Annotated in this window: 109 protein-coding genes and 1 riboswitch (2 of these 110 only partly in view); of the genes, 34 read left to right on the forward strand and 75 right to left on the reverse strand. The window is 36.7% G+C overall.

Annotated features, from left to right (window positions below; all coding sequences use genetic code 11):
- Together ACTJJ9_RS01805 and ACTJJ9_RS01810 are read left to right on the forward strand one after the other, a co-directional pair.
- On the forward strand, positions 1-122 hold the final stretch of the coding sequence (locus ACTJJ9_RS01805; protein WP_145583893.1) for an ABC transporter ATP-binding protein. 781 nt of this gene lie to the left of the window's left edge; only the last 122 of its 903 coding nucleotides appear in the window; its start codon lies beyond the left edge, outside the window; it ends in the stop codon at positions 120-122.
- Positions 97-2,100: a DUF6449 domain-containing protein gene (locus ACTJJ9_RS01810; RefSeq protein ID WP_145583895.1), complete on the forward strand. Its 2,004-nt coding sequence runs from the start codon at positions 97-99 to the stop codon at positions 2,098-2,100. Before ACTJJ9_RS01805 ends, ACTJJ9_RS01810 begins: the two co-directional genes overlap by 26 nt.
- Before the next feature lie 50 nt (positions 2,101-2,150).
- Here ACTJJ9_RS01810 and ACTJJ9_RS01815 read toward each other — a convergent pair whose 3' ends face one another.
- The 7 genes from ACTJJ9_RS01815 to ACTJJ9_RS01845 form a co-directional block, all read right to left on the reverse strand.
- Positions 2,151-2,306, reverse strand: a complete 156-nt coding sequence (locus ACTJJ9_RS01815; protein ID WP_186324277.1) for a hypothetical protein — start codon at positions 2,304-2,306, stop codon at positions 2,151-2,153.
- Between the two features lie 150 nt (positions 2,307-2,456).
- Positions 2,457-2,696, reverse strand: coding sequence for a hypothetical protein (locus ACTJJ9_RS01820; protein ID WP_255451984.1), 240 nt, complete (start codon positions 2,694-2,696; stop codon positions 2,457-2,459).
- 153 nt (positions 2,697-2,849) lie between these two features.
- A complete protein-coding gene (locus ACTJJ9_RS01825) occupies positions 2,850-4,220 on the reverse strand; it encodes an ABC transporter substrate-binding protein (RefSeq protein WP_440768421.1) in 1,371 nt (456 codons plus the stop codon).
- A 27-nt stretch (positions 4,221-4,247) separates the two neighbouring features.
- Entirely contained in the window at positions 4,248-5,003 is a 756-nt protein-coding gene (locus tag ACTJJ9_RS01830) for a carbohydrate ABC transporter permease (RefSeq protein WP_370877266.1), read from the reverse strand.
- Between the two features lie 53 nt (positions 5,004-5,056).
- A complete protein-coding gene (locus tag ACTJJ9_RS01835; RefSeq protein ID WP_145581049.1) occupies positions 5,057-5,995 on the reverse strand; it encodes a carbohydrate ABC transporter permease in 939 nt (312 codons plus the stop codon).
- Positions 5,992-7,113 (reverse strand): sn-glycerol-3-phosphate ABC transporter ATP-binding protein UgpC, encoded by a 1,122-nt coding sequence (locus tag ACTJJ9_RS01840; RefSeq protein ID WP_145581050.1) that lies wholly within the window; start codon positions 7,111-7,113, stop codon positions 5,992-5,994. The genes ACTJJ9_RS01835 and ACTJJ9_RS01840 overlap by 4 nt, the downstream gene beginning before the upstream one ends.
- A gap of 59 nt (positions 7,114-7,172) precedes the next feature.
- On the reverse strand, positions 7,173-7,772 hold the full coding sequence (locus ACTJJ9_RS01845; protein ID WP_095300551.1) for a glycerol-3-phosphate responsive antiterminator: 600 nt from the start codon (positions 7,770-7,772) through the stop codon (positions 7,173-7,175).
- A 556-nt stretch (positions 7,773-8,328) separates the two neighbouring features.
- On the opposite strand from ACTJJ9_RS01845, the gene ACTJJ9_RS01850 reads away from it, so the two are divergent.
- Positions 8,329-9,663, forward strand: a complete 1,335-nt coding sequence (locus ACTJJ9_RS01850; RefSeq protein WP_095300549.1) for a hemolysin family protein — start codon at positions 8,329-8,331, stop codon at positions 9,661-9,663.
- An 84-nt stretch (positions 9,664-9,747) separates the two neighbouring features.
- Here ACTJJ9_RS01850 and ACTJJ9_RS01855 read toward each other — a convergent pair whose 3' ends face one another.
- The 4 genes from ACTJJ9_RS01855 to ACTJJ9_RS01870 form a co-directional block, all read right to left on the reverse strand.
- Entirely contained in the window at positions 9,748-10,116 is a 369-nt protein-coding gene (locus tag ACTJJ9_RS01855) for a VOC family protein (protein ID WP_145581051.1), read from the reverse strand.
- Between the two features lie 158 nt (positions 10,117-10,274).
- Positions 10,275-10,820, reverse strand: coding sequence for a GNAT family N-acetyltransferase (locus ACTJJ9_RS01860; RefSeq protein ID WP_145581052.1), 546 nt, complete (start codon positions 10,818-10,820; stop codon positions 10,275-10,277).
- Between the two features lie 30 nt (positions 10,821-10,850).
- Positions 10,851-11,258 carry a DUF5367 family protein gene (locus tag ACTJJ9_RS01865; protein ID WP_145581053.1) on the reverse strand — a complete coding sequence of 136 codons (408 nt, stop codon included), beginning with the start codon at positions 11,256-11,258 and terminating at the stop codon, positions 10,851-10,853.
- Positions 11,255-11,842 (reverse strand): TetR/AcrR family transcriptional regulator, encoded by a 588-nt coding sequence (locus tag ACTJJ9_RS01870; protein WP_095300541.1) that lies wholly within the window; start codon positions 11,840-11,842, stop codon positions 11,255-11,257. The genes ACTJJ9_RS01865 and ACTJJ9_RS01870 overlap by 4 nt, the downstream gene beginning before the upstream one ends.
- Before the next feature lie 307 nt (positions 11,843-12,149).
- Here ACTJJ9_RS01870 and ACTJJ9_RS01875 point away from each other — a divergent pair, with 307 nt between their 5' ends.
- A complete protein-coding gene (locus ACTJJ9_RS01875) occupies positions 12,150-12,554 on the forward strand; it encodes a VOC family protein (protein ID WP_145581054.1) in 405 nt (134 codons plus the stop codon).
- A gap of 67 nt (positions 12,555-12,621) precedes the next feature.
- Here the strand turns inward: ACTJJ9_RS01875 and ACTJJ9_RS01880 are convergent, their stop codons facing one another.
- From ACTJJ9_RS01880 to ACTJJ9_RS01890, 3 genes are all read right to left on the reverse strand, one after another.
- On the reverse strand, positions 12,622-13,230 hold the full coding sequence (locus ACTJJ9_RS01880) for a hypothetical protein (RefSeq protein WP_145581055.1): 609 nt from the start codon (positions 13,228-13,230) through the stop codon (positions 12,622-12,624).
- Positions 13,231-13,601: 371 nt separating this feature from the next.
- Complete coding sequence (locus tag ACTJJ9_RS01885) at positions 13,602-15,416, reverse strand: ABC transporter ATP-binding protein (protein WP_145581056.1); 1,815 nt, start codon at positions 15,414-15,416, stop codon at positions 13,602-13,604.
- Positions 15,397-17,127, reverse strand: a complete 1,731-nt coding sequence (locus tag ACTJJ9_RS01890) for an ABC transporter ATP-binding protein (RefSeq protein ID WP_145581057.1) — start codon at positions 17,125-17,127, stop codon at positions 15,397-15,399. The genes ACTJJ9_RS01885 and ACTJJ9_RS01890 overlap by 20 nt, the downstream gene beginning before the upstream one ends.
- A gap of 304 nt (positions 17,128-17,431) precedes the next feature.
- Here ACTJJ9_RS01890 and ACTJJ9_RS01895 point away from each other — a divergent pair, with 304 nt between their 5' ends.
- From ACTJJ9_RS01895 to ACTJJ9_RS01905, 3 genes are all read left to right on the forward strand, one after another.
- On the forward strand, positions 17,432-17,740 hold the full coding sequence (locus ACTJJ9_RS01895; RefSeq protein WP_145581058.1) for a PadR family transcriptional regulator: 309 nt from the start codon (positions 17,432-17,434) through the stop codon (positions 17,738-17,740).
- 12 nt (positions 17,741-17,752) lie between these two features.
- On the forward strand, positions 17,753-18,940 hold the full coding sequence (locus tag ACTJJ9_RS01900) for a chromate transporter (RefSeq protein ID WP_145581059.1): 1,188 nt from the start codon (positions 17,753-17,755) through the stop codon (positions 18,938-18,940).
- A gap of 112 nt (positions 18,941-19,052) precedes the next feature.
- Entirely contained in the window at positions 19,053-19,544 is a 492-nt protein-coding gene (locus tag ACTJJ9_RS01905; protein WP_145581131.1) for a GNAT family N-acetyltransferase, read from the forward strand.
- On the opposite strand, the gene ACTJJ9_RS01910 is transcribed toward ACTJJ9_RS01905, so the two are convergent.
- The 5 genes from ACTJJ9_RS01910 to ACTJJ9_RS01930 all read right to left on the reverse strand — a co-directional run bounded on the left by ACTJJ9_RS01910 (position 19,541) and on the right by ACTJJ9_RS01930 (position 22,342).
- Positions 19,541-20,008: a CBO0543 family protein gene (locus ACTJJ9_RS01910; RefSeq protein ID WP_145581060.1), complete on the reverse strand. Its 468-nt coding sequence runs from the start codon at positions 20,006-20,008 to the stop codon at positions 19,541-19,543. The two genes, ACTJJ9_RS01905 and ACTJJ9_RS01910, sit on opposite strands and share 4 nt — an antisense overlap.
- Before the next feature lie 221 nt (positions 20,009-20,229).
- Positions 20,230-20,625, reverse strand: a complete 396-nt coding sequence (locus ACTJJ9_RS01915) for a DUF4275 family protein (RefSeq protein ID WP_440768433.1) — start codon at positions 20,623-20,625, stop codon at positions 20,230-20,232.
- A 4-nt stretch (positions 20,626-20,629) separates the two neighbouring features.
- Entirely contained in the window at positions 20,630-21,361 is a 732-nt protein-coding gene (locus tag ACTJJ9_RS01920) for a GHKL domain-containing protein (protein WP_145581062.1), read from the reverse strand.
- On the reverse strand, positions 21,337-21,630 hold the full coding sequence (locus ACTJJ9_RS01925; RefSeq protein WP_145581063.1) for a hypothetical protein: 294 nt from the start codon (positions 21,628-21,630) through the stop codon (positions 21,337-21,339). Before ACTJJ9_RS01925 ends, ACTJJ9_RS01920 begins: the two co-directional genes overlap by 25 nt.
- A gap of 10 nt (positions 21,631-21,640) precedes the next feature.
- A complete protein-coding gene (locus ACTJJ9_RS01930) occupies positions 21,641-22,342 on the reverse strand; it encodes a LytR/AlgR family response regulator transcription factor (protein ID WP_145581064.1) in 702 nt (233 codons plus the stop codon).
- A 166-nt stretch (positions 22,343-22,508) separates the two neighbouring features.
- Between ACTJJ9_RS01930 and ACTJJ9_RS01935 the strand changes: the two genes are divergently transcribed.
- The 9 genes from ACTJJ9_RS01935 to ACTJJ9_RS01975 all read left to right on the forward strand — a co-directional run bounded on the left by ACTJJ9_RS01935 (position 22,509) and on the right by ACTJJ9_RS01975 (position 32,641).
- Entirely contained in the window at positions 22,509-23,249 is a 741-nt protein-coding gene (locus tag ACTJJ9_RS01935) for an ATP-binding cassette domain-containing protein (RefSeq protein WP_095300521.1), read from the forward strand.
- Positions 23,249-24,415, forward strand: coding sequence for an ABC transporter permease (locus ACTJJ9_RS01940; protein ID WP_145581065.1), 1,167 nt, complete (start codon positions 23,249-23,251; stop codon positions 24,413-24,415). Before ACTJJ9_RS01935 ends, ACTJJ9_RS01940 begins: the two co-directional genes overlap by 1 nt.
- Positions 24,416-24,667: 252 nt before the next feature.
- The gene (locus ACTJJ9_RS01945; RefSeq protein ID WP_145581066.1) at positions 24,668-25,693 is read left to right on the forward strand and encodes an ABC transporter substrate-binding protein; all 1,026 of its coding nucleotides are present in this window, start codon (positions 24,668-24,670) and stop codon (positions 25,691-25,693) included.
- Between the two features lie 20 nt (positions 25,694-25,713).
- The gene (locus ACTJJ9_RS01950; RefSeq protein WP_145581067.1) at positions 25,714-27,441 is read left to right on the forward strand and encodes an ABC transporter permease; all 1,728 of its coding nucleotides are present in this window, start codon (positions 25,714-25,716) and stop codon (positions 27,439-27,441) included.
- Positions 27,425-28,516: an ABC transporter ATP-binding protein gene (locus ACTJJ9_RS01955; RefSeq protein ID WP_145581068.1), complete on the forward strand. Its 1,092-nt coding sequence runs from the start codon at positions 27,425-27,427 to the stop codon at positions 28,514-28,516. Before ACTJJ9_RS01950 ends, ACTJJ9_RS01955 begins: the two co-directional genes overlap by 17 nt.
- 829 nt (positions 28,517-29,345) lie before the next feature.
- A complete protein-coding gene (locus ACTJJ9_RS01960; protein ID WP_145581070.1) occupies positions 29,346-30,593 on the forward strand; it encodes an MFS transporter in 1,248 nt (415 codons plus the stop codon).
- Between the two features lie 97 nt (positions 30,594-30,690).
- Entirely contained in the window at positions 30,691-31,926 is a 1,236-nt protein-coding gene (locus ACTJJ9_RS01965; RefSeq protein WP_095300510.1) for a 3D domain-containing protein, read from the forward strand.
- Between the two features lie 359 nt (positions 31,927-32,285).
- Positions 32,286-32,495 carry a hypothetical protein gene (locus ACTJJ9_RS01970; RefSeq protein WP_145581071.1) on the forward strand — a complete coding sequence of 70 codons (210 nt, stop codon included), beginning with the start codon at positions 32,286-32,288 and terminating at the stop codon, positions 32,493-32,495.
- A 14-nt stretch (positions 32,496-32,509) separates the two neighbouring features.
- Positions 32,510-32,641, forward strand: a complete 132-nt coding sequence (locus tag ACTJJ9_RS01975; protein WP_255451818.1) for a hypothetical protein — start codon at positions 32,510-32,512, stop codon at positions 32,639-32,641.
- Between the two features lie 59 nt (positions 32,642-32,700).
- Here ACTJJ9_RS01975 and ACTJJ9_RS01980 read toward each other — a convergent pair whose 3' ends face one another.
- The 10 genes from ACTJJ9_RS01980 to ACTJJ9_RS02025 form a co-directional block, all read right to left on the reverse strand.
- Positions 32,701-33,510 (reverse strand): helix-turn-helix domain-containing protein, encoded by an 810-nt coding sequence (locus ACTJJ9_RS01980; protein ID WP_145581072.1) that lies wholly within the window; start codon positions 33,508-33,510, stop codon positions 32,701-32,703.
- A gap of 166 nt (positions 33,511-33,676) precedes the next feature.
- The gene (locus ACTJJ9_RS01985; protein ID WP_440768422.1) at positions 33,677-34,858 is read right to left on the reverse strand and encodes an ATP-binding protein; all 1,182 of its coding nucleotides are present in this window, start codon (positions 34,856-34,858) and stop codon (positions 33,677-33,679) included.
- A gap of 211 nt (positions 34,859-35,069) precedes the next feature.
- Complete coding sequence (locus ACTJJ9_RS01990; RefSeq protein ID WP_170944348.1) at positions 35,070-35,756, reverse strand: Na-translocating system protein MpsC family protein; 687 nt, start codon at positions 35,754-35,756, stop codon at positions 35,070-35,072.
- Positions 35,757-35,934: 178 nt separating this feature from the next.
- Positions 35,935-36,624 (reverse strand): Na-translocating system protein MpsC family protein, encoded by a 690-nt coding sequence (locus ACTJJ9_RS01995; protein ID WP_145581075.1) that lies wholly within the window; start codon positions 36,622-36,624, stop codon positions 35,935-35,937.
- A 319-nt stretch (positions 36,625-36,943) separates the two neighbouring features.
- Entirely contained in the window at positions 36,944-37,921 is a 978-nt protein-coding gene (locus ACTJJ9_RS02000) for a carbohydrate kinase family protein (RefSeq protein ID WP_145581076.1), read from the reverse strand.
- 12 nt (positions 37,922-37,933) lie between these two features.
- Positions 37,934-39,397: a sucrose-6-phosphate hydrolase gene (locus ACTJJ9_RS02005; RefSeq protein WP_145581077.1), complete on the reverse strand. Its 1,464-nt coding sequence runs from the start codon at positions 39,395-39,397 to the stop codon at positions 37,934-37,936.
- 97 nt (positions 39,398-39,494) lie between these two features.
- The gene (locus ACTJJ9_RS02010; RefSeq protein ID WP_145581078.1) at positions 39,495-40,919 is read right to left on the reverse strand and encodes a sucrose-specific PTS transporter subunit IIBC; all 1,425 of its coding nucleotides are present in this window, start codon (positions 40,917-40,919) and stop codon (positions 39,495-39,497) included.
- Between the two features lie 156 nt (positions 40,920-41,075).
- On the reverse strand, positions 41,076-42,062 hold the full coding sequence (locus ACTJJ9_RS02015; protein ID WP_145581079.1) for a LacI family DNA-binding transcriptional regulator: 987 nt from the start codon (positions 42,060-42,062) through the stop codon (positions 41,076-41,078).
- Positions 42,063-42,439: 377 nt separating this feature from the next.
- Positions 42,440-43,801, reverse strand: a complete 1,362-nt coding sequence (locus ACTJJ9_RS02020; protein ID WP_145581080.1) for an aspartate kinase — start codon at positions 43,799-43,801, stop codon at positions 42,440-42,442.
- Between the two features lie 238 nt (positions 43,802-44,039).
- A riboswitch (SAM riboswitch) is annotated at positions 44,040-44,149 on the reverse strand.
- Positions 44,150-44,245: 96 nt separating this feature from the next.
- On the reverse strand, positions 44,246-45,481 hold the full coding sequence (locus tag ACTJJ9_RS02025; protein ID WP_145581081.1) for an MFS transporter: 1,236 nt from the start codon (positions 45,479-45,481) through the stop codon (positions 44,246-44,248).
- 335 nt (positions 45,482-45,816) lie between these two features.
- Between ACTJJ9_RS02025 and ACTJJ9_RS02030 the strand changes: the two genes are divergently transcribed.
- Complete coding sequence (locus ACTJJ9_RS02030) at positions 45,817-47,499, forward strand: glutamine--tRNA ligase/YqeY domain fusion protein (protein WP_145581082.1); 1,683 nt, start codon at positions 45,817-45,819, stop codon at positions 47,497-47,499.
- A 109-nt stretch (positions 47,500-47,608) separates the two neighbouring features.
- Here ACTJJ9_RS02030 and ACTJJ9_RS02035 read toward each other — a convergent pair whose 3' ends face one another.
- The 9 genes from ACTJJ9_RS02035 to ACTJJ9_RS02075 form a co-directional block, all read right to left on the reverse strand.
- Entirely contained in the window at positions 47,609-49,402 is a 1,794-nt protein-coding gene (locus ACTJJ9_RS02035; protein WP_145581083.1) for an ATP-binding protein, read from the reverse strand.
- 15 nt (positions 49,403-49,417) lie between these two features.
- Positions 49,418-50,425 carry a BMP family ABC transporter substrate-binding protein gene (locus ACTJJ9_RS02040; RefSeq protein WP_145581084.1) on the reverse strand — a complete coding sequence of 336 codons (1,008 nt, stop codon included), beginning with the start codon at positions 50,423-50,425 and terminating at the stop codon, positions 49,418-49,420.
- A gap of 209 nt (positions 50,426-50,634) precedes the next feature.
- A complete protein-coding gene (locus ACTJJ9_RS02045; RefSeq protein WP_145581085.1) occupies positions 50,635-51,594 on the reverse strand; it encodes an alpha/beta fold hydrolase in 960 nt (319 codons plus the stop codon).
- A 130-nt stretch (positions 51,595-51,724) separates the two neighbouring features.
- Entirely contained in the window at positions 51,725-51,955 is a 231-nt protein-coding gene (locus tag ACTJJ9_RS02050; RefSeq protein WP_145581086.1) for an excisionase family DNA-binding protein, read from the reverse strand.
- A gap of 181 nt (positions 51,956-52,136) precedes the next feature.
- Positions 52,137-52,952, reverse strand: coding sequence for an ABC transporter ATP-binding protein (locus ACTJJ9_RS02055; protein ID WP_370877260.1), 816 nt, complete (start codon positions 52,950-52,952; stop codon positions 52,137-52,139).
- Positions 52,953-53,470: 518 nt separating this feature from the next.
- Positions 53,471-54,682, reverse strand: coding sequence for a Ger(x)C family spore germination protein (locus ACTJJ9_RS02060; protein WP_186324132.1), 1,212 nt, complete (start codon positions 54,680-54,682; stop codon positions 53,471-53,473).
- Complete coding sequence (locus ACTJJ9_RS02065) at positions 54,675-56,273, reverse strand: spore germination protein (protein WP_174879615.1); 1,599 nt, start codon at positions 56,271-56,273, stop codon at positions 54,675-54,677. Before ACTJJ9_RS02065 ends, ACTJJ9_RS02060 begins: the two co-directional genes overlap by 8 nt.
- Complete coding sequence (locus ACTJJ9_RS02070; RefSeq protein WP_145581089.1) at positions 56,270-57,385, reverse strand: endospore germination permease; 1,116 nt, start codon at positions 57,383-57,385, stop codon at positions 56,270-56,272. The genes ACTJJ9_RS02065 and ACTJJ9_RS02070 overlap by 4 nt, the downstream gene beginning before the upstream one ends.
- 1 nt (position 57,386) lies before the next feature.
- Positions 57,387-57,614: a hypothetical protein gene (locus ACTJJ9_RS02075; protein WP_145581090.1), complete on the reverse strand. Its 228-nt coding sequence runs from the start codon at positions 57,612-57,614 to the stop codon at positions 57,387-57,389.
- A gap of 210 nt (positions 57,615-57,824) precedes the next feature.
- Here ACTJJ9_RS02075 and ACTJJ9_RS02080 point away from each other — a divergent pair, with 210 nt between their 5' ends.
- The gene (locus tag ACTJJ9_RS02080) at positions 57,825-58,010 is read left to right on the forward strand and encodes an aspartyl-phosphate phosphatase Spo0E family protein (protein ID WP_095300477.1); all 186 of its coding nucleotides are present in this window, start codon (positions 57,825-57,827) and stop codon (positions 58,008-58,010) included.
- A 188-nt stretch (positions 58,011-58,198) separates the two neighbouring features.
- Here ACTJJ9_RS02080 and ACTJJ9_RS02085 read toward each other — a convergent pair whose 3' ends face one another.
- Complete coding sequence (locus tag ACTJJ9_RS02085; protein WP_174879618.1) at positions 58,199-59,620, reverse strand: alanine/glycine:cation symporter family protein; 1,422 nt, start codon at positions 59,618-59,620, stop codon at positions 58,199-58,201.
- Positions 59,621-59,865: 245 nt separating this feature from the next.
- Positions 59,866-61,248: a protoporphyrinogen oxidase gene (gene hemG / locus ACTJJ9_RS02090; protein WP_145581092.1), complete on the reverse strand. Its 1,383-nt coding sequence runs from the start codon at positions 61,246-61,248 to the stop codon at positions 59,866-59,868.
- A gap of 426 nt (positions 61,249-61,674) precedes the next feature.
- On the opposite strand from hemG, the gene ACTJJ9_RS02095 reads away from it, so the two are divergent.
- Positions 61,675-62,028, forward strand: coding sequence for a hypothetical protein (locus ACTJJ9_RS02095; protein ID WP_095300470.1), 354 nt, complete (start codon positions 61,675-61,677; stop codon positions 62,026-62,028).
- A 61-nt stretch (positions 62,029-62,089) separates the two neighbouring features.
- Here ACTJJ9_RS02095 and acpS read toward each other — a convergent pair whose 3' ends face one another.
- The 17 genes from acpS to ACTJJ9_RS02180 form a co-directional block, all read right to left on the reverse strand.
- Positions 62,090-62,455 carry a holo-ACP synthase gene (gene acpS, locus ACTJJ9_RS02100; protein WP_095300468.1) on the reverse strand — a complete coding sequence of 122 codons (366 nt, stop codon included), beginning with the start codon at positions 62,453-62,455 and terminating at the stop codon, positions 62,090-62,092.
- A gap of 1 nt (position 62,456) precedes the next feature.
- On the reverse strand, positions 62,457-62,873 hold the full coding sequence (fabZ, locus tag ACTJJ9_RS02105; protein WP_255451819.1) for a 3-hydroxyacyl-ACP dehydratase FabZ: 417 nt from the start codon (positions 62,871-62,873) through the stop codon (positions 62,457-62,459).
- A gap of 17 nt (positions 62,874-62,890) precedes the next feature.
- A complete protein-coding gene (locus tag ACTJJ9_RS02110; protein WP_145581093.1) occupies positions 62,891-63,637 on the reverse strand; it encodes a PIG-L deacetylase family protein in 747 nt (248 codons plus the stop codon).
- Entirely contained in the window at positions 63,621-64,538 is a 918-nt protein-coding gene (locus tag ACTJJ9_RS02115) for a glycosyltransferase (protein WP_186324133.1), read from the reverse strand. Before ACTJJ9_RS02115 ends, ACTJJ9_RS02110 begins: the two co-directional genes overlap by 17 nt.
- A gap of 5 nt (positions 64,539-64,543) precedes the next feature.
- On the reverse strand, positions 64,544-65,563 hold the full coding sequence (locus tag ACTJJ9_RS02120; RefSeq protein WP_145581095.1) for an ABC transporter permease: 1,020 nt from the start codon (positions 65,561-65,563) through the stop codon (positions 64,544-64,546).
- Positions 65,560-66,465: an ABC transporter ATP-binding protein gene (locus ACTJJ9_RS02125; RefSeq protein ID WP_145581096.1), complete on the reverse strand. Its 906-nt coding sequence runs from the start codon at positions 66,463-66,465 to the stop codon at positions 65,560-65,562. The genes ACTJJ9_RS02120 and ACTJJ9_RS02125 overlap by 4 nt, the downstream gene beginning before the upstream one ends.
- Positions 66,466-66,480: 15 nt before the next feature.
- The gene (locus ACTJJ9_RS02130; RefSeq protein WP_095300459.1) at positions 66,481-67,518 is read right to left on the reverse strand and encodes a BtrH N-terminal domain-containing protein; all 1,038 of its coding nucleotides are present in this window, start codon (positions 67,516-67,518) and stop codon (positions 66,481-66,483) included.
- Positions 67,490-68,506, reverse strand: a complete 1,017-nt coding sequence (locus ACTJJ9_RS02135) for a hypothetical protein (protein WP_145581097.1) — start codon at positions 68,504-68,506, stop codon at positions 67,490-67,492. Before ACTJJ9_RS02135 ends, ACTJJ9_RS02130 begins: the two co-directional genes overlap by 29 nt.
- Positions 68,494-69,561, reverse strand: a complete 1,068-nt coding sequence (locus tag ACTJJ9_RS02140) for a BtrH N-terminal domain-containing protein (RefSeq protein WP_145581098.1) — start codon at positions 69,559-69,561, stop codon at positions 68,494-68,496. Before ACTJJ9_RS02140 ends, ACTJJ9_RS02135 begins: the two co-directional genes overlap by 13 nt.
- A 106-nt stretch (positions 69,562-69,667) precedes the next feature.
- Complete coding sequence (locus ACTJJ9_RS02145) at positions 69,668-70,681, reverse strand: Gfo/Idh/MocA family protein (protein ID WP_145581099.1); 1,014 nt, start codon at positions 70,679-70,681, stop codon at positions 69,668-69,670.
- A 17-nt stretch (positions 70,682-70,698) separates the two neighbouring features.
- The gene (locus tag ACTJJ9_RS02150) at positions 70,699-71,421 is read right to left on the reverse strand and encodes an ABC transporter ATP-binding protein (RefSeq protein WP_095300451.1); all 723 of its coding nucleotides are present in this window, start codon (positions 71,419-71,421) and stop codon (positions 70,699-70,701) included.
- Positions 71,414-72,559, reverse strand: a complete 1,146-nt coding sequence (locus tag ACTJJ9_RS02155; RefSeq protein WP_145581100.1) for an FtsX-like permease family protein — start codon at positions 72,557-72,559, stop codon at positions 71,414-71,416. Before ACTJJ9_RS02155 ends, ACTJJ9_RS02150 begins: the two co-directional genes overlap by 8 nt.
- 89 nt (positions 72,560-72,648) lie before the next feature.
- A complete protein-coding gene (locus ACTJJ9_RS02160) occupies positions 72,649-73,092 on the reverse strand; it encodes an acyl-CoA thioesterase (protein WP_174879625.1) in 444 nt (147 codons plus the stop codon).
- Between the two features lie 13 nt (positions 73,093-73,105).
- Positions 73,106-74,302, reverse strand: a complete 1,197-nt coding sequence (locus ACTJJ9_RS02165; RefSeq protein WP_145581102.1) for a beta-ketoacyl-[acyl-carrier-protein] synthase family protein — start codon at positions 74,300-74,302, stop codon at positions 73,106-73,108.
- 138 nt (positions 74,303-74,440) lie between these two features.
- On the reverse strand, positions 74,441-74,704 hold the full coding sequence (locus ACTJJ9_RS02170) for an acyl carrier protein (RefSeq protein ID WP_095300443.1): 264 nt from the start codon (positions 74,702-74,704) through the stop codon (positions 74,441-74,443).
- A gap of 106 nt (positions 74,705-74,810) precedes the next feature.
- Positions 74,811-75,554 carry a 3-oxoacyl-ACP reductase family protein gene (locus ACTJJ9_RS02175; protein WP_095300441.1) on the reverse strand — a complete coding sequence of 248 codons (744 nt, stop codon included), beginning with the start codon at positions 75,552-75,554 and terminating at the stop codon, positions 74,811-74,813.
- Between the two features lie 15 nt (positions 75,555-75,569).
- Positions 75,570-76,640 carry a beta-ketoacyl synthase N-terminal-like domain-containing protein gene (locus tag ACTJJ9_RS02180; RefSeq protein ID WP_145581103.1) on the reverse strand — a complete coding sequence of 357 codons (1,071 nt, stop codon included), beginning with the start codon at positions 76,638-76,640 and terminating at the stop codon, positions 75,570-75,572.
- Between the two features lie 352 nt (positions 76,641-76,992).
- Between ACTJJ9_RS02180 and ACTJJ9_RS02185 the strand changes: the two genes are divergently transcribed.
- Positions 76,993-78,258, forward strand: coding sequence for a helix-turn-helix transcriptional regulator (locus ACTJJ9_RS02185; protein ID WP_186324135.1), 1,266 nt, complete (start codon positions 76,993-76,995; stop codon positions 78,256-78,258).
- Positions 78,259-78,451: 193 nt separating this feature from the next.
- On the opposite strand, the gene ACTJJ9_RS02190 is transcribed toward ACTJJ9_RS02185, so the two are convergent.
- Positions 78,452-79,210: a hypothetical protein gene (locus ACTJJ9_RS02190; protein WP_145581105.1), complete on the reverse strand. Its 759-nt coding sequence runs from the start codon at positions 79,208-79,210 to the stop codon at positions 78,452-78,454.
- A gap of 205 nt (positions 79,211-79,415) precedes the next feature.
- Between ACTJJ9_RS02190 and ACTJJ9_RS02195 the strand changes: the two genes are divergently transcribed.
- Positions 79,416-79,964, forward strand: a complete 549-nt coding sequence (locus tag ACTJJ9_RS02195) for a DUF420 domain-containing protein (RefSeq protein ID WP_440768423.1) — start codon at positions 79,416-79,418, stop codon at positions 79,962-79,964.
- A 57-nt stretch (positions 79,965-80,021) separates the two neighbouring features.
- On the opposite strand, the gene ACTJJ9_RS02200 is transcribed toward ACTJJ9_RS02195, so the two are convergent.
- The 4 genes from ACTJJ9_RS02200 to ACTJJ9_RS02215 all read right to left on the reverse strand — a co-directional run bounded on the left by ACTJJ9_RS02200 (position 80,022) and on the right by ACTJJ9_RS02215 (position 83,809).
- On the reverse strand, positions 80,022-81,368 hold the full coding sequence (locus tag ACTJJ9_RS02200) for a sodium-dependent transporter (protein WP_145581106.1): 1,347 nt from the start codon (positions 81,366-81,368) through the stop codon (positions 80,022-80,024).
- Between the two features lie 244 nt (positions 81,369-81,612).
- Positions 81,613-82,599, reverse strand: a complete 987-nt coding sequence (locus ACTJJ9_RS02205; RefSeq protein WP_145581107.1) for a ketoacyl-ACP synthase III — start codon at positions 82,597-82,599, stop codon at positions 81,613-81,615.
- A 93-nt stretch (positions 82,600-82,692) separates the two neighbouring features.
- Positions 82,693-83,037, reverse strand: coding sequence for a hypothetical protein (locus ACTJJ9_RS02210; RefSeq protein ID WP_249921985.1), 345 nt, complete (start codon positions 83,035-83,037; stop codon positions 82,693-82,695).
- Positions 83,038-83,194: 157 nt separating this feature from the next.
- A complete protein-coding gene (locus tag ACTJJ9_RS02215; protein ID WP_145581108.1) occupies positions 83,195-83,809 on the reverse strand; it encodes a class I SAM-dependent methyltransferase in 615 nt (204 codons plus the stop codon).
- 222 nt (positions 83,810-84,031) lie between these two features.
- Between ACTJJ9_RS02215 and ACTJJ9_RS02220 the strand changes: the two genes are divergently transcribed.
- Together ACTJJ9_RS02220 and ACTJJ9_RS02225 are read left to right on the forward strand one after the other, a co-directional pair.
- On the forward strand, positions 84,032-84,457 hold the full coding sequence (locus ACTJJ9_RS02220) for a VOC family protein (protein ID WP_095300429.1): 426 nt from the start codon (positions 84,032-84,034) through the stop codon (positions 84,455-84,457).
- 465 nt (positions 84,458-84,922) lie between these two features.
- Positions 84,923-85,939 (forward strand): DUF3231 family protein, encoded by a 1,017-nt coding sequence (locus ACTJJ9_RS02225; protein WP_145581109.1) that lies wholly within the window; start codon positions 84,923-84,925, stop codon positions 85,937-85,939.
- 69 nt (positions 85,940-86,008) lie between these two features.
- Here ACTJJ9_RS02225 and ACTJJ9_RS02230 read toward each other — a convergent pair whose 3' ends face one another.
- Together ACTJJ9_RS02230 and ACTJJ9_RS02235 are read right to left on the reverse strand one after the other, a co-directional pair.
- Positions 86,009-87,442, reverse strand: a complete 1,434-nt coding sequence (locus tag ACTJJ9_RS02230) for a 6-phospho-beta-glucosidase (protein WP_145581110.1) — start codon at positions 87,440-87,442, stop codon at positions 86,009-86,011.
- A 68-nt stretch (positions 87,443-87,510) separates the two neighbouring features.
- Entirely contained in the window at positions 87,511-89,424 is a 1,914-nt protein-coding gene (locus ACTJJ9_RS02235) for a beta-glucoside-specific PTS transporter subunit IIABC (protein ID WP_145581134.1), read from the reverse strand.
- 394 nt (positions 89,425-89,818) lie between these two features.
- Between ACTJJ9_RS02235 and ACTJJ9_RS02240 the strand changes: the two genes are divergently transcribed.
- The gene (locus ACTJJ9_RS02240; protein WP_145581111.1) at positions 89,819-90,850 is read left to right on the forward strand and encodes a Gfo/Idh/MocA family protein; all 1,032 of its coding nucleotides are present in this window, start codon (positions 89,819-89,821) and stop codon (positions 90,848-90,850) included.
- 460 nt (positions 90,851-91,310) lie between these two features.
- On the opposite strand, the gene sipW is transcribed toward ACTJJ9_RS02240, so the two are convergent.
- The 4 genes from sipW to ACTJJ9_RS02260 all read right to left on the reverse strand — a co-directional run bounded on the left by sipW (position 91,311) and on the right by ACTJJ9_RS02260 (position 93,475).
- Positions 91,311-91,859: a signal peptidase I SipW gene (gene sipW / locus ACTJJ9_RS02245; protein ID WP_170944474.1), complete on the reverse strand. Its 549-nt coding sequence runs from the start codon at positions 91,857-91,859 to the stop codon at positions 91,311-91,313.
- A 12-nt stretch (positions 91,860-91,871) separates the two neighbouring features.
- Complete coding sequence (locus ACTJJ9_RS02250) at positions 91,872-92,129, reverse strand: hypothetical protein (RefSeq protein ID WP_095302619.1); 258 nt, start codon at positions 92,127-92,129, stop codon at positions 91,872-91,874.
- 36 nt (positions 92,130-92,165) lie between these two features.
- On the reverse strand, positions 92,166-92,729 hold the full coding sequence (locus ACTJJ9_RS02255) for a TasA family protein (protein ID WP_095302617.1): 564 nt from the start codon (positions 92,727-92,729) through the stop codon (positions 92,166-92,168).
- Positions 92,730-92,893: 164 nt separating this feature from the next.
- Positions 92,894-93,475 (reverse strand): TasA family protein, encoded by a 582-nt coding sequence (locus ACTJJ9_RS02260; protein WP_145581112.1) that lies wholly within the window; start codon positions 93,473-93,475, stop codon positions 92,894-92,896.
- Positions 93,476-94,203: 728 nt separating this feature from the next.
- Here ACTJJ9_RS02260 and ACTJJ9_RS02265 point away from each other — a divergent pair.
- The 9 genes from ACTJJ9_RS02265 (at position 94,204) to ACTJJ9_RS02305 (ending at position 105,159) form a co-directional block, all read left to right on the forward strand.
- Positions 94,204-95,634 (forward strand): alkaline phosphatase PhoX, encoded by a 1,431-nt coding sequence (locus tag ACTJJ9_RS02265; protein WP_440768424.1) that lies wholly within the window; start codon positions 94,204-94,206, stop codon positions 95,632-95,634.
- A 173-nt stretch (positions 95,635-95,807) separates the two neighbouring features.
- Complete coding sequence (tatA, locus tag ACTJJ9_RS02270) at positions 95,808-96,035, forward strand: twin-arginine translocase TatA/TatE family subunit (protein ID WP_095302613.1); 228 nt, start codon at positions 95,808-95,810, stop codon at positions 96,033-96,035.
- 192 nt (positions 96,036-96,227) lie between these two features.
- Positions 96,228-96,971 carry a twin-arginine translocase subunit TatC gene (tatC, locus tag ACTJJ9_RS02275; protein WP_145581113.1) on the forward strand — a complete coding sequence of 248 codons (744 nt, stop codon included), beginning with the start codon at positions 96,228-96,230 and terminating at the stop codon, positions 96,969-96,971.
- A gap of 314 nt (positions 96,972-97,285) precedes the next feature.
- Positions 97,286-99,502: an EAL domain-containing protein gene (locus ACTJJ9_RS02280; protein WP_095302609.1), complete on the forward strand. Its 2,217-nt coding sequence runs from the start codon at positions 97,286-97,288 to the stop codon at positions 99,500-99,502.
- Positions 99,503-99,545: 43 nt separating this feature from the next.
- Complete coding sequence (locus ACTJJ9_RS02285; protein WP_145581114.1) at positions 99,546-101,180, forward strand: thiamine pyrophosphate-binding protein; 1,635 nt, start codon at positions 99,546-99,548, stop codon at positions 101,178-101,180.
- Position 101,181: 1 nt separating this feature from the next.
- Entirely contained in the window at positions 101,182-101,556 is a 375-nt protein-coding gene (locus ACTJJ9_RS02290; protein ID WP_145581115.1) for a carboxymuconolactone decarboxylase family protein, read from the forward strand.
- A 140-nt stretch (positions 101,557-101,696) separates the two neighbouring features.
- The gene (locus tag ACTJJ9_RS02295) at positions 101,697-101,888 is read left to right on the forward strand and encodes a YbxH family protein (RefSeq protein ID WP_145581116.1); all 192 of its coding nucleotides are present in this window, start codon (positions 101,697-101,699) and stop codon (positions 101,886-101,888) included.
- Positions 101,889-102,164: 276 nt separating this feature from the next.
- Complete coding sequence (guaC, locus tag ACTJJ9_RS02300; protein WP_145581117.1) at positions 102,165-103,148, forward strand: GMP reductase; 984 nt, start codon at positions 102,165-102,167, stop codon at positions 103,146-103,148.
- A gap of 301 nt (positions 103,149-103,449) precedes the next feature.
- A complete protein-coding gene (locus ACTJJ9_RS02305) occupies positions 103,450-105,159 on the forward strand; it encodes a methyl-accepting chemotaxis protein (RefSeq protein WP_145581118.1) in 1,710 nt (569 codons plus the stop codon).
- Between the two features lie 143 nt (positions 105,160-105,302).
- On the opposite strand, the gene ACTJJ9_RS02310 is transcribed toward ACTJJ9_RS02305, so the two are convergent.
- Positions 105,303-105,827, reverse strand: coding sequence for a DnaA N-terminal domain-containing protein (locus ACTJJ9_RS02310; protein ID WP_145581119.1), 525 nt, complete (start codon positions 105,825-105,827; stop codon positions 105,303-105,305).
- Between the two features lie 111 nt (positions 105,828-105,938).
- On the reverse strand, positions 105,939-109,022 hold the full coding sequence (locus ACTJJ9_RS02315; protein ID WP_440768425.1) for an efflux RND transporter permease subunit: 3,084 nt from the start codon (positions 109,020-109,022) through the stop codon (positions 105,939-105,941).
- Between the two features lie 95 nt (positions 109,023-109,117).
- On the opposite strand from ACTJJ9_RS02315, the gene ACTJJ9_RS02320 reads away from it, so the two are divergent.
- A complete protein-coding gene (locus ACTJJ9_RS02320) occupies positions 109,118-109,948 on the forward strand; it encodes a TetR/AcrR family transcriptional regulator (RefSeq protein ID WP_095302593.1) in 831 nt (276 codons plus the stop codon).
- Positions 109,949-110,029: 81 nt separating this feature from the next.
- Here ACTJJ9_RS02320 and ACTJJ9_RS02325 read toward each other — a convergent pair whose 3' ends face one another.
- From ACTJJ9_RS02325 to ACTJJ9_RS02345, 5 genes are all read right to left on the reverse strand, one after another.
- On the reverse strand, positions 110,030-111,190 hold the full coding sequence (locus tag ACTJJ9_RS02325; RefSeq protein WP_145581121.1) for an ABC transporter permease: 1,161 nt from the start codon (positions 111,188-111,190) through the stop codon (positions 110,030-110,032).
- Positions 111,191-111,202: 12 nt separating this feature from the next.
- A complete protein-coding gene (locus ACTJJ9_RS02330; RefSeq protein WP_145581122.1) occupies positions 111,203-112,420 on the reverse strand; it encodes an ABC transporter permease in 1,218 nt (405 codons plus the stop codon).
- A gap of 11 nt (positions 112,421-112,431) precedes the next feature.
- Entirely contained in the window at positions 112,432-113,367 is a 936-nt protein-coding gene (locus tag ACTJJ9_RS02335; RefSeq protein WP_145581123.1) for an ABC transporter ATP-binding protein, read from the reverse strand.
- Positions 113,368-113,535: 168 nt separating this feature from the next.
- Positions 113,536-114,207 carry a response regulator transcription factor gene (locus ACTJJ9_RS02340; protein ID WP_145581124.1) on the reverse strand — a complete coding sequence of 224 codons (672 nt, stop codon included), beginning with the start codon at positions 114,205-114,207 and terminating at the stop codon, positions 113,536-113,538.
- Positions 114,204-115,343, reverse strand: the 3' portion of a protein-coding gene (locus ACTJJ9_RS02345) for a sensor histidine kinase (RefSeq protein ID WP_145581125.1). 63 nt of this gene lie beyond the right edge of the window; 1,140 of the gene's 1,203 nt are visible here — the last part of the coding sequence; the start codon falls outside the window, past its right edge; the stop codon is at positions 114,204-114,206. The genes ACTJJ9_RS02340 and ACTJJ9_RS02345 overlap by 4 nt, the downstream gene beginning before the upstream one ends.

A 115,343-nucleotide genomic window follows, 5' to 3' on the forward strand; every position in this document is an offset into this window, starting at 1 on the left:
TTAAAAAGGTTATTCAATCGACTGAGGTCATTCTTTTTGATTTATTACCGCTAACATTAGAAGAAATCTTTATCTATGAAATGGAGGATGTCGGCTATGAAATCGAAGAAATCCTTCTTTAATATGAGCATTATTAAACAAGACTTTAGACAAAATGGATGGATTGGCATTGCCTATTTATTATGCCTTCTTTTCGCTGTACCCTTAGAAATCCTGCAATTATCGTCACAAAAATATGTCATATTTAAGGATTATCAAAATTACTTTTTTATCAATACAGATTTACAAATCATCTTTTTATTTATAATTCCGGTGGCAGCAGGGCTACTTTTGTTTCGATATATTCAAAATGAAGCATCCGTTGATATGATCCATAGCCTGCCAATACGAAGAGAAGCCATCTTTTTTAACCACCTTATAAGTGGATTGTTATTATTGATTCTTCCTGTAATCGTAACTTCGATAACAACCTTTTTTGTAACAAAATCTGTTAAGGAGTTTAATTCAATCTTAACAGGCTCTGAGCTTCTTTCATGGACTGGGATTTATTTACTTATGACCTGCTTATTATTTAGCATCACGATCACAATAGGTATGATGACTGGGATGAGTAGTGCACAGGCGATTCTTACGTATATATTTTTGTTCCTCCCAGTTGGTTTAGTAACGTTGATCATTTATAATTTTTCCTTTTTACTATACGGCTTTTCTTCAGCTTTTATTGAGAAGAAAATTGAATATTTATCTTTATTCATTAGATATCTCAATATTAACAGTTATGATATGCCCTTTACTGCTAAGGAAATTTTGATTTATACCTTAATTACAATAATCCTTATTTTCATCGGTCTCATGCTTTATAAGGCTCGTCATTTAGAAAGAGCAACAGATGTGATCGTCTTTCCATTGTTAAGACCTATTTTCAAATATGGAATGACCCTGTGCAGCATGCTATTAGGAGGTACTTATTTTTATAGTACGACGAACGGAGTATGGGGTTGGCTTATCTTTGGATATATTAGCGGTGTGTTCTTAGGCTATATCATCGCTGAAATGATTCTGCAAAAATCTTGGAGAATCTTTCATATCAGAGCCTTTACTGGATTAATCGGCTTTAGTATTATCGTCATTATTATTTTAGGTGTAATAAAAACGGATTTACTAAATTTTGAGAAGAAAATTCCTAGTCTAGACGAGGTAAGTGAAGTTTATTTTGGAAATAGCTATCTATTAAACGATTTTCTTGATTATAAAGACTATGATATCTTTTCAGAATCAAAGGAATATATTGAAGCTGTAAGAAATCTCCATCAATCGATTATTGATGATAAAGAGTTTATTCTTTCAAAACGCAATGACAGTTCTTTAAATTCACAAGACATGATAATCGCCTATCGCTTAGAAAATGGGAAGATTCTTTCTCGGGAATACAACCTCCCGTTACAGTTTCTAGAAGATGAGCTAAAGCCAATAATGGACTCTAAAGAATACAAGAAAAGTCTTCCTGAATTTTTACAATTGCAGAATGAAACTCGAAGTATAGAATTCGAATCAAATGACCCGATTGCAAAACAAATTGTCATTAATGATAAAAAAGAAATAAATGAACTCAAACAAATACTAGAGGAAGAATTGCTTAATATGACAGTTGATGATTTCCTATCACCATCACCAGCATGGGGCTATATTACCTTAAACGGAACACAAATCTTTGAAAACTCTCCATTATCTGGTTACCCGATCGATTGGCTCAAATCATTTAATCATCTCTCCAGCTGGCTTGATAAACATGGATACTTATCAGATGCTCATATTAACATAAACCATATTAAACAAGCCCAAGTAACAATGGTAGACGAAAACTTAGATGAGCTTGAAATCTATGACATTGAAGAAATTTATCCAATGGGAGAAACAGTCCATACGATTACTGACAAGGCAGTCTTAACTGAGCTACTTGAAAAGTCAATTGATTCTGTAGATTATCCGTCACAAAATAAGTACTATATTAAATTCACTTTAACAAATGGTACACATTGGTTTGTCACGATTGCTAACGATCGAGTACCAAAAAAGGTAAGCAATTTGTTTAATCAATAACACGAAGAGCTGCTCCCCCGAATCTATGAGGTGAGTAGCTCTTTTTTCGTTTATTTTTTATTTGCTTGCTTTCCGCTTTTCTTTTGACTTTGATGTTCACTATTTCCTATTTGAAAGTCATTTCCTAGCTCAATATCATTTTTCCCTTGCTGTTTTTCAATTTCCTTATACGTCTGCTCCTTATTTTGCATTCCTTGATTTGACATACGCCTCACTCCTTAAATGGTTTTCATCCTTACTATGTACATCTTCTTCATTTCCATTCTTAAAATTTCACTGAAGCAATGCGAAAACAGCAAATCAAAAAAAGAGACTGCTTCAAAAATGTCTGTTTCCAGACTTTGAGGCAGCCTCTTTTATCTAGTTCTCTTTAATAAAAACGGCGCAGTGAAAATAACTCCAATTAAGTATAAAGCAACTGCAATGTATGCAGGCAATAAATGAATAAAAACGGTATAGTTAATAATAAAATGCGTAATAATTCCAGAAAGAAATGCAGGGATTGCTCCGATAGTAAATGTCCACCAAACCCACCCTTCTCCTTCACGAATCCCCCACAAGGCAAGCATCAATACGAGCAAACCTACACTTAGCAAGGCACTTCCAAATCCAGCGCGATCATGTGCAATGACAGGAATTAATTTTTCATTAAATTCATTGATCGCTTCTGGAGTAAGACATAAATAAGATAGAACCTACAGACAAAACCCTTGAAGGTGTGTAATCCTCCAAGGGTTAGTTTTTAACTATTAATTTCCTTGCTTTTTATTCGCAACTTCTAATGCTCGGTTCGTTTCTTCTGCTGCTTGATCTAATGCCTCTTTCGGATCCATTCCTTGATAGAGATTTTCCATTGCCGTTACAACCTTTTGACGAGATTCAGGGAATACAGAAATTAATGCACCTTGAGTTGCTGTGCTTTTCTTTGTCTCAGCTAGCTGATCAACAGTTACTTTTAATTGTGGATATTTTTCCCATTCTTCTTTAACGATATCTTGCTCATAGGCAGCAGGGTTAATTGCAAAATACCCTGATTTCACATGCCATTCAGCTTGTACCTCTGGTGTAGTTAAATATTTCATAAATTCCCATGCAGCCTTTTGCTTCTCTTCATCAATACCGCTAGACATCCAGATTGAAGCACCGCCGATAATGACACCTTCACGCTCTGTGTCATCAGGAATCGGTAAATATGATGCTCCTACTTCAAAGTCTGAGTTATCAACCATTGCTTTAATCCCAGCAGATGAATCGAGATACATCGCAATTTTTCCAGATTGAAAGGCAGCGCGCATATCATCCCAGTTTTGTCCTACATTATAATACGTTCCTTCTTTATACATTTCACTAATTAAATTGAAAACCTTTAAGCCCTTTTCGTCATTAAAGGTTGCTTTTTCCGCGTTTCCTTTTCTGCCGTTTTCATTATCTACATAATGACCGCCTTGCTCAGCAAGCATTTCTTCAAAGAACCAGCCATAATTTAAGATAGAGAAGCCGTATCTAGTCGTTTCTCCACCTTCTTTTTTCGTTAATTTTTTTGCCGCTTCTTTTAATTCACTATAAGTCATTGGAGCTTTTTCCGGATCTAATCCAGCCTCTTTAAACGCATCCTTATTGTAGATTAAAATTGGTGTTGATGAGTTGAAAGGCATCGAATATTGTTCACCATCAACTGTATAATAATTTGAAATATTCTCTTCCCATTGTGATGTATCATAGTTATCCTCATCAATAAATTTTTGCACTGGTTGAATTTTACCGCTATCAATCATATACTTTGTTCCAACCTCAAACACTTGCATAATTGTTGGCGCATCATCAGTTCCGGCAACTGAGTTAAACTTTGTTAACGACTCTTCATATGTACCTTGGAAAATAGGCTTAACCTCAATATTATCTTGAGATTTATTAAAATCTGCAACAATATCATTTAAAACCGTTTCAAGCTCTCCACTCATCGCATGCCAAAATACTACTTCCTGCTTCCCTGTGCTGCCAGTTTCCTCTCCATCACCTTTTACATCTGACTCAGAAGAATTCGAATTTGTACTAGTAGAGCACGCACCTAAAAGTAATAAAAATAACGCAGAAATGACGATTAACAATTTTTTCTTCACGGTAAATCCTCCTCGATTTCCATAAAATTATTTAATTGCACCTTGAGTTAACCCTTTTTGAAGACGTTTTTGCCCTAAAAACAACAAGATGAGAGTCGGAAGTATTACAACGACGACTGCTGCCATCACCACCCCCCATTCAGTGGAAATTTCTTGAGATTGCAATTGCTTTAAGCCAATTTGCACTGTACGAACACTCTCGTTATTCGTAACAAGCAATGGCCATAAATACATATTCCAAGTTGTTAAAAAGCTATAAATCCCTAACGTTATAAAACTAGTCTTCGAAACAGGCAACACGATATTCCAGAAAAATCGAAACCGACTAATCCCCGCTACCTGAGATGCTTCGAATAACTCCTTTGGGATTGTTTTAAATTGCTGCCGCATTAAAAACGTCCCAAAGGCTAGTGCAAAAAATGGTATTGTTAAGCTTGTATACTCGTTAATCCAGCCAAGCTTTTGAACTAACAAGAAGTTGGGAACCATCGTCGCTTCCCATGGAATCATCATCGTTGAAATAAACAAAAAGAAAATGAACTCTCTCCCTTTAAAGGGAATAAAGACAAACGCAAAAGCAGCTAAGCTTGAGACAATTAATTGACCAATCATCACAATTGCTGAAACGAAGAAGCTATTCCATAAATATCGAATAAGCGGTACCTTCTCAAATGCTGTCATGTAGTTTGCGAATGTAAAGGAATCGGGAATTAAATTTCCCTTCAGCACCTCACCGCCTTGCATAAAGCTAATCATAAACGCATAAAAAATCGGAAACATCATAAACACAACGGAAATAATTAATAAGCAATATAAGATGACTTTCTTTAAAATACTCACTGGTAATGAACCTTCCTTTCTCCTAGTTTAAATTGAAGAATCGTAATGACTAGAATACAGAAGAACAGGATGGTTGCTTGAGCACTTGCTGAGCCGACATTGTAATTAACAAAGGCATCCTTATAAATCGAGTAGACAATAACATTTGTTGATTCAATTGGGCCTCCCTTAGTCAAAATATCGATCTGTCCGAAGGTTTGGAAGGCATTAATCAATGATACCGTTATGATAAAGAAAAGCGTTGGTGATAGCATCGGAAGGGTAATCTTTCGTAATTTATACATGTAGCTTACCCCAGCGATATTAGCATTCTCGTAGAGGGTATCATCGATGTTTTGCAATCCTCCTAATAAAATGAGAAAGGCAAAACCTGTATTCATCCAAATTGTAGAAATCGAGACTGCTAGTAAAGCAAACTTCGGATCAAGCAGCCACTCTATATCTGATATGCCGAATATGCCAATGATTTTGTTTAATATTCCAATTGTCGGATTGTACATAAACATCCAAATAACGGATGAAGCTGCTACACTCATTCCCATTGTTGAAGAAAACAGCGTTCTAAAAATGCCGATTCCTCTTACCTTTTCATTTGCAATTAACGCTAAAAACAGCGCTAAAATGATACCTGCAGGAACTGTAAAAAGGACAAAAAGCAATGTCGCTTTAATACTATTTTGAAAGCTTTGGGATTGTAATAAGTACGTAAAGTTTTCAAGCCCCACAAATGAAACAGGCACCCCTTGTCCATCTGTTAAAAAGAAGCTTAAGTAAAGCGTTCTAAGCATTGGGTAGAAGAGAAAAAGACTAAACAAAATAATCGATGGCAGTAAATATAGAAGTCCTACAACAAAGTTTGGCCACTCTCTTTTCCTAGCAAAGTGTCGATCTGTTACCTTCACGTCTTGTGCAGATACGTCTGGCAAACTACTCATAGGACAGCCTCCTTAACCGCCTTGCGCTGTTCCGTTTTCGGCTGATGCCAAATACACCTTCCACTTTCCTTTTCAAATAGAAAGAGATCCTTTTCCTCAATATACAAAGGTACCCGCTCACCGACATCAATATTCCACTGACCGTTCCATTTTGCAATCCATTGTCCTTTTCCAATTTCAAAGGTTAAAAGCGTTTCGGTGCCAAGTACCTCGACGTTCACAACATCGGCCATAAAGCTTAATTGACCATCCTTTGCGAGCTGAATATGCTCAGGGCGGACTCCTATTGTCACCTCATTTCCCTTTGAATAGGATTTGAGATTTGCACCGTTTATTGGCACTGAACGTTCATCGTCAAGAACGACTTTTCCTTCACTTAGGATGACATCTATTAGATTCATTGGTGGTGAGCCTATAAACGATGCAACAAAAGTATTTTCCGGGTGATTGTAAATCTCCAACGGCTTACCGATTTGTTGAATTTCTCCATTATGTAAAATCATCATTCTGTCTGCCATTGTCATCGCTTCCGTTTGATCATGTGTTACGTAAATCATCGTAATTCCTAATTTCCGCTGAATTTGCCGAATTTCCGAACGCATTTTGGCTCTTAGCTTCGCATCCAAATTCGACAACGGCTCATCCATTAGACAAATAGGGGCATGTGTAACAATTGCTCTCGCCAAAGCAACACGTTGTCTCTGCCCACCTGATAATTGTCTTGGCTTTCGATTTAATAGCTCGGACAACCCTAACATTTCAGCTGCTTCTAAGCACCGTTGCTGCTGCTCCTGCCTTGAGATTTTCTTCGTATGTAACCCAAAGGTAATATTTTGTTGCACACTTAAATGTGGATAAAGTGCATAATTTTGAAAAACCATTGAGAGATTTCGCGCACTTGGTGGCAATTTATTCGAAAATTGCTCTCCAATATACAATTCACCAGCCGAAACCTCCTCAAGACCTGCGATCATTCGCAGCATCGTACTCTTCCCACAACCAGAAGGACCTACTAGAACAAAAAACTCACCTGGTTCAATTGCTACATTTATATCCTTCATTACATTCGTCTTCCCATCATACGATTTGGAGACATTTTTTAGCTCAACGCGTTTCATGAAAGCTCCTCCTTTATAACAAGACTTTTTTACTGAATATCCTTTTCAAGACTGCTTTATTATCTTTTCATTGAAAGCGTGGGCTGCTGCACCTTCCAAAGCCAAGGCCTCCCTGTCGATACAGCCACAGCTCCACTCTTTAATGCAGCATCGATATGGCGCTGCTCTTGAATTAGCCCGCCAGTAATAATAGGTAGATTCGTTTCATCCTTTAGCTTTGCTATCATTTCGGGAATAAGTGCTGGCATGATTTCTAAAGCATGCGGCTGGATTTCAGCTACTGAATGTAGACCATTTTCCACCGCCTCTGTATCAACTAAAAAAAGCCTTTGAATCGTAATAAGCCCTTCCCTTTTCGCTAGTTGGATAAGCGAGCTTTTCGTTGTTACGATTCCTGTTGGATTAACAAATTTCGCGATAAACTTTAACCCTTCCCGGTCATAGCTAATACCAGGAATTTTTTCTATATGTAAAAAAACAAATCGATTATTCTTTTTTAGAAGCTCAACATATCGTTTAATAACACTTATATTTCCTGTTAGTAAAATCGCAGATTGTATATTTGTTTCAAGAAACATGTCTAAGCTTTTCGGATCCTTTATAGATGCGATCAACCGATCTTCCTTCAATCGTCTCGTAAACTCCTGATAAACATTCATCCATGCTCACTCCTATTACATATTCACTTTGCAAGCTAATGCTCTGTTATTCACTTGCCAACTTCCGAAAGCGGAGGCACAAAGCGTTAATAAAGCCCTAGCTAAAAATAAAAAACCACAAAAAAACACAGGGGTAACGATTTCGTCATACTCCTAATTCTTTTGGTGGTTTCTCTTATTCACAACCTATTGCTATTCACTTGTCCTTCATTGCCTTATGTTACTTGTCGAATTTAAAGAGAATATAAAGAACATGTATAATTTTGTAAATTTATTGTTTTGATTTTGTAAAGATGCTTTTAGAAATGGCGCAAAGCATGCGATCGGTGTATATGTACATGATTTAAACAAACTATATTTAGAAGGGGTTATATCCACTCACCATATCGCGGAACAGAGTTGCCCCTACATAGAATGACAAATATTTGAAACATTGAATTGAATCAACTATTATTAATGTAGTGATCAAAAAAGATTAGCTCCTATTAAAATTCATCTTTGAAAAGTTCACTTGAAATAAAAAAATGAATTAGGGAATTGATGGAGGGTACACTCATTGGCTTTTGCACTAACAACACTTATTATACTTATTATTGTAAATGCTTTTTTTGCAGCATCAGAAATGGCATTGGTTAGCCTAAATGATAACAAAGTAAAACGGATGGCTGAAGATGGAGATAAAAAGGCTAAAATGCTCTATAAGCTCATATCTCAACCAAGCCAATTTTTAAGCACAATCCAAATCGGGATTACATTAGCAGGATTTTTAGCGAGTGCGTTTGCTGCTGACTTCTTTGCTGGACCTTTAGCAGAGCTTTTATATAATTTAGGAGTTCCGTTATCCATGAATGTACTTGGCACAGCTTCAGTTGTTGTGATTACGATCCTTCTATCGTATTTCACACTTGTCTTCGGTGAGCTTGTACCAAAGCAGCTGGCCTTACAAAAGTCTGAAACAATCTCAAATTTTGCAGTTACACCTCTTACTTGGTTATTTAAAATATGTCTGCCATTAGTTAAATTTTTGACCTTTTCAACAAATACTGTTGTTCGTTTATTCGGAGTTGATCCGAATGCAAAAAATGAAGAAGCAACAGAAGAGGAAATTCGCATGATGGTTGATGTTGGAGGTGAGCAAGGAACGATTCAAATCACAGAAAAACTAATGATCAACAACATCTTTGAGTTTAATGATAAAATCGTTTCAGACATTTTCACCCATCGAACAGACATGTCGGTTCTTTCAATTGACGCAACCTTGCAAGAAACGGTGAAATTAGTTAATTTAGAAAAATATACGAGATTCCCTGTTTATGAAGGTGATGTTGATAACATCGTCGGGATCTTACATGTAAAAGACTTATTCCAATTTATCGATCAGGACAATGATAACGAATTTGATTTAAAGAATTTAATTCGCAAGCCATACTTTGTCCTTGAAACACAAAGCATTGACGTATTATTTACCGTCATGCAAAAAAACAATGTTCATATCGCTATCGTTGTTGATGAGTATGGTGGAACAGAAGGATTAATTACAATTGAGGATGTTATCGAAGAAATTGTCGGCGAAATCTTTAGTGAGTCTGATGGTCCTGAGGATGAAGAAGTGAAGCAGCTGGCAACTAATAAATTTTCAATTTCAGGAATTACCCACCTCTACAAGCTTGAGGACATTTTACATATCGATTTTCCAACTGACGATTACGATACATTAAGTGGCTTCCTTATTGGTGAAATCGGCTATATTCCATCGAATGAGGCTCGTCCAGTCATTACATATAAAAATCTAGTATTTGAAGTAACTGAGGTATCAGAAAATCGGATTGAAAATGTCATTGTGACGATGTTAAACAAGGAACAAAATGAATTAATAGAAGAAAAGCAATAATAAGAAAGACTGTATCTCTATGTGAACTGATCATAGTCGATACAGTTTTTTTCTACACGTTCCCTTTATAGGGAATTACCATTTTCATGTTGTTAATTGTTGGATCATTTCAACTCGATTGCCAAAGGGATCCCTAAATTCAAGCCGTTCATAATTAGGTATTGGTACAGATTCAATCAACCTCACTCCTTTTTCCGCTAAAACTCTTCTCCAATGTGAGAGATCATCTACTTGATAAGCGATGTGGGCTTTTGTTGCGAGCCTATCGACATTTTCCTCTGTTCCAACATGTACTTGCTCTTTTCCTACTTGCAGCCAAAAACCTCCCCTGCCCTTTAAGGACTTAGGTTTTTCGATCTCGGGTAGTCCTAACAGATGACAATAGAAGTTCTTCCCCTCTTTTTCTGAACCTTTAGGAATTGTTATTTGCACGTGGTGTAAACCAATAATCATAGGTTCTCCCCCTTAGCATTGATAAATCCTCTTGCTAACACTCTATATAAATCGTACACGAATCATAACTATAAATAAATTTGATTATTATTAACAAGATTGATAAGTATTTCTTATCAATAAATTAAGGCAGGGAATAACCACCTGCCTCTATCATGCTACAGAGTAAATCTCCCCATCAAGACAGTATGATAATAGTTTCCGTCTGAGAGAAGCTTATCATTTTTTAATATTCCTTCTACTTCAAAGCCTTCTGACTCATATAGCTTAATCGCTTTTTTATTCGTTTCTAGAACAGCTAAATTCATTTTTTTAATATGATTGGCATCAGCCCAACGAATTGATTCCTTTAATAGATTTTTCCCAATACTAAAGCCCCAATAGCTTTTTAACACACATACACCGAATTCTACCTTGTGTGAAAGTCTTTTTAAACTGCTTCCTTCACATCGAGAAAACCCAACGATTTCTCCGTTGACTTCGGCAACTAAAAAGAGATGATTGCTTGCTTCGCTATCTTTTATGATCAGCTGCTTAAAGCCTTCTTCATCAATAAATCCTTCTCCGCTTTCCCGATCGAGATATTCTGTTTCTCCATCAATCTGGACTCTTACCTCAGACAATTGTTTCGCATCGTTCATAGCAGCAGACCTTATCACATATTGTTGATCTTTAACATTAAATTCTTTATTTGAAATTTCCATTTATGCCTCCATTTTGTCTTTATCCGAGAATTACGGCTTTATCGCTTTCCTTTTTTGCAGGTTCATGACAGTTGGAATGAATAAATAAATAGCATAAGCAAATGTCAACCATGCGGCAAATGCAATAACCTGTTGATAACTTAATTTCGGAAAAAGCAGCTGGTGATTTGCCAAAGAAAACGTATCTAAAGCTAAACCAAGCATAGTTCCGATGATACCAAACTTAATCGCCGCATTCTCCGATTTATCAACTAATAAATAGAGATGAGTAACAAGCCATAAAAGAAGTGCCGTTCCAATGAGTAATAAAAGCAAACTTATCAAAAACTCCTTTGTTCCAGGAGTAAATAATACACGTTCACCGAAAAATACGAAGAAAAGCGTTGCAAAAAGCCATATAAACAACCCCCAAATTGCAGTTACAATATAACTTTTCATTCCGATTCCTCCTTGTTTTGTAAAGAACTAATTCCATTTACGAAATGTTCAAGCTCTGCATATGTTTTTTCAATTGGAAAATCCTTTTTCAATATAGCCTGTAGAGCAATTCCATCAACAAGTGCATTAAAGAAAATCCCCCATGTCTCAACGGAAACACCTTTAATCGGTGATTCCGACCACAATTTTTCCAATTGCCTTGTAAGAATATCATTTTCTCTACCAATCATCTCTCCAAGCTGATGTCTAATTTTTTCATTCGTAAAGCCTGTCGATACTAATGTAATAAATAATTTATGGTAAAAGGAGTCGTACGAACAGCGACTTTTTGCTGACTCAATCGCCTCCTTTAAAACACCCTCATCAGTTTGTGATAAGCTATTCCAGGAATCCTCACAAATCTCTTGCACTAGCTCTAATATTAGCTGCTCCTTTGTACGAAAATGGTAATAAACCGTTCCTTGCGTTACTCCCGATTTTTCCGCTACAGCCCTTAATGTAAATTTCTCAATCCCACCTTCCACCAAACATTGCTTTGCACTTTGAAGAAGATCGTTTTTCGTAATAACATTTGGTTTAGCCATTTCACCACTCCTTCTTAGTTATTCAACTAACTAACTATTTATGTAAATTTTACCATGTTATCCATCCCTTATCAATTGTATGACTTCCATTTTTTATCACTTCTCTGCAATAGTTCGATATTACTTTCACCTAATACTTATAAATCACTCATCCTAAATAAATAGTTTCCCAACTATAAAGTATAACTTGATAAGTGGTAAATTATGCTTTATGATAAACTCAAAAGATTACTTACCTTTTGTAAAGTTAAGCTCTCCTTTTTCTTTTAATCAAGGGGTAATCTTCATACCAAAGGAGATGGGAAACATGGGTGTGCAAAAAATATTCGTTAACTTACCTGTAAAAGATTTAGACAAATCAAAAGAATTTTTTTCAAAAATAGGATTTGAATTCAATCCTCAATTTACTAACGAGCTAGCAGCATGTATGGTGATTAATGATAGTATTTATGCGATGTTATTAGTAGAAAAGCGTTTTAAAGAATTTACGAAAAAAGAGATTGCAGATTCAACGAAAAGTACAGAAGTGATTATCGCATTATCTGTTGACAGTAAGGAGCAAGTAGATGAAATCGTTAACAAAGCTCTTGAAGCTGGTGGAACAGCTGCAACTGACAAACAGGACTATGGATTTATGTACCAATGGAGTTTTCAAGATATCGACGGCCATCTTTGGGAGCTTCTTTACATGGATGAAAGTGCAGTACAATAAAATTAGCCTAAAAAAACGTTTGGATTCTTTTCTTTCCAAACGTTTTTTAAATGGATTTACACTAGTGCTACTTAAATTCACCTCTAAGGAGATAAACAGTATCATACTCTTTAAGCTTATCTATATGTCTATCTACATCTTGATAAAATTCTGTAGACAACGATGACATGCCCTCAGCTCCTGGCTTTGATATACATATGCTAGAAAAGACCATCTCGTTTTTAATGCTTATTGATGGATTTGTTTCCCAGGAATATGACACACCATCAGGAGAAGCATTTGCAAGTGAATCAACAGCATTTGCGCTACTTGTTGAACGATTGCTTTCGACTCCTATATGAAACTCAAACTGATTTTGCTCGTCATCTGGTTGGGATGCTGTAAAAATAATCGTACCTTTTCCTTCAACTTCAGTCGTCATGAAGTTAATTTCTTCATTGACCAACTTTCCTAATTCGTATTTTTCTACCCAAAGCAATAATTGCTTATACTTCCGATTATCTAGTTGAAACTCAAATACAGAGGAATTATCTGACGTAATTGAAAGAATCGCCTCTTCTCTATTCGTTAAATTAGCCACAGAAATGGTATTTTCCTCCTTCGTTTCCTTTTGACTACAAGAAACGAGTGTAATAGCAATCGGAATAGCAAGTAATAAAACGAAAATTCTTTTCATCCTTTTCTCCTTTATTTCCTTTTATCTCTCTAGTCTATTTGCCATCCACTTATGTGTCTTCACTTACTTGTCGATTCATTCATTTATTTATTTGTAAGTAAAGGCTGTTTTCATAAACTTTGTTGCCTTTAATTAGTTTCGTTATGATTGATTTCCGCTTAACAATGTTTATAACACCAATATTTTAAAAAGGGCTTAAGTTAATGATAATTAGCAGATTTAAAGAATAGAAAAACCATATATTTCCTTTATAGAATAATATGAAAACAAGAAATTGTCATTACAATTTTTGCTAAAAAACAAATCCCTCCTACGAAAAACAGCATTTTGATTCATACTGTCTCTTGTAGAAGGGATGAAATCATCTCGCTTCAATTTTTATGTTGCATCTCAGAATAAAAGCCCTTTAATTGAAGTAATTCCTCATGTGTTCCTTTTTCAATAATCTTTCCTTCCTTTAAAACGAGAATTTGGTCTGCCTTTTTGATCGTATTGAGACGATGTGCAATGACAAAGGTAGTTCTTCCCTTCATTAGCCTTGCCAAAGCGTCTTGAATTCGCAGTTCAGTAATTGTATCAATGCTGCTAGTTGCTTCATCCAAAATTAAAATCGTTGGATTTGCTAGCATTGCTCTAGCGATAGCAAGCAGCTGCTTTTGTCCATGACTGATGCCATTACCATCATAGCTAATAATCGTTTTATATTGGTTCGGTAGCTTTTGAATAAAGAAGTGAGCATTTGCTAATTTAGCCGCTTCTATTACTTCTTCATCTGTTGCATCTAATCTTCCATAACGAATATTTTCCAGCACGGTGCCATGGAATAGGAATGTATCCTGTAGCACAAATGCCATCTGCTTTCGAAGTTCATCACGGTTCAACTGTCCAATAGGCAACCGATCAATGAAAATTTCTCCCTGATTTGCATCATAAAACCTTGAAATTAAATTAATTAGCGTTGTTTTCCCTGCACCTGTTGGTCCTACTAAAGCGATCGTTTCACCAGGAGAAGCATGGAAGCTAACATTTTCAATTGTTTGCTTGTCATCACCGTCATCGTAAGAAAAAGACACATTTGAAAACTCGACTTCTCCTTGTAATGACGGAACAACTCCATTAGCCTCGAATTCGTTTATTTCTTTCTCTTCATCAAGAATGTCAAAAACTCTTTCAGCCCCCGCGATTGCTGATAAAAGCGTATTAAATTGGTTTGCTAGATCGTTTAAAGGACGAGTAAATTGTCTCGCATATTCGGCAAATATAACAATGATTCCGATCGTGACCAAGCCATTTAACGCCAATAATCCCCCAATTGCAGCGACAATCGCGAAGCTTATATTGTTTAACATATTCATAACCTTTGGAATAAAGCCTGAAATTGTCTGTGCCCAAAAGCCCGAAAGTTTAAGCTGATTACTTTTCCCAACAAACTGAGAAATGACTTTTTCCTCTTGGGAATAGGCCTTTATCATCTTTTGTCCAGAAATAATCTCTTCGATATAACCATTTAATTCTCCTAAGTTTTGTTGCTGCTGCTTAAACAGCTTTCCGGTCCGCTTTGTAATCCACTTCATCCCAATGACCATTAAAGGAATAATGATCATTGTCACAAGAGTAAGCAGTGGACTAAGAATAACCATCACTGTGACAGTACCAATTAAGGTTAAAACACTTGATATAACCTGAATAAATGAGCTATTTAATGTCGAGCTGACATTTTCAATATCATTTGTTACACGACTCATTAATTCCCCATGCTGTCTTTTATCAAAGAAAGCAATCGGAAGCTGATGAAATTGTCTAAATAAATCTGATCTCATTCGATTAACGGTAAATTGTGAGACACTAATCATCCAGTAATTTTGTAAAAATAACGAAAGCGAATGAAAGGCAAAAACAACGGTTAAACTGACCAACAACAGAAATAACCCGTTTATTTCCTTTGTCACAATGAAGTGATCAATTGTATGTCCAATTAAATATGGTCCTAATAAGCCTAAGCCAGAGCTTAAGACAACCATAAGGAGAACTAAGCAAAGTAGCATTCGCTTTTCAGATAAGTAAACCCACAATCGTTTTAACGTTGATAGATTCACTTTTTTCCTGTCTTTCTTCGCTTCTATACCTGCTTGATTGTTTATTTTTAATCGCTCATATTTAAAAGGACTAGTTAGTTGCTTTAACATGTCGAACCTCCTCCATCATTTGTGATTGACAAATTTTCCCGTAAAGAGGAGATGTTTTCAGCAGCTGTTCATGTGTACCCTCTGCAATTAGAATCCCATCATCAAGAAGTAAAATTTTATCCGCCTGCTGTGCTGTGCTTACCTTTTGCGTAATAAGCAATGTTGTACATGAGTAATTCCGCAAGGCTTCTAATAATTTTCTTTCCGTCTTAACATCCAATGCACTTGTACTATCATCAAGCAGAAGCAGTTTAGGCTTTCTTACTAATGCACGGGCAACAGAAAGACGCTGCTTTTGCCCACCTGATAAATTAACACCCTTTTGACCAATTTTGGTTTCATATTGATGTGGAAGCTTTTCGATCGTTTCATGGATTTGAGCCGCCTTTGTTGCCTCAATGATTTCGGCTAATGATGCATCCTCTTTTCCCCACGAAATATTTTCCTTCACCGTTCCAGTAAATAAAATCGCCTCCTGTGGTACATAGCCAATTTGCCGACGCAGGCTTTTGCTATCGAATTCAGCAATTGATACCCCATCAAGGAAAATGTCACCTTCATTTACATCATATAAACGTGGTAACAGCTGAAAGAGAGATGATTTTCCTGAGCCTGTTCCACCCATGATGGCAATCGTCGAGCCTGCTGCTGCTGTAAAAGAAATATCCTTCAAGACAACTTCTTTTGTTCCAGGATACGTAAACGAAACATGTTCAAAGCTAACCTTTCCTTCTGTTATCTTACATTTATTTTCCAAGGCTTCACTTTTTTCCTCGATATGTAACACTTCAGAAATCCGGGCTGCTGATGCCCGAGAGCGTGATAAAAACATAACGATAAACGAAAACATAGATAGGGCTGACGTCACCCTTAACCCATAGTTTACGAGGGCAACAACCTCACCAACCTGAATATTCCCATCTATCACTTGAGCATGGCCAAACCATAAAATAACGAGAATTGCGATATTCATAACAAATAATAGAACTGGCATTGAGGTTTCAATGAGCCGTAAAGTTGTAATCGTCTTATCTCTCAACTCATCCGTTGCTTTTGTGAACCGTTTGATTTCATGATCACGTCTTACATACGCTTTGATTAATCTCATCCCGACTAAGTTTTCTCGTAAAACACCGTTAACAAAGTCAAGCTTTGCCTGAACTTTATTAAACAATGTACTACCTTTTCTCATAATCCAAATAAGAGTCAGTATAATCATCGGAATAACGAAAACAAACACGCTTGCTAACAGAGGATTAACGACAAATGACATAATCACTGCACCAATGACGAGAAGCGGGGCTCTTAACATAATTCTCAGTCCCATAAACAAGGTGTTTTGCAGCTGGGTAATATCATTTGTCATCCGCGTAATGAGTGAAGAAGTCGGAAAACGGCTTAATTGCTCAAAGGAAAATCGCTGTACCTTTTCAAAAAGTTGTTTCCGAATATCAAATCCAAAGCTTTGACTGACATGTGAAGCATAAAAGGAATTAATAATACCTGACATAAACGCAAGAAGGGAAATTCCAAGCATCACTCCCCCCCACAGTAAAACAACATAAAGGTCCTTATTTACGATTCCATCATCAATTATTTTTGCCATTAGCAGTGGATGAATAAGCTCAACCGCTAACTCTATTAGCATTAAGCTCAGTGCAATGGCCATCGGCATTCGATATGGATTTAAAAATGAACGAATTTTCACCATCAGTTTCCTCCAAGTTTGGCGTTTAGAATACTTATATATATTTAAAGAACGTAATGACAAATTTTCAGCTATATTCGCACCACGAGAAAGGGTTTTCAATTATGATCATCTTTTAAAAAGATATAATTTAGTTTACCAATAAAACAATCGTCTGCCGAGTAGAATGACTTAGAAGTTTCACCACACCCTCTACTATATTATTTCATCCTCTCCCTCTTTATAAGTTTTATATGGTATACTCTTTTCGAATCTTGATATCGGATTTCGATATTGGTTTTCGATTATGAAAGGTGGTGATAAATCGTTGGATGATAAAGTACTTAGAAAGCTATTTTTAGGATTTATCCATATTCATATTCTCCATCATGCAAAGGAACACCCGATTTATGGACTTTGGATGCTTGAGGAATTAAAGGAGCACGGTTATAGCATCAGCGCCGGTACGCTCTATCCAATCCTTCACACGATGGAAACAGATGGACTGCTTATGCGTGAGGATAAAAATATTGATGGAAAAATAAGAAAGTATTATACAACAACAGCTAAAGGTGAGAGTGTTTTAGAAGAAGCTAGAAAGAAAGCCTATGAACTTTTTAAGGAAATAAAAGAGTAAAGGAGCTTGAAGATGAGACTAAAAACAACCTTAGCAACATTATGGGAAATCCTCCTTGTTTCAACTAGGCTTGGCTTAACCTCATTTGGTGGTCCTGTCGCACATCTTGGCTATTTTCACGAGGAATATATTCGCCGAAGAAAATGGCTAGATGAAAAGAGCTATGCTGATTTAGTAGCACTTTGTCAATTCCTCCCTGGGCCAGCAAGTAGCCAAGTTGGCATCGGGATCGGCGTTATGAAAGGAGGACTGCTCGGCGGAATCACGTCCTTTATTGGTTTTACCCTCCCATCTGTCATTGCCCTTATTTTATTTGCTATTCTGCTTCAAGGCTTACATATTAGTACTTCAGGCTTTATCCATGGATTAAAAATCGTGGCCGTTGCTGTAGTTGCTCATGCAATTATTGGAATGGCACAAAAATTAACACCTGATTTAAAAAGAAAAGCGATCGCTCTCATTGCATTGGTCGGCACGCTTTTATGGCAATCAGCCTTGACCCAGGTAGGAGTCATTCTTATTGCAGCTTTTGTAGGGTATCTATTCTATAAAAATGAACAGGTCAGCAATGAAAAAACGGTTCAATTTCCAATTTCAAAAAGGTTTGCAATCATCTGTTTAGCACTGTTTTTTGGCTTATTAATTGCACTGCCGATTATGAACGATCTTACATCGTTAAGCTGGGTCGCCATGTTCGATAGCTTTTATCGTTCAGGATCATTAGTGTTTGGAGGCGGACACGTCGTCTTACCATTATTAGAAAAGGAATTTGTCCCAACTGGATGGATGTCTGAGGAAGCCTTTCTTGCCGGCTATGGTGCAGCACAAGCTGTTCCCGGTCCATTATTTACATTTGCTGCTTATCTTGGAGCTGTCATGAACGGATGGCAAGGTGGGGTCATTGCAACTATCGCCATCTTTTTACCGGCATTTTTGCTCATCCTTGGTACGCTGCCATTTTGGAATATGCTCCGTAGTAACCAAAGCATAAATGGGGCATTATTAGGTGTTAATGCTGCAGTTGTTGGGATATTAATTGCAGCTTTTTACCAACCGATTTGGCAAAGCTCTATTTTAAGTGCTCCGGACTTTGCCTTTGCTGCGATTCTCTTTAGCATGTTAGTTTATTGGAAGCTCCCCCCCTGGATCATTGTTGTCACTGGAGCTTTAGGCGGTTGGTTGATTCTTCCATACCTTTGATGATACAGTAATAAACAATAAAAATAGGGCGTTTCTTTGGAGATGCTCTATTTTTTATACCTTTAGCACAGGAAAAACATTATTCAAAATAATAGTAGGAGGGACGATGAAGATGGACGTTACAATTCGGGAAATGCAAATAGAAGATATCGAACAAGTACAGCAAGTCGCGAAAACAAGCTGGCATTATACATACGAAGGAATTATTCCATATGATATTCAAGAAAGCTTCCTGAATTCAGCTTATAGTGATGAGATGATGCAAAAACGATTAAAAAACTCATTTATTTGGGTTGCAGAGGTTGGGGGAAAAATTGTTGGCTTTATTAACTTTTCCCCCGTAAAGGAGGATGGTAAAGCTGAGCTTGGTGCTGTTTATATCCTTCCTGAGCACCACGGTAAAGGGATTGGTACAGCCTTATTAAAAAAGGGAATTAAAACCCTTGAAGGTGTGAAAGAAATAGTAATAAATGTCGAAAAGGATAATCGTATCGGAACAACGTTTTACAAAGCAAAAGGATTTAACATCGTTTCGGAATTTGATGATTATTTTGATGGACATATTCTAAAAACAGTAAGAATGGTTTTAAAAGTGGAAAACTAACTCCCCTTACGTTTTAATTTGCGGGTGATTCGTAAATTTAACGTAAGGATATAAAAAATCAGTGGATAACTTACGAACGAATACCATAGCTTCCATCCATTATGATAAAAAAAGTAACCTTGTAAAAACACCCATTCAAAGAAAACGCCAATTATTGTGCAAATCATAATATAGAGAAACTTTTTTAAAGAGGATTTATTGTAAGGATAAAAATTCAAATATAAAATACTAACGGCAGGAAAAATCAAAATAACGATTGGTATTGTTCGAAAGCTTACACCTTTATCAAAATAACCATATAAATCATACTTAATATCTAAAATAAGATTGGCGAATAATTCAAAGTAAAGGGCAAAAAACGATGTTGTATACATTTCCATTTTCGTAATATGCTTTTTTGAAAAAATAATAATTAACCAAAAAATAATTGCTGTTGTATAAGGAATGACATATGTAGCTACCATGCTCGTTCTCCAATTCTCTTTTCTAACTAAAGAAGCATTTTTTCATAGACTTATTTCAGTTTCGCGCAAATGTAATTTACAACAAATGGAATCCTCTCTTTATAGTTGCTCAATACGATTGTTTTTATTCTTTTCGTCAAAAAGCATTTATACAAAATAAAGTGAAGAATATTATTCCACATAAAACAAGCGAACCTTCACGCTGAAGATTCGCTTGTTTCCTAGTATCTTTTAATAAAAAACGGCCCTATTTCACTTTCATGTGTTAATATAAATGACCAACCGTTATCCCAATCCAAAACGTACATATCACTATAGTTCATATGAGCTTCAACATAAGGAAGGTCAGTCACTTTAAGAGACCTGGCATGTTCAAAAAGGTATGCTTCGTCAACAAATTGATAAAACACCGTTAATTTATGCTTTGCCTGTTTGTGAAAAGCTTCTATTGCTGCTTCCTTCTCCAAACACTCTACTCTTTCCCAACTACACAAATGCCATAGAATATAATCCATCCCAATTTCCTTTATTTCCTCATATGTAAGATGACCTGCAAATAATTCACGCCACCGTTCTCGTAAATATCTTCCCCACTTCGGTATTTCTAAAATACGCATCTCTTTATTTGGCACTTTTTTCATTCCCAACAATTAATGGAAGCTTTATTTTTATTAATAATTCATCATGAAAATAATTGTAGCTTAAACGTCCATGGTGTGATTCCACCAGTTTTGAAATAATAAATGTCCCAAGTCCTTGATGGTTCTCACCTTTTGTACTTATTTCAAAGCTATCAAACAATTTATCTAACAAATGCTTATCTGGAAAATATGCACTATTTTTGATTTCAAAAATATAAATGCCTCCGTGAATTTCCGTTCGGATATGTAAGCTGGAACGGTTAAATCGCATATGGTAGCTTTGTGCACCCTCTACTGCATTTTCAACTAAGTTCGTTACAAATTGAACCTGGTCGATTTTGTTCATCGGAATCGCCGAAACAGGTGCATCTAGCTTATACACTACCTTCGTGCCATTTTTCTCAGCTCGCTTCTTTTCCTTCAAAAGAATTGCCGCGATATGAGCTTCTTCACCTTTTATTGTCTGATTGATTTCCTGGTACTCACCTAGCAGCTCACGAAAATATTGCTTTACCTCAACGCTTGCATCCTGGTCAATTAAATAATCTATCGCATTAACATGTTTTAAAAAGTCATGCCTTTGGCTGCGAATTGCAAGAAATTGCTCATTCATTTCGGTTATTTTTGCTTCAAATTGAACAATCTGCTCCTTTTCCTTTGCTAAACGAGGATAGAGCTTTATTCGGATTAACTCACAAAAAGAATTCCACACATTCCAACAACCTGTATTTCAACGGTTCCTGCCAAGATAACAATTAGTAAAAATACGATTTGTATACCAACTATATAGATTGTTTCCTCTATCGGCAATGTCGCAAGTAAAAACCGCATCTGTTTTAACTCATTGCGATAATAAAATAAGATACCTCCGCTTATACAAAGTAGGATGATGAGCGATAAATATGAATGACTTATGAAAAGCTGAGTCCAGCCAATAAGATGGATGATAAAAATGATTCCTGGATAATAAAAAGATTTCACTTTCATTCCCCTAGTTGTAAAACTTGTCTTGTAGCTTATCAAGACTCATTTTTGTGATGATTGCGTTTTTTTTCGTCCCTTGAAAATGTACTGTATATGAATTTTTCGTATATAGTGAGAAGTTTTTTACATAATGTATGTTTATAATAAATCCTCGATGTGACCTAACGAAATGTGAGCCTGATAGCTCCTCTTCAAGCTCATTTAACGTTTGGTATGTTGTATATTCTCCCCCGCTTGTATTAATCGTTGTTGATCGGCCCGTTCTTTCAATATATATAATATCCTTCTTATCGATAAAAAAGATTTCCGATTTATTTTTCAACACTAATTTTGCTTTATCAACTACTTCGTTTTTCTTTTGAAGCCGATTAATTCCCTTTAGCAACCGTTCCTTTGAAAAAGGCTTCATAATGTAATCCAGAACATTTAGCTCAAAGGCATGAACAGCATAGCCACTATGACCCGTTACAAAAATGACGCTTATATCCATTGCATAACTATTGATAAAATCAGCAAGCTCATAGCCTGATAATGCTGGCATTTCAATATCGGTAATGAGCAAATCAATATTCCCCTCTTTAATTAGGGCATAGGCTTCCTCAGAATTATTTGTCGCAAAGACAATTTCAATATTCTCTTCCTTTGATAGAGTAATTGTTAACTTCTCTAAGTCATATTTCTGGTCATCTACTAATCCAACCTTAATCATGTTCCCACTCGTTCCAAGTATAGATTTACCAATAGTTTATCACGTTCATGAGAGGATTTGGTATTTTCACGACAAAAAAAGGAAGTTTCACGACATGATCGGTGTATGTAAATAAGAAATTCCTTATGATGAAGACAGTTAAAGCAGTCAAGGGAGGAACTAAAAAATGATTGATATCCAACATGTATCAAGATTTTTTAAAGATAAGAAAAATACAATTGAAGCTGTTAAAGATGTTTCATTTCAAATAAAAAAAGGTGATGTCGTTGGACTCCTTGGGGAAAATGGGGCCGGGAAAACAACATTGCTTCGAATGATATCAACAATATTAGAGCCTTCAGCAGGAACCATCCATATCGAGGGCATCAACATCCATAAGGATCCAATGAAAATCAAAGCAAAAATTGGTGTTTTATTCGGCAGTGAAACAGGCTTATATGACAGATTAACAGCTCGTGAAAATCTAGCTTATTTCGCAAAGCTATACGGGATGAGCCAGCATGAAACGAAGACGAGAATTGATTATCTTGCTGTTCGCTTCGGAATGAAGGATTACTTAGATCGGAGAGTAGGAGGGTTTTCAAAAGGTATGCGTCAAAAGGTTACAATTGCTCGGACACTCATCCATAACCCGGAAATTATCCTTTTTGATGAACCAACAACAGGACTTGATATCACGTCGGCAAATATGTTTCGTGAATTGATTCATCAGCTACGAAAGGAAGGCAAAACGATTATTTTCTCAAGCCATATCATGGAAGAAGTGAAACAACTTTGCCAATCGATTGTGATGATTCACAAAGGAGAAATGGTCTATAACGGTACGATCGACGAATTATACAAACAAGAAGAAAGTGAAGATTTAAATTACATCTTTATGTCTCGAATTGTTAGGGGGGCTAACTAATGGCTTGGCATGTATTTATGAAGGAATTAAAGGATGCATTACGTGATCGAAAAACAATTGTTTTAAGCATCCTTCTACCTATATTATTCAATATCGGATTATTGTTCTTTATGGAAAAGGTATTTATGAATGATGAGGTTGAACAAGTAAAAGTAGCGGTTGATTCTGCTTCAGACAAACAAGTGACGAATTGGTTAGAAGGTATTGAAGAATTAGAGATTGTTTCATCTGAGGACCCATTAAAAATGGTCGAAAATGGAGACGCTGTTGTCGCTATTTCAACAGATTCAGATTTTATGAAGCAGCTAGAAAAAGGTGAAATACCAGAAGTCATTATCCAGGCTGATCCAACAAGTACAAAGGGTGGAAACGCCTCAGATCTCATTGCCAATACGCTAACAATGAAAAAACAAGAGTTTATTCAGCAACGCCTTGTTGAGCATCAAATTGACCCGTCGGAAATTGAACCTTTTCAAATTAGTTTAAAGAGCGTAAGTGAAGGTGACGATATGTCCCTTTATATGGTTAGTATTTTTGCTCAGCTCATTATTGTCCTTGCAGTACTTATGGGAGGTCTACCTGCTGCAAATGACTTGTTCGCAGGTGAAAAGGAACGAAAGACAATGGAAGCATTGCTTATGACACCTGTTCATCGACTTCATATTATTCTTGGGAAATGGTTAACGATTTCCGCGCTAAGTATGATTAGTGGTATTTTCTCAGTCATAACTTTTATTGTTGGTGTGAACTTGTTTACCGAAAAACTTGCAGAAGCTCTTCAATTGGATAAAAATATTGGATTTTTCACAGTGAGCTTACTTGTCGGAATTATTTTCTTTGCCCTGCTTATTTCAAGCTTGGAAATGGTGCTTAGTTTATTAGCTAATACGATGAAGGAAGCGCAAAACTATATTTCGCCAGTGACAACATTAGCGATGGTTCCTTATTTTATCTTAATCGGAACTTCAGCGAACGAATTATCAGCAACATATTTTATGATTCCGTTTTTAAATATCTATGCGCTTATTAAGCAATTAATCTATGGCATTTACGATGCAACGAGTATCCTCCTCGTTGTCGGGAGCTCAACAATCTTTATCGTTATCTCCTTCCTCATTGCATATGTCATGTTTTCAAAAAGCAAATGGGTGCTTGGAAAAGGATAATCTTGGGTAAATTCCTTTATGCTGATTCGTTAGGGAAAGGACTAACAATCAGCATAAAGGATTTTTATTTTTTCTTCGCAAACTTCTATCTATCCCCTTTACATAATCCGATATTTTTTTACATTAATTTTACAAAAGCTCTACCGTCTCTTTATTACTCCTTAATATTGAATGAATAGACTAGAACTTATGAGAGATTCGTCGCTCGTTTAATCTCTAGCAATAATTGATTCATATAGGAGGATTTCATTCATGGCAAAGGTAAAAAAACTTCTTAGCTTTTTTCTTATTCTTGTCTTATTAGCTGCATGTAGTAGCAACTCTTCTTCATCGAATAACGGTGGGGAATCAGGTGATATCTCAGGCGATTTATCCTTTTACACATCACAGCCTGACGAGGATGCTCAAAAGCTTGTTGATGCATTTAATGAAAAATATCCAGATGTAAATGTGGAGATTTTCCGCTCAGGTACAGAAGAAGTCATTAGTAAAATTCAGGCAGAGCAACAGGCTGGCGAGGTTCAAGCAGATGTTCTTCTTGTCGCAGATGCAGTTACATTTGAAAGCTTAAAGGCTGAGGATATGCTATTATCCTATAAATCTAATGAGACAAGTGAAATTCCTGAAGAATTTGTCGATAAAGATGGCATGTACACAGGAACAAAGGTAATGGCGACGATTTTAGCAATAAACACAGATAAAGTAACTGATGCACCAGATTCCTGGCAGGTGTTAGCTTCTGAGGAGGCAAAGGAGCAAGCCATTATGCCAAGTCCGTTATATTCAGGAGCCGCTGCGTATAATCTCGGCGTATTTACTCGAAATGATGAATTCAATTGGGAGTTTTATGAAAAGTTAAAGGACAATCAGATTATGGTGACAGAAGGAAACGGTGCAGTCCAACAAGCAGTAGCCTCTGGGGAAAAAGCGTATGGCATGGTTGTTGACTACATTGTCGCTCGTGCAAAAGCGGAAGGTTCACCAATTGATTTAATATATCCTAAAGAAGGTGTTCCAGTTATTACAGAACCAATTGCGATTATGAAAGAGACGAAGAATGAGAAAGCGGCAAAAGCATTCGTTGACTTCGTATTATCTGAGGATGGTCAAAACCTCGCTGCTGAAATCGGCTATACACCAATTCGCAAAGGCATAAAAGCACCAGAAGGACTAAAAACAATTGAAGAAATGAAAGTATTAAATGCTGAATTGAATGAATTATATCAGGATCGTGAAGCAGACAAGGAAGAATTCAGCAAATTATTTGGAGATCAATAGATAGAAAAGAGGCAGCAAACATGTTTCAATTAGCACGTTTAAAGGGGAATCTATCTCAAAGATTCCCCTCTGTTTATCTAAAAGCACTTGGATTTCTTCTCGTTTTTCTAATCTTTTTTGTTCCAGTTGTCAGACTCATTCTTTTAAGCATCTCCTCTGAAAACGGATTAACCGTTGAGCATTTTCAAGAGATTTTATCAGAGCAAGCAACATGGAAAACAATCTACAACACCCTTATTATTGTCACTGGATCGACCATTCTATCCGTTTGCTTAGGAGTGGCAACAGCATGGCTCATTGCTTATACAAATATTCACCATAAAAGGCTTCTGCAAATCTTTATCTTTTTGCCATTTATTATTCCATCGTATATGACGACGTTAGCATGGACACAGTTTATGGGCGTAAATGGTCCTGTCGCAGCCTTTCTAAACCTATTACCTGGCCAGCTACAACCGATTAATTTATATAGCATATCTGGGATTATCGTTGTCATGGGCTTTTCTCATTATCCATTAGTTTACTTGTTAACAGTTAGTGTATTACGGAAAATTCCGAGAGAGCTTGAAATGGCGGCTAGTATTTCTGGTAGCTCAAGGTGGAAAACATTTCGGAGAATCACATTACCTCTTGCTCTACCAGGGATTGCTAGTGGCGGACTTTTAGCCTTTTTAGCAAATTTAGATAATTTCGGGATTCCTGCATTTTTAGGGATACCAGCCAATATTCGTGTGTTAAGCACCTATATTTATGAGCAGATTATCGGCTTTGGACCTTCTGCATTTGCTAAAGGAGCTGTACTTTCCGTTATGTTAGGGCTAATAGCTATCATCGGTACACTCATTCAATGGTTACTTTTAAAGCGTTCAAAGCAAATCGAAGCATCTAGAGAGGATATGGAGCCGCGGTTCACACTGTCTAAGAAAAAGCGCTTAGTTGTTCAAGGAATACTATGGTTCTTCCTCATCTCTACAAGCATCGTCCCGTTGTTATCAATGGCAGCAACTTCCCTTATCAAGGCATATGGGCTTGATTTTACTTTACAAAATATTAGTTTAAAGCATTTTGAATTTGTCCTTTTCTCTAGCTCTAAAACATCGAATGCAATCGAAAATAGTGTAAAGCTAGCAGCGATCGTTACGTTAATTGGGCTTTTTATCGGTACTATCATCGCCTATTTACGTGTAAGAAAACCGACGCTTTTAACGAAAACGATCGAAATCATGATTGCCATTCCATATGCTCTGCCTGGAACAGTGCTTGCTCTTGCCCTGATTTTCACATGGATGGAGCCTATTCCCGGATGGAATCCAGGAATATATGGATCCGTTTGGATAATGTATATCGCATATTTTACGAGGTTTCTAATTTTACAGGTTCGGGGTAGTGTGACCTCACTGCTGCAAATTGATGTATCGATGGAGCATGCCGCGAGAACGAGTGGTGCCTCCTTGTTTACGAAATGGAAAAGGATCCTGATTCCACTTATTTTGCCAGGGTTAATGAGTGGTGCCTTTTTAGTCTTTCTTACCGCTTTAACTGAATTAACGGTTTCTTCCTTACTATGGTCAAGTGGAACAGAAACGATCGGTCTCGTTATTTTTAATTTTGAACAAGCAGGATATACAACACATGCAACTGCATTTTCAATGGTTATCCTTCTTCTCATGCTCGTCGGATTTCTTTTTATGTTTCTTATTCAAAAGATTTGGGAAAGCAAGGTGATGCATAATGGCAACAGACATTAGAAATGTAAGCAAAGTATTTAGTAAGACAACCGCTCTTCACTCAATTAATCTCTCTATTAATGACGGAGAATTTATTGCAATATTAGGTCCATCAGGCTGTGGAAAAACAACCTTATTGAGGCTTTTAGCAGGATTTGATTCCCCATCAGAGGGTGAAATTTATATGAATGGACAATGTGTCAGTGAAAAAAATAAAACTACTCCACCAGAAAAACGGAATATTGGAATGGTGTTTCAATCATTTGCATTATGGCCTCATATGAATGTTAAGGAGCATATTCGCTTTCCCCTTCTTCATCATCAATTTGTGAAAAAGGAAATGAAAGCAAATCCTGAAAAACGAATTGAGGAAGTACTACAAATTGTGAATCTTCAATCATTTTCACATCGAATGCCACACGAGCTTTCCGGAGGGCAAAAGCAAAGAGTTGCATTAGCTCGGGCTATTGCCCCAAAGCCAGCACTATTATTGATGGATGAGCCATTAAGTAGTTTAGATGCAGAGCTACGAATGGATATGCGTAGAGAAATTCAACAGCTCCATCGTATAACAAGAGCAACAATTATTTATGTGACCCACGACCAGGAAGAAGCTCTTGCTATGGCTGATAAAATTGTTGTCATGAATAATGGGAAGATTGAACAATTTGATACACCACAGCAAATATATTACAATCCACGAACTGAATTTGTCGCTAAATTTGTTGGTAAAGCGAATATGATTAAAGGAATTTGGCGCGATGAAATCACCTTTGAGCCATTTTGCACTTCGCCCCCTATTCAATGGAAAAACATAAGAGTAGAACCGCAATTAAAGGAAAAAAATCTTTGTCCAGTTCGACCAGAACAGTTTTCAGTATCGGATGGTGCGGAAGGCTTTCCAGGTGAAGTCATGACCGTTCAATTTCAAGGAAAAGAGATTCATTATTCGATTAAAACTGAATTAGGTCTGCTTACAATTCACGAGGACGCCTTAAAGAAAGTATTTCGTGTTGGCGATCACGTATCTATCTTGTTAAAACAGCCGTCAATGAGAAATGAATATGCTAAAACATCTGCTTTAAGTTTAAATTGAATGCTCTTTTCTAAAAGATTGTAGTTTTTAGTACTAACTATATAAAGGATGATGAGCTGATTGCGAGACTCCTGCGGGATGCGTGGGAGAGGTTAATCTTGAGCAGGTGTTTACACTGAGAAGGCTCACCACCCACCCTGCGGAAAACGAGTACTGCATGAGGAAATCAACCACGAACGACTACACTTTAAAAAAGAAACAAAGATTGTGAAACAGCCAAATTGAAAAAGGTTGCCAACTTTTATTCGGTTTGGCAACCTTCTCTTTTTTTGTCCACGCTCAGTTACCAAAGTGTGATGCTCTAAATCCTTGTCCCAATTTTTCCAGTTTAATTGAAAGGTTCCTAAATGATTTTGATACACATAATTCTTAAAATCGATCATGATTGTCTCCTCATATTCCAAGGCACGCTAAATGGAATCGTTGTACCAGCTTTGTATTGGAATATCATATAATTCAAGAATGTCCCCTTCTGCAAAATATTTTTCTAAGTAAACGAAAAAATATTTTTACCTAGTCCAGTCACTTCGTACACATATGGCAATGTAATGATCGGCTTTATTATTTCAATCCAGTATTTATCAGCTTCTGAAATTCGTACAATTATTGTAGCATTCAATTTCAACTGGTAACTCGAAAGGTCTTGGTGATGCTAAAATTTGAATGCTCGACATATTCCCACCTTTTCTGTTTCATTATTCCTATTAAGCTTCCTTTGTTACTAACAATATATAATTCTCTTGAATTTTTCCACATAAATGACAATAATATGGTTTAAAGGACTATTTCGGAATTCGAAATAATATCAAACGAAAAGGGGATTATACTTATGTCCACTGCCACAGTACAAAAACAGCCTGTTCCATATTCGAAGGACACAGGTACGGTTTACAACATTTTATTTATTATTGGCTTATGTCATCTATTAAACGATAGTATCCAATCCGTTATTCCTGCGATGTTTCCGATTTTAGAGGACTCAATGGGGCTAACCTTTACACAGCTTGGATTCATTGGCTTTGCATTAAACATGGTCTCATCCGTCATGCAGCCAGTTGTTGGCCTATATACAGATAAACGTCCGATGCCCTATGCCCTTCCGATCGGCTTAACCTTTAGTATGCTCGGGGTGTTAGGACTTGCATTTGCCCCTTCCTTTATTACGATACTGCTATCTGTAATATTTATCGGACTAGGCTCAGCTGTCTTTCATCCTGAAGGCTCGAGAGTGGCTTATATGGCTGCAGGAAAACGCCGCGGCTTAGCTCAATCAATCTATCAGGTAGGTGGAAATAGCGGTCAGGCTCTTGCACCGCTTATAACCGCGCTTATCCTTGTCCCATTTGGCCAATTCGGTTCGATATATTTTACGATTGTTGCTGCAATAGCCGTTGTCTTTTTAGTCTATATTGCAAAATGGTATTCTAGTAGATTACAAGATTTACAACCTACCCGGAAGCAACAAACTACTAGTAAGGTAAATTCAAATAATAGCTCTATTACTAAGGCAGTAAGAAATGCACTGCTTATCATTATCTTCCTTATTTTTGCTCGATCATGGTATGGAAGTGCGATATCAAATTTTTATACCTTCTATGCGATGGAAAAATACCATTTATCAATAGCCGAGTCACAAATTTATATCTTTATCTTTTTATTACTTGGTGCAGTCGGTACATTTTTAGGTGGACCGTTAGCAGATAAATTTGGCAAGAGAAACGTCATTATTGTCTCCTTGCTTGCAACAGTACCACTTACCATTCTATTGCCTTTTGTTGGTCCAACCGTTTCACTGATTGTGTTAGCGTTGATCGGTCTAATATTAATGTCTAGCTTTTCAGTAACAGTTGTTTACGCTCAAGAGCTTGTCCCTGGAAAAATTGGTACGATGTCTGGTTTAACTGTTGGCCTCGCATTTGGAATGGGCGCTATTGGCTCCATCGCTTTAGGGGCGTTAATTGATTTTATCGGATTAACACCGACAATGATTTCTATTTCATTTTTACCTTTAATTGGTATTATTGCATTTCTTTTACCAACTGATCGGACGCTTTTAGAATGGCAAAAAGGAAAATAATACCTATATTGTAAGTATTTTCATGGATTTTTAATCTAATTGTAACCTACGGGGCCCCTTTCTATGTTATAACTAGTTAAGAGAAAGGGGTTGCTTTATGCGAGCTTTAAAGCGAACAATTGCCACACTTATGATTCTTTTATTATCTTTACCTATTTCCTATGTGGCAAATGCAGCATCAACTAATGACACTTTAAATAGTGCAGAGAAACAGCTAGAGCAGAATCAACAAACCATTCTTCAAAAGGAAAAAGAACAGCAAGCTGTTGATGAAGAAGTCAAAGAGATTCAAGAAAATGTCCAAGCTATTGAAGCAGAAATCTCTAAAAATGAACAAAGTCTATCAGATGTTCAAACAAAAATAACAGAAATTCAACAAATCATAGAGGAAAAGAAAGAGCAAATTGTCCTGCTTCAAGACAAGGTTTATGCTCGCGAAGGCATTATGGAGCAGCGTCTAAAAGCATTGCAGCATAGTGATCATACAACGATTGTCATTGAAACTCTCATCAACTCTGACAGCATTGGGAATTTCTTTGAAAGAATCGGTGCAGTTACAACACTATTAAATGCCGACAAAAAAATACTCGATGAACAAGAGGCTGACCTAAAACAAATTGAAGAAGATAAGAAAGAAATAGATATCCAAGAGCAACTATTAATTAATCAACAAGTTGAGCTTGAATCAAAAAAGGCAACGCTAGAAGAAAATTACACAAAACGAACTGAAGCGCTCGTAAAAATGCAAGAGAAATATACGAAGCTAGCTTCTGAAATAAGCCTTGCTGAACAGGAAAAGAGTAAAATCCAATCACAAATTAGCTCAATTCAGGAGCAAATCAAAAAAGAAGAAGCTGCTGCAAAGGCTAGAGCTGCTGAACTAGCTAAAGCGAAAAAGGCAAAAGAGGAAGCTCGTGCACAGCAAATAGCTGAGCCACCAGTTACTAAATCACAATCTAAACCTAAATCTTCTTCTACAACTAAAACTAAGGGTTCATCTAATAATAATTCAGCTAAAGAATCATCTAATGATTCATCAAAGTCTGGCAAGGAATTATATGTAACAGCAACTGCATATAGCCATGAAGATACGAAAAGTGATGTTACGTATTTAGGCTACAATATTAAAGAAAATCCAAATATGAAACTAATTGCTGTAGACCCTGGTGTTATACCACTCGGCTCAAAGGTATGGGTTGAAGGTTACGGAGTTGCGATTGCCGGTGATACTGGTGGAGCAATTATCGGTCATAAAATCGATGTCCTGATGCCTAACAAAGCAAAAGCATTACAATGGGGCCGCAAAACTGTAAAAATTATCATCTTAGATTAATCATACAAAGAACAATCCTTCGTGGGTTGTTCTTTTTTGTTTGCAAGCTCATTAATTTCATATGAAAGTATTCCTTCATTTTTGAAAGTTTTTCCTGAAATTCGAAAGTAACTCCCATTTTTGAAAGTACTACTTGAAATTGAAAGTATTTCTCCATTTTTTGAAAGTATTACTTAAAATTCGAAAGTATTTTCCTCTTTTTGAAAGTATTCCCTAAAATTCGAAAGTATTTCCCCATTTTTAAAAGTATCCCCTACAAAATTGACCATCTCTCATCGAAGTCTTTTTTCTCTCCCAATGCATAGAATTGCAGAGTTTCGATATCTTAAGAATAGCGAAACTATAAGGAGTTGAATTGCATGGATAGAGACGTTACCCCTCATTTTGACGGTGAAAAGGAATCGATTATCAATGATCCATTATCAACTGAAAGCACTCAAATGGGAGTTGAAGTAACTGCTGATCCAGAGTTCTCCGATGAACAAAATCCATTTCATCACCCCTTTCACCAAAACAAATCTATGGCCTCTTTTGAAAAATTAACTAGAGGCAAAAAGATCGAAAAGTAAAAGGAGCTGTTACTATGGCAGATTGGAATGAGCAAGCTGCACCTAATAATAATTTACCATCGAAAACAATTCGCACATCAAAGCTTGTTAAATCCGAAAAACAGCAAATGAGCGAGAATTCTAGCAATAAGCGCAAAAAATCATGATAAGGCTGCCTTCAACTGCAGCCTTTTTAAGCTTATCGTACGTAAAAGGTACACTGGCTTCAATAGGAGTCCTTAAGAAAATCATAAAACTTATGCTTCATTTCCCGCCGTTTTTCAATGATAAGTGTATTGTATAGTACACTATAAAAATAACCTTCAAAGGTAGACTGAATTTTACCTAGCTTTTTCGCAAAAACAGTTTGTTTAAAGGCATATACAACTTGATCAATAACATCTGTTAACTCCTTTTTCAGCTTCATTTTGCTGTAAACAATCAACACTCGCTTCCAAAGACGATATATATCAACCACATGAAAAAATGGTTTTGCTGCAGCTACAAATTGTTCTGGAACAGAGTCTGGTAAAAAGCTTTCATCTAGCTGCTCCATTGACGGCTCCACATTCCCTTCTTTTACGTTATTAGGTTTTATTTCTTTCTCACAGAGTGAGCTTTGCTTATTCTCTGTTTTATTAGCAGTGACACATGGAGTGTCAGCATGCGGTGACAGATTATGTTTTAACGATTCAATTGATGGAAAGTCTTGAAGTATTAAGATGTTTACACCACGTTTTCCATTCATTCTTGCCGTCGGGATCTTTTTAATAAGTCCAAGTTCTCCTAAAGCTTTTACTGCTCGGATCGCTGTCCGACGACTTACATTTGCCTGCTCTGCAATATAGTCATATTTTGCAAATGAAACGCCAATTACTTTCACAGAATGTCGCCAAATTTGCATTAGAACGGCCATAGTTCCTTCTGATAGCTCCGCTTTATGCTTATATAAAAATCCGCGTACCGCATTGTCCATTTCCTCTACTGTTGCAAATGATTGATATTTTTTTATAGTTTCATAATTGAATTTTTCCATTACTGTATTCTCTCCCTTAATTAAATTGACAGTATATGTACTAAAACTTCTGTCATTTTTTATATAGGGAAAGAGAAGTGCTAGAGTAGCGTCTTATTTTAAAAATTTTTCAAGGAAATAAAAAAAGTCCCCATTAAGGAACTTTTCACTGTGATATTCACTTCAATTAGTATGGTAAAAGAACTTCGAATGCCGTTCCTTTCCCCACCTCACTCGTTACATGTATCTGGCCATTATGCTTTGCGATAATATTATAACAAATCATTAAACCAAGACCTGTTCCATCCTCTTTCGTCGTATAGAAGCGTTTTCCAATCTGTTGAAGCTGTGCCTCTGACATTCCTTGCCCTTCATCCTGAAAAACAATTGAAAGATAATGATTTTTCTTCTTTACCTGTATGTAGATAGTACCCTCTTTTTTCATAGTCTCTATTCCATTTTTCAATAGATTGATAAATACTTGTTTTAATTTATTTTCCTCACAATGAATTGAAGCTGCTTCTAAGTCTTTTTCATACTCCATTATGATTTCTATGTTGTAAAGTACCGCTTGCGTATTAGCAATTGTTACAACTGTATCGATTAAATGAATGACCTTACATGGCTTAAAGTCCATTTCCTTAGGCTTTGAAAGTAAAAGTAATTCTCCAACGATGGCATTTATACGATTTATTTCAAGCAGCATAATTTCATTATATGTATCTTTATTTTTAGTTGAGCCTGCTGACAATTGAAGAAAGCCTTTTAAACTTGTTAATGGATTTCTAATTTCATGGGCAATTCCTGCTGCTAATTCACCTAATACTGATAGCTGTTCTGAATGCTGTAATTTTCTTTCACTTTCGAGAAATTTTGAGATATCCTTAATAAAATGAAATTCCTTTTGTTTTGAGTTTTCAGTTTGAATCCTGTTGCTAATAACCTCAATATCAATTTTCTCGCCATTCGAACAATGCAATATCCCTAACTGACTTTGCGGTAATACGGATTGATCGTCTTCAAATTCTTCCTGCCCATCTTTTAATGTAATAATATGATAGAGGTCTTTACCGAGTAATTCACTTCGATTAGGAATACCGATAAAATCTGCTAAAGCTGAATTGAAATCCGTAATTCTACCATTTACTGTCTGTACTACTGGAAAAGGGATTCGCTGTAAAGAAAGAAAACTGCTATCTTCTTGTCTTTTATTCTTTAAAAATAAGATGATTTGCACGAACAAAAAAAGTAATATGATAGCAATAAACAGATATTGTACATGAAATAGAATACTTATAATTCCGATACCCCCAACTAAACAATTTGTTATAAGGTAAACCCTGTCTTTATCCTGTACTATTTTTTTCAACACACAGTACCTCCTTGTTGTCTATTGACTTAAATCATCTTCTTTAGAAAACACTTCAGTTCCCTAGCAAGCTCTATTTATCGATTTCTTGGAGTGTGGTGAGACTAAAAAACATAATTTTTACAGTGGTGGTAGACAAAATAAAAGCCCAACCCCTTTAGTAAAAAGAAGTTAGGCCATATGTGACGTCATTCTGAATGATTCACAGCATTTACCTATCATTAAATATTAATCCCATTAACGACTTATCCTCTTTAAAATTCCAATCAATGAATATGTCGGCAATTCTTTTATTAAACAAATCGACAAAATTACCTTCTCGATGGAAATAAGTCTTCTCAAGCTCATCCTTTGTCATCTTAAGCTCTTCACCAAACCCTCTATCGATTAGAGCTTTTTCAATCGGTATTAATATACCCTTTCTTTCGACAAGCAAAACCTGATTTGCTAAAAAAAATAAATTTATTTCATCAGGGATCTTTTGTACAAGTTGACTGATTCGGGCAATATTCGCTTCAAACCTGCCGATATCAAATGACAATTGTTCATTTGATGTATGAATTTGGTTTTCTAATACAAAGATTAATAGTCCAGAGTAATTTGGCAAATTCCAGTCATGGTACGTTTCAGCGACATCCTCCTGAAATATAACATGAATGATGCCCTTTAATTCTTCTAGAATCGGCTTAATGATTGCATTTCTTAAGATTTCAATATGTTCAGATTCACCTTGTTTTAATAGCTCCTCCTCCATTGGAGACAAGAAACCACGAATATATACGACAAGATAGTTTTCATTAGCAAACGTCTGACATGTCCTTGGACCTCTTCCAAACCTTTTTCTTAGGAGTTTACTCGTATAACTACTTATTGAGCTAAGTTGATCCTGAAATTGCATATAAACACTTCTTTCAAGCTCGGGAACGAAAATAATTAATGCCTCTAAAGGATGAACTATTTTAGAGTTTTCATTCATATAAAGACATTAAAGCTTATGTATAGAATTTTCTTAACTTGATTCGTTCCCTTTTTTCCTTAGTATGTCTTAATCTGCTAATTTTTATTAGCTAAAATAATTATGTATGATAAAAAACAATCATTCCTCTATCCTTTTTAAAATCTAAAAAGACAAAATGATCGTCGATTGCCGCTCGCAAAGCATGCTCAAACAAACGTTTATTTTGTTTATATTCGCCCTTTAATTCATTGCTCCATTCAATTAATAACTCCACATACCCCTTTTCATATAAAGCATGCTCGATTTTTGACATGAAGCCAGAGTAGATAATATACGTAACCGTTGACGTTTGCGAGACATGATTGATTTGAACCTGGGTATTATGGACGTTTGAGCATATTTTTTTTATCGAATTCACGCTTTCATTTCCCTCTAATGAGTGCTCTACTGTCTGAGTGAAATGCTTGTCTTTTGTTAAAATAATTAACCCTGTATTATGCTTAAAGCTCCAATCATAACACATTGATGTATAGTCTATATTAAGCACCCTTTTGACCTCTTCTTGAATTTGCTCGAAAATTGCATCAAAAATAATCATCCGAGACTTATGAGCAAGGTGTTCTTCATTCTTTTTTATAAGCACTTCTTCAACAGGAGTGATAAAGTTCTTAATATTGATAAACATCATGTCATCAGTAAGAAACGTATAACAGGCTGCTGGACCTTTACCAAAATTCTTCTTTAATATTTTGCTAATGTAACTATTTAAGTTTGTAATATCTTCATAATTATATTTTGTTTTTATCATCTATCTTATACCCCCATCAATAATCGGAGCTTACTAGTAATTTATGGCTGTTGTAATGTTTAAGACTTCACTTCAACATCATTCTGACAAATTACAATTTTAAGCAATAAAAAAGGCCTAACCTCAAAAACTGAAGTTAGGCCACGGAAAGACTTGTTAAATTCTTCCATTTACCGATCTATTTTTTATGAATAATTTTTATATGATTTATTATCGTAAAAGAGACTAAAGTAAATTAATGACTGCTAGACATTAATCAAAAATATTCTAACATAAATAACCCTTTAAAACAAATAGCAGTGTTAATTCTAGAAAATTATCATGCATGGCTATCTCGTAATGCTTCAACTTGCTCCTTAGTAGGGAGAGAGGAAATTGCTCCCTTTCCTGTTGTTGTAATCGCTCCACATGCGTTTGCAAATGAAAGAATATCTTGATGAAAGTTTTTTAGAATTTCCGATAAATTATTTACGAAAGCACCTTTTTCTAATAGCTTGGACAAAAATCCGCCGATAAAGGCATCACCTGCTCCTGTCGTATCCTGTACAGTAACTTGGAAGCCTGATGAAGTAAAATGCTCGTTAGTAGCTAAGTAGAGCTCTGCACCTGCTGAACCCTTCGTATAGATGACCGCCTGCACATTCCCTACGAATAACGATTGAATAGCAAGAGCTTCATCCTCTATTCCTGTAATAAACGCTAATTCTTCATCAGATATTTTTACAAGATTTGCTTCTGGAAGAAAGTGAAGAATCGTTTTTCTGCACTCTTCACTGCTCTCCCATAAAGGTAAGCGAACATTTGGATCAAAGCTGATGATTGCCCCCTGTTTCTGTGCTGAACGAATAGCCTTTATGTGAGCATGCTTCATTGGGCTTTCAACTAAATCTACTGAGCAGAAATGGAGAATATCTCCCGAAGAAAACCACCCTTCATCAATTTCGTTTTCATGTAGCAGCAAATCAGCAGATGGTTTACGATAAAAGGAAAAATCTCGTTCCCCGTCTTCCTTTAAGGAAACAAACGCTAATGCGGTATTCGCTTCCTTTGTACGATAAACATAATCTGTGTTAACGCCAACCTCTCTCAATGTTTCAACAAGAAAATCCCCAAAGGCATCTGTACCAAGCTTCGTAATCATTGAAGCCTTTCCACCTGCCTTGACTACCGCAGCTGCCACATTCGCGGGAGCACCACCTGGAGCTCTTTCAAATGAAACAACATCCTTCAATGCCTTTCCTTTATGTTCAGGAATAAAATCAATTAAAAGTTCACCTATTGCAAATAATTTAGCCATTTCGCTTCCCCCTTATGATAAATCCCATTTTTCAGCAACAATGCTTGCTTCACCATCATTTACAAAAATACGAATTTCATCACTATCTGCTTGAGGAAAAATTCGACTTGTAAACACTTCTTCTCCATCATTAATAAAAATTTCTACAGATGAAATATCAACAAATATGTGAAGCTTTACACATTGTTCTAACGTACAGCGACGCACGTTCCCGTATTCTTCACCAACTGACTTACCTGACTTGCTTCTATCAAGCTCGATTGTTTTTTCCTTTACTTTGTATTCAACAACAGTCTTTTCATTTTCTTTTGCTCGAAGCTCAACACCGACAGACTTTGCATTAAGTGCATTTATTTCACATATTAGCTCAAAGGCAGTCCCTTTGAATGGGGTAATTGTCTCATTTTTTATTGTTGTTCTTATTGATTCTTTCCGTTTTCTCCTCTTCGCCAATTCCTTTACCGGTTGTTGAATGAGTTTATTATCCTTTAAAGTTAGTTCTCTCGGAAGTGTTAAGCAATGAGCCCAGCCATTTTCATCTGTTGGATAATCTAGCTCCGGTAACCCCATCCATCCAACTAATATTCTTCGTCCATCAGGTGTAAGCATTGTTTGTGGTGCATAAAAATCAAAGCCACGATCGATTTCAGTAAAATCACCGTGTGAAAATTTTAGCTGAGGTATATTAAGCTTATCACCTATTAAGTAACCAGATTGATAGATATTTTGATAGCTATTACCTTGTGGGGATATACCTTGAGGTGAAAAAACAAGAATTCCCTTATCATCAAGCTCAAAATAATCGGGACATTCCCACATATAACCAAATGGCTGTAAATCTGTTTTTACTTCACCTAAAAACGACCAGTTTTGTAGATTCGCTGATTCAAATAGGACGACACATCCAGTTTTATCTTCTTTTTGTGCACCAATCACTGCATAATAATGCTCTCCTTTTTTGAATAGCTTCGGATCTCTAAAGTGGTCGGTATAACCATCTGGAACACCAAATATGACCGGATTGGCTTGTTTTGAAATCTCTCCATCCTTGTTCATAATCGCAATGACCTGATATGGTGTTCGTTCCCAATTGTCATTTCTTGTATTTCCAGTATACATTAAATATAGCTCGTTATCTTTCACAATGCCACTGCCTGAATAAGCACCATGACTGTCATAAAAATGATCAGGCTTAATTGCAATCCCAACATTCTCCCAGTAAACTAAATCCTTTGATTTCGTATGATACCAATATTTCAAGCCATGTACAGGCCCAAGAGGAAACCATTGATAGAACAAATGGTATTCACCATTGAAGAAGGAGAAGCCATTCGGATCATTTAATAAACCTGTCGGTGGCTGAATGTGAAATGTTTGCCTCCATTGGCAATTTTCCACCCTTTCTCTCAGTTCCTCCATCGTTTCCTCACTTACATTCTCAAGTCTTTGGTATCTCATCTCTTTCGTCCATTCCATGGTCAAAACTCCTCTATTGATCTTACTTTTAACTAAAATAATCGCTTCCGTATGAATGAATAGGGGAGAATCTACATGATTCCCCCAATGTTTTACCTTATCCTTGTTTTTTCATTGCTCGCTTCCCTAAGATGATCGTGACAATAAAGGCAACTGCACATGAAATAACCATTCCAATGATATAATAAATAATCGATCCAGGCTTAATTGAGATAATCCCTGGAAGTCCCGCAGCTCCTAAAGCAACAGCTTTAACGTGGAAAATCGCGAGAAAACCTGAGGCAATGGCAGAACCAATAATTGCCCCGATAAACGGATATCGTAGCTTAAGGTTTACCCCAAATAATGCAGGCTCCGTAATTCCTAAAAGCGCGGAAAGTCCCGCAGCTGAGGCAATCCCCTTTAATTTTGCATCCCGAACTAACAACAATACTGCTAATGTCGCTGCACCTTGAGCAACATTTGACATCGCAGCTACCGGAAAAATAAATGAGCCTCCTGATTTCGCAAGATCTGCAAGCAGTTGTGTCTCTACTGCGATAAAGCTATGATGCATACCTGTAATAACAATTGGTGCGTAGGCAAGTCCGAAGATAGCTGAACCGATAAAACCAGTTGTATCATATAACCAGATAAGTCCGTCTGATAATAAATTCCCAGCTGTGCGCGTAATTGGACCAACGATTGTAAATGTTAAAAGTCCTGTAATAAAAATTGAAAACAACGGTGTTAACAAATTATCTAATGATGATGGGGTAATCTTTCGGATATTAACCTCAATCTTTGCTAATAAAAAGGATGAAACTAAAACAGGTAAAACTGTTCCTTGATAACCAATTTTTGCAATTTCTAACCCAAGAATATTCCAATAAGGAATATCTCCATTCGCTAAAGCCTCCCCATAAGAATTACCATTTAACAAATCAGGATGGACCATGAGCATACCGAGTGTTGCCCCAAGAAAAGGATTTCCACCAAACCGCTTTGTTGCAGAAAATCCAATTAATATCGGCAGGAAAACAAATGCAGCATTAGCAAATGTATTAATCATTGCTGCTAGGTCAGCTAGATTTGGATTTGCATCAACTAATGATTTTCCTTCAATAAACAAATCCTGTGCTGTCAGTAAATTATTGATCCCCATTAATAATCCACCGGCAACGATTGCTGGAATAATTGGAACAAAAATATCAGATAGCATTTTGACAAAGCGCTGCAATGGGTTTAGCTTTTTCGAACCAGCATTGCTTACATCCTTTGTTGACATTTCCTCTATCCCCGTTAGCTTCGAAAGCTCTTTATAAACCTCATTAACAATACCCGCGCCTAAAATAATTTGATATTGGCCACCTGTTGAAAAGGTTCCTTTTACAATATCCATTCCATCCAATTTCGCCTGATCAATTTTCCCCTCGTCATGTAATACGAGTCGTAATCTTGTAGCACAATGAGCAGCAGCAGATAAGTTTTCCTTTCCGCCTATCGCATCAAATATTTGCTTTGCAGCTTGTGAATAATCCATTTTTCTCACCCTTCCTCAGATATAGAACCGGTTCCACAATTGAACAAAAAAATGTAATTCAATTGTGTACCGACTTTTACGAAATATGGTACCGGTTCCAAATTACAATAAAATGAAAACCATACTGGAACCGGTTTCAGGTAAAGTATATAAAGATTAGCGAATTTTGTCAACACTTTCACGAATAATTAATTCAAAGCCTGAAATTGTCAGCTTCTCAACTTCTTCCTGATGAACAAGCTTCACAATGCTGTTCGCGGCAAGAACTCCTGCCTCTTGATAGAAAAATTGAGCTGTGGTTATGCCGGGGTGGATAATTTCTGTTATATCATAGCCGCCAAAACCCGTTATCGACAAATCCCGAGGAATTGTTAGTCCCTCCATTTGCGCTGCCTTCATTATTCCTAATGCAATATTATCTGTTGCACAAACAATTGCTGTTGGATGATATGTTTGATAAAGCTGCGGGAAAATGTGGACTGCTTCCTTTAAGCTAAAGCTCGTTTCCACATAATGAATTTCACAATCCTCCTCCTTTTCTGTCGCTCTTTTAAATCCTTCCTTACGTTTAACACCTACTGCGATATCTTCCTCTGTTACTCCTAAATAAACAATATTTTTATGCCCTTGTCCGATCACATATTTGCCAATTTCATACCCAGCCGCTTCATCATCATGTATAAGACTGTAACACTCATCCCTTTGCTGTCCTACTAGAAGAACAGGAACATTAACATCTGCAAAAACTTGAAGATGTCTTTCTGTTACCTTTGTTGCTAATAAAATAATTCCTGCAACCTTTTGATTTGCCAGGCTGTAAATACTCTCAATTTCACGTTCTAAATCCTGGCTTGTATTCGAAATAATAAGCTGATAACCCCGCGCTTTTAGCTCCTCATCAATCCCAATTAACGTTTGGGAAGTAGCATATGAATTTAACCTTGGCACAATTGTTCCTATAATATTCGTTTTCTTTGCCTTTAAGCTCCGAGCAAAGGTGTTTGGAACATAGCCTGTTTCTTTAATAACCTGCTCGATTTTTCGACTTGTCTTATCACCGATTGGTCCACCATTTAAATATCTCGACACTGTGCTTTTTGCAACACCTGCTAATTTGGCAATTTCTCCAATTGTCACCGTCATTTCTAAACACTCCAACCTCAGTTTGCTCTAGTACTATCAGTATATATGATTTCTCCTCTCTTTATAAACCCATTTAAGCTATTATTATCTGAGTCGTTTACCTAAAAAAGCTTATTCCTTATTTACCCGCAACCTTTCATGGACATTGTTGCATTTTACTTCGCTGTTGTTTTTAGTTGGATTTCAGCACGAATACTCGTTTTCTACAGGGGGATGGCGGTCCACCTTTAAGGTAAACACTTACGGGATCTCACCTATTTCACGCATCCTGCAGCAAGTAGCTGCAATTAACCTTTAAGCAAAATCAGCCTTTTTGAAAAGATCCATTATAAAAAAAGAAGACGCCAGTTAGATTTTACCAGCGTCTTCCATCTATTTTATACAGGTACCGCAACAAAAAACTCATTATACAATGCTTGAACTGCACGCTTTTCCTGAGCTTCCTTCACTCCGAACATCATGCTAACCTCTGATGAGCCTTGGTTAATCATTTCAATGTTGACTCCAGCATTCGCAAGCGCTTTTGCTGCACGAGCTGTTGTCCCAACATTATGTCTCATGCCTTCTCCAACAACCATAATGAGGACAAGATTATGTTCAATAATCACTTCATCCGCATGCAATTCATTGATAATTCGCTTCGTAATTGCTGCTTCAATTTCTTTATCCATTTGATTTTGTCTTAGGATAACTGTGACATCATCAATTCCTGAAGGCACATGCTCATACGTAAGACCAAAATCCTCTAAAATTTGCAGCAGTCTACGGCCGAAGCCAATTTCCCGGTTCATTAAATATTTGCTAATGTAAATGCTGCAAAAGCCTTTATCACTCGCGATTCCAATGACCGGTCCGTTTGTATTTGCCCGCTCGTTGACAATTCTTGTCCCAGGGGCAGTAGGGTTGTTCGTATTTTTCACATTGACAGGTATTCCTGCTCGAAAGGCAGGAATTAATGCTTCATCATGGAAAACAGAAAATCCCGCATAAGATAGCTCTCTCATTTCACGATAAGTAAGCTCACTTATTTCCTTTGGATTTTGAACAATAGTAGGATTTACTGAATAAACTGCATCAACATCTGTAAAGTTTTCATATAAATCCGCCTTCACACCATTGGCAAGTATCGAACCAGTAATATCAGATCCGCTTCTTGAGAATGTTAATACATCACCGTTTTTATTATGGCCAAAAAAGCCTGGAAACACGATAATTCCTTCACGATCGCGAAGCTTATATAAATTATCATATGACTCCGGTAAAACCTGAGCATTGCCAGGTTCATCTGATACGATTAAGCCCGCCTCTTTAGGACTAACGTATTGTGCTAATACTCCGCGATGTTGAAAGTATGCAGCAATGAGCTTTGCATTATTATCCTCACCGCTTGCTTTAATAGCATCTAAAAAGCGATCAGGCTTTTCTTTATTTCCATTTAATAATGCCTTTAAATCACGGGAAATTGTGTCTATGATATCAAGGGAAATCTCCAGCTCCTTCGCAATGCTTGCATATCGTTCAATAATCGTTGCAAATTCACTCTCTATCTCTTCTCCTGCTAATACCTTTTCCGCACAATCGATTAGTAAATCCGTTACCTTAATATCGTCTGAAAAACGTTTTCCTGGCGCTGAAACAACGACTACCTTTCTTTCAGGATCTGAGACAACGATTTGAAATACTTTCTTTAGCTGTTCTCCAGATGCTAATGAAGAACCCCCAAATTTAACAACCTTCATTTCTACAACTCCTACTATTTTTAATTTTCAGTCAAATTTTGTTTCTAATTATCTCTTTTTTTGATTGAATAATCAAGAGTTTTCTTCCCATAAGGAACATTTGTCTTTTTATAGTAGACATTTTTCTTTTCCATTCATAGTATATGTCAAAATGACAGGACAATGATCAAGATTGTTTCTATCATATAAAAAACCTCTCTAAGATAGAGAGGTTTCACCACATGTATTAGGAGTCCCTCTCTTATCTGTCAAAACCAAAATTGATTTTGCAGGAATTAGCACCAATTCTACGTATAGAACGGTTGCTGGGCGTCATCGGGCCAGTCCCTCCGCCACTCTTGATAAGAGATATTTAGAATATCCATTTAAGAAAGAATAAATTTACTTTAATCTTGAACATGGAGAATGTCAAGAACAATTGAACCTTGGGGACTGTCCCCAATATTAAATATCTACCTTTACTTGTTTTTTCGCTGGCTTATTGAGCACTAGCGGCATGACGAGCAGTACACCTAGCAGCATAAAAATCGCGGAAATTTGATAGGATATCGTTAAGCCGAATAGTTGCTTTAAAACACCAGCTAGCCCCATCATAATGACCATCGCTCCCATAAATAATGGTGTCATAATTCCATTTACACGACCTACAAACGCTTCCTCTGCATTTGTTAAAATCATCGTATTAATACTGATTTGAATCGCAGGCATCATGAGACCACAAAAGAATTGAGCAGCAATGGATAGCCATAATATATTTGAAAAACCGATTATCGAAATCATTAAGGCGTTGATAATCATCCCTGCAGCAAGCATACGAATTGGTGAGATCTTTTTCGATACAGCTAATGCGATACCACCGCCAATAATCATCGCAACCCCATTTACCGCCATAAACCATTGAAGAAATTCCTTATCCATATGTAGCTGCTGTGTAACAATAAATATCCCTAATGGCTGAATTAATCCTATCGCTAACCCCGCGACAAAGAAATTCGCCCCTAAGATTGTTAAAAAGCGATTGCTTACTACATATTTAAATCCTTGAACAAGCTCTTGAATGACCGTTGTTTTTTCTCTAGAAGCTTCCACTACCTTATCAGCAGGTAAAAACATGAGAGCAAATGCCGAAAGTAAAAACATCACACCAGTAATCGCAATCGAAATTGTAATCCCAAAATTCCCATAAATAATCGTACCGATGACAGGACCGATAATCATAAATAACGCAAACATCGTTTGGTATATCGACATCCCCATTTGTAATTGGGCTTCAGGTACATGCACCTTAAACAGCTTCATTCCTGATGGCTGAGAAAACTGTGACAAAATGGAGGAGATTAGCATAGCAAAAAAGACAACCTGCCAAGTTCCGACAACAAGAGTTAGCAAAACCGCAAAAACAGAAATGGAGCTTAAAATATCGCACCACACCATCGTTCGTTTCGGCCTCCAGCGGTCAGCAAACGTACCACCTATAATTGAGAAAATAAAAATCGGGGCATATTCTGCCACTGAGATTAACGAAACTGCAAAGGGATCTTCATTTGTTTGTTCCATAACAAATAATAAAACAGCAAAATTTCTAATCCAAATACCTAATTGCAAAAACAATCCTGAAAGTAATATGGCCCTTACGAACCGATTGCTAAGAAAATCTTTGAATGCTGACTCCTGACTCATTTTCCATCCTCCACTTATTCATCTATCCAAAGGTAAACACCATTGCACGATATTATCATAATTCCACTATATCCAAAAAATTCCTACTAAATCAATTCATCTTTTTAAAATTCTCTTAAAATGAATAAAATTTAACTTTGTGTGCAGAATGAGTTATCATGCAATTATATGAATTTTACTAATGAAATTAACCTTTTTCAATTCTATTGGTATAATGATATGCAGAACTTATTTTTACATAGTAAAATTGGTTTTAAAAAGATGGAAGTGTAGATCATTTGGCATCATTATTTCATCTCTTTAAACAACCTCTATAAAGAAAGGTTTGATTTGAATTGGAACACAACTCCTCAAACTTTATTAAAAGTATTATTAAAGAGGATCTTGAAACTGGTAAACGCGACTATGTATATACTCGCTTTCCACCAGAACCAAACGGATACTTACACATCGGTCATGCGAAATCAATTGTAATCAACTTTGGACTAGCTGATGATTTCAATGGAAAAACAAATTTACGATTTGATGATACAAACCCATTGAAAGAAGATACAGAATATGTTGAGGCAATTAAAGAGGATGTAGCATGGCTAGGTTATGAATGGGATGGCTTATTCTTTGCTTCAGATTATTTTGAAGAAATGTATAACCGTGCATTACTGCTCATCAAGAAGGGCAAAGCCTATGTTGATGATTTAACAGCAGATGAAATAAGACAATACCGTGGAACATTAACAGAGCCTGGTAAAGAAAGTCCGTATCGCAATCGTTCAATTGAAGAAAACATCGATTTATTTGAAAGAATGCGCAAGGGAGAATTCGGAAATGGTGAAAAGGTGCTCCGTGCCAAAATTGATATGGCATCACCTAATATTAATCTTCGTGACCCTGTTCTTTACCGTGTATCTCATGCGACACATCATAATACTGGTGATACGTGGTGTATTTATCCGATGTATGCTTTTGCACACCCACTTGAGGATGCAATTGAAGGAATCACACATTCATTATGTACAACTGAATTTGAAGACCAACGTCCACTTTACAACTGGGTTATTGAGGAATGTGAGATGGAGCATAAGCCTCAGCAAATCGAATTTGGTCGTCTAGGCATTACAAATACTGTCATGAGTAAACGTAAGCTAAAACAGCTTGTTGATGAAAAATTTGTTGACGGCTGGGATGATCCACGGATGCCGACAATTTCAGGCTTACGTCGAAAAGGGTATACACCTGAAGCAATTCGTGAGTTTGTAAAACATACAGGTGTATCAAAAGGATCTGGTTTAGTAGATGAAGCAATGCTAGAGCACTTCGTCCGCGAAGATTTAAAGCTAAAAGCACCTCGAACAATGGGAATTTTAAAGCCTTTAAAGGTTGTCATTACGAATTACCCTAAAGGACAGGTTGAGATGCTTGATGCAGAAATTAATCCGGAAGTTCCTGAAATGGGAATGCGCCAAATTCCATTCTCTCGCGAAATCTATATTGAGCAAGAGGACTTTATGGAGGATCCACCAAAGAAATATTTCCGACTTTTCCCTGGTAATGAGGTCCGTCTAAAGCATGCTTATTTCATTAAATGTGAGGATGTCATTAAGGACGAAGAGGGAAATATCGTTGAAATCCATTGTACGTATGACCCAGAAACAAAAAGCGGCACAGGCTTTACGGGTCGAAAAGTAAAAGGAACAATCCATTGGGTAGAAGCTTCACAAGCAATCCCGGCAGAATTCCGCTTATATGAACCGCTAATTTTAGATAAGCAAGATGTAGAAGATGAAGACAGTGAAGCAGATGTGGAAGAAGAAAAAACGTTCCTTGATTATGTAAATGAAAATTCATTGGAGGTTTTACAAGGGTTTGTAGAGCCAAATATGAAGGAAGTAAAGGCACATGATAAATTCCAATTTTTCCGTCATGGCTACTTTAATGTAGACCCAAGACATTCAACAGACGAGAAAATCGTCTTCAACAGAATTGTATCTCTAAAAAGCTCATTCAAGCTACCGAAATAAATAGTGAACATAAGCGCAAGCTCCTTCAACTAGCCTCGAGGGGCTGGGTTGCTCGAGCTTGATGTAAAAAAAAAGGGTCAGTCCCCACACTTTCGTAGGGACTGACCCTTTATTTGATTGGAATGGAAATTTGAAATGTAGTACCTTCCTCTGTACTATTAAGTAATTTAATCGATCCTTGATGGTTTTCGATGATCCTTTTAACAATCACTAACCCTAAGCCTGTCCCATTTTCTTTAGATGTAGAAAATGGCTCAAACATCGTTTCACGTACTTGTTCTGGGATACCAGGACCATTGTCCATCATATATATTTTGTAGAAATTGTCATCTACTTGTGACGTAATAGAGATTTTTCCCTTTCCACCCATTGCCTCGATACTGTTTCGAATCATATTATGAAATACTTGCTTTATTTGCTTTACATCGACATTTACTGGAGTTTGATTTAGTTGGATTGAAAAATGGATATCCTCTGATGACTCAACGATTAAAGGTAAAAATTCCTTTATAATCTCTTCAATATAGACCTCTTTCGTAATTGGAGCACCTGGCTTTGATGTTAATAGCATTTCTTCAATAATAACATTGATTCGCTCAATTTCCTTCATAATCAGTGGTAAGTGAAACTGGTCTTTATTACTTTCTGATAATGATTGATTCATCAAAGATAAAAAGCCATGGACAACAGCAAGCGGATTTCGAATTTCGTGTGCAGCATCTGCAGCCATCTCCCCAACAAGAGCTAGCTTTTCTGATTGGTGCATCCGTTTTTCTAATTCCTCAGTCTCTGTAATATCGATAAAATTAATGACTCTTCCGATTGTATCCTGCTTTTGGTCAACTAACCCGACTTGAGAGACTAATAGAATTCGTCTCTCATCGTTGGCTTGAAATGTTACCTTTGTATGCTTATACGATTCTTTAGCAGCAACAATTTCCCAGAACTCCTGATTCTCACCTTCTGCTTTTGTAAATAAAAAGGTTTTCACCTGTTCTTCATCAAGGTTTAGCAAATGCTTAGCTGTATTATTTAATGTAATATCCCTTTTTTGATCATTGAGCGTTATTATTCCGACTGATAATGAATTCAATATTTGTTCTCGGTAGTTTTTATCATTTAAAATCGTATTAAACGAATCCTTCAATCGACTCGACATTGTGTTAATTGAATTCGTTAATTGTCTAAGCTCGATTTGATCATTTATTGATCCAAGTGACATACCGTAATGCCCTTTAGCAATTTTATCAACCTTGCTGATCATGTTTTCAATTGGCTTCGTAATGTTAGCGCTCATTCGATAAGAAACAATAATAGAGAAGAAAACAGCCCCAATCGAAAGGCAAATGAGCAGCCATAAGGACCCTTTAATGATCTCGGAAAAGGAGCTTGATTTACGATTTAAATTTCCAATGGATTTATTCTTTTCTACGATAATCTTATCTTGTAACTGATCAAGCTTCGGAAGAAATTCTGTTTTTATATAATCCTCAGCTGAAGCATGATCATTTACATTCAACAAGCCTCCAACTCTATCATCTAAATCAAAATCTAACAAATCAATCTCACTCTTAATTTTTTTTAAGCTACTTGGCAGTTCCTCTCCTTCCGTCTCTTCCTTAACATCCGCAACATATGCTTGATATTCTGCTATAAAGGTACAGCATGAATTGGATTTTATAGAGCTCGTTACAATATGCTCCCTTATCGATAGCTCCTCACTAAATTTTGATAACCAGAGCAGCTCGGGAATATTCTCCTCTTGAATGTTATTACTAACTTTTGTAATATCCTCAATTGAGTGAACGAGGATCAGACCGAAACTACTATATAAAAGTGTAATAAAAAGGAGAACTGTGATAATTTTCAATCGAAATGTCATATTTCCTACTAAATCCCTCATCACAATTCCCCTCACTTAGTTAAATTTTAACTCACCAATTTTGTATTTCATTCTTTGGTCTTTTATATATTCAATATCCTCTTCATCAAACATTGGTCCAAATGGAGCTAATTCATAAACACCATGACTACTATTAAGCATTCTTCCTCCTGGTGGAATGCCCTCTTCACTAAAATAATCATTCATAATTGCGATATATGCCTGTGAAACATCGTTCATTACACTTGTTAATACATAATTTTTCCCCATATATGATTGATCGTCAAGATATCCAATTACATAAATACCTTCTTTTTTTGCTAGACTAATAACATCACGATTATATAGATTTCCCTTACTATATATTACATCGACACCCTCTGCTATTAGCTCTCTCATAATTTCTGTCGCCTTTTTACCATTATCCCGATCCCCAACAACTCTATAATAAAAGGTTGCATCAGGTTTATAGTGATGAAGAGCATTTTCAAATTCTGGATTTATGTCTCTACTCTCTATAGAATCGATTAAACCGATTTTATTTGATTTTGTCACTAATGTTGCAGCTAAGGCAGCAAAATACTCGATTTCACCTTGATCAAATGTATAGACGGCTTGATTTTTATATTTTGCATAACCATGGATCGTAACAAATTTAATATCTGGGTAAGATAGAGCTAGCTTTTCGAACGAAGGAGAGAATTCCCGACCATGTCCAATAATAACTTTTGAACCGTTATGAATCGCTTCAGTAACAGTTTTCATTATCGATTTTTTTGTCGAAATTCCACTATAAATAGCTACAGTAACTGGAAATTTTTCTTCAATTTTTAATTTTCCCTTGTATGCTAAGCTTCCCCAGCTTTGATCTGTTAAAGTTCCTGAAGCGATAATTGTTACTTCCGGCCTTTTTATGTTATGAATATTTGATACTTCGATTTCCTTTATTATCCCTTTTGTTTTCAAAATCATTGTTCCAATAATAATGATAACAACAATCACGGTGAAGGTGGCTATCATTCTATGAAGTTTTGATTGCTGCATCGCCTTTTCTCCCCTTAAAACAGTTCCATTATCCTATTCCATTATAGCGAACAAATATGTTATAAGCTACAAATTTCTAAAAATTTCTACATTCTTCGACAAATTCTACTATTATCATCTACTATCTATTATTCGTAGTAATCCCTTAAGTATAGGCATAGAAAAACCCAGTAATTGACTAAATCACTGAGTTTAAAGGCATCATTCATTTACTTCAAAGATGTTAACCAAATCTTTAATTGCTGCATAAGTTCCTCATGTATCGGCGCTGTTGCTCCTTGTTTGTACTGTTTCATTAAGTTTAAAACTGTTTTTTCACCTTTAAATTCTTTTAGCATATGATTCATATTTTTAATGATTACAGTCTTAATCGTTTCATTTCCTAGATCTTCAACGACTTTTAAATCATCGACATTTGCTTGAACATCCTTATCACCCGTGACTGCAAGTATCGGGCATGTGGCATGCATTAAATCATGAAGAACCTCTTCTGTACGATAACGAAAATGCTCCCGAAACCATTTTGCAGGCATCCTTTTCAATTTGTACTTCACGAAATCAGTTGTCGATTGTTCCATTTTGTTAAAGAGCGCATTAGTCTGATTCAAGATTTTATCTTCTTTTACAAGAATTCTTAATAGCTTCCCTTTCAAGCCTCTAAGTCGTTTAATTTCTTCGAGCATTTGCCGGTTTTGATAAATTATTGGATCCTTTAAATTTGTTCCTGCCCCAGCAATTAAAATTAATCCAGCAACAGGCATCGTTGCATTAACCTTTGTTGCTAAGACACAGCCTTCACTATGGCCCAGTAGTATAATTTTATCTGGATCAACTTGTGGGTGCTGTTTCAAGAAGGTGATCATCGTCTTTATATCGTCGACTAATTCTGTCATTCCTGTCTTGAGCAGGTCACCTTCACTTTCACCGACTCCTCTTTTATCATATCTTATCGTGATAAAATCTAATTCAGTCAGAAAATGTGCTAAGTCTTTATATAAGTTCGTAACAAGTGACGGCTTTTTCATATTCCCATCCCTGTCTGCACCGCCTGATCCACTAATGATGATAATAGCAGGATACCTGGCTAATCCTGAGGTAGGAATAGCAACGGTTCCCTTGAGCATGACATCACCTTTTACTTGAATCTGTTCCTCTCTTAATCTCCCCATTAAATTGTTGCCCCTTTTCAAATAATGTTATTATTATCAATAATGATAACATTATTTTTGTTAAAGAAATAGCCTTTTTAACAAGACTAGGAGCAGAAGTTATTCAGGGCGGCATAAAGAGATTCTTTGCTTAATCCTCATCCTTTATATCAATGTCCTCAGGTATAGGCTCTTTCATATACTCATCATATAATCGTTTATATTTCTCTAATTGCTCAAAATGAGTTTGAAATTGATCTTTATAAATTAAATATTGCTCCCCGTCAAATAAAGCTCTAATCTTCTTTTGAAGGACTAAGCTTCTCACGATTTCCTCGGGTAATGACAAATATTCTGCAGTTTCTTGAATCGTTAAATACATCTGATTCACCTTACTTTTTTCACCAATTATATCATATGTTTATGAAAGGAATGAGAAAAACACGTGCACTTTAAATCAAAAGGCACGTTCTTTCTTTTCATTCACTTGTGTTGTAGTTACAGAAAGAAGCTAGGCGCTGTAAAAAGCAGAAGCGCCTCACTCAATTTGGAAAATACTTTTATTAGATGCTCATCTTAACTCTTTCAAGTACTTCCTGCTCCTTTGTTAATCCATATGGTAAGCATAGTGGCAGCCCTGTACGCGGATCAGGAATGATATCACTTTTTACTCCGAATACTTCCTCAAGCACTTCCTCGGTCATGACCTCAAATGGTGTTCCGCTTTTCACAACTGTCCCTTTTTTGATCGCGACAATATGGTGTGCATAACGACTTGCATGATTTAAATCATGAACAACCATAACAATCGTCCGACCTTGTTCTTTATTTAATTTTTCTAGTATCGTTAATACTTCAATTTGATGGGCCATATCAAGAAATGTCGTCGGCTCATCTAGAAATAAAATCGGTGTCTCCTGTGCCAACGCCATCGCAATCCAAGCACGTTGACGTTGACCACCTGACAATTGGTCAATAGGACGATCGGCAAATTCAACAATTCCTGTCATTTCCAATGCTGAATAAATAATTTCCCGATCAGCATTTGTTAAAGCTGCCATCCCACGCTGATGTGGAAACCGGCCAAATGTAACGAGCTCATAAACCGTTAATCCCTCTGGTGCAGTTGGATTTTGAGGTAAAATCGCTAATTGCTTAGCAATCTCCTTTGTTTTTTGCGTATGAATCGCTTTTCCATCTATCGTTACAATTCCACTTTTCGGCTTCATTAACCTGGCGATTGTTTTTAAAATCGTTGACTTTCCTGAACCGTTCGCACCGACTAAAGCAGTAATTTCACCATTTGGAATGACAATATTTAAATCCTTTACGATTAACCGTTCTTCATATCCTATATTTAAATTTTCAGTCGTGATCACGTTTATCACCTCTGCCTTCTAAAAAATACATTGTTGCCTTGCTAGAAAATATAAAAAATTTCGATACTAATAAAAGCAATCTTAAATTTCATACAGCTATATTAATCTCTCTCGATTTGTATTTGCAATAATTACAAACTTCTGTTCTTCATCTAACGGTATGAAAAAAATGTGGATACACCTAATGTTCTTGCATAAATCATACCAAAAAAACTTCCCTAGTACAGGTTAATGACTATCACCTAAGCTTAAATACAACTGTTGGTATTGATAATCATTATCACCATCTATAATATCAACCCTCTCATTAATTGTCTATATGATTCGAGTTCTTTTCCCCAATTGACTTTGAGAGGGAGATGCTATCTTGTTTTTACATAAGGGTATAAGATTTTTTGTAACTTTATAACTAGAAAATACAAGCAGGAATTATCCTAAATATATCGAAAATTGAATGATGGGATTTTGGGAATAATTAAATTTGGCGTAACACCTTATCAGGTGGCGTGACGACTTAATTATTCCCCCCTTTTTAAATCTGTTTTAAAGCTTTTATTTCTAAAGCCTCCACGAAGCAGAGTAATATTAACGTGTACATCCAAATCTGCTCTTGCAAATTCTTTATCCCAATCAGCTTTTACTTCCTTAAACTTTTTTGGATTTGTTTGATTTAATCGATCGCCGAATCCATAAATATCACTGCCAAAGTCTTCTTGAACTTTCTTTATGGAATCAGTTATTCCTTTTTTTACTTGCTTGTTCAAGTTTTTTTCATAATCCTTATAAACATCCAAATTTGTTAAATCTCTCGTACATTCATTTCCTTGAATATTTGCTTCTCCGTATATATCGACATGAAGCTTAGGCATATTATGCTTATATGTCGTCTTTATGTTCGTTTTCGTTCGGATAATTCGAAGATCTAAGAACGTTTCATCTTCTTTCTTCTTCTCATTACAAGGAACAGCTATACTTGTTTGTTGTAGTCTTTGCGTCCAAAAGTAGTTTCTTGTATCGGTAACTGTAAGTGAACCGACCATTTTATCCTTATTAAAAACAGCAAGTCCATCGATATAGACAAGTGCTTCCGGATCTAATGATTTGTTGTTTTCTGTTTTTTTCCCTTTATCAACATCCCCCTTTAGTTTAACAATAATCGCAACCGGGTTCCGACCTTTTGATATAATTGAGGAAATAAAATCAGTTAGTTTAACAGAAGGGTCACCGCCCCATTCCCTTTGCATTGATTCTGTTTGTTGATGCAGTATTAAGGATGGACTTTTTTGGATCGGATATACGATTCTCGTAAAATCTGCAGCCTGATCTCCTTTTGTAATAATGATTCTAAAATCATTGCGAAATTGTCCACTTCTTTCAAGGAAGTCTAAAAAACCGAGCAATCCTTTTTTAGCAATTTCTTCATTGATAAATAGAACCCTCGTATGGGAATAAACAAGCTGCTTCGTTAACCCGATATTCATTTTATTTGTCAGCTCGGCAATGGAATCCCCTTCAAGAGAATAAGTAATAACCGGGGCATCTCCTTGTGCACTCTGTTTTCCGAACTCTGCTGCATTTGCGACTTCAACAGTTAATTTATATTTTTTCTTTTCGCCCGGATCGACCGCAATCCCTGTCACGATCGATATATCATTTAACTCACGTCTATCCCAGCAACCTGTTAGAAAAACAATCATACATAAAAAGATAATAATGATCCTTTTATCCATTGTTTTCATCCCCTTTATTTGGACTAGGAGGCTTTGGCTGTGATTGATTTTTCATTTTAACCGGTGCTGCAGTTCTTAAATAGGACGGTCGTGTCGTGTTCGTCCAAAATGGAAATCGAGCAAATACATCCTTCTGATCCTTTAATTTAAAAGGAGCAACAGGTGTTAAATAAGGAACGCCAAATGACCGTAAGCCAACGAGATGAGTTACCATGACGACAAGGGTCAAAAGGATTCCGTATAACCCCATGATGGATGCCATGAGAATTAAAATAAAGCGGATTAATCTTGCTGCAATCGAAAAGTTAAAGACAGGTGATACAAAGCTTGCAATTGCAGAAAATGCAACAACAATAACTAATACATTTGACACTAATCCAGCTTCAACAGCCGCTTGTCCGATAACTAATGCCCCTACAATCGATAGCGTTTGTCCAACAACTCGAGGCATCCTAATTCCAGCCTCTCGCAAAACCTCAAATGTAAACTCCATAATTAACAATTCAATAACGGCAGGAAACGGCACACTTTCCCGTTGTGATTGTATATTAATTAGAAGTGTTGTTGGGATCAGCTCCTGGTGATACGTAACGATCGCTACATATAAAGAAGGTAAAGTTAACGTAATCATAAAGGATACATAGCGAATCACTCGAATAAAAGTTGTTAGAAAGTAAGGCTGATAATAATCCTCTGATGATTGAAAAAAATCCGTAAATACCGCTGGAGCAATTAAAACAAATGGTGTCCCTTCAAGAAAGATTGCAATTTTCCCTTCAAGAATATTTCCACTCGTACTATCAGGCCGCTCAGTGTTAAATAAAAGCGGAAAAAAAGTGTAGCTTGAATCTGTTATTAGCTCCTCGATATTCCCAGTATCTAATAGTGCTGATGCCTCAATTTTTTTTATCCGACTTCTTAGCTCTGATAAAATATCTTCATTTACAATCTCCTTCATATAACAAAGTGCAAGCTTCGTATTTGAATCATTTCCAACAACAAATTCCTCAAAGACTAACCGGGGATTTTTGATCCTTTTTCTCACTAGCCCCATATTTACTTGCATATCTTCAACAAAGCTATCTTTCGGTCCACGAACGATCGTCTGTGTACTCGGTTCCGTAATGGACCGCTTTTCCGTTCCTCCAATATTTAGCGCCAATGCTCGCTTACATTTATCTATCATTAATATCGCGGAACCATTTAACATTTCCCAAATGACCTGGCTTAATGAATCCACATATTCATAGGAAACAGCCGGAAAAAAAGTCTCTCTAATACTTTCTATACTTTTAACTTCTACATCTCTTTTATAGGCATCTCTTAATGGCTCAAGTATTTGCGAATTTAAATCATTTTTACTTAATGTAGTCGTTAAATAGCATAGATAAGCATCTTGGTGGCCAATTTTCAAAGGAACTTTTTTAAAATCTACTGTTTGATGAAAAACATTTTCTAAGCTTTTTATATTCTTTTCTAGAGCAGAATCATATTTTTTGGGGATATTTTCCTTATCAAAAAGCTCTTTTTCTGCAGTTCTATTGCTATATTTGTTTTTTCTCCTTTGAAACAATGCTGATAAAATGCTCATTGGTTAGACTCCTTCTTCTGTTTTTTCTTCGCCTTCCAAAGTAAAAAAGGAAGAATAAACAACGGGATTCCAAATTGTAACGGAAGATGGATATATAATGGAACAAACTTTAAACCTTCGATGATATGTTCCCGATAGCTACTAGCGATTTCAATTGATAAAAAAGCAATAATCGCTCCTAACGGAAGGGTAAATGAACGATGCGTTTTATTTGTTAACGCCTCAATCCCCTTCAATCCGCAATAAAAAAAGATACTGACCTTTACAATTACTCCGAACATAATCGTAAAGACGATTAAGATGTCTACTCGCTCAATAAAGTCTAATAGCGATATTTCCCGTGCGGCATTAAGCAATGGGAAATTTGTCCGCTCCTTTAAATTCACACCTAAAGTTGCAATTTGAATGATCGCACTATATGTTAATAAAAATCCACTTGTTAGGACTGCAATGATACTTGCTGAGGTCACTTTTTCATTTGTTATCACCTTTGAAAAAATACACATAAAAGCTATCGATTCACCAAAAGGAAAGATGATGATCCCTGGAAAGATTGCATTCATAACAGGCTTAAATCCATCCCCTAACACTGGCTGTAAATTATGGAAATCCATTTCACCTGATAATAATAAAAATAGCCCGATAAACACAATAAATGTGAGCACATATGGGAAAAACACTTCACTCGTTCGTCCTAATACTTCAACACCTTGGTGAAGAATATAAACAATCGTTAAAATCATTGTGATTGAGATAAACTCAATTGGTGTAAATTCAAAAATAGAGGAGACAATCAATTCATCAAAATCTCTTAATACCCTTGCTGATAAATACAAGAAGTAGATGACATAAAGGAAGATGAGCGGCTTACCTATCCATTTACCAAAGCAAAAAAGGATGATTTCAAATAGATTTTTGCCTGGTAGCTTTTTCAATATAAACAAATAAAACAAAATAATTGCCACTCCTATAATGGTTCCAATGATGACCGCTATCCAGGCATCACCCTTTGCTTCATTACCGATCCCAACTAAAACAGCACTTCCAACCTGAAAACCGATAATTAATATATATAACTGCCAAATCGATATTTTTTCTACATTTTCATTCATCTTACGATTGTTTCCTATTCTTTTTAATCTTTTCCTTTACATCTGAAACAACTGCAAATAGCAATCCGAATAGTAAAAATGAAGTTACCATCCATTCATTTGTCCCTTTATCAATTGAAATTAAATGGAGGTATTCTGTTAGTAAGTAACTTTTATAGATATAGATATCTCCGACCGAAGTAAGTGTTGATGTACATAAAAACAGTAGTATAAATATGAATGCTCTCAACCTCATCATCCTACTTTTATAAATTTCAATACGTTTTTCTCAAAACTTAATATGTGCAAAAGAAGGAAAAATTAGTCCATATGTGGAAATATGTAGGAAAAATTATTTTTTTGTCTATTGCATAGAACAATTGTCGAAACCATTTCAAAAATTAATAAAATCATTAATAATATAAATATTAGTTAATATCTTTTACAGGAGAATTAAAAAATGAATACAAATATTAACTCTGATTTATCATATAAAATTAATCTCGTTCGTAAATTGATGGTTGTCACCGCAGAAACAAAGGGGTTTACAAATCCAGAAACGATAAAATATAGCGAGGAATTGGACAAGCTTATTCTTGAAACACAGCTGATCGGCTATTACAATAAAGCTGCAGTTAATGGATAAAATCTAGATTAAGACCTTACATTTAGCTCCTCATCAAGATTGTCTTCATTTTAATAGCTATTACAAAATACAAATCCCTATCATTTATAACTATTAAGACTCCTTTATGTATAAGGAGAAGATATGAGCATCTGTTTTTAAAAAAAACCTTAGCCCATATAAGAGCTAAGGAATTTTTCACAAAAAATTTATTTGCTATCAAGATTTTCTTTATCTGACAAGCTGCCCCATGCTTCAACATTTTTTAAGCCTTTAATATTTGATACATGGAATACTGGATTCTTTCCGTTCTTTTTTTGCTTGATATAATCGTTTAGCGCTTTTATCGCAATATGGCCTAATAGCACAATCGCAATCATATTAATAATTGCCATTAGTCCCATCATTAAATCAGCTAGGCTCCAAACAAAGCTTAAAGAAGCAAGTGAGCCGAATGCAACCATTGCAACGACGGCAATTCGATAAATATTCAACCAAAGTTTATTAGTACTAATAAAATCAATATTTGTTTCACCATAGTAATAGTTTCCAACGACAGAACTAAAGCAGAACAATAGGACGATGATCGCTAAGAAAATGCCGCCCCATGAACCTAATAATTGATCTAATGCATTTTGTGTCAAGACAATTCCATCGCTTTCCTTTGACGTGTATAGTCCTGAAAACAAAATGATAAATGCTGTTGAGCTACAAATTAATAACGTATCAACAAAAACACCAAATGATTGGATTAAGCCTTGTTTAACGGGGTGTGTAACATCTGCTGTTGCAGCTGCATTTGGCGCACTACCCATTCCAGCTTCATTTGAAAATAAGCCGCGTTTAATCCCATTCATCATCGCTGCCCCTAAAGCTCCTCCAGCAACTTCACTTAGACCAAAGGCACTCTTAAAAATAAGAGCTATAACACTTGGAAGCTCTGTAATATTTACAATCATAATAAAGAGGGCAATGATAATATAACCGCCAGCCATGACAGGTACAATCACTTCAGATACCTTTGCAACGCTTTTTAATCCCCCGAAAATGATAATCGCTGTAATAACTGAAAGGACAACAGCAATTAAAACTTTATTTATCCCAAATGACTCATTTAATGCACTCGTAATTGTATTGGCTTGAACAGAATTAAATGCTAAACCAAAAGTTAAGGAAATTAATACCGCAAAAACAATACCCATCCACCGTGCATTTAACGCTCTTTCCATATAATAGGCTGGTCCACCACGGAACGTATCTCCATCTTTAACCTTGTAAATTTGTGCCAATGTGCTTTCGATAAATGCAGAGGCTGATCCTATTAAGGCGATCAACCACATCCAAAACACAGCCCCAGGACCACCTGTCGTAATTGCAATTGCAACACCGGCAAGATTTCCTGTCCCTACACGTGAGGCAGTACTAATACAAAATGCCTGAAACGATGATATTCCCTTTTTATCAGCGTTTACCCCTTCGCCTAACAAGCGAAACATTTCCGGAATCATCCGAAACTGAACAAATTTAGTACGAAACGTAAAATAAAGACCGATACCGATTAACATAATTATTAAAACATATGACCATAATAACGTGTTTGTTCCATTAATAATCGCTTCAATAATTTTCATTCGCAACACCTCTTATCTCTAATTGTATTCTCGACATTATAGAAATATCTATATAAAGTTATTATTTTACCATATATACTTCATTTTCGGAACTTCACACCTTTTTTCTGTAACCCTCCGTTAGACCCGATTGTAGATTTCTGCTTTAGGCATTTACGCAAGGAAGCAATAATATTCATAAATATAAAAAAGCTATTTGAGCATAGGTCTCCCCATACCAAATAGCTTTACTTTTTTATAACAAATTATAATCGTTCAATGATTCTATTGGCAGTTTGAACGCCATTTTCAATACAGTCTGGGATGCCGACTCCATAATAGGAACAGCCTGCTAGCATTAGCCCAGAATATGCTTCGCTTAACTTTTGCTCCAACGCTTGAACTGTTTGAGGATGTGTAATTTGATAAGTCGGCATATTATTAGACCAATTCGTTACAATGCTTTCAACAGGATAGGCTGTTAGCTGCATTGCTTTTTTCACATCAGCAAGTGCTACTTCAACTAGCTCTTGCTCACTCATCTTCTGAATAGCAGCAAAGGAGCGATGACTGCTTTTATAAAAGAGCCTTACAAGTAAATGATGATTTTTCGATGTATGTGACCATTTTTTACTTGTCCATGTACAAGCATTGCAGGATAATTCACTATCGTTAGCCGTAATAAACCCAGTTCCCTCTTTAGGAAGCAGGCTATCAGGCAGCTGAAATCCAAGGTATACACTAATTAGTGAGCTTGTTTTCAAGTTAGCAAAATGCTCTGTTAATTGCTTATCATTTAACAGTTGCTCTGCAGCATGGTGAGGAATGCTTAGCACGACGTAATCTGCCTCAATGACTTTGCCCTGTGAAGATACAATTTTATAGCGATCATTGATTTTCTCCAAGCTCTTTGCCTGCCAGCTTGTATGTACATCAACATCAACAAGCTTAGTCTCCATTGTATCAATTAATGTGCTTAAGCCATCCTTGAAGGATAGAAATTTCTTTTCCCCATTGCTTTGAAATTTTTCCTTATTTGCTTCAAACCCTTTTATAATACTTCCATAATTGTTTTTATACTGCAATACATACGGAAGGGTGGAAGCAATCGTTAAATCATGTAAGGACCCTGAGTAGACACCAGATAGTACAGGAGCAATTTGCTTTTCGACTATCTCATGTCCAAGAAAATATTCAAGAAAATCACCGATTGAATCATTTTCTGTAAATGACTCATTTTTCGTATAAAAGTCCTTTAAAGCTTCTACCTTTCCTTCTGCAGATACTAACGTACTAGAAGCAAGTGATTCAATACTTGCCGGTATCCCAAAAACAGAATCAGACGGAATCGGTTTGATCTCACCATCAGTAAAGATGAACGAGCTTCCTGTTGCATTGTATACAATCTCATTTTGCAAGCCAAGTTCATCTAAAAAAGAATCATTCACCTTCCGAGATACAATTGAATCTGCTCCCGTTTCCATAATAAACTCGCCTTTCTTTTCAGTGCGAATTTTCCCACCAAGATGGTCTGCTGCTTCCACTAAAACCAATTGAACATCTGATTCATTTTCCGTTTTCCACTTTTGCAGCTCATACATCGCTGATAAGCCAGTTATACCTCCACCTATTACTAAGACTGTTTTCATAGCATACACCTCTAATTTAGCCATTTCATAACAAATGTTCATTCTTTAAGCTCTTTCGTAAGCTTGTTGCCTTTGATTAGTAGTCGTATTGGTGATTCCTTGTGCAGCCATATCCTACGCATCTCGACTTACTCTCTTAAAACAACAATCGTTTAGAAAAGGAGACTTCTTAAAAAACCCGTTATCACATACATATAGTATAAAATCTTTTTATCATTAAATTTGTGATATTTTTCACAATTTTATGTAAGCCTTTCATCATCTCTAACATAAAATAAGCATACCTTCTTATCTAATAAGTTGTCCACCCTGACACTTTACAAAGAAAAAGTTGAAAATTATGACTGTTTTTCCATTCATATCATAAAATGACAATGGTATGATATAGATAGATGGATTACATTTAATAGGGAGTGAAACTAAAGATTGAAGTATTATAGTAGTTTTATTACTGCAGTATTGCTTACAAGTCTTTCATATTTTTTAGGCGATATCTTTTTAACAAAAGGATTATCAATTTGGCATGCGATTATCATCGGGGCGTGTGTCGTCACTTTAGGAGCAGTCGTTGAAAAGCTTAATTCACCTATGTGGCTAATCATTTTAACCCCTTTCCCTGTAGGAATGGGCCTATTGTTCCTATTCTTAAACGAGTCTTTCATGCAATGGTTCATCACCTATGCTCTAACATTATTGATTTATGTCGTCATTCATGTTGTCGCAAGCAGACTTTTCCGGTTTCATTCTCTTATTCCTGCATGGAAGCTATCAAAATCTTAAACTGCTAATGAAAAGGCTGTTTCTAAGGGTCAGACCCCTTTAAAACAGCCTTTCACTATACTTATTCCCTCTCTAATATGCAATAGGTTGCTGCTAAAGCTTTCGTATGGGTAATGGAAAGATGAATTTTCTCATGATATTTTCCATAGATGAAAGCACGTGGCTGGCCGTTTTCCATCGGGATTACCTCAATATCCTTTAACGTTAACCTTTTTTGTATCCCGGTGCCAATCGCTTTACTGATCGCCTCTTTTGCAGAAAATCTCCCAGCTAGCCACTCTACCCTTCTTTGCTGATTTTTAATGTGTGAGAAAATAGCTGTTTCCTTTTCTGTGAGAATCAGCTTAATAAATTGATGATGATACCTTTCAAGCAGCCTTTCGATTCGTGAAGTTTCAACGATATCGAGCCCAATTCCTTGAATCATATTACTCCTCCACATTTTCGAAGTAATAGGTTACCTCTGCCTTTGCAACTACTTTGCCATCAACGCTTCCTTTAACTTCAACCTTTGCATATTGACCAAATTCTTTTATTTTTGTCGCCTCTGTAACAAGCTGATCCCCTGGTCTTACAAAATGGATAAATTTTGTCTTATCAACTCCTACTAAGAAGCCCTTTTCCTTTTCGGAAAACATCAGTCCACCAATTTGCGCCATCGCTTCAATAATTAATACCCCTGGAAATATTGGATTTTCAGGAAAGTGACCGTTAAAATAAGGCTCATTAAACGTAATGTTTTTATAGCCCTTTATCCATTTATCAGGCTCTCTTTCGACGATCCGATCAACAAGTAAAAACGGATAACGATGATTCAGCTTGGTCATGATCTCTTTAATATCCACAGTAACTCTCCTTTATACTAAACCTCGATTTGTTCATTAGTGATTTGCCTTGTTAGTTTTTCCACATATCTTTGCTCATCTGAACGGTGAAAGGCTTCCATATGGGTAATCCCACGAATCGGGATTGAAGAAACTCGGTACATATTTAATCCTGCCATAATTTCCTGATAGGAGATTAGCTTTAATTGCGATTCATAAAATGATAGCAATTCTTGTTTTCTATGAAACTGCTTCGTTATATTTACAACCGTATTTGGTCGTAATGGTGCCCACACCTCATATTCCCAAATCATTCGTTCGGCATTGCCATTTTCTTTTATACAGGCAAAAAACAATAGATTCGTCATAAAATGATCGCGATGGGTGTCATGGGAATGAGGAATAAAGACATCTGTTGGCTGAAATTCTTCCATTATGTCTATTAATTGACGACGTTTCGTTTCTTCTGGTATATAATCTCCATCCTTACAGCCAAGAAAAGAATAGGTAGCTCCTAGCTGCTCGCAAACTGTAGCTGCCTCCATCATTCTAATCTCAACAATTTCCTCGATCGTTTGCTCCCTTGATCTCCCTTTACTTCCGTCAGTTATAAAGACGATATGCACCGGATTTCCAACTTCAATATGCTTTACGATCGTTCCACCTGGTCCAATAATCTCATCATCTGGATGTGGGGCCAGAACTAGCACCCGCTTCCCTGTTGTGATTTTCATCAGCTGTGGCCGTTTATGTGTATCACTAAACGCTTCAAGAATTCGTTGCATAGACAACTTCCTTACTTTCCTTTTTCGTTAAATGAGCATTTGGGCGAAAATAAATCTCTTGTTCAGTACATGTTGGCTCTTGTTTCATGACAATCCGATATAAATCAGACATTGAAATTTTCCCTGTTACATAATCAACATAAGCTTTAACTTCCCGTTCAAATGCTGATTTTTTATAAAAATACAAAACATTTTCAAGTAGTTGGGGACGATTGATTTGCTTTCGGTGATCAAGATGAAAGGCTTTCGCTTCATCTAAATAGCGGAATTTACCACCTGCTTGATGAAACCGAAACGCGAGCTCATGATCCTCGACACCCCAGCCTTTAAACCGTTCATCAAAGCCATTCACTTGTTTAAACATTGAGATCGGAAAGGAAACATTCGCTGCAACCATACATACCCAAGACAATGCAGCTTGCTTGTTGCTCCATTCATAAAAATATCGTCCGAGATTAACGAGCAAGTCCTCCTCCTGGAAATTCGCTAATGTAGCAAAGTCAGCACCAGCATGCTTTTCTGCAATAAATCTCTCTACTTTATCACTAGAAATATTTAAGATTTCACCTATATAAATACCTTCTTGCTCCTGCTGTGCAGCTAAATGGTGCTCGATAAAACGAGGAAGGACGACCATATCATCATCTAAAAAGAGCACATATTTTGAACGAGCCTGCTGCATCCCTGTATTTCTCGCAGCGCTTCTTCCCCTATTTGCTTGGTGAATAACCTTCAACCAGTCATAGTCAAGCTGCTCCAAAAATAACCTTGTCCCATCTGTAGAACCATCATTCACAACATAAACAGTTGTGTCTCTTAAGCATGATTGCTTAGCTAATGCACCTAGCGCTTCCTCTAATCTTTCTCTCTGGTTATACGTTGGAATCACAATGCTTAACAACGAAATCACTCCCATTTGAAGAGTAAACTACCCAATATAAAGCTCGCAAAACCCCAAAACAGCAAAATTAAGCTAGACATCATCAAAGTAACTGGCTCGATGGCAGCTCCTAAAAATAGGCTGCGGAGCATTTCAACTAACGGTGTTAAAGGTAAAAAGGAAACGATGCTTTGAACAGTCTCAGGCAAAATTGTTAACGGGATAAAGATTCCACATATAAATGCCATTAAAAAATTCACTGATTGCGAAAGGATGTTTCCTGCCTCAGGAGATTTTAAAATACTCGCAATAAGCAAGCCTAAGCTTAAAAAAACAAACCCACCTAATATAATGAATAGAAACTGGGTATACCAAAACTCAAATTGTAACGGAACACCTAAAATAACCCTTCCAAATACGATTAGAACTAGAGTTGAGAAAAGCACCATGACTAATCGACTTAAAATGTGGCTTAAAATGACTTGCCACGGCTTAATTCCACTAATTTTAAGCCTCCGCAAAATTTGCTTGCTTCGATCCTCGAGCAATGAAGTACCACCGAATAGACCAATTTGCATAATCGTCAGTCCGATCATCCCAGGCATAATAAAATCGATTGGCTCTATTTTATGGACTCCCTCATATGTAACAGAATCTATTATTCGCGGACCGATATTTGGCGTAATTGCTTGTTGAATGTTTTTCACCCATTTTTCTTCCTCTTTCAAGTAGTGAAAATCGACTCTTTCCTCTGTGATAAATACCAATATTGAGATATTGCCATTTTCTAGCTCCGTCTTCCCTTTATTGAGCGTCATATCCTCATCGATCATTGTTCGCGGAAAGGTCATAAGTTGATCCGTTAACAGCTTTGAATTTTCTCCCTCGGCTAAAATCACCATATCGTGTTGGTTTCCAACGTTAGGCACAACATAGCCAAACAGCAGGACGAATAAAAGTGGAAATGCGAGAAACCAAAATAATGTCATTTTATCCTTAACTAGTAACGAAATATACGCTTTAGTAAGTGCAAATACACTTTTCATTCTCTTAACTCCTTACCTGTTAATTGGATGAAAAGATCCTCTAAATTTGCTTCTTTTATGACGATTGATTTCAGTTCAAGCTCGTTTTCCTCAATTTGCTTCATCACTTTTTGAAATGCTTCATCGATTTCATCCGTCTTAATCACGACATTTTCATCATCCCTAACAATGATTGCACTTAAATGTTCAACATTCAGAAATGGATAAATATCAGGAGTTGTTTCAATAACGATCGAAAATCGTTTATCAATCTGGTTTAATAAATGATCAACTGTATCAACAAAAAGAAGCTTTCCTTCATTCATAATCGCCACGCGATCACATAATCTTTGTGCTTCATCCATGAAATGAGTCGTTAACAAAATCGTTTTTCCCTTTTGCTTTAAACTGAGAATAATATCCCATAATAATCGTCTTGATTGAGGATCTAAGCCTACGGTTGGTTCATCCAAAATTAAAATCTCGGGGTCGTTTGCTAATGAAAGGCTTAGTGACAAACGTTGTTTTTGTCCCCCTGATAGACTTTTTACCTTTTGATTTAAAAAAGCCTCCAATTTTGTTAAGTGGATATGCTCATCAATAAATGCCTTTCGATTATGAAATGATAAAAATAAATTCAGCGTTTCCTTTACAGTTAAATTCCCGTACAGCTCTGCTTGCTGTAGCTGGACTCCTAAATAATTGTAGCGATCCTTGTCCGTCATTTCTTTCCCGTTAATCGTCACGACGCCACCAGTCTTTTTTTTAAGACCAGCAATGATTTCGATCGTTGTTGATTTCCCCGCACCATTTGGCCCTAAAAAACCAAAAATCTCACCCTTTTTAATATCGAATGAAACGTGATCAACAACTTGTTTCGACGCATAGGCCTTAGAGATATTTTTTACACTTAACATCACCATCGATTTTCAAGCTCCTTATCTCCACATATCCGTTATCTCTTTTAATCTTGTTATTGCCCGAATTTCCTTCTCATAAATTTCGTTCGTTAATCTTTCGTTTGCCTCATTCCCTGAGAATAGCCCTTTTATTGGATCGTGACTTCCCTCATGTAATAAATTCGCTAGCTCTGACCACAGTGATGCTAAAACTAAATACTCCTTTGATAGCAAGTTAAGCCTATCATCATGGAGCAAATATGCAGCCTTCTTAAGAAACCGACTAAACATTTTCCGGAAGGCACCTTTCCCTGTCCCACCGATCTCTAACGAAATATAGGAAGCATATGCCAGCTTTACTCTTGCTTCCTCATTAAAAAGATAGTGCCAATTTGGCGATTCTCTTAAAAATGCTTTTAATCCAGATACACCGTGAAATTTGTTCCATGGCGAAAGCATGCGAAAGACATTCATTTCTATACCCTTTTTAATCGCTTCTTCAAGTGGAAAAATGGATATAGGAAACTCAAATTCATACCATAAATTACACGCAGGTGCTAGCCCATTAAATGAGTTCCAAGCTTGATAAAATGCTTCCCTTTTCATCCGCTTTGGCTCGACCCATAAATACTCGTATAGGATAATTTCATCTGATGCTTGATCATACCCGCCAAATACCGCTTTATGCCCGCCGTGTGACGATGTCTCAGGCCACATTAATGCTTGAGTTAAATATGGTAGCTTACTAATATCTAAATCAACAATCACTGGTTGATTTTCCGAAAAACGCTTCAACACCTTATCTAAGGCAACATCGCTATTAGGATGCTGACAAAGTCTTGCGGAAATCCCTAACATTTCACAAAGGTTAAGCTCAAGGTCATCACTGCGGCCAAAAACAAGAAATTGCTCTAATTTCCTGCCTCTTGTGTACGTAAAGCCGAGTCCGCTCCCAATACCGAAGCAAAGCTCTTCGGAAATCTCAATGCCTTTATGATGAAGAATATTGGTCATTGCCGTTGTTATACAATGTATGCCTCTATCATGCTTATACGGAGGAGGATATGTTGTAGACAAGCTGCTCTTCCTCCTTTCTTTTCATGCTCTCTTTTAGCAGCATGGTCACTTCCTCTTCTAATGATAAAATCTGTTCCGTCACTTCTTGAGGAAATCGACCCTTTCTCATCTCATTTAGGCAAAGCCTCCACTGAAGGGATAGCCTTTCATATATAGAAGCTGCTTCTTCAATAGCTCGGCTTTCAAGCTGATTACTAGCCTCCCTTAAAAAGGCTGCATACCATGCTCGTCCAAAGTCATCAGCTAAAGAGCTTGCATAGGAAAATACATCGTGCCACGATTTAGCGTTTGGATCTTTAGCAAAATCGTGAAAGAACTGTTCCATATTTTGCTTTGGCGTACCAAAGGATTGCCACCCTGCTTCAACACGATGAATTTGCCTGCTTAATGAATGCTTATAAATCCAATTAAGCGAGATATCTTTACTCGGAAAAATGAGATCAACCCAACGATTACGATACCTGTTTATTGCTTCAAGAAATTTACTCCTGTCCACGACAATAGCTTCGTTTTCACTATGAATCCTACATTCTACGTCGCACTCATTGATATGAGTCACCAAGCATTTCGTAACAGGCTCAATATCTTCATAAAATATCTCCTCTGTAAAACGATAACTACTCGGGAAAAGACTTTGCGGTACAGTTACTAAAACCGGTGCTTTCCAAACAGATAAATAGTCTGCCATTTCAATTAGTGCCTGCTCTCCTGTCGCTGAGAATCGACGGTTAATCCACGTACCCGTACTTGTCGCTAAATCTTGTAAACTATTTAAAGAGTGGGTTGCAACTACGATTCTATCTTCCCCTACTGCCTTATATATAAATCCAGGTCCAGATGAGATGCTAAATAGAAAAGCTTCGGAAATTGATAGCTTAGTCAGCTTGCCAAACTGCTGTTGCTGAAATAGGAATAATGTCTTTAATAGACTTAGCTGTGGATGACAGCCTTTTTCATGGTGAACTCGATCATTTGTTATGAAAACCACTTTTTCGATACCTCATCTAATAGCTGAATCGCTTCATTTTCCATTATTAAAATTTCATCTGTTAACAATTTGAATTCTAATGAGGAAAAGACACTGTATTCCTTCGCATGATAGCCGTTCATCATCATATTGATAAGAGCATCCCACTTTTTAGCAAGCTTGCGATACATATTTGATGCTTGTACTAATTGTGGTTCATTTAAATGATCATCTGCTTCTCGTAAAAATCGAGCATACATTTTCCGAAATAACCCGCCGCCTGAAATGCTATTTTGAATAAAAGCTGTGAAAATACTAAGCTCTAAACGATCTTTTTCTAAAATACTTGGCCACTTCATAATTTCCTCATGCCAAACTCGCAGTCCTGGAAGCCCACTCCACTCCTTGTCTGTCCCATATAAGGAAAACGCCGGATATTTCATTAATTGGACATTCTTTCGAATAGCCATTTTAATCGCAACAGAGATATCCTGAATTTGCTGCGGTGGATCAATATAGAACCATTCATTTTCAGAAGGATATAAATCGGCAGAGGCTCTAATCATATGAAACGCATCTAACGGAATTGTTACAGGCTCTTCGATAACATTTTCAACGATAACCGCTTCATTTCTTTCCTCGTTATAACCAATTAATATTGCCTTATGTCCTCCCATTGAATAGCCAAATTGCTCGGCAATCGGATTTGTATCGTGAATTTTTGAAACATCAATATCACATGCAACAGGAATATCACGATCGATTAATTCCTTTACAGTTTTCCAAGCAATCTCTTTATCATGTGTTCTTTTCAAGGTGATTTTAATACCTAGAACACTGCATAGCTCAACAAAAGGAGTTTCCGTTCGTCCTGTAATTACCGTTAGCGGTGCACGATATTGTCTATCAACAACCTCTTCTCCGCCATGATGGTAAACGAAATGCAAGCCACTGCCTAAGCCAAAACACATAGGCTCCGTAAACATAAAGCCATTATATTCAAGCATATCTCGGATAGGTGCCGAACCGCAGTTCAATCCTAAACGATGTGTCTCAAACTCTATTAACTTACTCATCCGAAACCTACCTTCTTTCTTCTTTTTATTGAACGGATTTTAACTTTTTGTTAAATAATAAGCTCTTTCTTTTCTCTTTTCTTAATTAAAGAAATGCCCGATTTTTTCATGTCAGAATGCTTTCACTTTTCTTCATAGCCTCTAAAACAACCTTTAATGCCCGTAAACCATCGTTTCCTGTTACAGGTGGAGCTTTATGCTGAACAATGCTATCTATAAAAGAGGAAACGACCTGGCTTCTTCCTGGAAGCTGTTTTTCATAGGAAAGCAATGATGGAATATCATAGTTGAGTGCTGTTCCATCGGAAAATTTGATGATAAGTGGATATGTTGGGTCATTTTCAATATGAATCGTCCCCTTTTCACAATGAATCACTGTCGAAAAATCGGGGTGAACATAGCTCCAGCTTGCGGTTACTGAACCAATTACTCCATTATCCATTTTCATGGAGAGAAGTGCGTTATCCTCAAACAGACTATTATCCTTAGCAATTGATCCTGTTATTACATGTGCCTCACTCACTTCAACACCGAGAAGGAAATGAAGTAAATCGACTTTATGAATAGCCAGGTCACCTAAAACACCAAAGCCCTCCTCCTTTGAAAGCATATAAAAGGATTTCTCCCCATCGATACTCCAATTTTCCGGGCCGTTATGACCAAAGGTTGATTGAAAGGAGTAGACCTTTCCTAACTCACCTCTGTCTAACCATTCCTTTGCTTTAACATGTGAGGGAACAAATCGCTGATTATGAGCAACCATTAAATTTACACGATTTTCCTCTGCAGTCTTGACCATTTCTCGGGCATCTTCTACGTTTGTAGCAATCGGCTTTTCAACTAAAATATGCTTTCCGGCATTTGCAGCATCAATAGCTACCTTTGCATGCAGATGGTGTGGTAAACAAATAATGACAGCATCTAACTCAGGACTTGCTAACATTTCATGATAATCAGTAAATGCTTTTGTTTTATATGCTCTAGCAAATCGTTGCACCCGCTCTTCATTTACATCACAAACACCATAAATCGTTACATTCTCATGTTCCTTACATTCAGGAAGATGACGGATTTTTGCAATTGCACCACAGCCAATGATCCCAACTTGTACAGTTTTCATATCACTTCCTCCTCCCGTTAGCTGCTATAGTAATATTGTCTAAGCTCCTGGATTTTGCTTGTTCTCGTCTCCTTGAGCTCACCGTCTCGTAAAATGAGCTGCTGATTTGCGATTGAGGCAATTTCTAGATCATGTGTGACAATAATGATCGTTTTTCCCTGCTTATGTAATTGTTTAAATATGTCAATTACTTCAGCACCTGATTTACTATCAAGACTTCCTGTCGGTTCATCAGCAAGAATGACCTCTGGATTTTTGGCAATTGCACGGGCAATCGATACCCGTTGCCTTTGACCACCCGATAAATCCGCAGGGTAATGATGTAGATGAGATCCTAGCCCTACACTTTGTAAAGCATGAATAGCAGCCTCTTTTCTTCGCTTCTTATCCGAGCGCGAAAAATACAACTGAAGGGCCACATTGTCTAGCACATTCATTACAGGGACTAAATGAAAGCTTTGAAAAATAAAGCCAATTTGCTCTGCTCTCATTTTCGTCTGTTGTTTATTTGTCAATTGGCTAATTTGTGTACCATTAAACGATAGTGAGCCACTTGTTGGATTGTCGATCATTCCGAGCAAATTTAACAGCGTACTTTTCCCTGAGCCTGATGTGCCAATTATTGCTGTAAATGACCCCTTTTCAATCGTAAAACTAACATTTTTCAAAGCGGGTACATCCACTTTTCCCATCTTGTACGTTTTCGATAATTCGTTTGCCTCAAGTAAGTAGTTATTCATAACGCAGCGCCTCCTGTGGTTGGATATTTACTGCCTTTAAGCTTGGATATAAACTTGATAGTACGCCGACAAGAACCGCCATCGCCAACGATGTTATCCCAATTTCAGCCGTCATAAATTCCGGTGCGGAAAAAATAAAACGGAGAATACCATATCCACCTAATACACCGAGTACACCGCCTAGCAGGCTCATACAGAGAGCCTCAAAGATAATAAACTTCGTAATATCTGCCTTTTGAGCCCCTAGCGCCCGCATAACCCCGATTTCCTTCGTGCGTTCCATAATGGCAAGCGTCATAACAATTAAAATAACAATGATCGCAACAACAATGACAGTTATTAAAATCGTACTCATAAACATCTTTGTTCCTTGAAGCGATTGATTAATATTTTCAGAAATATTCCCTTGAGTCATGACTTCGACCCCTTGATAACCTGATTCAATTTGCTCTGAAACTCTATCAATATCATCGATTTTATTCATTGTTAATAGCAAAGTAGAATACGTGTTTTCCAATGAAAAAACATGTTGCAGCTCGTCAATAGGAGCAAGCACCATTGGATCTGTTACGCGGTTCCCCTCCTCTAGAAGACCTGTAACTTCAAAAGATTGACCAGAAATTTCAATTTTATCCCCCACTTTGTCAACCTTATAAAACTGCGCTGCTGTTGCTCCAAGAACAACTTGCTGCTCGCCTTCCTTCAGTTCTAAAGCACCTTCCTTTACCTTAACCTCTTCACCCGTGTATGCCATTTCCTTACCTGCCTCAACCCCAACTGCTAGCGCCTGTGATGGCATATTCGGTGCTGTTGGCCCAGCAATCTCTCTAAAAATAATTGGGGTGCTTAGCTCTTGGTTTACATCTGACTGCAAATCCTTTAAGATGTCATCACCGGTTTGGCTTGAAATCGTACTGCTCATTGGCGGGAATTCAACACCACTGCTAGCGGAAGCATTAATGTTTTTCACATACATTTGGCCAGCATACTTGGCCATTTCCCCCTCTAAATCAGCAATCGTATAATTAATGATTGAATTGATCACTGTAAACATTTGGATACAAACACAAATCCCCAATATCGTTAAAATCGTGCGAACTTTCCTTTTACGAATATTTTGAATGACATAATTAAACATACAAACCTCCAGTTTTTAGAAAAGCATTAGCACCTTATTTAGTAGCCACTAGCTCAAAAAAGCACTGCACAGCAATCACTTTTGACACTTTACACAATGTAAGAGGCATGCTTTTTATGAATTTTCTCTAATGCTTGTACCCACTCATTTGGATAACGAAGCAGCAGCCTACCTGATTCATTTACGAATGCATGCTCTGTACATCCTTCAAATAGCTTTTTACCCGTCTTTTGATCTCTCATTTCATAAATAAATGTTGCGATTGCTTCCTCGCGCTCTACTAGCTTTAAATAAATGACGATGCTCTGACCTAACAACGCTGAACGGATATATTTACAGTCAAGCTTCGTGACCGGTAAAAAGATTCCCATCGATTCAAAATCTTGAAAGGTAAAGCCGAGCATTTCTTTTGCAAATTGAAACCTCGCGATTTCCATCCAATAAATATAATAACTATGATGAACAATTTTCATTGAATCCACTTCATGAAATTGCACAGTAACCGTCGTTGAAAAACCGTCTCCTAAATTCATATACACCAATCCTTTACACACCATTTACCTTTCCAATAAGAATCGATGCCGTATTTCCACCGAATGCGAACGAATTTGATAAAGCATACTGAATTTCCCCCTTACGAATATCGTTCGGAACAAAATCAAAGCTGTTATCAATGCTTGTTTCAAAATTAATCGTTGCCGGAATAAACTGGTGCTTAATCGCCAATGTGCAAACAATCGCCTCGATCGCACCAGCAGTTCCTAACGTGTGACCAAATTGTGATTTAGATGAACTAATCGGAATCGTTTCCGTTTTTTCACCAATTAACTCTTTAATCGCCTTAATTTCCATTTTGTCGTTATAAGGTGTTCCAGTTCCATGAGCATTAATATACGAAACATCTTCTATCCTTACATTCGCCTCTCTTAATGCAGCGTTCATCGAACGGATCGCCCCTCCACCATTCGGGTCGGGAGATGTAATGTGATACGCATCATTGCTAATTCCATATCCTAAAAACTCCGCATAAATTGTTGCTCCTCTTTCTATCGCAGCGTCCATTTCTTCAAAGATAAGAAAGGCGGAAGCTTCACCTAATGTCAGTCCATCACGATGCTCATTAAATGGTTTTGTCACTTGTGGTGAAAGTGAGCGAAGGACAGAAAAGCCGCTAAACGATATTGTAGAAAACGGGTCGACTCCACCAACTAGCATCGCCTTTGCTCTTCCTTCCCGAATAAAGTCAGCACCGATTCCTAATGCATTTCCCCCAGCCGCACACGCTGTAACAACCGTCGAATTTGGCCCTCTAAAGTTAAAATGCCGGCTTAATGAGCCCGCTAAGCAAGCTGTCGGTACATTAAGAAGAAGCTGATAATCAACGATTCCCCGCTCTTTTTGCCAAAGATAATACTTTTCCCTTGAGCCCACTCCTCCTAAGGATGTCGCAATTGATACGCCTATTTCTCTTGGCTTATAAACATTGCGTATCCCTGATTCGCTAACCGCTTCTACTGCAGCGATAATTCCTTTCTGAACAACCTCATCTTGATAGGTCTCATCTTCATGTAAATCAACCGGAAGAATTTCCGCACCTTTTTTTACAGGGTAATCTGTAACATCAAATGATGAAACATCACGCGCCCCAAGCTTACACTCCATTAACCCTTGTAAAAACTCATCTTTTCCATTTCCAATTGAAGAAAGCACACCAATTCCCGTAATTGCAATTCGTTTCACCATTTACACCTCCAGTTATTTCTCCTAATCTTTTTTCTAAAGATTTCCCTTTTGTTTTCCTTCATACAAAAAAGGCTGACTTAACTATGTAATCGAAACATAGCAGCAAGCCTTTTTTAGCAAAAGCTTATTTAGGTAGCTTTAAATTAATTGACTGTTTTTCTCACGAATAAATTCACAAATTGTTTCAATTGTATTCAACACTTCATACTCATCATCACCAATCGTTACATCGAATTCTTTTCCAATCGCAATAACTAGCTCTAAAGAATCCAATGAATCAAGACCTAATCCATCACCAAATAATGGTTCACTATCAACGATTTCTTCTGGTGTAACCTCTAAATCTAAACGATTAATAATGCATTCCTTTACTCTGTACTCTAATGTTTTTTCAGCTGTCATATGAAACTCCTCCTAAAATAAATAGTCTAAATATTGAAAAAATATAATATAGGAATCCGTTTCATTTATTCAGATAGAAAGTAGAAACGGTTGCCTTGATTAACATTTACACAGATAAGCCGCCATCTATCGCAAAAATTTGTCCTGTTACATATTCGGCTTCATCTGAGGAAAGAAAGGTAACAAAGCTCGCAATCTCTTCAGGACGCCCAAATCGTTTTAATGGAATTGAATCACGATATTCCTCAAGCATTCTTTCAGGAAAATCTCCCGTCATATCTGTTTCAATAAATCCTGGAGCAATCGAATTCACTAAAATATTGTAAGGTGCAAGCTCCTTCGCTAATACCTTCGTAATTCCATTTAACCCTGACTTACTAGCAGCATATGCAGCTTGTCCTGCAATCCCACTTATACTAGCAACCGAGCTAATATTGATGATTCTGCCGCGTTTCTTTTCAATCATCGGTCTTAGTACAGCCTTTATCCCTAAATATGCACCTGTTAAATTCGTTTCAATCGTTTGATTCCATTCATCAGGCTTTGTCATCATCAAATATTTTGGAATTAAAATGCCCGCATTATTGACTAATACATCAACTGTCCCGAAATGCTCAACAGCATTTTCAACCATTTGCTTCATATCCTCTGCATTAGCTACAGAGCCTTGATGTAAAATCGCTTCTCCGCCATTTTGTTTTATTTTTGTTAATGTTTCTTCAGCACCTGCATGGCTGTTGTGATAATTAATGACTACGCTAAATCCTTTATTCGCTAGAGCGATAGCAATTGCTTGCCCTATTCCCCTTGATGCTCCGGTTACAATCGCGACCTTTTTCTCGTTCTTCATGTCCTAAAGTCTCCTTTAATCATTCCACTTTTTAATAATGAGAGCGATATGATTTCCACCTATCTCATTGTTGAGCAATAATGCTTCATTTATTTCGGTATGATTGTTAAGCAGGTGAATGGCGCTAATAACGCTTAATACACTAGACGCTCCAAATGTTTCACCTAAAATATGCTTTGGATAAAAAACCTCTAATTTCGGATATGTATGTTTCAATGACTGCATGACATTCTCTTCAAGCCTGTCAACGATTTGCGATCCATTTGTAGATGACAATACGAGAAGATTCTCTTTTTCACGGTTTAGGGAAATTTCACTTACTAGCTCTTCATAAATAAGGCTTGTTGCATCAGCCCCTTCAAACCAAAGATTCATTGTAGGTTCAGAGCCTATCGCATAATCTCCAATCTCAGCATATATTTGTGCTCCCCTTCTTGTTGCATGCTCGAACGTTTCCAAGATAAGAACACCAACACCTTCACCAAAAATAACCGGACTACCTAATTCCTTGTATGCCTCCATTATGTTTTCATTCAACTCATCTGCTCCTGCGACGATTACTCTTTCTGCTTCACCTTTAGTAAGCAGGCTAACCGCATAAGGAATCGCCGACAAACCAGCTATAGTTGAGGTTGGCCCCTTCATTTTGAATGTTATAGACACATGTCCCTGTGCGGAATTAACGACTGTATTTGGAAACAATCTCGGACTTGCAAAGGCAGGCCCACTTTCGACAAGCTCCTTCGTATATCTATTTGTCGATTCCCATGGCCCATATGTTGTATTCATGATATAGCCTGTTTCCTCTAACTCATCTACATTGAGACTCGCATCCTCTAAAGCTAGTTGCACTGCAGCTATATTTATTTTGGCAAACCGGTCCATATTACGTGTTTTAAATGGCACCAGATGCTCTGCAAGCTTCGAATCATCAATCCGATAGCCTGTTAGCTCAACCTGTTGTTCTGAAGAAATCCATCTCATAGCATTGCGATTTTCAACGCTCATTAACCCTTGAGCCAAGCTCTCATGTCCGAATCCGAGATGGGTAACTGCTCCTAAACCAGTGATTACAACCCTTACCAAGCGGAATCCCTCCTATAACGACAATTTGTGTAGCTGCTTTTCTTTATTCCTTCTTTTTGTTTACAGCATTAACGAGACAAAAGAACTAGAAAAAATAAAGAAAATCATGGAAAAACAGGATTAATTCCTTATACAGAAAAACCCTAGAAAAAAAGATAATAAAATAGTATGAGTAAAAGATAGAGAGCGATGTTCATACTTCATCATTTGATAAGAATCTTGGTTTTCTCTCATCTATGTTTAAATTACCACAGGATTTTACATTTACCTATTGATAAAGTGATCGCAATTGGCTACTGGATAAATGGGGTCTTTTTTCAAACTTTCTCAAGTCGAAAAAGGAGGAGTCATGGTGACTGGTAGTCGTATTAAATACTATCGAATGAAATCTGAACTCACCCAAGAAGAATTATGCAGAGGTATTTGTTCTCCATCTTATTTAAGTAAAGTAGAAAATAATAATATGGAACCAAGTGATGAAATTTTAAGATTATTATGTGAGAGAATGGGGATATCTCCAACTGTGGTTGTAGAAGAAGACATAAAGCTGCTTGAGAAGAAACTTGATGATTGGTATGACAAAATGAAAAGGGATTGCTCAACTGTTAAGTCAACTTATGATGAGATTGCTAAACAATTCCATCATATCCAAAACCCCTATTTGTCATCGAAATATGAATTATTTCAAATCAAGTATTTTCTCATAACCAATCAATATGAAACAATTCTTCAACATATGAAGGAATTGGACAGGTTTCAAGCTTTTTTATCAACTGAGCTTTTATTTTATTATCACTATTTTGTTGGTTGTGCTTATTATTACATGAACAAGCTAACTGAATCCGAGCAACACCTTACTTTGTCATTGCAAAAACTCCAGCTAATTCCCAAAAACAAAGACTTGTTCCAATTTGAATTAGCCGACGTTTATTATCATTTATCCCTCTGTCACGGAAAGCTTTGCCATACACATCGCACGAGGGACTTTGCCTTTAAAAGTCTTGAAATCGTTGATAAGCTGCTTGATTATAAGAAACAAATTAAGCTTTATATTGTGTTAGGAATTAATGAAGGAAGAATCAAAAATTTTAAAAACTCCTTAGACTATTACGAGCGAGCACTTAAGATTGCTAAGCTTTCCCACTTACATCACTATCTTGGAAACATTCATCACAATATAGGATACCTTTATAGCCTTCAAGGAAGAGCTACAGATGCAATTCGATATTATTTAGAAAGCCTACACTATACACCGACGGATAAAGCAGAGAGCTTAGTCTCAACCTATTACTGCCTCGCCAAAGAATACAAACGATTAAATCAGCAAGAAAATATGCAAAACATGATAAATAAAGGAATGGAATTATTAAAAAAATATCCATTACAGGACTATGAATATCATTATAAAATGCTTTACTTAACTGAAAGAGATGATTTATCAAGCGAGAGAAACTTCATTAAACATGAGGTCATTCCATACTTTCGTGAAAAGCAACAATGGAATTATGTTGTTGAATATGCGGAAATACTCGCACGTCATTATGAGGAAAACATTCTTTATAAAGAAGCAAGTAAGTATTACAAAACTGCATTTTTAGCCCAGCAAAAAATCCAGTAAGGAGCACTTATCCAATTATGTTATTAATAAATGATGAATTCTTATTTGCACGTTTATTTCGTCTTATTTCAAGTTTAATTCATTCTCTAAAAATCCAAGTTTTCTTTCATGAAATATTTCCAGATTGACAAGTGATTCGTTATAACAGATAAGAAAACACCTTTAGCAATAATGCAGGAGGTGTTTTCTTATCTTAATCAACCTTAACTGGATTTTCATTTTTAGGAATTGAGGCTGTGAGTAAAAACCTGTCTGATATTACCTTCCACTTATTGTCTTCTAGATAAACTACATATACTTGCTCATTCAGCTTCCCATTTATCTTCGTCTTAATCGAAGTAATCGCAACCGTTTCTGCTATCATCTTCACTCCGGCAACATTAAACTCGAAGGATGCCGATTTCGTTGCAGCGAGCATACCATCCTGTTCTTCCTCAACGCCACCAAGCTTCTTGCCGTACATCTCCATTCCTTTTTGATTAGCTGTTTTAATACTATTTAAATAGGTGTTAATCCCATTTACAATTTCCGGCTTTATTTTTTCTGTTGTTACAAATGAATGATGATTGTTAATGTCAGTGACGAATTTCCATTTTCCACTCACTTTGACAACTGGTGATGTTTGAACGACAATTTTGTCTGGATAATCTAATTTTGCCGATACTAAAGCTAAGTCACTTGAAGCCATTATATAATCTGTGACCTCTGCATTCTGGAGTTGATGTTTTTGACATGTACGTTCATCTTCGTCAAGCTTCAATAGCTGCAAGGAAAATTGCTCCATCTTATCTATTTGACAATTTTTTTTGGCACTTAAATAGTTTACAGCCGCTGTTAGCGCGTTATTTCGAGCACTTATTGTTATCGGCTCCTCTGCCCCAACTGTTTGAGGAAATCCGCTTGAGAATAGAATGATGCTCCAACAAAATAAGGAAATGAAAATTTTACTCATCTAACCAACCTTTCATTTTTAAATCCTCATTATGTTGTTCAATAATCTAAAAAGTATGTAAAACTACTAAAATTCTCCAAGTATATTTGTCTAGAGTTTGACAATTCCTTTTTACCTAATAAAAGGGGGCCTTTTATATTTGCTCTTTGCTTAGCATTTTTTTATGATGAAGAAAGGAAGAAAATATAAGGAGCGTATAAGAAAGATGACATATAATCAAACTGACCAAAAACAACGAAATTACACCCCATTAATTTGGGTATTATCCGTTATCATCGTCGGAGTCATTTTTGGAACCTATTTCTTGCCAAAAAGTAATGATGGAACAATCTTTGGCATTGATTTAACGGTTTTACCATTGCTAAATGCCATTTTTAACACATTTACCTTTCTCTTTCTAGTTGCAGCACTAGTTGCAATTAAAAAGAAAAACATCCCCGTACATAGACGCTTTATTGTAGCAGCCTTTACAACGACGTTCTTATTTTGCATTTCCTATTTAACGTATCATGCAATGGCTGAGTCGACTAGCTATGGTGGTGAAGGAATATTAAAATCAATCTACTATTTCGTCCTTCTTACACATATCGTTCTTGCAGCAGTAATAGTACCGCTTGTCCTTATTACACTTGGACGCGGATTAAATATGCAGGTTGAAAAACACCGAAAAATTGCCCGCTGGACAATGCCACTTTGGCTTTATGTAAGCTTTACCGGCGTATTAGTATACTTCATGATTTCACCATATTATTAAAAATAATGAAAATAGGGCCAGTCCCCCAAAACTATCTGGGGACTGGCCCTTACTCTATTAAAATAATCCTAATGTATGTAGATAGACGATGATGATAACGATAGGAACGATCCATTTCATTAAGAACGTCCATATTGAATATAGGGCTGGTGAATATGTATTAGCTAAGCGAAATTGCTGTTCTACCAGGGATCTATCCATTTTATAAATAATAAAGATAGCAATAAAGAAATTACCTAATGGCAATAAAATATTGCTCACAAGAAAGTCTGTTGCATCAAAGATATTTTTCCCGAAAATCACGATATCACTTAAAGGTCCACCCATTGACAATGCGGCTGGTATCCCTGCTACAAAAACAGCAATACCTGATATCCATGATACTGATTTTCTTGATCGGTTCCTTCCATCTGTAAAGGCTGAGACGATGATTTCTAATAAACTAAACGACGACGTTAATGTTGCAAATAAAAATAACAGCAAAAATAAGCTTAAGAAAAGCTCCCCAAATGGAATTTGTGAAAAAACAGTTGGCAGGACGACAAATAATAAACCAGGTCCTTCAGTCGGTTCTAAGCCTAATGCGAAAACGGCTGGAAAAATCGCCAAACCCGCAAGCAGTGAAACGAAAATATTCATCACAACAACTGATGATGCCGAAGACGGAATGCTCACATCTTTCCCTAAATACGAGCTGTACGTTACCATACAAGAAAAGCCAACTGCAAGCGCAAAGAACGATTGTCCAAGTGCATATAAAATTCCATCGCTCGTTATACTTGAGAAATCCGGCTTTAAAAAGAAACGGACTCCTTCCATTGCTCCATCTAATGTTAATGAGCGAATGACTAATACAATAAAGAAAATAAATAATAGAGGCATCATATAAGTGCTTGCTTTTTCGATCCCATTTTTTATCCCAAAGGTTAAAACGATAATATTGATCAATAAATATAAAGCTAAGCCGAGAAGAGTAATACTCGGGGAGCTCGTAACATGCCCAAATAATTGTCCATAATTCACCCCAGTATCAATTACCTTCCCAATAACTGATAAAATGGTATAGATTAGTACCCAACCACCGACAACACAATAGAATGTCAGTAATAAGAAGCAACCAACTACTCCAAGCATCCCTAATTTATTCCAACCACTTTTTGGAGCTAGCGTTCGATAAGCCGTTACTGCCTCACGCTTTGCTCCTCTACCAATAATAAATTCTGAAATGAGCATTGGAAGGCCAATTAAAACCGTAAACAATATAAATAGCAAAAAGAAAGCTGCTCCACCATTCATCCCTGCAACATATGGAAACTTCCAAATCGCGCCAAGTCCAATAGCAGCTCCAGCAGACGATAAAATAAATCCGATTTTAGATGACCATTGCTCTCGTTTATCCGCCATAGCTAACCTCTCTATCCGATTCTATTTTTTCTATATAACTTTTTTAATCCATTATTACTATAGTTCAAAGCAAAGCGAACTACAATAGTGAATTGTCAAATTTAGGTGGATTTTGACAATGAACCACCCTAAAAAAGCAAATAAAAAAAGAGCCATCCATTGGCTCTTTAGCTAGAATTACAATAGTAGAATTGAAAAACTATCGTTTGTTTAAATATATTAAAGTTAGTCATAGTAAAAGTGCCTAGTATTTTAACAGCATCGCAACTAATTGGTAGCCAGCTCCAATTGTCCAAAAGAGAACATGATCGCCCCGTTGAATTCGGCCTGATGCAATCCCCTCATGCAAAGCGATAAATGGACTACTAGTACCTGTATAGCCAAATTTATCTCCAACATAAATAATTTGTTTATCCTCGAGCTGAAAATGCTCTTGAATTTTCAAAATATTCCCTAATGCAAATTGTGAAAAACAATAGGCCTTTATATCTTTTGCCGTTAGTTGATTTCGAGTAAGCAGAGTTTCAATCATTTCATACGTTGGAGGAAGGGCAATGCTACCATCAAATGGAAGCCACTTAATTAACATATTTTCAGAATCTCCCCTGACAGCTTTAGATAACCCTTCCGGCGGAAACAGAATTTTATCGCGATTAACAGAGTCCGTGAAATAAATTGCATCGATAAATCCAGTATCCTCATCTGTTTTTTCCAAAATAACAGCAGCTGCAGCATCACCATAGTTTGCATACGTAATTTCTTCTTCTTCATTGCTAATTAACGAATTATAATCTGAACCAACAATAAGTGCTGTATGTACATTAGGATTTGCCTTCATATAATATGAAGCCTGTTCAACTGCAACAGTCATTCCTGCACAATTAGCATTTGAATCCATCACAATTGTTTGATTGTCTGCTCCAATCGCATCATGGAGGAACATCGCATTTGTTGGGAAGGTTGTTTCAGGAACTTGAGTTGAAAAGACGATAAGATCAATATCTTTTCCTGACATATTCGCCCGTTCAAGGACTCTTTTACTTGCGGCAATTCCCATTGTTAATCCATTTTCCGCTTCATCCTTTATGACATATCGTTCTTTTCTTCCCATAGTTTCTAAAAAATGACGAACATCTTTCCCCTTTTCCTGATAAAACTGATGGAAAAATTCATTATCAACAATATATTCGGGATGATAGATTGCTATATCTTTTATTTTTATATGCTTCATTTTATTGAATTCTCCTCTGCTTTTTTTATAGGGATTTTTATATGCAAAAACAAGGCTAGATCCTCTTATCAGCCTTGTTTTCTCATCTTTATATTAGAGTTCAACAACCTCGGCATTCGTTAATCCAGAATTTCTTGCAATACGGTTTAACTGCATTTTTAAGATTGCACTTTTGTTTATCGTAAAAAGAACCTTACCAAATCCTGATTCCTTATACATTTTAAATGAATTTTCTAATGCAGGAACCATCTCAGGCTTTAAAATGTCCATTGTTGTACAGTCTACATCTAAAGTGTAAGCAGATGCATCAATGGAATTTACTTTTGCTTGATAATCTTTCACGAAATTTTGGACATCCTCAGGTGTAAAGGTTCCAACAACCTTCATGTTAATTACTTTTTTTGCTGCGTTAATAACAATGCTATATTTTTCTGACACGATAAATACCTCTCCTGTTGTAATTTTTATGACTATTAAACTAGTTATTTTTTAACTTAGGCACTTATAACTATATAAACTTTAATACTAAATGTCTAGAGTTTCGCAGTAAAAAATGAAATTATTTAATATTTTTCCATAAAAGCAATAGGAAATTTCAAGACTTTTGCACTAATTGATAAATGAGGAACCTTTCATTTTCGTTTTGTGGATATAACTCCTTTAATCTGATCTCTTGTTTTAATTCAAATACAGTTTGATTTTCGAGATAGTAAACATATTCTTCAGATGGATAGTACAAAATTAACTCAACCTCTCTTTTATACATTTCAACTGACTTTAGAATATTTTGAATAACTTTTATAAAAATTTGTAAGGAAAACGGGTTAAAAAAATAGAAACGATTATCTTCAGGAGCCATGATATACTCTTCTGCTAAACAGCAGTAAAACTGGATTTTATCCTTTTGGTTTGCATGCTTCTTTAAGTACCTGTCACGATTAACCAATGCCTCCTGATAATACTCCTCATACATTTCAATACCAGTAACCGCTGCTTGACACTGATCGTGAAGGTAGAAATTTAACCTCCCCTTTCCACAGCCAAAATCAACAATCTTATCATGTTTATGAAAGGGATAATGACTAATTAACGTTTCTAACGCTTCATAGGGTGTTGCCTCATATCGATGGTAATGAAACGATTTATGAAAACCTTGTTGACTCTTTGTCGTTTTTATATTGAGTAATTTATCGTAAAGATTATCTTTCATTGCTTTGCTCCTACTTCGTAATAATGATGTTTTTATAAAATAGTTTTTTCTGTCTTTAGTGAAAAGGGATTTTTGCTCTATATAATAGATAAGATATATCAATTTGATGAAATAAACCAATTTATCGTTCAACCACGAATAGCTAAAAAAATTTTTTAAACCTTTTCTTTTATTCTATTCACTGTGGTATATTGGTTAAAATAGGATAAAGGAGTGATAGAAATGGCTGTAGAAGTGTATCTTGTTTTTAATGGAAATTGTCGAGAAGCAATTGAATTTTATGCAAAGGCCTTTAATACAGAGGCATCACAAATCATGACCTTTGGTGAATCACCACAAAATCCTGATTTCCCACTGCCAGATGAAGCAAAGGATCGCGTCATGCATGCGAGACTAACAGTCAGTGGTAGTACAATTATGTTTTCTGATACATTCCCTGGCTCACCTTTTGAAACAGGAAACAATATCACACTTGCTGTTGTAAGTAAGGATATCGATGAAATCAAGAATGCATATGAAAAATTAAAAGAAGGCGGCAAAGTAGAAATGGAGCTCCAAGAAACGTTCTGGAGTAAATGCTACGGAAAATTAACAGATAAATTTGGCATCGGCTGGCAGCTTAGTCATGATGATGGCCGTCAACAATAAGGAAAAAGCAAGTTCATACATATGTAATAACATAAATAGAAGGATAGAAATCACATGTATATCTATCCTTTTTCTTCATCAAAAGCCTCACTTGCCTTTAGCCGATATATTGAAACCCTACAATCCTAAAATTTGATAATCTTACTCACATATCTTTTTATCGATTTGGAAAACTAATATAAATCGGAGGCAGTTGTCATTACAAATTAGTTATTTTCCTCTTGGACCAGTTTGTACTTATTCAAATGACATTCTTTTTATCCCTACATTGGTATCAAAGGCTTTTTTAGACTAATTAAACGTTTGATTCTTTACATTAAGGCTTACGAAATGAATACAAAAAGGATTTTTTCGTAATTACATTCAAAAAGAACTTGAGCGCAATTTACATGAAATATGCCTCCGATTCGTTTTGAAACTTCATAGACAATATGTAAATTTTGACGACAATTGGAGGTATTTCCTTTGGGAATCTTTAATAAAGCAAAGAAAAACCCGTTAACTGCTTCAGAGGTATCTGCCCTTTGGCTTCAATATATGGGTGATAGCATGGCGATTTGTATTTACAAGTATTTTCTTAAAATTGTTGAAAATACTGATATAAAACCTATTTTAGAATCAGCATTGAAGCTAGCTGAAGGTCATATATCTAAAATCGCCAATATTTTAAAAGATGATCATTTCCAGGTCCCAATAGGATTTACAGATGATGACGTAAATCTTAATGCCCCACGACTATTTTCTGACCAGTTTTTACTCTTTTATTCTTACATTATGACAATACACGGGATAACTGCTTATAGCTTAGCGATTACAACATCAGAGCGACAGGATATTCAAGACTATTTTCTTGAATGTACGGTAACATCTAAAGAATTGTTTCAAAAAATAGTGGAATTGGCTAAAACACAGCCAATGTTTTCAAGTGTTCCAACTATTCCATCTCCACATAGGAATGAGCTTGTAAATTCGACAGGAATTATTTCTAATTTAATAGGTGATAAAAGAGCACTTAATAGCTCAGAAATTAGTAACCTTTTCTTTAATGCAAAGAAAACTGGGTTTATTAGGTCGTTAAGCTTAGGATTTAGTCAAGTTGCTGAGAACGAAGATGTTCGTAATTTTATGTTAAAAAATGTGAAATTAGCTGGGAAAGATGCTGATAGCTTCAACAACCTTTTAAAACAGGAACATTTGCCAACACCTGAAAGCTGGGATGCGGAAATTACTGATTCTACTATAAGTCCATTTTCAGATAAATTGATTATGTTTCACGCAGCATTTTTAGTCAATGCAGCACTTTCCTATTATGGTGCTGCGATCGGGTCCAGCTTAAGATCAGACATTATTTTAAATTACAGCAAAGTATTTACCCATGCAATGGAGGCTGGAACCTTTTGCTACAAGATTATGGTTAAACATGGATGGTTAGAAAAACAGCCTGAAGCAATTGACAGAAAAGCTGTTGCACAAGACTCATAGTAATGCAACTGAATATATACAAAAGGCAGTAGAACGAATTCTAACTGCCTTTTTAAATCCCTAAATCTATTATAGCTCTGCACCATTTGATTCAATGACCTTTTTGTACCAATCATAGCTTTTCTTTTTATATCGTTTTAACGTGCCATTTCCATTATTATCTTTATCAACGTAAATATAGCCATATCGTTTTTTCATTTCTCCGGATGATGCACTTACGATATCAATTGGTCCCCAGCTTGTATAACCAATGATTTCGACCCCATCCTTTATCGCCTCACCCATCTCGGCAATATGCTTTTTCAAATAATCAATACGATATTCGTCATTCACTTCGCCTGTAGCTGACAATTCATCGACAGCACCTAGTCCATTTTCAACAACAAATAGCGGTTTTTGGTAACGATCATACAATTGATTTGCCGTAATTCTAAAGCCTTTCGGATCGATTGTCCATCCCCACTCTGATTTCTCTAAATAAGGATTTTCAACAGATGCGAAGACATTTCCAGCTGTTTGTTTGCTTAAGACCTCAGGATCAGTGCTTGTTGCACGGCTAGCGTAATAGCTAAAGCCAATATAGTCAACCGTATTCGCCTTTAGTAGCTCTTCATCTCCTTGTTCCATCTCAATCGTTAGGCCGTGATCTTCAAAAAATCGTTTCGCATAACCTGGGTATTCCCCACGTGATTGAACATCGATGAAAAAGAACGACTCACGGTCACGTTCCATCGCATCAAAGACATCATCTGGATGACAAGTATATGGGTATGTCATTCCTGCGGCAAGCATACAGCCAATTTTTGCATCTGGAATCATCTCATGACATGCTTTAACAGCAAGCGCACTCGCAACTAATTGGTGATGTGCTGCCTGGTATTGAATTTGCTTCTTATTTTCTCCTTCTTTAAAGACAAGACCAGCACCTACGAAAGGCAGATGTAAAAGCATATTAATTTCATTAAATGTCATCCAATACTTTACTTTGTTTTTATAACGTTTAAAAATCGTTTTTGCATATGTTTCAAAAAATGTGACAAGCTCCCTGTTTCTCCAGCTGCCATATTCCTTCACTAAATGGACTGGGACATCAAAATGGGCAATCGTTACTACCGGCTCAATACCATGCTTTAATAATTCATCAAATAAATCATCATAAAACTTCAGACCTGCTTCATTTGGCTTCTCATCATTTCCATTTGGGAAAATCCGTGCCCATGCAATTGATACACGCAATGCTTTAAAGCCCATATCAGCAAAAAGAGCAATATCCTCTTTAAAGCGATGGTAAAAATCAATCGCTTCGTGTGATGGGTAAAATTCCCCCTCAATCGGTGTAAATGATTCTAAATTACCTAACATAATCTCAAAACGTTTTGGACCTGTTGGCAAAAGGTCAACTGTTGTTAAGCCTTTTCCTCCCTCAAGATAAGCTCCTTCTGCCTGGTTAGCTGCGATCGCACCACCCCAAAGGAAATTTTCAGGAAATGTTGATTTTGACATATTCATTACCTCCGTTATGTAAGAAAGGAAGCATAACGTTAATCGCTTCCTTTCTATTTAGTTCTAGTTTATTTTGCCACTAGCTCAAATAGTTGCTCACCAACCTTTGTCTGTTTACCACCTAGTGTCACTACATCGAATTTATCTTGGTTTGTCACAATAACTGGCGTTGTTACCTCATAGCCAGCCTTTTGAATCGCGTTAATATCAAACTCAATCAATAGCTGTCCTTTTTCAATTCTAGAGCCTACTGTTGTATGTGTAATAAAATGATTACCATTTAGCTGAACAGTGTCGAGTCCAATGTGGATTAAAATCTCTGCACCATTTTCAGTTGTAATTCCAATCGCATGCTTTGTTGGGAATAGTGCAGCAACCATACCTGAAACAGGGGCATATAATTTCCCTTCTGTCGGAACAATGGCAACACCTTTTCCTAATGCACCTGATGCAAATGCTTCATCACTTATTTCACTTAATACTTTGACTTCACCAGCTAATGGGCTAGAAATCATTTCATTTTTTACTTCAATAACTGCTTCCTTCTTTTCATGGGCTTTCGTTTCACTAGTTTCTTGAGTTTTATCTTTACTCATACCGAATAACAAAGTTAAGATGAACGCTACTGCAAAACCAGCTATAATGGCGATAACTGAGCCCCAGAATGCAAGATTTAACCCTTCTGTTGGGTGAATATAAGAAGGAATACCGAAAATACCTAGTCCACCAATAATAAATCCTTGGGTTCCAAACAAACCAATAATTGCTCCACCTATTGCTCCACCGATACAGCTAATAATAAATGGCTTTTTAAGTGGAAGTGTAATACCGTAAATTGCCGGTTCAGTAACACCAAAAATACCTGAAATAAATGCTGGGATACTTAATGATTTTAGCTTTTGTTGCTTTGTTCTAAGCATGATAGCTAGTACTGCCCCTATTTGCGCAAATGAAGCCGCAAATACTAAAGCTAAGACTGGATCTGCACCATTTACTGAAACATTGTTGATCGCGATTGGTACAAGCCCCCAGTGTAAACCGAAGATAACAAAAATTTGCCAAAAACCACCAAGAAATAAACCTGCAATAACTGGACTTAAGCCGTAAATCCATAAAGTCGCTTGACCTAGTAGTTGACCAGCCCATGTTGCAATTGGACCAATTACCATAAATGTTAATGGAACAACTACTAATAATGTTAAAAATGGCACTAAAAATGTTTTTACAACATCAGGAATAATTTTCTTAAAGCCTTTTTCTACTTTAGCCCCAAAATATGCGGCAATAATAATCGGAATAACAGAAGATGAATAAGACATTAAAATAACTGGAATACCTAAGAATGTAATATAAACTGGTGATTCAAACATCGTTCCTGTAAATAATGTGTACAGCGGGTCACCTGTCATCAGCTGTGACATCGTCGGATACACCAGCGCTGCTCCAATTGCCATCCCAATAAATGTACTACCACCGAATTTCTTACTTGCTGTATATCCTAAGAAAATTGGGAAGAAGTAAAATAATGAATCCCCGATTGCATTTAATACTTGATATGTTCCTGAATCTGCGGTAAGCCACTTTAATGATAAAAACAATGCATTAAGCCCTTTAATCATCCCTGTTGCAGCTAACACACCGAGAATTGGTGTAAAGATACTTGATACGATATCTACAAATCTATTAAACAAGTTGCCGCCCTTTGCTTCTTCCTCTTCAACTTGCCCCTCTGCCTTAAATCCACCTACAGCTAACACATCCTTATAGACATCTGGGACATGGTTGCCAATGACCACCTGGTACTGACCACCGCTTTTCATAACGGTTACAACACCATCCATATTTTTAAGGACATCAGTATTTGCTTTTCCTTCATCCTTTAGCTTAAAGCGTAATCTCGTTACACAGTGAACAACACTGATAACGTTTTCATTTCCACCAACATTTTGAATAATATCTTTAGCTAATTGCTCATATTTCATCATTGACCCTTCCTTCTTTTTTATTTTTGGCAAATAAAAAACCTGACCCGATCTGGTAGAAATAGACACACAGCGTCCGTTAGACAGCGCTACTATTCTTTCCAAATCAGTTCAGGTTATGCCCACTAAAGGTAACATTCCTTTATGAATATTTAATTGTTGAGATTAATTTAACACCTTATCAACACATTGTCAACGCTTTCATAAAACTTTTTTGAAGGGAAAATTCACCAGATTTTTTTATTCATCTAACTTCAGCTTTTTTCAGTTAAGTACTTTTTTATATAGTCCTTTCCACCTTAGACAGGCACTTACTAGTATGATAAGTTGGAGACATAGCTCATATATAATAAATTAATACACTAAAAACATAGGAAAAAAGAGGAGTGTTCACATGGCAAAGCAGCACAAAATTATCGTTGCTGGATGTGGTGGAATGTCAAATACTTGGTTTGATTATGTATCACAGCGGGAGAATGCTGAAATTGTTGGGGTTGTTGATGTTAACTTAGAGGCAGCAAAAGCAATGGTAGAACGTCGAGACCTAGGAGTCCCTTCATTTACAAATTTATCAGAAGCTATAATGAAAACGGATGCAAATTTAGTGTTTGATATCACGATTCCAGCTGCACATAAAGAAATAGTGATAACTGCTTTAGAGGCTGGATGTAATGTCTTTGGCGAAAAACCAATGGCAGAAACATTAAAAGATGCAAAGGAAGTTCTCCGTACTGCAAGAAAAACTGGAAATACATACACCGTCATGCAAAATCGTCGGTATTTAAATCAAATCCGTACGTTTCAAACGATTCTTTCTAACGGAACAATCGGCGAAATCGGCTCAATTCATGCAGACTTTTTCCTTGGACCTAACTTTGGTGGCTTTCGTGATTTAATGGATCATCCCCTTATCGTCGATATGGCGATCCATACGTTTGACCAGGCTAGATTTTTAACAGGAAAGGATCCTGTATCAGTTTATTGTCATGAATATAATCCAACAGGCTCCTGGTATAAAGGCAACGCATCAGCAATTTGTATCTTTGAAATGACAGATGGAACGGTCTTTTCATATCGTGGGTCATGGAGCGCCATTGGAAATCAAACATCGTGGGAATCAGACTGGCGTGTAACCGGAAGTAAAGGCAGTGCAAGATGGGATGGTTCGAACAATCCAATATGTGAAGTGATCGATGAAACAAAACCAATTGAATTTATTACTCCTGTTAAGCAAATAAATATCGAAAGTGAGAAGGCAATTCGCGAAGGGCATTGGGGCTGTCTTGATGAAATGTTCCAAGCTTTAGAAGAAAATCGTCTAGCCGAAACGGATTGTCGAGATAATATTAAAAGCATGGAAATGGTATTTGGTGCTGTCCAAAGTGCCAAGACAGGTAAGAAAGTTATCATTAGTGAAATGGATTAAAACCAACAAATAATAACAAACTCCATAAACTTATTTCTAGTTATCTTCCTTGTGTAGATAATGTACTGTAAAAAGAGGTTGGGACAAAAGATTTTTAACATAAGAAAAATCCGAACTATAATTTGGAATTCTGCTTTAAACTTCGTGTCTTTTTGTAAGTGGTAACACTTGTATACATTGTTACTTTTTACCAGTAGTCGTTCTGGTTGATTTCCGCTACAGTACTCGCTTTCCGCGGGGTGGGTGGTGAGCCTCCTCGGTGTAAACCTGCGGGGTCTCACCTCTCCCACGCATCCCGCAGGAGTCTCGCACTTACGCTCCAATCAACCTTAATAAAGTTTGCACAAAAAACCGACCTCTTCGAAAGAGTCTTTTCTTTATAGTTTTTTGCAATAAGCAATGTTCGGTTTTCATTAGAAATATTTTCGTTATGTCCCACCCTCTTTTTCTTTGTATAATATCATTTCATAGCCATCTGCTTTTTCTCTAATTCCCTTATCGTTTTCCAAATCGTAACGATTGAGTAGCCTAGCATTAGAACTCCAGGTAAAATCATAAATAAGACACTTCCGTTCGCTGTTTGCGTGAAATTAATGAGATAACCTAGATATGGAATCATAAACCCTTCATATTTGGCGATAACATTTTCTGCTAGGACAGGATTTAAGTCAGCTGAATTGTTATTGTCCCCCTTTGTTTCATAACGGACAGCTTGTTCTGTTGCTAACACATCTGAAATTCTATGAGTTATTAGTCTTTCCTCATCCAAATAAGTAATAATATCCCCTGCTTTTAGGCTAGAACGTTCCGCTTCATCCAGTGATTTCACAGCAATAACAGAACCTGTTAATATCGTAGGCTCCATAGATCCCGATAAGACGGTTTTAATCTGATAACCGAATATTTGTGGCTCACCATTCGTTAGTTTAGTAGAGAGGACGATCCCTGCTATACTTACTAACAAAATAAGTAGGATACTTGTAACCATTCGATTTACCCATTTCATCATCCGTTTCACTGTTTATTCCTCCTTCTTATCTTCTAATAATAGCTCGTTCTCTTCCATTTCCAATTCTGTTCCGTGCCCATCGGCATCATCTATATTTGCCCAGCTTCCAACTGTTATCCCAATGCTCGCTTCGTTTTCGTCACGATAGTATGAATATGTATTTGAAGTGAGAAGGCCGATAGCCATGACAAGAGAATAGCCAAGAAAAATGAGTTGAATTCCGCTTGTAAGTTGTTTCTTTTGCTTCGTTTGCTTTTTAAGCCAGAACATCATACCTTCACTCCTCTCTATGCTGCCATGTCATTTTTAAAAATCAGAATCTCCATCTCGTTGGACAGCTTCAAATTCCCATTTTAGCTTTAACTCATCCTCTTGAAAGTGATTTTGATTTTGCCCATTGTCAACAAATTTAATACGAACTGCATATTTCTCTACTTTGCCTTCAGATGGAAATTCATCGCTCACCTTTATCGGCTCTCCCGATAGCTCTGATAATTTCTTTTGTACGACTACATTTTTTCGCTCATTCACTTTATAAATATACTCAACAACAAGATGATCACCTAAATCATCACCGTTATTAGGATCCCCTTTGTCAATCACCTCGTAGGAGGAGTGAAGGAGTATTTCCTTCATATCGACACTCCCATCATTTGTCAGCTCAAAATTGCCATGAACCGTATCACCTGGCACTAACCCTTTGACATCAATAATCGTTGGTTTATTAATCCCAAGCTCAAGCACACCTGTCGTAAACGTATTGGTTGTCGGCTCCTTATCTTGAAAATACGCTGTTGTTCCTTCACTAATAAGACCTAGTCCACATAAGGCAATAGCAACGCTTGTTAAAAGTTTTCCTTTTACACCCATACGTTCTCCTCCTAAATAATCCTTATTGACGTTATAGTATAAGCCGCTAAGGAATTGAAGAGACTGTTTCTTCCATTTCTTAGTGGCTTATCGCAGTAGCAGGCAGCATTTTATAACAGTGGAGGGGGAGGTTCCCCCTCATCGATTCAAAAAGAATTTATCAATTATCTTGCCTCAAAAGACCAGTTAAGCTTTAATTTATCCCCTTGGAACTGGTTTTGATCCTCTCCATTGTCAACAAATTCAAATTCAACATACATTGTGTCCTTTGTTCCAGCTGGAAGTCCACTAATCTCATTATCAAAACCAATTACCTTCTTTTCTACCGCATCTGGTGTCATTTGCTGTAAATCATAGAGAGTAGTAGAGAAAATGATATCGTTAGGTCCAGTTTCTTCAGATTTATCACTGTTTTCTAGGAAGTTAACACGAATATGTTTACCGAAATCATCTGTATTATCGCCCTTTGCATCTTCAACCTGATAGCTAGTTGATAATAGTACTTGTGTTATATCAAGTGAGCCGTTATTGACTAAATCAAATGAACGAATCATCCAGTTCCCCGGACTTAAATCCTCAACATCAATCACTACCTCTGGGTCTACAGAAAGATCTAATGTTCCTGTTGCAAACGTATTAGTAGTTGCAACTGTATCACTAAAATACGCATATGTTCCGCCACCAATTAATCCTAAGCCTAAAACAGCCGTTGCTACACCTGTTACAATATTTTTCTTAATACTCAATGTTTTCTCCTCCTAGAAATTTGGTTACCAAATCCATTGCCAACTCTACTATCATTGTTTACTAGAATATTAAAAGAGTTATCCTCTCCTCCCTTCCACACCTTTACGATTCGACGAACAACTCACATGAAGTATAGAAAATTTAAAGGTAACTAGAAAAACCGTAAAACACGACATAATTTCGTTAAAAAGAACAATTATCTCTCATTTCCTTCTCTTTCCTCGTCAAAACTCAGATTTCGGAATTTTTCGTTAATTTTCCGTAAAGAAAAATATGCAAATTTACGTATGATTTACAAAAATTTTGTAGATTTTTCTCACAAGCTATCCTGAACAAATCTAGTAATCTCAAGATATTTAATACGTATTGAATTCGAAATAAATACTAGTTTCTCACATTAATAATTGAGGTTTCCTTTAACATAGACTTCATAATTCCCTTAATCTTTTTTAGTACTATTTCGTTACTATTTTTGCATTACTTTTACCCTTCTCCTTTATATTTTTACAGTGTGTAGACTCATTTTTCATTCTTTAGACTTACCCTTCTCACATAATTTTCCCTTTTTGTTCTTTAAAACAGCCACTTTTAGCTTATTTTTTCTCACATTTAATAAATTTACTTTTGCTTAACAGAATTTTTATAGTAAACTGATACCTTTTTCATGTAGAACAAGTTTCATAGATTTGTACATCGTTACTAATCAAAATTTGGAGGGAAAACGGGAATGAATATTGGAAAAGATGGCTTAAACAGGCGTGACTTCCTGAAGGTTGGCGGATTAGGTACAGTTGCATTGACTTTAGGTACAACTGGATTATTATCACTTACTGGGGCAAAAGAAGGAGTTGCCGCAACTAGTGGCTTTACTGGCTATGGACCACTCGTAAAGGATCCGAATGGAATCCTCGATTTGCCAAGAGGCTTTCATTATAAGATTATTTCTCAAACTGGTGAAAGAATGCCAAATGGAGACTTAATTCCAGCTTTATTTGATGGTATGGCTGCATTTAAAGGTGAAAAAAACACAACAATCCTTGTTCGCAACCACGAAAATGGGACAAACTCTCAATATCCTGTTAATGGAAAAAACCCATGGAGCAAAGGTGCTGCTGGCGGTACTACAGCACTGATTGTTGATGAAAACAGAAATGTGATTGATGAATATGTTACCAACTCTGGAACAATTCGAAATTGTGCTGGCGGCCCTTCTACTTGGGGTACTTGGTTAACATGTGAGGAAACACGTGATTTAGGCCATGGCTTTGTTTTTGAAGTAAATCCACTTGATCCGGAAAATGAAATGTCAAAAACACCGATTCGCGATATGGGGTATTTTTCACATGAAGCATGTGCTGTTGATCCAACAACAGGTATTTGGTATTTAACAGAAGATAGCAGTCCAAGCTTTCTCTATCGATTCACTCCACATGATCGCAGTCAAAAGCTAGGTTCCCTTCAAAAAGGTGGAATTTTAGAGGCTGCAGCGATTGATGAAATTTCTACAACCTCTCCAAGCCAGTTAAATAGTGGGCAAAAATTCGGGATCGTTTGGAAACAGTTAAATCCAGAGCGTGCTCAGCAGGATGCAAAGGATTTAGGCTGTATACAATTTAGCCGTTTAGAAGGTGCCTACTTCTCTGCTGGAACATTTTGGTTTGATGATACAAGTGCAGGTGGTAAAGCACTTGGTCGCGTTTATCGTTACATCCCTGCGACAAATACATTGGAGCTCTTCTACGAATCAACATCACAAAATGAATTAGAAATGCCTGATAACATTACGATCGCTCCTTGGGGAGATCTTTGGATTGCCGAAGACGGTGGTGGAAACGACCGTATCGTTGGTTTAACTCCTGAAGGAAATATTTATACATTTGCAGAAAATCGAATGAATGGTTCAGAGTTTGCTGGTCCTACCTTCTCTCCTGATGGAAAGACGCTTTTTGTCAATATGCAAACACCTGGTATTACATTTGCGATTTGGGGACCATTTGCTCGTCGCAATGTAGCGCGCCAACGGGCAATGAACCATGCAGCACCACCTGCTAGTCTAGCTCCAGCTGTATCAGATAAGCTAACAGCATTTGCTGATGAGCAGGGAATGTCTATCTTGGAAGCAGCTGCACTTGAGCGTCATGGAATGCCTATCCTTTAATAAGGAAAACTTGAAGCTCATTGCTTAGCCTTCAGCTATAAAACGTATAAGAAATAAGAGGTGTTTACCTTGAATTCCTATATGATGCCAATCATAAGGCAAGTGACCTGAGCCGTTTCTACTCTAATCAAGACTTATTATGAAGCAAAATCTATCTTAGTTAAGGGGGTTCTATCGTGCCAAACGTTGGAATACCAGGTCTAATACTCATTCTTGTCATCGCCCTCATTATCTTTGGGCCATCCAAATTACCGGAAATTGGGCGTGCGTTCGGAAATACACTTAAGGAATTTAAAAAGGCGACAAATGATTTAGTAAACGGTGATAGCGAACAGAAAAAAAGCAACGAAAAAGCAGAAGTAGTCAAGCTTGAGAAATCTGAAACAAAAACGGGTAGTTAAAAATGGAGAAGTAGCTTGCATACCCTAGGACAAAAATATGGCACAAGAATAGAAGCTGTTTATTCTTGTGCCTCTTATGGCTAACAATTGCTAAGTAAACAGCTCTTCGATAAGAAAGCGAACGATGTAAAATGGCCAACTGAGCTTTAGAGTAGCTTATATCGTTCTTCTATTAATAAAGGAGTACATGTTATGGATCAGACAAAATTGAAATTCACCGATCATTTAGAAGAATTACGAAAGAGAATTATTATTACAGGAGTTACCTTCATTCTTTTCTTTATCCTAGGTTTCGTTTTTGTACAGGATATTTATCAATTTTTAGTAAAGGACTTGTCTGGGAAGCTTGCCTTGCTTGGTCCTGGAGATATTATTTGGATTTATATGGTGATTGCTGGTGTAACAGCAATAGCTTGTACGATTCCTGTAGCTGCATATCAAATTTGGAGATTTGTTAAGCCTGCCCTTACTCATTCAGAGCAAAAAATCTCCTTAGCCTTTATCCCGGGATTATTTTTTCTCTTTCTTTTTGGAATCTCATTCGGATACTTCATTTTATTTCCAATTGTTCTTTCCTTTTTAACAGGCCTTATTGGCGATCAGTTTGCAACCTTTTTTACTGCGGAAAAATATTTTAAATTCATGTTGAACTTAACATTACCCTTTGGATTTTTATTTGAAATGCCAGCTGTTGTGATGTTCCTTACAAAATTAGGGATCATCAATCCTCTCAAGCTTGTTAAAGCAAGAAAAATCTCCTACTTCGTCTTAGTAATTGTTTCAGTGTTTATTACCCCTCCAGATTTTATATCTGATGTTCTAGTTATTATACCTTTACTGCTTTTGTATGAGTTAAGTATTACATTAAGCAAAGTTGTCTTCAGAAAGAAGCTAAAATCAAATGCTCAAGATTTGTCGAATTTTGAACAAATATAGCAAAAAAAACACCGTAAAAGCCTTTACACAATCTGTTGATTCTAACATAATACTAGTAAGGGCTTGTTTTTATCATAATTTAAGACCAACCTATAATGATTGGTCTTTTATTATTCGCGTAATCTATTCTATAGCTCGAATATTCTTGGAAAAAGCCGAGAAAAATAATCACCAATATCATATTAAATCATATAGATCGAACGATATCCTCTCATTAAGCTTCTCGATGGGAACTCGCTTTTCCACGTTTAAACGCTAATTGTAATATAAATAAAAATAATTAGGATTAGTACATACTTTAGAGGTGCTGTTTAATGAATGAAAAAGAACCCTACTATATAACTGAATCAAAACAATTATGTCGAGAACGTGGTATGGATCCCGATATTATAGCAAGTCCGAAGGTGAAGATGACCGAACTAGAACTAGCTAGTAAGAGAAAGTCATACAGTGAGATTTTATCTGTTGTTAGTTTTTTCTCCAAAAAGCTTTTGGATTCACTGAAAGGCACTCCTATCTTAATCGTCATTTCTGATGAGAAAGGATTCTTGTTGGAAATGGTTGGTGATGAAACGATTAAATCCACTGTCGAGCAGTTCGGCATTCAAATCGGCAGTCTATTTACACAAGAAGACACTGGGACGAATGTAATTAGCCTCGCTTTACAGCAAAAACATCCAATTCGATTAATTGGCGAAGACCATTTCCATTCATTTCTCCATGGAATTGCGTGTTACGGTGCAGCGTTTCATTATACAGATGAAAATAGCTTATTAGGCAGCGTTTGTTTAATGATGCCAATTGCCCTTCAAAATCCCCTTTTCCTTACAATGCTCGCACATGTTGTTGATTCAATTGAAAGAGAGCTGCTATTAAGAAAGCAAAATAGAAAGCTAAATATTATGAATCAAATTATGCTCAGCAGAACACGTAATGGAATTGTGATTACCGATGAAAAAGGGATTACAACTGAATTTAATGATTTCGCTGAAGAAATCTCTCCTTTTTATAAAAATGAGGTAATTGGAAGATGTATTTACGAATCAGGCATAACAGGCGAATACTTCAAACGAGTATTACAACATGAAGAAAAATTTGAAAATGTTGAACTAAAATATACTGGTAAAAAAGGCAACCTTATTGTTTGTTTATTTGATGCTCAACCTATATATGAAAACGATCGAGTTATTGGTGCCTTTGGTCAATTTAGGGATATTACTGACCGCTATTTAATAGAAGAAAAATATAATTATTTAGCCTATCATGATGACCTTACAAATTTACCAAACAGACGATATTTTCAAAAAGAGCTACAAGCATTTATTAAAGCGAACAAAAAGAAAAAGCAGTCGTTAGCTGTCTTATATTTAGACTTAGATCGCTTTAAGGTCATCAACGATACTTTCGGTCATTCAAAAGGTGATCACCTTCTAAAAGAAGTGGCGAAAAGATTATCAAGCTGTATAAGCGAGAATTCTCAATTAGCACGGATGGGTGGAGATGAATTCATTATCACCATCACTAATTTTAAAGATCCGCAGGAGATCACTAAATTAGCTGATAAAATATTGGCGAAGTTTTCAAAGCCGTTTCGCCTTAAATCGATTGAAATACATACTTCTGTAAGTATCGGTATTGCCATATATCCAGATTATCCACTAAATCTTGAGGAATTTATGATTTATGCTGATAACGCAATGTATCAAGCGAAGGAACAAGGAAAAAATGGGTATGCCATTTATACAGATGAGTTAATTCATCTTTTAACTGAGAAAATAACGCTTGAGTCTGACCTTAAAAGGGCATTAAATGAGAATGAGTTTTTCCTCCAATACCAACCACAAATTTGCTCTAAAACAGGAGAAATAGTAGGTGTTGAAGCATTAATTCGTTGGAATCATCCTAAATTAGGGATTATTTATCCAGATAAATTCATTCAATTAGCTGAAGAAACAGGATTAATTATTCAGCTTGGTGAGTGGGTAGTTGAGCATGCCTGCTTACAAAACAAAAAATGGCAAGATTCCGGACTAAAGTCAATTAAAGTATCTGTTAATCTCTCTACTCAACAGTTTTTAAAGCAAAATTTGGTAGAATTTATGAAAAAAGTATTAGACAAAACCAAGCTTGATCCTAGATACTTAGTATTAGAGATAACTGAGTCAATGGCAATGGATTTTGATTATTCCTTAAATGTCCTTGAACAATTGAAAGGGATTGGTGTTGGAATTAGCATCGATGACTTTGGAACAGGCTATAGCTCCCTTAGTTATTTAAAGAAATTCCCGATCGATTATTTAAAAATCGATAAATCTTTTGTCAGGGATATAAATGATGATGAAAATGATGCAAATATCGTAAAAGCCATCATTACATTAGCACATAATCTTAATCTTCAAGTCATTGCAGAGGGGGTTGAGACAAACGAACAATTGCAATTTTTAAAGAAAAACGATTGCGATCACATCCAAGGGTATATTTTTAGTAAACCACTTACATCGAGCCAAATTGAGCAGGGGTTTCTTTCATAACTATCAAAAAAGAGATAGAAAATGGGGAGGAGAAACTTTAACAATGGAATCATGTGCATCAGTATTAGTCAGAAATTTTAAAAGATGGGGAGTTAACCATATTTTTGGTATTCCAGGAAAAGCGGTGTCCCCTTTAATATTTGCTACGGACAAGCATGGTATTGAATTTGTTCTCAGCAAGCATGAATCAGGGGCAGGCTTTGAAGCGACAGGCTATTCAATGATGAATCAAAAAATCGGTGTTGCGCTTGGCACCTCTGGTCCAGGTGGTACAAACTTGCTTACTGCTGCAGGACAAGCAAAATCATCAAATATTCCACTATTGATCATCACTGGCCATCCGGGATTAAAGGATACTGGTAAAGCATTAGGGCAGGATTCTTCTATCTTTGGTACAGATTTAGCGGAAATGTTCAAGCCTGTTACGAAGTTTAGCGCAAGAGTCGAACGCGGTGATATGCTGAAAATCTACTTACAGCATGCACTCGAAAAAGCATTAACAGGAGTAAAAGGTCCTGTTCATTTATCAATTGCGTTCGATATCATGCTCGAAGAAATTGAACCATTTGATCTTGATCTACCAGAGTCAAACGAGATGGTATCACCACATATCGACGAAGTTGTTGAATTATTAAATTCTGCAAAGCGTCCTCTATTGTTTTTAGGAAAAGGTGTTCACTCAAGTAAGGCTTATGAAGAAGTTCGTTTATTAGCTGAGCACTGGAGCATCCCTGTTATAACAACTCCTGGTGGAAAAGGGACGTTTATTTCCAACCACACTCTTTCTCTTGGTGCCTTCGGACTAGGAGGTACACAAGAAGCAAGTGATTATCTTAAACAAGGTGTCGATCAACTAATCGTCATCGGCACAAAATTAAGTGATATGTCAGTTGCGGGATTATCAAAAGAAATGTATCCAAAATCAATTATCCACTTTGATTACGATCCAACCTTTATGGGAAAAACGCTCAATGTCCCAACAACACCAGTTCTTGGTGACATCCGCTCTAATTTACAGGCAATCCTGAAGGATGTTTCCCCAACTGAGCACAATGAATTTATAAAGCCTAAGCAGCTAAATCAAGTGGAAAATAACTCTGCTGAGGAACGAATGACTGCAGAAACTACATTAAAGGTCGTTAGAAATTCCCTTCCTGATGACGCAATTATTTTTGGCGATGATGGAAGTCATACCTTTTTTGGTATAAAATATTTTGATATCTATACACCAGGTACGTTTTTCTTCGACGATGTTTTCGGTGCAATGGGACATGCTATCGGATATTCAATTGGCGCTAAGCTAGCTGCTCCAGATAAAACAATTGTCTGTTTAGCTGGTGATGGCTGTATGTTCATGCATGGAACAGAAATTTCTACCGCATTAAACTATCAATCACCTGTATTATTCATCGTATTAAATAACGGTAGATTAGATATGGTTGAAAAAGGAATGCGGAAAATGATTGGAAAGTCGATTGGAGCAGTATTTGAAACCCCACTCGATGTAGCAGCCTTTGCAGAGTCAATGGGTCTCCAATCTTTTAAATGCTTTAATCCTAATGATTTACAAATTGCCCTGCACCAAGCCTTACAAACGATTGCCGATACAAACAAGCCAGTTGTTGTGGAAGTAATCGTTGACGGCGAAGAAATTCCACCAACGATGGGGAGGCAGTAAGATGGAACAGAACAATAGATTTGAAAAAGGAATTACTACCGTAAAGGAAATGGTACCTGAAGAAACCTTTAAAATGATGGAAAACATGGAAAAGGTATCTCCAGACTTTTGGGAAATGATTGTCGGCTTTGGATTCGGTGAAGTCTATTCAAGAAAAGGACTTTCCTTAACTCAAAGAGAACTCATCACACTAACAGCACTTATTACACAAGGTGCATTTGACCAGCTTGAGGTTCATATCCGCGCAGCCTTACAAGTCGGCTTAACCCAAGATGAAATCAAAGAAATCATTATTCAATGTGCGGCATATGCAGGCTTTCCAAAGGCAACACAAGCAATGCAAATTGCCGGTAAAATCTTTGAATCAGTAAAATAATCCTTATTTATAGGGGGTGTTTGTACTATTTTTGTACAAGCACCCCCTTCCTACTTTCACCCAGACTAAGATTACCAATTCAAGTCATACTAACTATTGAACATTAACAACTTTAACAATTTGGGGGTATCAATTTTTTCATGGGTGCAATTGAACGAAGTGGTTATCGATTTGAACCTGAGTATAGTGTTATTGAACAGAATGGTGCAATCCATGTCTACAAAAAAGGAACCTTTATTGAAGAACTTCCCTTCACATTTTCCGGACAAGCTCCAAATTTAGGCGAAATTGAAAAGCTCATCGATCAATATTGTGAGGAGCAAGGCATTTAATGCTTTAAGCAGCTAGGTGAAATTAAGACACATCAGGTGCTGCCATCTCTTCTCTGGTGTGTCCTCAGCTCAATGTAGCTTATGCTTGCCCCTTTCACTGTCTTCTATTCAAAAGTGACTTATGACTCGTGAGGCTAGGAGCTGCAGCTTAAAAAAACTACTTTTACATACCTTAATGAAAAGCTTTGACAATATAATGAAAATGATGTAAAGTACCAATGGGCGAACATTTTTAGTTTAACTAAAAATAAATATTCGTGTTTAGGGGTGTTATTCATGGAAAATGTGTTTGATTATGAAGATATTCAATTAATTCCGGCAAAATGCATTGTAAACAGCCGCTCTGAATGTGATACAACTGTAACGTTAGGTGGACATACGTTTAAATTACCTGTAGTCCCTGCTAATATGCAGACAATTATTGATGAAACGATTTCAATTTATTTAGCTGAAAATGACTATTTCTATATCATGCATCGTTTTGAACCAGAAAAGCGAATCGATTTTATTAAAATGATGAAATCACGCGGATTAATCGCATCAATTAGTGTAGGTGTTAAAGAGGAAGAGTATGGGTTTATTGAGCAATTAGCAAGCGAACAGCTAATTCCTGAATTTATAACAATTGATATTGCACACGGGCATTCTAATGCTGTTATTGCAATGATCCAGCACATCAAAAAGCTTCTTCCAACTAGCTTTGTCATCGCAGGGAATGTTGGAACACCGGAAGCTGTAAGAGAATTAGAAAACGCTGGTGCTGACGCAACAAAGGTTGGGATCGGACCAGGTAAAGTATGTATTACAAAAATTAAAACTGGCTTTGGTACTGGAGGCTGGCAATTAGCTGCACTTCGTTGGTGCGCAAAGGCAGCAAGTAAACCAATTATCGCTGACGGAGGAATTCGCACTCACGGTGATATTGCAAAATCAATTCGTTTCGGCGCTTCCATGGTTATGATCGGTTCATTATTTGCAGGTCATGAGGAATCACCAGGAAGAACAATTGAAAAAGACGGAAAACTTTATAAAGAATACTTTGGTTCTGCATCAGAATTCCAAAAAGGTGAAAAGAAAAATGTTGAAGGTAAGAAAATGTATGTTGAGTATAAAGGCTCATTGCAAGATACATTAACCGAAATGGAGCAAGACCTTCAATCTTCTATTTCCTATGCAGGCGGAAAGAAATTAGATGCCATCCGTAATGTTGATTATGTGATCGTAAAAAATTCAATTTTTAACGGTGATAAAGTTTTTTAATTTGCTTAAAAGAGCGAGGTTGCTTCCTTGCTCTTTTTTTATGAACAACATACTTTACATTCAATCGTAAAGTATGTTGTTTTTATCGGGTCACAGTTTGTCGCCACTTTACGGAAGCTCCACTTCCCTTCTCCCCCTATTATCCGCAACAAAAAGTAAGCCTCAAGAAAATTAGATTTTTTTGGGATTTTCACATAAATATATACATTTCAATATTAATCTATTGAAAAAAATGTCGATATAAAAAATATTGGTGAAATTTATCGAATTATGTATACAACATGAAGGAGAGACTATATCTATGAAATGGCTTAAGGATTTAAAAATTATCTTTAAAATTACCATTATAGCAGCAATTTCGTTAATCGGTATTGTCATTGTAGGATTAACCGGTTTTAGCGAAATAAGAAATATGGGAAATAAGCTAGATGATATGTACACGGATAATCTAAAACCGATCGAAACAATTAGTACGATAAAATCTAATCTACAATATACTCAACAAAACCTTATTGAACTAATGGTGAATACTGACGAAAGCCGAAATGAGGAATTATTAGCTGAACTCACTGCCAAATTAGAAGAAAATGAGAAGCTATTAGAAACGTATCATACGAATGACCAAGAGCAATTAGAAAAGCTAGACAGGGTGACAAATTTATCTAACCAAATTACTGATTCCGTAACAAAAGTAATCGATCTTGCTTCAGCTAATAAAAACAATGAGGCTTATGAGCTCTACATTGCTGAAACAGATCCGATTTTGCAATTAATCGATGAAACTTATACAGATTTAATTGAATTAAATAGTAATTTTGCAAAAGCAGTTAATAATCAAAACAGTAAGGATATTCAATATGCAACAATCATTATGATCAGCATTACGATTGGTTGCATTATACTATTTGGTTTAGTTAGCTTAATCATCGCAGGTCTTATCTATAAACCTGTGAAACAGATGGAAGGCTTGATGAAAAGAGCCGAAAACGGAGATTTATCTGTCCAAAGCGATTATCAATCAAAGGATGAAATCGGTTCTCTATCTACATCCTTTAATAACATGCTTATTCAATTAAATCAATTAATCTCAAAAATCGGATTATCTTCAGACCATGTTGCAGCTGCATCTGAACAATTAATGACAAGTGCCGAAGAAACAAATCGTGCATCAGAGCATATAGCTGAGGCAAGTACAGTCCTTGCGTCATCTGCTGAAACTTCAGTAAGAGAAACGGAACAAGCATCAACCTCGATTCAAGAAATGGCAATGGGCATTAATCATATTACAGAGTCTATCTCACTCGTATCAGAGCATTCAAATACAACAACTGCAGAATCTGAAAAGGGGAATGTTTTTCTTAAGAAAACAATTAATCAAATGGATTCTATTAACCAAACAGTTCTTGAATCCTCAAGCATTATAAAAGACCTTGGGCAACGTTCAAAGGAAATCGAGAACATCGTTGCGATGATTTCTACTATTTCTAATCAAACAAATCTATTAGCCTTAAACGCTGCAATTGAAGCCGCTCGGGCTGGAGAACACGGGAAAGGCTTTGCTGTTGTAGCTGATGAGGTTAGAAAGCTTGCCGAGGAATCGAATCGTTCTGCAGAGCAAATCACACAACTCATTCAAGAAATCCAAAACAATACATTAAATGCAGTTGAAGCAATGGATAAATGTATGACAGAAATGAAGGCTGGCCTTGACTTGATAAATCAAACAGGGGAATCCTTTAACCAAATTCTTCACTCCGCGACAGACGTATCGAAGCAATCCGAGGAAGTAACTGCAGCAGCACAGCAAATGTCTGCAAGTGTTGAACAAACAGCCTACGGCATATTAGAAATTTCCAAAAATGCAGAAACCTCTGCTTCTTCATCACAAACAGTAGCAGCAGGAGCCGAAGAACAGCTTGCATCAATGGAGGAAATTACAGCCTCTGCCCAAACATTAGCTAAAATGGCTGAGGAGCTTCAGACGATGGTGAGTACATTTAAATTAAAATAAACTATTAAAAAACTTAACAGTAGTTTGCTCAAATTTATAAATGAAATTTGCCAGTTAAGCTTTCACTTTGCAAAGGTCGTCTCACATAAATGAGACGGCCTTTATTGTACATAGAGAAGAAAATAAAACATTTATTCTTACATTTAGAGCTTTTCTATTAGTTCAATTATTTTTGATTCTAGTTTATGTAACCTTTCATTCATTCCCTTCCATTCCCTTTCTAAATATTCAATTCTCCCTTCCGTCTCTTCTTTAGTTGATTCTCTTTCACTATGGTCAGCAGAAGAGGAATTTATAGTACTATTTTTTTCAATTGCATAGCCTTGTTCACCCATAATTGAAATGAGTTTTTTCCTTTCAGAAGGGTGTAGTGCATTAATTTGTGTAATAATATGATCTATTCGATTATCCTGTAATTTATCTAAACCAACTTGTCTATCAGTAATAACCTTTACGAAAGGAATTTCGCTCGTTAATTCCTGTATTGTCTCTTCAATTAAGCCCATATACCTTGATTCTAACCAATCTCTAGAGAATTCATTTTGAGCAATAATTGTCCAATTATTCCCCTCTATTTTTGCATCAGTTGCCTTTAACCATGTTTCAAAGGATGGCTTACTTAATTTTCCTTCTATCAGCTTCAACACTTCTAACCAACGTTCATTCATAAGTAGAAACAGCTCCTTTAATTTTCAATGATTCATAGCAAAACAACATTTATACCATCCAAACAACAAAGGTCTAACAAGATGACATAACATCTTGTTAGACCTTTGATTTTAGTTATCCTGTACTTCATTCCGTTTTTTCTTAAACATCTTCGATAAAACTTCGTACACGATTGGGACGATAATTAATGTTAATAACGTTGAGCTTGTTAATCCACCGATAACGGTAATTCCAAGTCCCTTCGAAATTAAACCTCCACCGCCTCCTGTGCCAATTGCTAATGGAATTAATGCACCAACTGTAGCAATAGCTGTCATAAGGATTGGGCGTAGACGCGTAGCTCCTGCTTCAAGGATCGCTTCACGCATTGACATACCGTCACGCTCCATATGAATGATTCGGTCAACGAGTACGATCGCATTCGTTACAACAATACCAATTAACATGAGAAGACCCATCATAACCGATACAGAAATTGTTTCTCCTGCGATTAAGAGACCGACAAATGAACCAATAACCGCAAATGGTAACGAGAATAGAATCGCAAACGGCGCAACCCCTTCACCAAATGTAACTACGAGGATGAAGTATACAATCGCGATCGCTGCAAGCATCGCTACGCCTAGCTGTGTAAAGGTTTCTTGCATATCAGCAGTAACCCCAGCAACATCCATTGTTACTCCTTTAGGTAAATCAATATCATTAAGCTTTTTGTCTAGCTCAGATGATACTTTTGAAATATCATCACCAATAACAGTACCTGATACTGTTGCATAATATTCACCTTTACTACGAGCAAGTGTATTCATTGTTGTGCCCTCTTCAACCGTCACAAGCTCAGATAAAGGCATTGCTCCAGCCTGTGTTTGAACAGGTGTTTCTAACATTTCATCGATTGATTTAGGCTCTGCTTCTTGGTCCTGTTGAACAATCACATCAATTGCTTCTCCATCTTTTTCAACAGTTGTTAATACGTCTTTTGAGTTATTCGGACTTAACATCATGACGATTTGACCAGTAGTTAATCCGTATTGCAGCAAATGATCTTGCTCTACATTAAAGACATATTCGACATATGCATCTTCTGCACTTGATGAAACATCTTCAAGCTTTTTGTTATCCTTCATAATGTCTTCAGCTTTTTTAACTGTTTCATTCAGCTTATCTAAATCTTCACTATAGAAGGTGTAGCTAACCTCATTTGTTGAACCCGACATTGAACTAAAGTTTTGGCTCTTCCATTCACCAGACTGACCGATATTGAAAACATAATCTTCAATTTCTTCACGAACCTCTGGAAAGTTTTCCATATCAGGATCAAAAATTAAATACATTAATGCGCCACCAGCGCCGCCACCCATCATAGCCGTTTGCACATCTGCTTCTTCATTAACAGATAACTGAAGAATGTCGATATCATCTCGTTTTAATAATTCTTCCTCAACCTTAGCGACATTCTCTAACGTTTCATCCTTTAGCTCACCTGTCGCAGGAGTATACGTTAGATACATGACCTTTTCCTCTTCACTACCCATAAAGCTAAAGCCAATTAACGGAGTTAAGCTTAAGCTTCCTACTAAAAGAATGATCGCTGCAAGTGATGTCACAATTTTATGATTTAATGTCCATGCAAGCACTTTCTTGTAGACGTTTGAAAGCTTCCCTTGCTCTTTATGGCCACCCTCTGTTTTTTCACTATATAAACGCTTTTTAAATAGGAAGTGTGATAAAGCAGGAACAATGGTAATCGCCACAATTAACGATGCACCTAACGCAAATGGCATCGTTAAAGCAAATGGCATGAACAATTCACCAACCATACCACCAACGAAAATTAGTGGTGCAAATACCGCAACCGTTACTAATGTTGAAGATAAGATCGGTTTAAACATTTCAATTGTTGCCTCACGTACAAGCGCACGTCCTGATAATTTTTCTTCTTTTAAATGAAGTCGTCGATAAATATTTTCAACAACAACGATCGAGTCATCGATAACACGACCGATTGCAACTGTTACCGCACCTAATGTCATGATATTTAGTGTAATATCAAGCCAGTTCAATAGCAGGAGCGCCATGAAAATCGATACTGGAATAGAAATAATTGAGATAATTGTTGATTTAAAATCACGTAAGAATAGCAAAATAATCAATACAGCGATTAAACCACCAAACAATGCCTTTTCAACCATCGTATGGACTGATTTCTCAATCGGCTCACCTTGGTCAAGTGAGATATCAATAACAAGTCCATCAATTCTCTCTTGTTCTTCTTCTACTAACTCTTTTACTTCATTTACAACATCAACTGTATTATCTTGCTGACCTTTAACGATTTGAATCGCTATTGCATCCTCACCATTTGTTCGTGAAACAGATTGAACCTTACCAACCGTCTCAATCTTCGCAATATCACCAAGCTTAACAAAAGGTGTTTGGACTGTTTCAGAAGGAGTTACAGGAATAACCATTTCTTTTAGTTCATCTGCTGTCATGAACTTACCATCGATCGCAACGGCTTGTTCACCTTCTTCAAACTCATAAAGACCTAATGATACAGCCATATCACTAGCTTGGATCATTTCCTTTACTTTATCTTCAGTTAGACCGTATTGGGCCATTTTTTCCTTATCATACGTTAATTGAACTTCATCGATATGCTGTCCAGAAATCGTTGCTGAGGCTACACCGTCGAGCTTTTCAATTTTAGGAAGTAAAATATCATTTACTGTTGATGTAAGCTCAACAATATCTTCCTTTGTACTACTAACACTTAACGCAACGACAGGCATCATATTCATACTGATTGCCGAAATCGTAGGTTCTTCTACATCCTCAGGCAAAGTTACATTGCTTAAAGCTGATTCAAGCTGGCGTTTCTTTTCATCCATATCAACACCATAATCATATTCAACTTGAATACTAGATAAGTTAGAGGATGAATTTGAGTAAACTGCATTTACATCTTCTAGTCCTTCTACTGCCCTTTCAATCGGCATGGACACATCTTCCATTACTTTTTCAGGTGTTGCACCAGGATAAATACCTGTTACCATTAAGTATGGAATCGAAATATCTGGTATCGTTTCTGTTTTCATCTGTGTACCAGAATAAATACCTGAAACCGTAATAATTATCGTAAGTAACCATACCGCAAGTTTATTTTTCAGTACAAAATTTACTATAGATTTCACCTTTACACCTACCCTATTTGACTTAATCAATCTATTTATTTATACTAATGACTAATCGGTCATTTGTCAACAACATTACCTAGGAGAGAGATAGAATGTTGAAAAAACAATTAATTATGGAAAAGGCCTTGGAACTATTTGCAGAGCAAGGGTTTGAAGCAACATCAGTACAACAAATAACCGAACGCTGCGGCATTTCAAAAGGTGCATTTTACTTGTCCTTTAAATCTAAGGATGAGCTGATCATTTCATTAATAGACCATTTCATGACGCAAATCGTCAGCGAAATTGACTACAAGGTCAGAACGATAGAAAATGAAAGCCTTTTATATGATTTCTACTATTCAAGCTTTCATGCACTAAGTAAATACTCAAATTTCGCTAAGTTATTTATTAAAGAACAAACTCATACGCTTAACGAGGAGTTACTAGCGAAGCTTCACGGTTACAATCAACTTCAAGATAAAACAATTTTATCGATGGTCGAAAGATTATATGGCAATAACGTCGAACATTCAAAATATGATTTAGTATATTGCATAAAAGGATTTATTCAAACTTATTTACCCCTACTATTATTTACTAATATATCTCTAGATTTAGTAGCTCTAGCAAAGTCACTTACCGAAAAAACGGAGATATTAGCTAAACATGTGACCATCCCTTTTATTACGAATGAGCTAATACAAATCATAAACCAGCCTTTAGAGGAGCACTTCTCAGAAGAACAAATCATTGAAATGATTGATCGAAACCTCGAAGTAATGGAAGAATCAATCGAAAAAGAATCTCTCCTTATATTGAAGGAAGAATTACTAGAACCTAAACTAGGCCGGGCACTAACAAAGGGATTATTAGAAAACATAAGAAACAATCCACACTGTAAATGGACTTCTTTTATACTTAGAAATTACTTTAATATTTGATTCACTACAAAAGTAACACACGTAAAAAGGCAACTGCATAACGGTTGCCTTTTACTATGTTTTCTCTTTTCATCGCAACATTTATTCAAAACGAATTCTTGTCATTCCTATCACTAAAAAAACAGCAGTGAATGCGAGAAGAATCCCAACTGGTACTAATATGTCCAATACTGTTCCTCCCCTTGCCGAAAGCTCTGCAAAGCCTTCAAGTCCCCAATATTGCGGAACAAACTTAGCGAGCTGCTGCATGAAGTCTGGCATAATCTCAAGGGGCCAATAAACACCTCCAAGCATACATGTCGAAACAATAATAAGATTCCCAAACACAGATTGTTGCTCTGATGATTTAACAATGCTAGCGATGAATAGACCTAATCCAATCGTACAAAGTAATAGGCTTGATACAAGGATAATGTTACCCACTACATTTCCCCACTCGACGTGAAATACAAACTTCGAGACGAGCATAAGAATACCAAATTGAATCCAGCCAATTACGAAAAAGGCAAACAAATACCCAATCAACAGTTCACTTTTCATTGTAGGAGTGGACATCATTCGATACCAGACACCAGTTTGTCTAGCCTCTAATATTACCCCTGTACTTACAAGCATTGTCATCATGACGAACATAATTGAAAAGCCTGCGGAACGGGCAGTCATATCATTCATCATTTCAAGTTCTTTCCCTTTCATTATTGACACCATTTCAATTCCATCTGGGGTTGTGGCAAGTTCTTTAGAAACTTTCTCTTGAACTCCCTGCAAATCATCCCCTGTCACATTATGATACGTATTTGAAGCCTTTGCCGTCATCAATAGGTTAACGATACTATCATTGATGACTTGCTCAATTATCGCCGCACCCTCAAATGAAGGTGATGCGATAAACGTAATTTCCGGATCCTCTATCTGCAAAACGTCATCCTCAAAGCCTTCATTGATCTGAATATACCCTGTTATTTTTTGTTCAGAGAATTTGTCACTTGCTTCCTGATGATTTTCAAGACTTATCGTCATGATCTCCTTACTCTCTATCTCTTGAATGAATGCCTCCGAAAAAGAAGACTGATCAAGATCAACGACAGCAATGGTTGGCTTTTCCTCCTCTTCCTCATTAGAAAAGAGCCCCCCAAAAATGAACGTAAATAACAGAGGCATGCCAAACATAAGGAGGTATGATTGCGGCTTCTGAAAAATCCTCTTTAGTTCAAATAATGTAATAGCACCAATCTTTCTCATCGTTTCTCCTCCTTAGCTCACCTTTAATTTAAGCGATCCTAAAATCAAGGCGATTAATCCACTTAAAATAAGTATTGCAATAGGTAAAGCAAGTGTATTCCAGGTCGTTCCGTTCATTACTTCTAAAAAGCTATTAAGAGCCCATTTATTAGGAGCAATATTCGCAAGTCTTTGAAGGCCCTCAGGAAAAGCTGTAAGTGGAACCATTGACCCGCCTAAAAGTGCCAAAATTTGAATACCAAGTCCACCAACTGAATCGGCCGTTTTCTCTTCTGTCAACAGCCCTGCAATAATCATTGAAAAGCCTGCAACAGAAATGGAATAAGCTAAACCAATGGCGACGATTTGCAATAGGTTATTCCCCCAATTAACATCAAATAAAAAATGGGTAGTCAGAACAAATATGAAAAACTGGATGATTGAATAATAGAGAGTTCCTAAAAACTTCCCAAATATGATAGAGGAATATCTTATCGGACTGCTCAATAATCTAGCTAATGTTTCAGTTTTCCGCTCTTGAATTATCGATTTTGCACCAATCGTTATATTGAATAATAAAAACATTGCCGCCATCGCAGCTGCATAGTACTGCATTCCTGAAATAGGCTCTTTTCCGTCCTTCTCAGCTGTTACCGCATCGACTTTAGAAGACGCTATTTTAGTAAGCTCATCAGCAATTTGCATCGATATGTCAGCAATGTTTATTTTCTGATTAGACGCTGGAACTGCCGTTGCTAGCTCCTCCGTTAAGACTCCTGTTGCAATCGAGACAGAGGTCGCTTTTTCTACAAAGGATGTCGTGATCGTCTGAATAATCTTCGACTGAATCCCCTTCTCAGGATCATGATAAATTGTTAAATCATGTACATCACCATTTGCTAGACCTTCTCCCCAGCCAGCAGGAAGGAATAACCCGACATCCACACTCTGCTGCTCCACCTCTTCTTGTAAACGTTCCTTTGAATCAATTTGCTTAACAGTTAAGCTTTCTTTTAATTCATCACCTTGCAATACGTCATGTATAAATTGATCTGTTAACAGATCATCTTGTGACGATACGACGATACCGACCGTTGTTTTCGGAATCGAGCCATTCTCTCCAAAAACACCGCTAAGTGCTGAACCAAGGATAGCTGTTAAAATAATCGGCATAAGTAGCATCATCACAAATCCTTTTCGGTCGAACAGGCTAATTTTTATATCCTTCAGCGCAATTGTGAAAAAACTCATCCTTTATCCTCCTAATCTCGTAATGAACGCCCTGTTAACTGTAAGAAGAGCGTCTCTAGATTAGGCTCTTTTACTTCAACGGCACCAATTTTCATTCCATGATTAACAGCAGTGGTCATAATATTTCCTAATGTCTCATGAGGATTTTGTACAAAAACCTCAACGACATCGCTGTCCTCTTTCGTCACAACTTGTTTAATATTATCTAAGCTCCTTAACGCTTCTACTGCTTCAATCGAAGCTTTTTCAATTGTTAGCTGCACAACCGAACCACCAACTAAACGGCTGCATAGCTCCGTTTTCGTTCCAATGGCAATAACCTCACCATGGTCAATGATGCCAACACGGTTACAAAGATACTCTACTTCCTCCATATAATGACTTGTGTAAATAATCGTCATTCCTTGTTCATTAAGTTTTTTGACTGTTTCTAAAATATGATTTCGTGATTGTGGGTCTATCCCTACTGTCGGTTCATCCATAATCAGCAGCTCAGGCTCATGCATTAAGGCTGCACCAATATTAATCCGCCGTTTCATCCCACCTGAAAATGTTTCGATTCTCTCCTTTGCTCGGTCGGTAAGTCCCACAAAATCCAACACTTCTTCCACCCGACTCTTCGCCTTCGTCCCTGTTAACCCGTACATCTTCCCCCAAAATAGCAGATTATCTCTAGCAGACATTGTAGGATAGAGCGCAATTTCCTGTGGGACAACTCCGATCTTTTTCTTAATATGCATGGGGAATTTTTTAACAGATCGATCGCTAACAAGCACTTCTCCTTGGTCATATGGGAGAAGGCCACATATCATTGAGATCGTTGTTGATTTGCCCGCTCCATTTGGTCCAAGCAAACCGAATGATTCCCCTTTATCAATTGTAAAGGAAACATTTTTAACTACTTCTTTATTCCCGTAGCTTTTCTTAAGCTCTTTAACCTCTAACATATTTCCACATCCTTTTGAACGATTCTGTTGATTTGAGTATTAACATTTCACTTGATGTTTAAATTTTAGCTTTTAACTTCTCTTTACAAATCTCTCTCTAGATAGATTTTTCCATAAAAAAAATACAGCTATGTTAGCTGTATGTCATAGAGTCGATTATGCCGAAAGTCATGATGAAAATGTTGTAATGTTATATCTAACAGCAAAAATAGCTGCTTGTGTACGGTCTCTTAGCTCAAGTTTATTTATAACGTTTGATACGTGATTTTTAACCGTCCCCTCTGAAATAAACAGTTCAGCTGCGATTTCCTTGTTATTTAAGCCTAAACCGAGCTTATGTAACACTTGTAGTTCACGCTCTGTTAATTCGCTTATTTGTTTTTGTACTTCATCATCAGTGACAGTCTCATCAGATGATTGATTTCTTCTCATTTCTCTAACAATATCTGCAGTTAATTCTTTTGGTAAGACCATACCACCTGATTGGACCGTTTTTATCGCTTGAACAATCGTGTCAGTAGGCATATCCTTTAACAGGTAGCCACTAGCTCCTTCTTCAAGCGCTTCAAAAATTAACTCACTATCATTAAAGGTTGTTAACATCAAAACCTTCGAATCTGGTAGGGCGGCTGTAATCAGCTTTGTCCCTTCAACCCCATTTGCAACAGGCATGCGAATATCCATTAACACGATATCCGGCCGATGCTGCATCGCTTTCTCTAACGCCTCTCGTCCATTTGCTGCAACATCGACAACATCTAGATCAGATTTAAGATTTAGAATTGTCGCAAGCCCATCACGCATTAGTTCTTGATCATCTGCAATTATTATCTTAATCATTGTCCCCCACCTATCTGCCACCTAATTTCCTTTAAAGGAAAACTTGCTTTCACGATAAAACCTGTATCAGGCATGCCTTCAAACACAATTCTCCCGCCATGCTCAATGACTCGTTCTCTCATATGCTTCAAGCCAAAGCCTGGACTTATCTCTGATGAACCTTTCCCATTGTCGTTGATCATCGCCTCTACCGCCATATCGGTTACTTCAATCTTAATTTGACATTCTGTAGCCTGCCCATGACGAACTGCATTTGTAATCGATTCCTGGATTACTCGTGTTATGTCTAGCTGCATAGATATTGGGATACGCGAGGCATCGCCATGTAATTGAAAGCTAGATTTCAAGCCTGTCATCTTCTGATAGTCTTCAAGGATTTTCCTCGTTACTGTGATAAAGGATTGCGGTTTGTCCGTGTCTTTTAACGTGCGAACAGACAATCGAATTTCCTGAAGAGCATTTCTCGCAAGCTCTTCACATAACAGCACCGTCTGCTTACTTTTTTCCGGCTGTATATCCAGAAGCTCCTTTGCTACCTGTAGTTGAACAAGTAGTGCTGTCATTTTATGTCCAACCGTATCATGAATCTCTCCAGATATCCGATTCCGTTCTCGAATAAGTGTCAATTCCTCTACTTGTTGTGAAAAAAGATGTAGCTGCTGATGAGCGTCCTTCAAGGCATCATGCGTTTTTTGAAGCTCCTCATATTGCTTTTCATTTTCTACTTGTGCAAGCTCTAGCTTATGAATTAACCGACCGACAACTGCAGAAAAAAGAATAAATGTAAAGTTTACAATATTGCTCATAACATCAATTACGCCTGTTGCATAGTACGTGTAATAAATACATCCCCCCCATACGAGAAAGAAACCAACGGAGAAACGAGTAATTACTTTCTGACTTTCAGAAAATAAAAAAATTGTTACAGCGTTCACTCCAAATAAAATTAAATATAATGTTGATCCCGGAAAAAGAAAGACAAAGCCTATAGTTAAGATCGAATCCATTACAATTAAGATAGGAAAATAGTTTTTTCCAAACGAGGTAATTAACATAATGTGATTGATACAAAATCCAATAGACGCAACCATAACAAAAATGAACTGAATCGTCGTATGACTTCCAAGATTAAAGTA

Origin of the sequence: Metabacillus sp. 22489, assembly GCF_052044855.1 — a bacterium.
Classification (GTDB): domain Bacteria; phylum Bacillota; class Bacilli; order Bacillales; family Bacillaceae; genus Metabacillus; species Metabacillus niabensis.

Excerpts from the sequence above, each read along its gene's own strand:
- ACTJJ9_RS01810 (WP_145583895.1), top strand. The coding sequence starts at position 97 with ATGAAATCGAAGAAATCCTTCTTTAATATGAGCATTATTAAACAAGAC.
- ACTJJ9_RS01815 (WP_186324277.1), bottom strand. The coding sequence starts at position 2,306 with ATGTCAAATCAAGGAATGCAAAATAAGGAGCAGACGTATAAGGAAATT.
- ACTJJ9_RS01830 (WP_370877266.1), bottom strand. The coding sequence starts at position 5,003 with ATGATGTTTCCGATTTTTTATGCGTTTATGATTAGCTTTATGCAAGGC.
- ACTJJ9_RS01835 (WP_145581049.1), bottom strand. The coding sequence starts at position 5,995 with ATGAGTAGTTTGCCAGACGTATCTGCACAAGACGTGAAGGTAACAGAT.
- ACTJJ9_RS01840 (WP_145581050.1), bottom strand. The coding sequence starts at position 7,113 with ATGAAACGCGTTGAGCTAAAAAATGTCTCCAAATCGTATGATGGGAAG.
- ACTJJ9_RS01845 (WP_095300551.1), bottom strand. The coding sequence starts at position 7,772 with ATGAATGTTTATCAGGAGTTTACGAGACGATTGAAGGAAGATCGGTTG.
- ACTJJ9_RS01855 (WP_145581051.1), bottom strand. The coding sequence starts at position 10,116 with ATGATTATTGGTTTACACCACGTGCAAATAACAATTCCTAAAGGTTCA.
- ACTJJ9_RS01860 (WP_145581052.1), bottom strand. The coding sequence starts at position 10,820 with ATGGAAATTTCAAATAAAGAATTTAATGTTAAAGATCAACAATATGTG.
- ACTJJ9_RS01865 (WP_145581053.1), bottom strand. The coding sequence starts at position 11,258 with ATGAAAAGTTATATTGTAACTGCAATTTGGGGGTTGTTTATATGGCTT.
- ACTJJ9_RS01870 (WP_095300541.1), bottom strand. The coding sequence starts at position 11,842 with ATGGCTAAACCAAATGTTATTACGAAAAACGATCTTCTTCAAAGTGCA.
- ACTJJ9_RS01875 (WP_145581054.1), top strand. The coding sequence starts at position 12,150 with ATGGGTGTGCAAAAAATATTCGTTAACTTACCTGTAAAAGATTTAGAC.
- ACTJJ9_RS01880 (WP_145581055.1), bottom strand. The coding sequence starts at position 13,230 with ATGAAAAGAATTTTCGTTTTATTACTTGCTATTCCGATTGCTATTACA.
- ACTJJ9_RS01885 (WP_145581056.1), bottom strand. The coding sequence starts at position 15,416 with ATGTTAAAGCAACTAACTAGTCCTTTTAAATATGAGCGATTAAAAATA.
- ACTJJ9_RS01890 (WP_145581057.1), bottom strand. The coding sequence starts at position 17,127 with ATGGTGAAAATTCGTTCATTTTTAAATCCATATCGAATGCCGATGGCC.
- ACTJJ9_RS01900 (WP_145581059.1), top strand. The coding sequence starts at position 17,753 with ATGAGACTAAAAACAACCTTAGCAACATTATGGGAAATCCTCCTTGTT.
- ACTJJ9_RS01905 (WP_145581131.1), top strand. The coding sequence starts at position 19,053 with ATGGACGTTACAATTCGGGAAATGCAAATAGAAGATATCGAACAAGTA.
- ACTJJ9_RS01910 (WP_145581060.1), bottom strand. The coding sequence starts at position 20,008 with ATGGTAGCTACATATGTCATTCCTTATACAACAGCAATTATTTTTTGG.
- ACTJJ9_RS01915 (WP_440768433.1), bottom strand. The coding sequence starts at position 20,625 with ATGCGTATTTTAGAAATACCGAAGTGGGGAAGATATTTACGAGAACGG.
- ACTJJ9_RS01930 (WP_145581064.1), bottom strand. The coding sequence starts at position 22,342 with ATGATTAAGGTTGGATTAGTAGATGACCAGAAATATGACTTAGAGAAG.
- ACTJJ9_RS01935 (WP_095300521.1), top strand. The coding sequence starts at position 22,509 with ATGATTGATATCCAACATGTATCAAGATTTTTTAAAGATAAGAAAAAT.
- ACTJJ9_RS01940 (WP_145581065.1), top strand. The coding sequence starts at position 23,249 with ATGGCTTGGCATGTATTTATGAAGGAATTAAAGGATGCATTACGTGAT.
- ACTJJ9_RS01945 (WP_145581066.1), top strand. The coding sequence starts at position 24,668 with ATGGCAAAGGTAAAAAAACTTCTTAGCTTTTTTCTTATTCTTGTCTTA.
- ACTJJ9_RS01950 (WP_145581067.1), top strand. The coding sequence starts at position 25,714 with ATGTTTCAATTAGCACGTTTAAAGGGGAATCTATCTCAAAGATTCCCC.
- ACTJJ9_RS01955 (WP_145581068.1), top strand. The coding sequence starts at position 27,425 with ATGGCAACAGACATTAGAAATGTAAGCAAAGTATTTAGTAAGACAACC.
- ACTJJ9_RS01960 (WP_145581070.1), top strand. The coding sequence starts at position 29,346 with ATGTCCACTGCCACAGTACAAAAACAGCCTGTTCCATATTCGAAGGAC.
- ACTJJ9_RS01965 (WP_095300510.1), top strand. The coding sequence starts at position 30,691 with ATGCGAGCTTTAAAGCGAACAATTGCCACACTTATGATTCTTTTATTA.
- ACTJJ9_RS01970 (WP_145581071.1), top strand. The coding sequence starts at position 32,286 with ATGGATAGAGACGTTACCCCTCATTTTGACGGTGAAAAGGAATCGATT.
- ACTJJ9_RS01975 (WP_255451818.1), top strand. The coding sequence starts at position 32,510 with ATGGCAGATTGGAATGAGCAAGCTGCACCTAATAATAATTTACCATCG.
- ACTJJ9_RS01980 (WP_145581072.1), bottom strand. The coding sequence starts at position 33,510 with ATGGAAAAATTCAATTATGAAACTATAAAAAAATATCAATCATTTGCA.
- ACTJJ9_RS01990 (WP_170944348.1), bottom strand. The coding sequence starts at position 35,756 with ATGCAATTTCAGGATCAACTTAGCTCAATAAGTAGTTATACGAGTAAA.
- ACTJJ9_RS01995 (WP_145581075.1), bottom strand. The coding sequence starts at position 36,624 with ATGATAAAAACAAAATATAATTATGAAGATATTACAAACTTAAATAGT.
- ACTJJ9_RS02000 (WP_145581076.1), bottom strand. The coding sequence starts at position 37,921 with ATGGCTAAATTATTTGCAATAGGTGAACTTTTAATTGATTTTATTCCT.
- ACTJJ9_RS02005 (WP_145581077.1), bottom strand. The coding sequence starts at position 39,397 with ATGGAATGGACGAAAGAGATGAGATACCAAAGACTTGAGAATGTAAGT.
- ACTJJ9_RS02010 (WP_145581078.1), bottom strand. The coding sequence starts at position 40,919 with ATGGATTATTCACAAGCTGCAAAGCAAATATTTGATGCGATAGGCGGA.
- ACTJJ9_RS02015 (WP_145581079.1), bottom strand. The coding sequence starts at position 42,062 with ATGACGGTGACAATTGGAGAAATTGCCAAATTAGCAGGTGTTGCAAAA.
- ACTJJ9_RS02020 (WP_145581080.1), bottom strand. The coding sequence starts at position 43,801 with ATGAAGGTTGTTAAATTTGGGGGTTCTTCATTAGCATCTGGAGAACAG.
- ACTJJ9_RS02025 (WP_145581081.1), bottom strand. The coding sequence starts at position 45,481 with ATGAGTCAGGAGTCAGCATTCAAAGATTTTCTTAGCAATCGGTTCGTA.
- ACTJJ9_RS02035 (WP_145581083.1), bottom strand. The coding sequence starts at position 49,402 with ATGAGGGATTTAGTAGGAAATATGACATTTCGATTGAAAATTATCACA.
- ACTJJ9_RS02040 (WP_145581084.1), bottom strand. The coding sequence starts at position 50,425 with ATGCAGCAATCAAAACTTCATAGAATGATAGCCACCTTCACCGTGATT.
- ACTJJ9_RS02045 (WP_145581085.1), bottom strand. The coding sequence starts at position 51,594 with ATGGGGAGATTAAGAGAGGAACAGATTCAAGTAAAAGGTGATGTCATG.
- ACTJJ9_RS02050 (WP_145581086.1), bottom strand. The coding sequence starts at position 51,955 with ATGTATTTAACGATTCAAGAAACTGCAGAATATTTGTCATTACCCGAG.
- ACTJJ9_RS02060 (WP_186324132.1), bottom strand. The coding sequence starts at position 54,682 with ATGGATAAAAGGATCATTATTATCTTTTTATGTATGATTGTTTTTCTA.
- ACTJJ9_RS02065 (WP_174879615.1), bottom strand. The coding sequence starts at position 56,273 with ATGAGCATTTTATCAGCATTGTTTCAAAGGAGAAAAAACAAATATAGC.
- ACTJJ9_RS02070 (WP_145581089.1), bottom strand. The coding sequence starts at position 57,385 with ATGAATGAAAATGTAGAAAAAATATCGATTTGGCAGTTATATATATTA.
- ACTJJ9_RS02080 (WP_095300477.1), top strand. The coding sequence starts at position 57,825 with ATGAATACAAATATTAACTCTGATTTATCATATAAAATTAATCTCGTT.
- ACTJJ9_RS02085 (WP_174879618.1), bottom strand. The coding sequence starts at position 59,620 with ATGAAAATTATTGAAGCGATTATTAATGGAACAAACACGTTATTATGG.
- hemG (WP_145581092.1), bottom strand. The coding sequence starts at position 61,248 with ATGAAAACAGTCTTAGTAATAGGTGGAGGTATAACTGGCTTATCAGCG.
- acpS (WP_095300468.1), bottom strand. The coding sequence starts at position 62,455 with ATGATTCAAGGAATTGGGCTCGATATCGTTGAAACTTCACGAATCGAA.
- ACTJJ9_RS02110 (WP_145581093.1), bottom strand. The coding sequence starts at position 63,637 with ATGCAACGAATTCTTGAAGCGTTTAGTGATACACATAAACGGCCACAG.
- ACTJJ9_RS02120 (WP_145581095.1), bottom strand. The coding sequence starts at position 65,563 with ATGAAAAGTGTATTTGCACTTACTAAAGCGTATATTTCGTTACTAGTT.
- ACTJJ9_RS02125 (WP_145581096.1), bottom strand. The coding sequence starts at position 66,465 with ATGGTGATGTTAAGTGTAAAAAATATCTCTAAGGCCTATGCGTCGAAA.
- ACTJJ9_RS02140 (WP_145581098.1), bottom strand. The coding sequence starts at position 69,561 with ATGAGTAAGTTAATAGAGTTTGAGACACATCGTTTAGGATTGAACTGC.
- ACTJJ9_RS02145 (WP_145581099.1), bottom strand. The coding sequence starts at position 70,681 with ATGAAAACTGTACAAGTTGGGATCATTGGCTGTGGTGCAATTGCAAAA.
- ACTJJ9_RS02150 (WP_095300451.1), bottom strand. The coding sequence starts at position 71,421 with ATGAATAACTACTTACTTGAGGCAAACGAATTATCGAAAACGTACAAG.
- ACTJJ9_RS02155 (WP_145581100.1), bottom strand. The coding sequence starts at position 72,559 with ATGTTTAATTATGTCATTCAAAATATTCGTAAAAGGAAAGTTCGCACG.
- ACTJJ9_RS02160 (WP_174879625.1), bottom strand. The coding sequence starts at position 73,092 with ATGAATTTAGGAGACGGTTTTTCAACGACGGTTACTGTGCAATTTCAT.
- ACTJJ9_RS02165 (WP_145581102.1), bottom strand. The coding sequence starts at position 74,302 with ATGGTGAAACGAATTGCAATTACGGGAATTGGTGTGCTTTCTTCAATT.
- ACTJJ9_RS02170 (WP_095300443.1), bottom strand. The coding sequence starts at position 74,704 with ATGACAGCTGAAAAAACATTAGAGTACAGAGTAAAGGAATGCATTATT.
- ACTJJ9_RS02175 (WP_095300441.1), bottom strand. The coding sequence starts at position 75,554 with ATGAAGAACGAGAAAAAGGTCGCGATTGTAACCGGAGCATCAAGGGGA.
- ACTJJ9_RS02190 (WP_145581105.1), bottom strand. The coding sequence starts at position 79,210 with ATGAGTAAAATTTTCATTTCCTTATTTTGTTGGAGCATCATTCTATTC.
- ACTJJ9_RS02195 (WP_440768423.1), top strand. The coding sequence starts at position 79,416 with ATGACATATAATCAAACTGACCAAAAACAACGAAATTACACCCCATTA.
- ACTJJ9_RS02200 (WP_145581106.1), bottom strand. The coding sequence starts at position 81,368 with ATGGCGGATAAACGAGAGCAATGGTCATCTAAAATCGGATTTATTTTA.
- ACTJJ9_RS02205 (WP_145581107.1), bottom strand. The coding sequence starts at position 82,599 with ATGAAGCATATAAAAATAAAAGATATAGCAATCTATCATCCCGAATAT.
- ACTJJ9_RS02215 (WP_145581108.1), bottom strand. The coding sequence starts at position 83,809 with ATGAAAGATAATCTTTACGATAAATTACTCAATATAAAAACGACAAAG.
- ACTJJ9_RS02220 (WP_095300429.1), top strand. The coding sequence starts at position 84,032 with ATGGCTGTAGAAGTGTATCTTGTTTTTAATGGAAATTGTCGAGAAGCA.
- ACTJJ9_RS02230 (WP_145581110.1), bottom strand. The coding sequence starts at position 87,442 with ATGTCAAAATCAACATTTCCTGAAAATTTCCTTTGGGGTGGTGCGATC.
- ACTJJ9_RS02235 (WP_145581134.1), bottom strand. The coding sequence starts at position 89,424 with ATGAAATATGAGCAATTAGCTAAAGATATTATTCAAAATGTTGGTGGA.
- ACTJJ9_RS02240 (WP_145581111.1), top strand. The coding sequence starts at position 89,819 with ATGGCAAAGCAGCACAAAATTATCGTTGCTGGATGTGGTGGAATGTCA.
- sipW (WP_170944474.1), bottom strand. The coding sequence starts at position 91,859 with ATGATGAAATGGGTAAATCGAATGGTTACAAGTATCCTACTTATTTTG.
- ACTJJ9_RS02250 (WP_095302619.1), bottom strand. The coding sequence starts at position 92,129 with ATGTTCTGGCTTAAAAAGCAAACGAAGCAAAAGAAACAACTTACAAGC.
- ACTJJ9_RS02255 (WP_095302617.1), bottom strand. The coding sequence starts at position 92,729 with ATGGGTGTAAAAGGAAAACTTTTAACAAGCGTTGCTATTGCCTTATGT.
- ACTJJ9_RS02265 (WP_440768424.1), top strand. The coding sequence starts at position 94,204 with ATGAATATTGGAAAAGATGGCTTAAACAGGCGTGACTTCCTGAAGGTT.
- tatC (WP_145581113.1), top strand. The coding sequence starts at position 96,228 with ATGGATCAGACAAAATTGAAATTCACCGATCATTTAGAAGAATTACGA.
- ACTJJ9_RS02280 (WP_095302609.1), top strand. The coding sequence starts at position 97,286 with ATGAATGAAAAAGAACCCTACTATATAACTGAATCAAAACAATTATGT.
- ACTJJ9_RS02285 (WP_145581114.1), top strand. The coding sequence starts at position 99,546 with ATGGAATCATGTGCATCAGTATTAGTCAGAAATTTTAAAAGATGGGGA.
- ACTJJ9_RS02290 (WP_145581115.1), top strand. The coding sequence starts at position 101,182 with ATGGAACAGAACAATAGATTTGAAAAAGGAATTACTACCGTAAAGGAA.
- ACTJJ9_RS02295 (WP_145581116.1), top strand. The coding sequence starts at position 101,697 with ATGGGTGCAATTGAACGAAGTGGTTATCGATTTGAACCTGAGTATAGT.
- guaC (WP_145581117.1), top strand. The coding sequence starts at position 102,165 with ATGGAAAATGTGTTTGATTATGAAGATATTCAATTAATTCCGGCAAAA.
- ACTJJ9_RS02305 (WP_145581118.1), top strand. The coding sequence starts at position 103,450 with ATGAAATGGCTTAAGGATTTAAAAATTATCTTTAAAATTACCATTATA.
- ACTJJ9_RS02310 (WP_145581119.1), bottom strand. The coding sequence starts at position 105,827 with ATGAATGAACGTTGGTTAGAAGTGTTGAAGCTGATAGAAGGAAAATTA.
- ACTJJ9_RS02320 (WP_095302593.1), top strand. The coding sequence starts at position 109,118 with ATGTTGAAAAAACAATTAATTATGGAAAAGGCCTTGGAACTATTTGCA.
- ACTJJ9_RS02325 (WP_145581121.1), bottom strand. The coding sequence starts at position 111,190 with ATGAGAAAGATTGGTGCTATTACATTATTTGAACTAAAGAGGATTTTT.
- ACTJJ9_RS02330 (WP_145581122.1), bottom strand. The coding sequence starts at position 112,420 with ATGAGTTTTTTCACAATTGCGCTGAAGGATATAAAAATTAGCCTGTTC.
- ACTJJ9_RS02335 (WP_145581123.1), bottom strand. The coding sequence starts at position 113,367 with ATGTTAGAGGTTAAAGAGCTTAAGAAAAGCTACGGGAATAAAGAAGTA.
- ACTJJ9_RS02340 (WP_145581124.1), bottom strand. The coding sequence starts at position 114,207 with ATGATTAAGATAATAATTGCAGATGATCAAGAACTAATGCGTGATGGG.